This window comes from Chitinophaga sp. CF418 (genome assembly GCF_900142925.1).
In the GTDB taxonomy this organism is placed as follows: domain Bacteria; phylum Bacteroidota; class Bacteroidia; order Chitinophagales; family Chitinophagaceae; genus Chitinophaga.
Genome location: NZ_FRCN01000003.1, coordinates 492,999 through 608,341, shown reverse-complemented (window position 1 = coordinate 608,341; position 115,343 = coordinate 492,999). Strand labels below are relative to the sequence as shown.

The window sequence follows — 115,343 nt, the reverse complement described above, 5'->3', positions numbered from 1 at the left end:
TGCCAGTAATGTAATGCCCGACCCCAACACTGCGATCATAGCAAAAGACCAGCGCAGATCGGTGGCCTCAGAAATAAAACCGATCATCGGAGGGCCCAGCAGAAAACCCAGGAATCCCACGGTAGATACTGCAGCAATGGCTACGCCGGGCGCCAGTGTTTTAGACTTGCCTGCCAGCGCCAGCACCAGCGGTACTACAGATGATACGCCGATACCCACCATCAGGAAACCGATAGTGGCAGTGACAAGATAGGGAAAACAGATAGCCAGCAATAAACCGGAGGTGGTCATAAAACCACTGATCTGTAATACTTTTTTGGCGCCCAGCCTTGTGACAAAGCGATCGGCGATGAACCTGCCACCAGCCATAGTGCTCATGAAAGCAATATAGCCTGCAGTGGTAAGATGTTCGGGTACCTGTACTGTCTTCTGAAAATAAATACCGCTCCAGTCGAACATGGTACCTTCCGTTACCAGGCTGCAAAATGCGATCAGTCCCAGTTTGAGGATGCTGCTGTCTGGTTTGGCAAAGATGGGTTGTGAACTGTCTGAAACTTCATCTGCAGGTAAAAGGTATCGGTAGAAGATCAATACCAATGCCCAGCAGATGATGCAGATGAAGATAAAATGTTGCAACACCGGCAGCTCCATGTTAATAGCAACAGTGCCAATCCCTACACCGGCAAAGCCTGCTAAACTCCACAGACCGTGGAATGACGCCATAATGGACCTGCCATATAGCGCCTCTATTCCAACGGCCTGTGTGTTCATGGATATTTCAAAAACATTGTTCATAAAGCCAAAACAGAACAATAGTATCACTAACTGCCATATATCTGTAGCCAGTCCGATCGCAGAAAGCATAAGGGGGAATAACAATCCGGCGCTGATCAATACTTTCCGGCTGCCCAGCCGGGTAACCAGCCAGCCCGATACCGGCAGGCTGACCATCAGGCCGATAGGCAGCGCAAACAATACACCACCCAAAGCGGCATTGTTCAGCCGGAAGATAGCCTTGATATCATGTATCCGGCAGGCCCAGCTGGTATAGGTCAGGCCGGCGATGAAAAAGAATACGCTTGCTGCAATACGGTGAGACCGCTTCAGGTTAAGATGGACAGTCAGATCTTTCATAAATCGTTACGAGGTTAAGGTCATAAGGCCAATATGCTGCTCCAGTTCGTCATAGTCCGAGATCTTGACGATGTCGTTGATATGAGCGAGCTTCTTGTTGTCAATACCGATAAACTTTATGCCAAGTTGCTGCGTAGCCTGGTAGTCCCAGTTGCCATCGCCGACATAAATAATATCGGAGAGCTCGGGCGATTCATTGTGCCGTTTGTTCATCTTATCGATGGTGTGACTGATAATATCCCGTCTTGCAAAAGCATCCTGTGCAAAGGACGCTGCACTACACTCGTCAATATCGATGCCCGCACACTGCAATTTAAACAAAGCAGACTGTTTCCATCCTCCGGTGGCCAGACCTATTCTCAGGTCTTCATTACGGGCCAGTGTGCGGATGATCTTACCAGCTTTGGGGATCTCCCGGAAATGACCGGCCTGTTTTTCATAAGCGGCTTCCAGTAGTGTGCAGAAGCAATCAATGAAGTTTTCTATTTCAGTGACGGTACATGGACGGTTTCTGCGTTCAAGCGATAACTGGTTCAGGATACCTGAGTCAGTGGTATTCTCATAATGTCCGTAATTGGTATTAAAGTCGGAAAAATTGAAAGTAGCAGCAATGGCCTTTGTAAAACAGAGATCGTCTATCTCTGTAGTATTGGTCAATGTGCCATCTATATCAAAAATAATGTACTTCATAAAAGAGGTTTTAAAACTTGATAACAGATTTCAGGCTGGAGATGTCATTGTTGCGCTGACGTTTGGCAACATTACATCCCAGGTCTGATACGGCATCCTTGAATTCATTGATGCCATACGCCTTCGTGATGATCTTCTCCAGCCCCAGTACCTGGCTGTTGATGAGGTCAACAGCATGTTTGAAGGTGTCCTGTGAATCGATGGAGCCGATGATGGAAATACTGCGGTCGGTGATCTCACGCGGATTGATGGTCTGCTGATTATTACGCAGACCTATCAATGCAATCTTTCCGCCATCGGCTACGGCATCGATTGATTTTTCCAGCATGCTGCCTGTCGTATCTACGATCAGGTCATACTGGTGTTTACGAGGTGCAAAATGACCAGACAGGTACCAACCCGAGGTGAGAATATCATTACTGGTGATAAGCTCAGTTCTGTTGGCAGAAGTCTCATAGATAGTGCCTGCCTGTATACCGTATTGTTTCAATGCCAGGTAGAACAGCAGCCCGATAGGACCACCGCCCAGGATGGCTACATTGTAGAAAGGAGTGACCGCCAGTTTCTTCACAGCTGTCAATACACAGCTCAGTGGTTCTGACATGGCGCCCTGTTCGAAAGGCACATCATCCGCCAGTGGATAGATGAAACGTTTCGTAGTCTTGAAGTATTTGGTAAATGTACCGTCAATGGAAACACCTGCCTCGGTACTCGATTTCAGGAAACAGTGATTACGCAATCCTTTCCTGCAGTTCTCACAATAACCACAGTAATAGGTAGGGTCGATAATGACACGGTCGCCCACATTGAAGTTTTCAACACCTCTGCCTTTTTCGACGATCACACCGGCAGATTCGTGGCCGATGATCACTTTCTCCTTTGCATTATATTCTCCCGAGATGATGCTGAGGTCTGTACCGCAGATACCAGTAGCGCGGATCTCTACGATGACTTCATCAGGCAATGTGATGGCGGGTTCTTCCCGTTCTTCAAGTTGAATGTTCCAGGGTCCGTGATAAACGATAGCTTGCATGTGTAACAATTTTTAAAGCTGACTGAATAATTTTTCCAGCCTGTCGCAGATCTCCTGTACATCGTCGACAGTGGCAGTGAGAGCGGGTCTTACTTTTACAACATTGCCAAAGCCATATCTGGAGCCTCTGAGAATGAGTTTATGGTCTTCCAGGGCTTTGTCAATGATCCTGTTGGTCAGAGGTACATCCGGAGCGCCGTCTTTATCAACGATCTCCAGTCCCCACATATATCCCATTCCTCTTACATCGCCGATGAAGTGGCCGTACTTCTCTTTCAGACTGTTGAGCAGCTTACCGAGTACTACACCGTTATCGCGTACGTTTTCGAGGAATCCTTCGCGGGATACGATCTCCATGGTTTTCTGCGCAGCCGCCAGGGAGAGCAGGTTACCACCTGAAGTATAGGAATGCTCGAATTTCTCCAGCACCGCAAATTCGGGCCTGTAGAGAATAGCTGCCGTAGGGATGCCTATGCCGCCTAATCCTTTCGCCAGCGTGATGATATCGGGTTGCATATCAAAATGCTCACTGGCGAACATATAACCTGTTCTGCCGATGCCGGTCTGTACTTCGTCAGAGATGAGAACAATGTCCAGCTCATCACAGATCTTTTTGATCCTTTCAAAATATCCCGGAGGTGGTACAATGTTACCGCCATTGCCCAGGATGGGTTCCATGATGATGCAGGATACGTTGCCGGAGCCGCCGTATTCTACATAGTCATAAATGGCTTCTGTGCACAGGTAACCGCAATTGGGATATTTGGCGGAATAGGGGCACCTGTAACAATAAGGCGCAGGTACAATAGCGTGTTTGTTGGAGATGGTGTTGGAGAATGACTTTCTTCTGAAAGCATTCCCTGAAATACTGGTCGTAAAAAGAGTTTGTCCATGATGGGAAAGGGACAGGCTGAGTACTTCATTTTTACCATTGAACTTGTTGGCTATTTTAACAGCGCCTTCATTGGCAGTAGAGCCAATGATGTCACGCATCCAGCCATCAGTAATACCTTCAGGAGCATGTTCCAGGATGCTGTTCAGCACATTGGAAGCAAGTTCGCCGGTAAATGAGGAGGAAACATGTATCAGGTCTTTTACCTGCTGCTGCAGGATATCTACCACCTCTGGATGACTGTATCCGAGAGCGAGGTTAAAGGTACCTGAAACGGCATCGATGTACTCTTCGTCATGCGAAGTATAAAGGCGTATGCCACTGCCTTTAGTAAACTGAATGTTAACAGACATGGGGGTTGGGTTTTACATAAGAAAATTAAAATAGTGGAATGGCGTAAGATAACGGGTCACATAGACTGAGTTACATAACGAACAAATGTTTCTTGAACTTCCTGCAGGGAATCCGGGTTATACAATTTTTTTTTAGACGTGGTGGATATGAAAATGTGTCTAGCTTCATTATCAAAATTCACGATGCCAAAGTAGAATGTATTTATGAAAATTTCTTTTTTTTGTTTTAACTGAATCCTTTATTTTTTATTAAATAGGATTGTAAATTGTTGACATGAGTGAGGGAGTATTTCCTGTGTAATGCTTGTCTGTTATGTGTTTGATGGCTTCGCTGCGCTTATGCTGCATACGGTGGACCTGTAGATTGCCTGATACTACCGATGCCGAGTTTTTTCATACCATGTGCCAACATTAGCTCTAATGAAATGGCAACTCGAAAGATTAAAACGGATAGGTGAAAAAGTGTTGCTTGAGGGAAAGTATTTGTTAATCGTCTAATCAAATCTTTCATGCAGCTATTTTTAATATTATGTTGAATTTGACAATTTTTCTTTTGCGCGCTCTTTACTTATATTGATAACCTCCATAGTAATTTACCGGCGACCAGGATGGAATGGCTTTGGGCACGGCGGGCGCGATTGACTTAAATTCACCTTCACCATACACTATTTTACCATCGAGTACGGTTAGAAGAGAATGCATATTCTTTAGTTGTTCAGCATCTGTTTTTAAATAGTCGTCGCTTAAAATAACTAGGTCTGCCAGGTATCCTTCTTTAAGCGTTCCCCTGTCTTTCTCCTGATTAATAAGACTTGCGCTGCCTTGTGTATATAATTTTAAAGCTGTGATGCGGTCTAGTTTATTTTCTTTGCCAGTATAATCTTTTCCCCCCAGCGTTTTCCCTGTTGTGAGCCAATATAAGGCAATCCAGGGGTTATAACTGGCTACACGCGTGCCGTCCGTTCCTGCACCTATTTTAATGCCCATATCAAGCATTTTGTGAACAGGAGGCGTGTTTTGCGCTGCCTGTTTTCCATAACGGGCTATGAAGCTTTCGCCCTGGTAAGCCATGCGATGTTGTATCGAAATACCGCCATTCAATGCTTTAATGCGTTTCAGATTTTCGTCAGAAACAGTCTCTGCATGGTCAAATAGCCAGGGTAATCCATTCAAGGGGGTTTCATTATTCACCTCTTCAATAACATTCAGAAACCTCGTTATTGTTTCATTGTATGTAGCATGTAAGCGAAAAGGCCAGCGGTTCTTTACCAGCAGTGCAATCACATCTTTCAATTGTTTTTCCAGGACGGGAGACAGGTCTGGCCTCGGTTTATTGAAGTTTTCAAAATCAGCGCCTGAGGCAACAAGATTTTCACCACCACCTTCAACAAAATATTCGGTTTCGGCTTCTTCGCCATGCTGGTGATCAATATCCACCATACCAATCCATTTTTGATAATCCTGCAATTCCGTACCCGCCTTTTGAGCAAACAGGTAATAAGGCAGGCGAATAGTTAATTGTCCGAGTTTGAATAACGAATCCGTGATGCCATAATCATCGGGGAAATTCTGAAAGCCGCCACCTGCATCCATCACACTGGTTACACCCAGACGGTTCATCTCTGAAATAAAAAGGCGGGTTGAATTCATTTTTTCTGCCGGCGTTAATTCGGGCAGTTTAGCAAGGGTTGAATACAAAATAAATGCACTTGGCTCTGCGACCAACAATCCGGTAGGCTGCCCATTTGCATCTTTTTGTATTAAACCTCCACTCGGATTGGGGGTATTTTCGTTGATGTTTAAGGCTTTTATACCTGCTTTGTTTAAGTAGGCATGCGCGTATAAGTAAAGGATGAAAGTGGGTGTATTACCTGTGGCCTCATTTATCTCTTCTAAAGTAGGAAGACGTTTTTCTGCGAACTGGTATTCATTCCAGCCGCCTACCACCCTTACCCATTGGCCTTTTGGTGTTCTTGCTGCCTGCTCTTTTAACATTTGCATCGCTCTTTTCAGTGTTTTTACACCATCCCATCTTAGTTCTGTATTATAAAATCTGCCGGCGCGAATAACATGAAGGTGAGAGTCAAATAAACCGGGAATAATTGTCCGGCCGTTGGCATTTATCATCTTGGTTGTTTCCGTTTTATACTGCAGTATGTTGGTATTGTTTCCTACCGCTATGATCCTGTCGTTCGAAATGGCCACCGCTTCGGCCTGGGGAGCTTCAGCATTGAGCGTAACAATGTTTGCATTGTGAATGATAAGTGTTGCCTTTTGTTGGGCATTGGCCGATAATAGAAATGCCGTAAGTACTATGGTGAATGTGAGAATCTTTTTCATTTTTGTATTGTTTTAAAGCTAAAGAGCAGAATTTGATTTCTGCTCTTTAGTCATTCACTGGAGGTCCCTCCATTTTTAGATGTTAGTGCTTCAGCATCTCGTGACCATATAAAATTCCCAGTCCATAAGCGCCGCCATATTTTTTGAACAAGCTGGTTACTGCTACATATGTTTCCTGCCGTGCCCAGTCTCTCTGCAATTCAAGAACGTATTGGGTTGACGTCATGGGTTGTGCACCTGCCTGAATGATACGTTGAATAGCCATTGCGTGCGCTTCATTGCTAACACCGCCGGATGCATCTGTAATAACATACACTTCATAACCTTCGGCAATAGCAGATAAAGCGGGTCCGACGATACAAACTTCTGTCCACAAGCCACCGAGTACGATTTTCTTTTTACCTTTAGCAACAATCGCTGCATGCGCTTTTTCATCTTCCCATGTGTTCATACTTGTTCTGTCGATATAGCTATCAGTGTTGGGATAAAACTCAGTGATTTCAGGGAATACCGGACCACTAAAACTTTTTTCAGCTACTGTTGTAACTACAGTAGGTACATTGAAGATTTTTGAACCGCCGGCTATGAGAGCCACATTATCACGCAAATTACTCATATCAATACTTTTAGTTGCAAATGACATCTGGCCTTCGTAGTCAATTAGCACCAAAGTATGATTGGTTGGAGTCAATAAGCGGGAGGAAGGTTTTTGTGCACTTGCGCTTATTGTAAATATAAGCGCAGTAAAAATTGCTGAAATGGTTTTTAGCGTTTTTTTCATCGTTCAGTTTTTAATTATTAATACATTTTGGTTTAAACTCACAATTTGTGAATACGAATGAATAGTCCCGACTATTTATTTTAGGAACTTTAACCTTGACAGAATAAAGTAATTGACAACACAAAATTACCTTCCATGAATGGACAAGGCAATTGATAAGTCGTAGTATTTGATATACATTTAAATACACCAACATATACTACCCTCTCCATGCTAATAGCCAGGTGAAACACCTCATTGTTACAATTTTTGGGGTAATTGCTCATAGTAACCTGACCTCAATACATATATATGGTTTCGCTATTTGGGGCGTTGGCTGCGCATGCCAACGAGGTTTACAGCCTCAAATTAACTCCGTAAAAACAGAAATGGCTGCCCCGGTTGATGCGGAACAGCCACTCCTGTATTACTTTTCTTCTTTCGTTTATAAGAACAACGCTAGCGTCGTTATTCTATTACAGTAACCTTCCCTTTGTAAACACCCCTGATACGACGCTCACCAAATTCAAGTACATATGTGAAGGTTTGGTATTGCGGACCCTGTACGAAGGTGAGGCTTCCTCCTGTAGGTTTACTGAGTATCTCACCTGTTCCGGTCACTTCCTGTCCGTCTTTGTAGGTGACATTCTGATAGAGCAGTGCCACATCGAAATTCTTATTGCTGTCAAATGCCGCTGAGTCAGATGGCATATAAGTATAAGTGACTTTATCTGATAATGTTTCCAGCAGGAATTGAACGGTATGTACCTTGCCGGAAAAGGATGTGGACTGCTTCATATCTGTAAAGGCAACTTCGACACCACCTGTCCAGTTTTTTCTGATAGCATAATCTGTATGGAAAAGGGAATCATTTAATGTAAAACCGTTACGGGGATTTACACCATCATTACCACCGTATACACATCCTGAGAAGTATAAAAATAGTATAGCAGCCGCAAGGCTGAGAGTTGACATCTTCATTAGTTGTAGGTTTCTTGTAGTCTATACCGATAATGTATGCAAATATATAAATACTTTCTGATGAGTATATAAAAAAAGACTGTCCCCGCCATGGCAGGAACAGCCTTTTTTATGATGATATTTTAACAGTATTAATAAGTGAGGAGTACTTATTAGCGGAATAGGGATATGCCCTGGTGATCAATATGACCGCCAGGGCAAGTATACCTGGTCTTATCTAGGACTGGCTGTTCAGGGCCGCTTGTAATTCTGCTTCATTTGTAAGATCGAGTCGTAAGGGAGTGATGGAAACAAAGTCATTTTCCACCGCCCATCTGTCGGTTCCTTCCTCTGCGGGTTCCAGTGGGGTAACGGTAAACCAGTAATGTTTGCGGTTCATGGGATCGGTACCGGGTACGATCTTTCCGTCGTAGAGGCGTACGGATTGCCGGGTCCACCGGATACCTTTGGGTAGTGGTGGAAAATTGACGTTAAACAGGCTCAATCCGGGCTTTTCGAGCAATAATTGAAGCACCATTTCCACATAATTCTCAAAAGCAGGAAAATTGGGTTCTGATTTACCCACAGGAGTGCTCAGTGCAATGCCTTTAATGCCGAGTAGTACAGCCTGCTTAGCGGCAGCCAGCGTACCAGAATGCCACATTCCGTTACCGAGGTTAGGCCCCATATTGATGCCCGAAAGCACAACATCCGTCTTTGCATACAGGTGAGTGCCCAGTGCCACGCAGTCGGCAGGCGTGCCGTTCACCCTGTATGCCTCTATACCTTCAAAGTTAATGGGAGAAGCCTTGAAGGAAAGTGGCCGGGAATGCGTTACTGCATGCCCCATAGAAGACTGTTCCACATCCGGCGCTACTATCCTTACCTCTCCGAACCGCCTTGCCACCTTTGCAAGGAAGGCAATGCCGGGACTGTAAATGCCATCGTCGTTGGTGATTAGTATTCTCATATCTATGCGGCCTCCAAATTCATGCCATCAGGGCATGGTATCCTTTTTGCAAATAATATGTTATGAAAGCGCATTTACTGCACAACCCCAAAGCGGGCGATAAGGACCATTCCGAAAATGAGCTGATAAAGCAGATCAGCGCTCATGGTATCCGCTGCATATATTCCAATGCCAAAAAGAACTGGGTCAAAGAGCTCGCACCAGATGCGGATTTTGTGATCATTGCAGGAGGAGATGGTACTGTCAGAAAGGTTATTCTTGAATTTCTCAACGGTAAAGCGGCCGATAAAAGATATCCCATTGCACTATTGCCCATGGGCACTGCCAACAACATCAGCAGATCGTTGCATCTGATGGGAGATCCTGACGCGCTTATAGACTCCTGGCGACAACCGCACATTCAGAAATTTGATGTGGGTAAGATTGCCGGCTTTCATGAAGAGATGTTCTTCCTCGAAGGCTTCGGATTTGGCATATTTCCCGTGCTGATGGAAGCCATGAAACAACTGGAAGAACCGGATGAGCCGGAAGGGAAAATAAAAATGGCGCTGGAAATACTGTATGACATCATCGGCAATTATACCGCCCGGGAATGCCGGTTGGAAATTGACGGTGTAGACCACTCGGGCAGATACCTGATGGCGGAGGTGATGAACATCCGCTCTATTGGCCCGGGCTTAGACCTGAATGGAGATGCGGATGTGGGTGATGGAGAAATAGAAGTAGTATTGCTGGGAGAAGACAAAAGGAACGCCTTTTTAGCATATATCAGAGACAGGATATCTTCTGCTGCACATAAGGACTATGACCTTCCTGTTATCAAAGGGAAAAATATCAGGATAGGCTGGGAAGATGAACATGCCCATATTGACGATGAACTGATAAAAGTGGGGAAAGCCAAAAGCTACATTGTCAGCATTTTGAAGCGGGAACTGGACTTTTTAGTTCCTGCCTGAATATTGATTGCTTGCTTCGTGCCCGTATAAGTGGTAATTTGCAGCTTTTCATGTGATATTAGCTTTATATGAATTTGTTAGAAGTATCGGGCGTCCGTAAGCTGGAAGGGGATGAAGAAGTGTTGAAGGGTGTCAGCTTTACACAAAAGGAATTCCAGAAGGTGGCCATAGTGGGAGAGTCCGGGTCTGGTAAAAGCACCTTACTTAAAATAATAGGCGGACTGGCACAGGCAGACGGTGGAGAAGTGCTGTTTGAGAACGTGCGTGTGAAAGGTCCGCTGGAAAGGCTGTTACCGGGACAGCCAGGTATCGCTTATCTTTCCCAGCACTATGAATTGCGCAACCATTACAGGATGGAAGAGATCCTGTCTTACGCCAATACTTTATCTGACGAAGAAGCGGAAACACTCTATGAAGTGTGCCACATCAGTCACCTGATGAAGCGGAAGAATGATCAGTTGTCAGGAGGTGAAAAACAGCGTGTGGCGCTGGCACGACTGCTGACTACCGCTCCCCGTCTGCTCATCCTCGATGAGCCTTTCTCCAATCTTGATCCTATCCATAAGAATACATTAAAAAAGGTGATCCGCGAAATAGGTGAACGTTTTGATATCACCTGTCTGATGGTATCGCATGATCCTGTAGATACTTTGTCCTGGGCTGATGAGATCATCATCATGAAAGAAGGACAGATACTCCAGCAGGGACCACCTCAGCAGGTATACAGTCAGCCCGTAAATGAATATGCCGCCGCCCTGTTCGGTAGCTATAACCTGATACCTTCAGCCGCAGCGAAAGATTTTAAAGGTCTTCCTGGCATTAATGTCAACGGCAAAAGCCTCTACATCCGCCCGGAACGTTTTGAAATCACAGATAAGAAGGAACACACACTGAAAGGAAAAGTAAAGGAAGTACACTTCATGGGAAGCATCTATGAAATAGCGGTACAATTGCCTTCCAGTGTAGTCACGGTTAAAACCGGCAACAGTCATCACCGGAAAGGAGAGGAGATCTACCTGTCTTTATCTCCCGATGATGTTTGGTATGCCTGATAATAATCCCAGATGATGTAATTTCACGCCATGAATTTGACCCAGGAGCAGACCGCCATCATCAATAGCAAAGGAGATATCAGGATCATCGCCGTAGCCGGCGCCGGTAAAACCACCACACTCGCCGAATACGCAAAGGCAAGGTCCGATAAACGCATTCTATACCTCGCATTTAACAAGACCGTCAAACTGGAAGCAGAGAAGAAATTTGCAGCCATGAGGCTCTCCCATGTGAGAGTAGAAACTGCACACTCGCTGGCATTTTATTACATTGTAAGAGGAAAAAAATACACCCTTAAAAGTGATGGATACAAGATCAATGAGATCGTGGACATCCTGAACCTGCGGGGCCTTAAAGGAAAACATACCGAATCTATACTCGCTACACATATCAACGCCTATCTTGCTTATTTCTGCAACAGTGCGCCTGCCAAAGTGCAGGACCTCGACTATGAAGATGTATTGACGGATAAGGAAGCCATCGAATTTGCCACTAAATACAAAAAGGACATCCAGTACCAGACCCGTTTATTCCTCGACAAAATGAATAAGGGAGAGATCCCCATCACACACGATTTTTACCTGAAGAAATTCCAGCTGGCCCGTCCTGTACTGGACTATGACGTCATCCTTTTTGATGAAGGACAGGATGCTTCCGGCGCCATGCTGGACGTATTCCGTTCACAGCAGGGTACCAAGGTGCTGGTGGGGGACAGTCATCAGCAGATCTATGGCTGGAGGCATGCGGTGAATTCCCTCGATAAACTGAACTACCCCTTATACACGCTCAGCACCAGTTTCCGCTTCGACCAGGATATTGCTGATCTGGCGTCTTACGTTATACAGTGGAAAAAGCTGTACAGCGCTCCCATGACGGTCAGGATCATCGGCTTCGGGAGGTCCCGTAAGAACCAAACCCGAGCGGTAGTGGCAAGGACCAATGCGGGTTTGCTGGTAAAGGCGATTGAATTATTGATCGAAAAGAAAGAGATCAGGACCGTCTATTTTGAAGGCAGGCTGGAGAATTATACTTACGCCAATGAAGGTGCTTCAGTGTATGATATCCTGAATCTCTACACAGGCGATGTAGGACGCATCAGGGATAAAACCATTGCCAGCATGGATAGTATGGATGACCTGGAAGAGTATATTAAAACCACGGGAGAGGCACAAATGGGGATGCTGGTGGACATGGTGAAGAAATATGGAACAAAGATACCCGGTTACATAAAAAAGCTGAAGGACTGCCACCTGGAGCATGATGATAAGGAGAAGGCCGATATGATCTTCTCTACGGTTCATCGCTGTAAGGGAATGGAATATGACGAGGTGACGCTGACGAACGACTTCATCACACACGACAAGGTAGTGAAACAGGCAGAGAATATTGACAAGGTCAATATTTCAAAACTATCAGAAGAGATCAACCTGCTTTATGTAGCCATTACAAGGGCCAAAAGTCATCTGTATATTCCACAGGAGATCCTGGCAGGGCAACAGAAAGTAGCGCCGGCTATTAAGAAACGAAGGGCTTCTGCAGCGGAGACAAAAGGGGAGAATTATGTATACGCAGGAGAAAGAAAATAGTATGCTTTTGATTCCCCGGAAATGGTAATCATTGTTTGTCATCACCGCATTAATGTTATCAGCACTATCCCGAAAAATAGCATAGCTGTGACTGTCGCCCGGTACAATTTTGGTGGCTGCATGTACAGTGTCTGAACCGTTTGCATACATCCTATTCGTTATGTGATTGTGTACATAACGGAACTGTGTATTAATACGTGTTGATAGAGGATTAGCCGCTGTGATGACCTTTAAATTTATATTTTGCAGGACAACTGTTTGCCATTCGTCATTTCATGATCCACGTTATTGGTTAAATTTATTATGTTGAAGCAACGCCATTCAAAGCACGAAGGAGACCATCAAGTAAACTGGAAAAATCGAATAAAACAGAGAACCTGAAATTGCCGGAGGCTTTACACAACAAACAAAAAAACCGCACAATACTGTCAAACTGAAACTGAAGCAAACTATGGATGACCAACTCAAAAACGGGGAGCATACCGGTACATCCCGGCGCTCTTTCCTGAAGAAATCCTCCCTGATCACTGCGTTGGCGCTAACGCCCGACACTGTGATCAAAGCCGCTGAGAAGGGTATTGATGAGCAGATCGCATCGGCTATTGAAACAATGCCGTTGAATGTCACCATCAACGGTGTGAAACAAAGCGTCAGGATAGAACCACGTGTTACCTTACTGGACCTGCTGCGGGAACGCCTGCACCTGACCGGTACCAAGAAAGGGTGCGACCACGGACAATGCGGCGCCTGTACCGTACATGTGGATGGTCAGCGGGTGAACTCCTGCCTGACCCTGGCCCTGACAACAGAAGGCCGGAATGTGACCACTATCGAGGGACTGGCAGATGGAGACAACCTGCATCCTATGCAGGAAGCTTTCCTGGAGCATGATGGTTTCCAGTGCGGATACTGCACCCCGGGGCAGATCATGTCTGCCGTATGCTGTATCCGGGAGGGGCATGCCAATACACCAGAGGAAGTGCGTGAATATATGAGTGGCAACATCTGCCGTTGCGGCGCCTATTCCAATATCGTAGATGCTATCATGGACGTAAAACAGGGAGGGAAAAAAGTATGAACCAGTTCAGTTACGTGAGGGTCACCTCCAAAGAATCTGCCATTGCGGCGATGGCAAAAGAGAAAACAGCGATGTTCCTGGCAGGCGGTACCAACCTTGTAGATCTGATGAAGAGTGGTGTAACGAGTCCGGAAAGACTGGTGGACATCAATAATGTGCCGCTGGCGACGATAGAAGAAACCAAGACCGGCCTCCGTATTGGTGCGCTGGCAAAGAATACAGCTGTTGCCGAAAATGCGCTTGTCATCAGGCACTTCCCGCTTTTATCACAGGCCCTGAAAGCGGGCGCTTCTCCGCAGTTAAGGAACATGGCCACTGTGGGTGGAAATATGATGCAGCGCACCCGCTGTCATTACTTCTACGACAGCGCTTTGCCTTGTAATAAGCGTAATCCCGGTTCAGGCTGCGGTGCAATAGGAGGTTTCAACAGGATGCATGCCATCTTTGGCGCCAGCGACAAATGCATTGCCGTTCATCCCAGCGATATGTGTGTAGCGCTTACTGCCCTGGATGCTGTGATTACAGTGGCAGGCCCTAAAGGGGAGCGGAAGATCCCCTTTGGAGATTTTCACCGTCTGCCGGGCGATACTCCTGAACAGGACAATAACCTGCAGCGGGGAGAGCTGATCATTGCCGTAGACATTCCTTTCAACCAGTTATCAGCACATACGCATTACCTGAAAGTACGCGATCGTGCATCCTACGCATTTGCGCTGGTATCAGTAGGTGCAGCCATGCAGATCAAAGGTGGCAACATTGCTGACGTGCGACTGGCCATGGGAGGCGTAGCGCATAAACCCTGGCGTTTGAAAGAAGCAGAGGCATGGCTGAAAGGAAAGCCTGCCACAGAAGAGAACTTCCGCAAGGCTGCCGGCATGGCAATGACTAATGCGAAGTCGCAGGGAGGCAATGAATTCAAACTCACCTTAGCGCCCAACACTATTGTAGAAGCGCTTAAAACAGCTGCCGGACAGGTATAACATCTTCTAAACGTTAAAACCCACCATATGGGAATCGATAAAAAAAGTGAGCCGATCAACCGGGTAGATGGCAGGGCCAAAGTAACCGGTAAGGCGAAATACTTTGCAGAATTTGAAGTGCCGGGAGTAACTTTCTGCGTGATGGTAACCAGCCCTGTTACACGCGGCACCATCACAACTATCAATACCAAAGCCGCTGAACGCGCACCCGGCGTACTGGCGGTATTCACTCACCTGAACATGCCGGCCATCCCGGGTTGGGCAGAGCAGGGGAATAACAGCAAACTTCCTTCCGGTGGCGAGCGATACCACATGTTAGGCAGCAATAAAATACTTTTCAACGGTCAGCCTGTTGCTTTGGTCATTGCAGATACCCTGGAGCGCGCACAACATGCGGCTTCTCTGGTAACAGCTACCTACAACAAGGCCGAACATCATACCGATTTGCTGAAGAACAAGGAAAAGGCCGCTATGCCTCCCCGTATGGGCGACTATACCCGGGGAGCTGACACGAACGCGCACAATACTGCTCCGGTAGTATTAAAGGCCGATTATACTGTTCCCATTGAAGTGCATAACCCCATGGAGCTGGCGGGTATCCTTGCATTCTGGGAAGGAGATGACAAGCTCACCGTATATGCCAAAACACAAGGTGTTAAATCCACGCAACGTACGCTGGCAGGTGCATTTAAGATCGACGAGAAGAACATACAGGTATACGCTGAATTTGTTGGCGGAGGTTTTGGTATGGGCCTGCGCACCTGGCCACAGGAAGTAGTGGTGGCCGCTGCTGCCCGTGCAGTGAAAAAGCCGGTGAAACTGGTGCTGACCCGCGATCAGATGTTTACATTAGTGGGTTATCGTCCTTACACCATCCAGCATATCAGTATGGGCGCCACTCAGGATGGTCAGCTGACAGGTATTTACCATGAGGCTACCGCCGAAACGGCCAGTTACGACGACTTTACCGAAGGCACGGTAGGCATGACCCGTTTCATGTATGCCTGTCCGAATGTAACCACCAAATACCGCATCGTACCACTTGACAGGGGCGTACCTATCTGGATGCGTGGGCCGGGAGAAGCTACCGGCGCATTCGCCCTGGAATCAGCTATTGATGAAATGGCTTATAAAGTGAATATGGATCCCCTGCAGTTCAGGCTGAAAAACTTCGCGGAAACTGATCCGGAGAAGAACAAACCCTTTTCCAGCAATAACCTGAAAGAGGCGTACCAGCTCGGTAGTGAGAGGATCGGCTGGGCTAAACGTAATCCGGCTCCCGCTTCCATGAAGGATGGCGAATGGCTGGTAGGTTATGGGATGAGCACTGGTGTATTCGGCGCTCATCGTGGTGAGTCTACCTGTCGTGCGCAATTGAATGCTGATGGTACTTTATTACTGCAGAGTGCTACCAGTGACATCGGTCCCGGTACCAGTACTGCCATGGTACAGATCGCACATGAGGTAACTGGTTTACCGATAGAGAAGATCCGTTTTGAGCTGGGTAATGCAGCTTTCCCACCTTCCGGCAGTCAGGGCGGTTCTGCTACGGTATCATCTGTAGGATCTGCCGTGTTTGACGTTTGTACTGCATTGAAAGGCATGCTGACAGAAGCCGGCTTATCATTCGATAACGGCACTGTGAAACCGGCAGCGGGCAAATCTGATGGTTTGCAAGAGGTGCTGTCAAAACAGAACAAGACTTTCTTCGAGGTAACGAAATCCTCCAAAGGTGGTGCAGAGCAGGAAAAATATTCCATGTATTCTTTCTCTATTCACTTTGCAGAAGTACGGGTGCATCCGGCTACCGGTGTAGTGCGCGTGAAGCGGGTTGTAACAGTCGCTGATTCCGGCCGGATTGTAAGCCCTAAAACTGCTGCGAGCCAGATGATTGGCGGAGTGACGGGTGGTATCGGTATGGCGCTGACAGAAGAGGGAATTATCGACCACCGCTTCGGCCGTTTCGTAAACAACAACCTGGCGGATTATCATGTACCAGTAAGCGCTGATGTGCCGCATATTGAGACGATCTTTGTTGACAAGCCTGATCCGATCACTAATCCGATGGGCTCCAAAGGCATGGGAGAGATCGCCTTGATCGGCTTCTCTGCTGCGGTTGCGAATGCTGTTTACCATGCTACTGGTAAGCGGATCAGAGAGCTACCGATTACGCCGGATAAAATATTGTCTGCTTGATATTTCAAAGGCCTCCGTATTCCGGGGGCCTTTCTTTTTGGGATTTCTGTTGATAGAGGAACGTTGGTTGTTACAAAGTCTTTGCTTATGGGTTTTTGGTGGTGTTTGTGTTTGTCGGCTGCTGCGGCTTCAGGTGGGACCACTGGCTGTAGTTCTTTGAAGCTGTGTGCTATTAAGCAATTTCAAGCGGATGGGCTTTAGAATATCTATTCAACCCCTGGTGCTGCGTGTCAGCTTTGCTTCAAATAACTAAGGCCAGGGTCTCCACCTGAAGCCTTCCGCTGCCTATGGGGTTTTTGTATGAGGAATGGGCGGCTTCGTCAATGGGGATACTTTTAATTTTCGTCAACATGAGGATCAACATACTGATAGCTGTTATGTATTTCTCTTCTATATATCTCTGTTTGTGGTGCATACGTTACCTATAAAAGTAGTTGGGAGTCCTGCGGAGGGCTTTAGGTGGAGACCCTGGCCTTAGTTGTTTGAAGCAGGTTGATACGTCCCACCAGGGGTTAAATAGATATTCTAAAGCTCCTCCGCTTGAATAAGTTCAATAGCAAGCCAGCTTCAAAGAACTACAGCCAGCGGTCCCACCTGAAGCCGCAGCGGATGATAAAACAGAAATCTGTGCATATATCCCTCCCAAATGTGGATAACTTTCCCTCTTAACCTTCACTAACCATCCCGCGTAAAACCATATCAAAGGCATAGTAAAGGCATAGTAAAGGCATGGATAAAGCATGCCAACGTGGGCCAATTTTGGACCATGCCAATAATTCAGACAAGCCCTTCTGTCAATCCCCTGAAACCACTCCGCCGTGACAAACAAAACTGGAAAATCCCCCTGTGAAACAACAACAATAAAAATCGTAATTTCACAGATTGCCTCAGCCGCGGGGCGACAGGCACTGAAACGAGATATGCATACAATCAACGACGTTCACCAGCAATTTGCAGAATACTTCCAGATACCGGCACTAAAGCCGTACGCCTACCTGCTTTCAAGAAAGCTGAGCGAAGGCCACATCTGCCTGCACCTGGATAAACGTATTGAAAATGAGGGAGAACTGCCCGCATTCTGCGAAAACCTGCCAGTTGGCAGTAAGCAGTTACAACATATACCGCTGGTAGCAAAGAATGGCAGTGATACACAGCCATTTGTGCTGTACCAGGAACGGCTGTATCTGCAGAGATACTTCCGGTATGAAACGACCTTCCTGCGCCGCATCCACCAATTCCTCGCCACAGAAAAGACTGTGCTGCAGGAACGTCTGGAAATGCTGGAAACAAACCGCGCATTCATCAGTAAACTGTTTGCCGCAGGTCCGGCATTCAAAGCCGATGGCGGTGATCCGGCCGACTGGCAACTCAGTGCTGCGGTGACAGGAGTGCTGAACAACTTTACGATCATTACAGGTGGCCCGGGAACTGGTAAGACCACTACTGTTGCAAAGATTCTGGCAATATTGTACAATCTCGATCCATCCCTGAAAGTAGCACTCGCGGCGCCTACAGGGAAAGCCGCTGCACGTATGGCAGAGAGTTTACGGAATACACAGCTGCCGGTGGATGAGACGATTACTGCACAGTTCCAGAGCCTGATGCCCAGTACTATTCACCGGCTGCTGCGCTCAAAAAAAGATAATCCTTACTTCGTGTATAATGCGGATAATCCGCTGAACTTCGATGTCGTGATCGTGGATGAATGCTCGATGATCGATGTCGCTTTGTTTGCCAAACTGCTGGACGCTGTTGGTACAGGAACAAGACTGATACTACTGGGAGATAAAGACCAGCTGGCCTCCGTGGAGGCAGGCAGCATGTTTGGCGATCTTTGTCAGGCACAGGATACACTGAACCTCTTTACAACCGACAGGCTGACGCTGATCAATTCCTTCATCCCGGATGCACAAAGGAAACTGCCACTGACACAGGTGAAGGAAGAGGACCCGCATCCACTTTTTCAACACCTGGTGGAGCTGCGCCGTAGTCACCGGTTTAGTGGAGAGCAGGGAATCGGTAAATTTAGTAAAGCCATTATCGCCAATAACCAGACCGCTATACAAAGTTTCCTGGTGCCGGGAGCAGATGAGCAGGTGGTGATCGATCAGGGATATTCAAAAGAGTTGTTCAGGGATTTTGTATCAGGTTACAGCGCCTTTATTGTAGAGAATGATATCCGTGCCGCACTGCAACTGTTGAATGATCTTCGTGTGTTGTGTGCGATCAGGGAAGGAGAGGAAGGACTGTATGCCATTAACAAGACTATTGAAAAGATCCTGCACGATAAAAGGCTGATCCGTGTGAATGCAGACTTCTATGAGAACCGGCCCATCATCCTGACGCGTAACTATTACGAACATGGCCTTTTTAACGGCGATACAGGCATTATCCGCCCGGATGAACTGGGAGTGCTCATGGCATGGTTTGAAGACAGTAACGGGGAGCTGAAGGCTATTCTGCCAGGGTATCTTACGGAGGCAGAAACCGTGTTTGCCATGACCATCCATAAAAGCCAGGGATCGGAATTCAAAGAAGTGATGGTGATCCTGCCAAAAGCAAAGGATGTACCCATCCTGACAAGGGAATTATTGTATACTGGTGTAACCAGGGCAAAACAGAAAGTGTATGTGCAGGCATCAGCAGAAGTACTGATGCAGACAGCGGAACGTTTTGTGGAAAGAGCCTCGGGTATAGGTCAGCGTTTTACGGATGACCATTCCTGACAATTGAATAACACTTATGGCATTATATCTGAAAGTGTCCAATTCTCTGGAGATACTCTCCATGGGACTGGCACAGGAACTTAAAGCTTCACACAGCCGGGTGTTTGAACAACATCTCATCGTTACACAAACGGAAGGGATGAACAACTGGCTGAAACTGCAGATGGCGGAATACCTCGGTATTGCCGCCAATTGCCGCTTCCTTAAACCAAATGATCTCATCCATCAGATCTATTTCCTGATGGATGGCCACTATACTGAAATGCTTTCCGGCAGGAACCTTACCTGGTTGCTATATAAACTGCTGGGAGAAGACGCTTTCCGGGAAACCTATCCTGCCGTAGCTACTTATTATCACAATACTGAACCGGATAGTGACCTGAAACGAATGGCGCTTGCGGAAAGAACAGCTGACCTTTTTGACCAGTACCAGATCTATCGTCCGGAGATGATCCGTGAGTGGAATGAACAGGCGGAAGATCCCCTGGCAAAGATGGACTGGCAGCAGTATCTCTGGGGCAAAGCCAAGAAGGTATCAGGTAATACGCTGCCGGATAAAACGATCGTCGGACAGCATATTCTGGATATGCTGAAGAACCCCGATCAACAGGCCCTGCTGGCAGACCGTATGAGTACTGTACACCTGTTCGGTCTCTCCATCATTACGGCATATCACGTGCAGATACTGCATGAACTGTCATCCTTCATTGACGTGCATTTCCATATTATCAACCCATCTCCGGAGCTTTACTGGTTTGAAGACAAGAGTGAGAAACAGCAGGCCCGCTGGCGACTAAAAGGCCGTCCGCTGCTGGAGTCGGACGTGGCTGGTAATCCGCTGCTGATGGGCTGGGGGCGTGTAGTACAGGATACCTTCGGATTGTTCTTCCAGTATGATGCCTTTATCAACGCCTACGATAGCGAAGGACTGGTAGTGCCGGAACCGGATACATTGCTGAATAAGATCCAGCATGATATTTTCAACAATGCCAATGATAGCAGGAACCGCATCTTCCCCGAAGACATTCAGGATGGTTCCATCACCATCAATAACTGTTATACCGTTGCCCGTGAGGTGGAAGTGCTGTATAACTACCTGGTGCATCTGGTAGATAGAAAAAAAGAAACATTGTCGCCACGCGATATTGTGGTCATGGTGAGAGATATAGATGCATATGCGCCTTACATTAAAGCGATCTTCAACAACGCACCCTATAAGTTCCGGTATACCATTGCAGATGAAAGTTATGCAGACAGCGATAACCTCTTCAATGCACTACATGCCATTCTCCGGCTGAATGAAGAGAATTTTAAGGCAGAAGAAGTGTTGCAGCTGCTGGATTCATCTTATATCAGGAAACGTTTTGGTATCAATAATGTGACGTTGGTACGCTCTGTAGTAGATCAGGCGAATATCCGTTTCGGAATACATGGCGCGAAGGAAGATGAAACCTTCCTGGTAAGCTGGAAGTATGGTATCAGGCGGATCATGTTTGGTATCTGTATGAGTGGAGGTGAGGAATACGGCAAAGGGGATGACAGCTTCTTCCCGTTGGATATACTTGAGGGTAGCGATAGCCTGGAGGTGATACGCTTCTGCCACTTTGCAGAGGTATTAATCACAGCTGTGGAAGAGCGTAAGAAGGCACGTAGTATCAGCGGCTGGGTGGAGTATATAGAAGGCCTGCTGCATAATATGGTGTATGAGCCCGATGAAGAAGTGGATGAAGATTATAATACGCTGATGCAGCAGCTGGCAGACTACAATCTGCTGAATGAGTATATGAGCGATACGGTGACATTTGATGTGTTCAGCCATAGCTTCCTGCAAACACTGACCGGTACTACCAGGACAGGCCTGTTTGTGAATGGCGGCATCACTTTCTGCTCGCTGATCCCCATGCGTAGTATTCCCTTCAGGGTGGTGGCCATGCTGGGACTGGACTACGATAAGTTTCCCCGCCGGGAACAGCCCATTGGCTTTAACCTGATGGAGAAGAACAAACAGAGAGGTGACCGTAACGTGAAGGATAATGATAAACACCTTTTCCTGGAAACAGTATTGTCGGCCCGTCAGTATTTATACATCAGTTATGTGGGGCAGAGCGCCAAGGATAATAGTCGTATGCCGCCTTCCGCGCTGGTAGATGAACTGCTGGACTATATAGAATCCGGTACGGATGAACCAGACCAGGTGAGAAACAAACTGGTGACCAGGCAACCTTTGCAGGGCTTTAGCAGGAAGTATATGACGGGTGATGAACGCTTGTACAGCTACCTGAATACTACCGTGCCTGAGCGTCCTATCACAAGGGCCGGTAAGGTAATGGAGCCGCTCGTGCTGGAAGAGGTAGACCTGGATGAACTGGTACGTTTCTTTAAAAATCCTTTCAAAGCGTATTATAACAAAGTATTAGGCATCTACTATAACGACGAGCAGGTATTGCTGAATGAAACAGAAATCTTTCAACTGGACAGCCTGCAGCGCTGGAACCTGAAGAATGAGTTGTTGCAGATGGATGCGAATGCTATAGCCAACATGAAGATCCGCCTGGTAAAGACAGGCCGCTTGCCTTTGAAGAACATGGCGTATGTAGCTTTACAGCAGATAGAATCTGAAGTACAGCCGGTGCGTGATAAATACAGAACCTGTATCAATGGAGCTGATGAACAATCTGTACAGGTGAACCTCGACATAGAAGGCACCTTGCTGAAAGGCACTATTCATAGTGTGTTTGATGGTAAACTGGTGCAGGTGTCATGGTCGAAGCGGGAGGATAAATACCTGATAGAGGCATACATCCGCTATCTGGCAGGCAGGGCGGCAGGCGTGCTGACAGGCATGTGGTTTATCTCGGGAGCCAGCAAACAGGAGGCTTTCGAGGCACTACCACTGGTGCAGGAAGAAGCATTACAAAGATTAACCGCATTAATGGATATATTCAGAGAAGGATTTGAACATATCACACCATTCTATCCCGACTTTGATATCAAACCCGCAGATGTGGCAGAACTGGATTTCAGCAAGTTTGTGAAGAAGGTGGATAAGGCATTGGATAAAGGGGATGACAGGACAGTAGATCCTTATATCTTCCGTGAATATGAGAACGGCTTCTTCAATGATGAAACCACGCTGGATACTTATAAGACTATCTGCACGCATGTGCTGCTGCCACTGGCGGAAATGATACCGGGTTATTACAATTAATAGAGGCAAGAACACAATGACTGAACATATCAACTACCAGGATTTTGACGCGGGCACCGTGCCACTGCAGGATAGTAACCTGATAGAGGCCAGTGCCGGTACAGGAAAAACATATTCCATCGCCATTCTTGTATTGAGACTGGTACTGGAAAATGCGCTATCTGTAAAAGAGATCCTGATGGTGACCTTTACCAAGGCTGCCGTGGCAGAGCTGGAAGAGCGTATCCGCCTGTTTGTGCGGAATGCTTATAAGGCCAGCCAGGGACTGGAAATAAAGGATGATAACATCCTGCGGCTGGTAGAAGAGGCAGTTGATCGTAATGGACTGGAACAGGTGCAGCAGCAACTCAAAGATGCAGTATTGTTTCTCGATGAGACAGCAGTATTGACCATTCACAGTTTCTGTCAGAAGACATTGAATGAATTTGCTTTTGAGACCGACCAGCTTTTCGGTGCCGAGATGATACAGGATACCCGGACGCTGATAGAGGAAGAAGTACAAAAGTTCTGGCGTAAACATGTTACGACCCTGCATATCCGGCTGCTGGAGAAGATCTGGGAGCCAGGTATGATGCCCGGCATTACTACTGCCCTCAATGAGCATATGGGAGGTAAACGTTATTTCGCTTATGAGCCGGGTAAACGATATGTGATTAAAGCAAAGGAGCAGGAGGAATGGTTGCAGCAACTAGATGCAGTGGATGAAAAGAAGGATGCGGCTGAAAAGGATCTGGTGGCTTTTGTGAAGGATAATATAGACAGGCTGAAAGCATTGTGTGAAGGGAATCAGTACGCAAAGAAAGCGCTGTTGCCATGTGTAGATGATCCGGCACAATTCATTGGAGTTATAAAGGAGAAACGCAGCTCCGCAGGTTACATCGCTAAACTGTTCCCTGATCTGCTCGAACGCCTGGATAAGGTGGCGGCTCTTGATGAAGAACGAAAAGGCAATGTACAGCAGGTGATCAGCCGATTGTATTGCTTTGCTATAGAGGAAATTGCTGCAGGAGTTAAAGGCTATAAGAAACGCAATAACCTGCTGAGTTATGATGACATGATCACGAACCTGCACAGGTCATTGGTGGAAAAGAATAACCCGGGACTGGTAAAGGTATTGCAGGAGAAATATAAAGCCGTATTTGTGGATGAGTTCCAGGATACTGACAGGATGCAATATGAGATCTTCGAGAAAGCATTCGGTACAGATACTATCCTGTTTTATATCGGCGATCCCAAACAGAGTATCTATGCATGGCGTAAGGCAGATATCTTTACGTATTTTAAGGCCAGAGGTAGTGTGCGGCATGTGTATGGTATGAACCATAACTTCCGCTCTTCCGAACCGTTTATAGAAGCGATGAATACCTTCTTCCTGCCGGTGCCTGATTTCGATACTTTCTATTTCAATGGTGAAGGGAACGCGATCAACTACATTAAGGTAGAGAGCCCGGAAAGGAATACAAAAGGATGCTTATTCAGAGGAGAAGCTGCAGATGTACCTATCACTGTGTTTAATGCATCCAACAGTAACGAACTAACCGGGAGTGTAGCGGCGCAGGTAGCGTTGTTATTGAGAAGTGGTGAATATACCATCGGGAATGAAGAAGCTAAGCGTCCTGTCAAACCATCCGATATTGGCATCCTGGTACGTACCGGCAGGCAGGGTAGAGAAGTGAAAGCCCAGCTGGCAAAGCTGGGAGTACCGGCTGTAACAGTGGATGACGCCAGGGTATTACAATCTGAAGAGGCAACATATCTCTTATATCTGCTGGAGGCAATGCTGGAACCCAATCGCTCTTCCATCAACCGTGCATTATTGTCTCCTTTTACTAACCTGAAACTGGAAGATGTACTGGTGCTGGATGATGAAGTCACCCTTGCATTTTTCGGGAATTATAAAAATCGCTGGCAGCAGGATGGTATTTATACAGCCATGATGGATTTCATCACAGACTTTAATGTTCGCAATATATTGCTGTACACGCATACAGAAAGTGGTGAACGCGTTATTTCCAACTTGTTTCAGCTGACAGAACTTGTGCACCAGATCCAGAGCCGTAAGAATCTATCGATGACGGAACTGGTATCATGGCTGAAACGTGGGATAGATGGCATGGCCACTGAAGGAGATGAATACGAGCAGCGGGTAGAAAGTGATGAGGAAGCGGTGAATATTGTAACCATCCATAAGAGTAAGGGACTGGAATATAAGATTGTGATGGCGCCTTTCCTCGATTTTGTGGAGAACAAGCATGCGGAGTTCTTTAGTTTCCGGGATCCTGTTACAGGTGATTATGTGGGTGTGGAAAAGAAGCGCATGACGGATGAACAGCGCAGCTCTTATGCCCGTCAGGCGGAGCAGGAGAACAGGCGTTTGTTGTATGTAGCCATTACCCGTGGCGTGTATAAATGTTTTGTGTTCCGTAATAACAGCAAGTACTATAGCAATTCTACCTTATTAACTTTCCTGCAGGCATTGATAGCGGCAGCGCCATCTTCCGGTATTATTAAGTTTGAACAGGACCTTCCGGCAGCACCGGAACAGGATGCTAACCGGCATACCGGAGCAGTAGTGAATACTGGTACAGATGCGCCTGTCAGATTTGTGCTGAAAGAGCAGAACTGGCGGAAGATGAGTTATACCATGCTGGCCGCAAAGGCAGAGCAAAGCCTGAAAGTGCGTCCTTTACAGCAGGAAGATCCTTATGAGACATTCATATTTCATACATTAAAGAGAGGTGCGAAGACAGGTAATCTGCTGCACTTCCTGTTTGAGAACATTAACTTCTCTGAAGACAGTCGCTGGGAGAAATGGCTGACAGAAGCCATCCGCCGTTTTGTACCGGGGCAGCAGGAAGTATATGCGCCTATGCTGCGCCAGTTGCTGGAACATGTGTTGCATACTGATATTACGGTCGGAGGACATACCTTTCCCCTGTCGGCAGTTATCTGGCATAAACGTATCCCGGAATTCGAGTTCGACTTCCCTGTATCAGCTTTCTTCCCTGATATGCTGAATGGTCTTTCTGACGAGAGGACGAGCGTCATCGTACGCCGTTTCCATGAACATGGCAGTCATGAGCTGGAAGGGATCATGAATGGCAAAATGGACCTTTTCTTTGAGCATGAAGGAAAGTATTATATCCTGGACTGGAAATCCAATTACCTGGGCGACTCACCGGAAGACTACACCCCGGCGGCTTTATCCGTTGCCATGAATGAGAATAACTATCATCTGCAATACCTCATCTATACATTGGCTGCCAAGAAGTACCTGGAGAGTCGCCTGCACGCATTTAACTATGAAAAGCAGTTCGGTGGTGTGATCTATTGTTTTGTAAGGGGTATCAGAAAAGGGCAGCCTACCGGCATCTTTGCCAGTAAACCACCCCTCACGAAAATATTGCAGCTGGAGAATAGTTTATCGCCCAATATCAATAAAAAACAGCCACCACAGCAAAAGCTGTTTGATATCTACTAAACCACCTTACCTCACGCAGGCCGCTTCATCAGCAGGTCTGCCACATATCCTGCACTAAGCGGAATAGGGTCGTATTGGTTGAATTCTTCCATCAGCCTGGATATATTCGTTTTATATAGAGGGGTATCCATTATAATATCAAATGCTTCACTGATTTGATCTGCACTGGGATTTTCTGTATGCAAGTTGATACCATATTTCATGTAACCGATCCTGGCACAGGTTTCACTCCTGCATTTATCCGTGCCGGCGGCAATGACAGGAAGCCTGTGCTGCAGGCTTAGCAGCACGCCGCCATAATCTCCGTTGGTGATAAAGACATCTGCATAAGGCATCAGGTCATTAAAAGGAATGTAGTCCTCAATGATAACATTCCGGTAAGGATATCTTGCGCGTAATGCTGCAGTCTTTGATCCACCCGTAGTGACAATAGTAAGCACATTCGTATCGCGGAATGCTTCCAGTGCGGGTATAATGAGCTTGCTGACGTCTTTCTCCGTTTTACCCTGTGTAACCAGCGCGATCTTCCTGTATTGATGCAGTCTGTCATCAAACCAGGGTACTTTTTTACCTGCTGAATATGGTAGCAGGGCGCCTATATAACGGATGTTACTGCCCATGTCTCTCCGCTGATATTCAAATCCGGGACTACCTATCTGCAGCACAAGGTCAGCATTCTTTACAATGCTGTCCAGCAGGTTGGCGCCTTTGTTCCTGATACCATATTTTCTAAAAATCTGTTCATAGGCTTTATAGGATTCTTTGAATAGTATTTTGTCTGTAAGAAAACGTAAAGCTGCCTGTTTCAATCGTCCTAACAAATGATGGGAAGGCGTCATGCCAAGGCCGTAAGGAGGGAGGTCCCGGGAAGCTTCCGCCAGGGGTACAACACCAATGGCGATCACCGGTACACCCAGTATTTTACGCACGATAGGAGCGGCAGTGAACATATTGTCCACTATCATGATATCGAAAGGGAATACTTCGTAGATGCGGCGGATATTCTCAAAGTGTGTGGCAGCAGGTTTTGCAAGGATGTTGAGCATATCATAGTTAAGCTTCGCAACCCTGTCCCTGATCAAGGTCCTGTCAGGATGCATCTCATCGGCATTTTCATCATGTACATCCCTGTGTTTTCCGGGTGTGTAATGATAAATGTATAACTGGTGGAATTTAGTGGTATAGTATTTCGATGCATACCATCTTACATCACAGCCCCAATCCTGTAAATACTTCGCTAAACCTGTCAGCGGATCTATATGGGCATCAGTCGAGATAGTAGCAAATAATACTTTCTTACCAGCAAGTTGTTCAAAACTACTTGTCATAGTAAATATTAAAAAGCGTATGTGCTAATGCTTGTAAATGAATAGCATTCACTAATGGTTTAAAGCATTAACGTTAATGGTTATGTTATAAGTATGTTGACAGGAACGTAGTGGAGGAATTGCAGGTTCAGCGTGTAAGTCGAAGTTGTTCGTTCAATAAAGTAATACAAAGCTAAGGGAATTCCGATGATAAAAGACATACGCGTCGAAAAAACAATGTTATATTTCCCTTTTATGACAATCTATTAATTGTCGGCATAACAACTTATTTTAGGGATATTTAAAATCCAGTTCCATGTTTTATGAAAGGTGTTAATATCCTGCAATTTATCTTGTGTTTAAGTCTGGCTGTACTGTTTTGCGGGCATCACGTGGCTGCGCAGCATATGCCTGTTTCCCGTTATGATGTGTCCTGGGATACACCAGGCAAAAATGCCGCTGATGCCATGCCTTGCGGTGGAGGAGATATCGGTCTGAATGTCTGGGTGGAAAATGGGGATGTATTATTCTATCTGTCAGAAAGCGGTGCATTTGATGAGAATAATGCCATGCTGAAACTGGGCAGAGTGCGATTGAAATTATCTTCCGGCCCACTTGGACTGAAAGGATTTAAACAGGAATTAAAATTACAGCAGGGAAGTGTGCGGATCCGGGACGAGCATACAGATATTGAGATATGGGTAGATGTGTTCAATCCGGTAGTACATGTAGACATAAAGAATGATCAACCTGTGAAAGTGATCGCAACTTATGAATCATGGCGATATGCTGATCACCTCATTACAGATAACAAAGAATGCCGTGCCAATTCCTACAAGCGCTTGCAATCATTCCCCATTACAACCTACAAAGATGATATCGCTTTCCAGGGAAATGCTATTGTTTTCTATCACCGTAATCGTGCCGATGTACAGGATATTTTTACTTATACGGTACTGATGGAAGGAATGGGAGCCGTGAAGGATCAGTTGTATGATCCTTTGAAGAACAACACCTTTGGCGGTATGATGCATGGCGATCAGATGATAGCGGCAGGAATAGATTCCGGCACTTATGCAGATGCCGCTTATCGCGGATGGTCTTTACAGAGTAAGAAAGCGGTACGTGCACAACGGCTGACAATAGGACTGGAGGTAGCGCAAACCGCAAGTGTCAGCGAATGGAAGGATACATTGCAGCGCATTATGGGAGCAGGCAGTAAGGACCATGAAGCTGCCCGCCGTAAAACACTGGAATGGTGGCAGCAGTTCTGGGACAGAAGTTATATCTGCATCGATAGTAAAGATACTGCAGCAGTGACTGTTGGACGTAATTACCAATTGTTCCGTTATATGTTGGGGTGTAACGCCTTCGGCAAATGGCCGACGAAATTCAATGGAGGTCTATTTACATTCGATCCGCGTTATGTCAGCGAGCAATATCCTTTCTCACCCGACTTCCGTTTGTGGGGAGGTGGCACCATGACTGCGCAGAATCAGCGGCTGGTATACTATCCAATGCTGAAAAGCGGTGATGCCGATATGATGAAGGGACAGTTTGATTTTTATCTGCGGATAAAGAAGAATGCGGAACTTCGTAGCCAGACATACTGGCAACATGCAGGTGCTTGCTTCACGGAACAGATAGAGAACTTCGGCTTGCCCAACATCACCGAATATGAGCCTAAAAGGCCTCCTGGTGCTGATCCCGGTGTGGAATATAATGCATGGCTGGAATACCAGTGGGAGACGGTATTTGAATGCTGTCTCATGATGCTGGATGTGAACCGTTATACCGGTGTATCAAACCCTGAACATATTACCTTCATCGAAAGCTGCCTTACTTTTTATGATGAACACTACCGGCAGCTGGCAAAGAAAAGAGGCATTAAGGAACTGAATGAAAAGGGGCAATACATACTATTCCCAACATCATCAGCAGAAACCTTCAAAATGACCTACAACTCTACAACCGTTATTGCTGCATTACAGGTCCTCCTGCAAAGAATGTCTGAGCTGCCGGAGCTACAGGAAGATACACTCCGCCTGGCAAGAATATTACAGATGCAGAAAAGGGTGCCGCCTATCGCGTTGACGGAATTCGCAGGGCATAAAACCATTGCACCAGCGCTTGCCTGGGAAAGAGTGCAGAACACAGAGACGCCACAATTGTACCCGGTTTTCCCCTGGGGTATCTACGGAGTGGGTAAGCCTGACCTGGATATTGCCCGCAACACCTGGGAATATGATCCACATGCGGTGAAATTCCGTAGTCATGTAGGATGGAGGCAGTACAACATCTTTGCCGCCCGTCTGGGACTGACCGAAGCCGCGGCCGCACTCACCAAACTGAAATTCGCCAACGGGCCTCACCGTTTCCCTGCATTCTGGGGCCCCGGCTTTGACTGGACACCCGATCATAACTGGGGAGGGGCCGCCATGACCGGTTTACAGGAAATGCTGTTGCAGGTGGATGGAAAGAAGATTTATCTGTTGCCCGCCTGGCCATCTGACTGGAATGTGGTGTTTAAACTCCATGCACCCTACAATACAATCGTCGAAGGCACGGTAAGCAATGGGAAAGTGGAGCAGTTGAAAGTGACACCGGCCTCCCGCAGAAAGGATGTGATCATCATGTAATACTTCGACTGACAAGAGTTCGCGCAATCATTTGTTCACATATCGCGAACAGCGAAAGGGGATTTTTCCTTTTATCCCAAAATTCGCTGTATAGCCGATTGCTTCTATTATATTTACCTGAAACCATTTATCAATCAAATTATGATCAACAAAATCTTATTGCCCCTGGCGCTTACAGGTGCAGTCATCGCGCAGGTGGCTGTATTGCCGGCACAGGCGCAGATGAAACCCTCGCCTTCCAGAGTATTGGCTGTTGACTCTTCCGTCGTAACGAAACATGAAGTGACCATCAAAGGGCAGCGCGTGTCTTACACCGCTACCGCAGGCAGCATCCCCGTATGGGATGATGAAGGCAAACCTATTGCCGGCGTGTTTTATACTTATTATGAAAGGGATGATGTAAAAGATAAATCCGGCCGTCCGCTGGTGATCTCCTTCAATGGAGGCCCTGGCACGCCTTCCGTATGGATGGAAATCGGATATACCGGTCCGCGGATGCTGAACATAGACGATGAAGGGTACCCCGTACAGCCCTATGGCATGCGGGATAATCCACAGTCCATCCTGGATGTTGCTGATATCGTGTATGTAGACCCTGTGAATACCGGCTATTCCCGTCCGGTAAGTAAAGATATTCCCGGTACCAAATTCTATGGCGTGAATGCCGATATCAAATACCTGGCGGAATGGATCAATACTTTCGTAACCCGGAAGGGACGCTGGGCCTCTCCTAAATTCCTGATAGGGGAAAGCTATGGTACCACCCGTGTATCCGGACTTGCACTCGAGCTCCAGGATGCGCAGTGGATGTACCTCAATGGTGTTATCCTGGTATCTCCCACAGAACTGGGTATACTGCGTAACGGACCAGTTGATGCCGCCCTGAAACTACCTTATTTTACGGCTACCGCCTGGTACCATAAAAAGTTACCTGCGGACCTGCAGCAAAAAGACCTGAACGATGTACTGCCTGAGGTGGAGAACTTCACGATCAATGAACTGATCCCTGCTCTGTCAAGAGGCAGCGCGCTGGATGAAGCACAACGTAAAAGCATTGGCGTCCGCATTGCACGTTACAGCGGACTGAAGGAACTGGTGGTGCAGGAGAATAACCTGGATGTGTCTACCAACCTTTTCTGGAAAGAACTGCTGCGTGACCAGGGATATACTGTTGGCCGGCTGGATTCCCGTTACAGGGGTATTGACCGTCAGACCGGTGGTACCAGTCCGGACTATAACGCAGAGCTGACCGCCTGGTTACAGGCCTTTACACCGGCTATCCACATCTACCTGCAGGAAGAACTGAACTATAAAACAGACCTGAAGTATAACATGTTTGGCGATGTATATCCCTGGGACAGGAAGGACGATAAAACAGGTGAGAACCTGCGTCAGGCCATTGCCCAGAACCCTTTCCTGCATCTGCTGGTGCAATCGGGTTATTACGATGGCGCCTGCGATTACTTTAATGCCAAATACAGCATGTGGCAGATGGACCCCGGCGGTAAACTGAAAGGCCGTCTGAAATGGGAAGGCTATCGCAGCGGACATATGATGTACCTGAGAAAGGATGATCTGGCCGCGGCGAATGAGAACCTGAGGAAGTTTATCCTGGAATCCATTCCCGCCAAAGGTCAGGCGGCAAAATATTAAAACAGGAGGCTCCGTACAGGAGCCTTCTTTCTTTACCGTAATATTGTGTATGCAAAGGCTTATAGCACATATCAGCAAGTTTGTGGAACTGACGGAGGAAGATAAAGAGATTATATTATCCTGTATACAATACCAGGAGGTAAAAAAGAAGGAATACCTGCTCCGGCAGGACGCCATCTGTAATGCCAATTATTTCATTTTAAAGGGCGTTTTCCGCAAGTATTACATTGACGAAAAAGGATCCGAACAGATCATCCATTTCGGTATTGATAACTGGTGGATCACTGACTATGACAGCCTGGATAGAAGGATACCCTCCCAATACTTCATACAGGCCGTAGAACGGGCCGAAGTAGCCGTATTGGACTGGAGGGTCCAGGAAGAGCTTTTTGTCAAAATACCCGCCCTGGAACGTTATTTCAGGCTGATCCTGCAAAGGGCATATGCCGCCTCCATGCAGCGCATCCGGTATATCTATGATTTTAGCGGGGAAGAACGTTATTATCATTTCAGTAACCTGTATCCCGAATTCCTGCAGCGTATTCCTCAATATATGGTGGCATCCTACCTGGGTTTTACCCCTGAATTCCTGAGTAAGATCAGAGCTAAGAAAATCTGAACGGTCTTTTCTTGAACTTGATTAAGTTTTGGCAACGGACGGTGTTGCAATTTTGTGTCAACGAAAACATAAAATCATGGAAACACGTCTTAATATGTCGAAAGTGGAACCGGAAGCTTATAAAGCAATGCTTGCTATGGAGAAATATCTTCATGCTACGAAAATTGCTCCCCTGCACAAGGAACTTATCAAGATCAGGGCTTCGCAGATCAATGGTTGTGCTTACTGTATTGATATGCATACAAAAGATGCCCGTAAACTGGGAGAAACAGAACAACGCATTTACGCGCTGAACGCCTGGAGGGAAACGCCTTTCTTCTCTCAGGAGGAAAGAGCCATCCTGGCGCTGACCGAAGAGGTGACCCGTATCAGCAATCATGTGAGTGACGCTACTTATAACGAGGCCATACAGGTGCTGGGAGAACAGCTGACCGCCCAGGTAATGATGGCGGCTGTGGCTATCAACTCCTGGAACAGGATAGGGATCGCCACCAGGATGATGCCTGCATGAATATCGTTCGTCCTGTATAGCAATATAGTGGATTCCCCTATCTACAGGCTCTCTAGTATAGCATTACAGGCACTATTCTATAGCGATCGCTATAGAATAGTGCCTGTAATGCTATACTAGAGAGCCTGTAGGCTATAGGTCACACCGAATCTTAAGCGAATACATACCCTTAGGGCCCTTCCGGCAACCCTGCAGGGAAGCTGGTATTTCACCAGAATGGATGCACCCCGGCAAACATCATATACGCTTTAACCCGATGCATACCGGATGTATACCCGGCGCATACTTGGAGCTGATGCTAATAAGTAACTATCTTTATGGCCGGGCCTGTCTAAACCTGCCTGTATTCATGAAAACCATACTTATCCTGGAAGATCTGGCGCTTTTCCTGCTCGCCATCCTCGCTTTTCATTTGCAATCGCCGTATGCCTGGTGGCTGTTTCCGGCATGCATCCTCTTACCCGATCTGTCTATGCTGGGGTACATGGTGGGCAACCGTACCGGCGCTTTTTTTTATAACCTGGTGCATCACAAGGGTGTTGCACTGATCGTTTACCTGGCTGGTCTGTATTTTCACCAGGACTGGGCTGTTTTTACCGGCATCATCCTGTTTGCCCATTCGGTGATGGACAGGATGTTTGGGTACGGTTTAAAGTATGAGACCGGTTTTAAGGACACCCATTTAGGGAAGATCGGGAAACAATAATCCTATTCTTTCAGATGTCTGATCAGGAATGCGACGGTCGCTTTGTCTACTGTAAGGGCGTTGCTGTATTTCATCCAGTGATGGGTATCGTCGGGAATGGCGAGATACTCAAATGGCACTCCTTTGTCCTCCAGGCGGCGGAGAAGGTCTATCGTCTGGCTAAATTCCACATTGCGGTCGTCATCGGCATGGATAAGCAGCACGGGAGATGTCCAGGTATCCACATGGGCAACTGGTGAGGACAGCCAGGACACTTTTAAGGCGGTATCAACATCGGGAGCCGGGTTAGCTGACGGGGGAGGTAAAAATGGAGTACGGTTATGTACACCGTGTATATCGACGCCTGCGGCGAATAGTTTTGAGTCCCTGCCCAGGGCGTGTGCAGTCAGAAAGCCTCCATAGGAGCCGCCATACACCCCGATCTTTGTAGCGTCCACCTGTGATTGCGCCGCCAGCCATTCGCCGGCAGCTTTGATATCCTGGTATTCAGCCGCCCCAATGATGCCCGCATGTGGCGGCTTGTGGAATTCATATCCATAACCGATACCCAGGCGGTAGTTCACCGACAGTACAATAAATCCCTGGCTGGCCAGGTACTGGTTCACAGCATATCCATTGGCGTAATAATCCATGTAATGCCAGCCCAGCAGCATCTGGCGCTGTGGGCCGCCGTGGATGTATACAATAGCAGGATATTTCTTTGCCTTGTTTTTCGGTTCGAACAGTTGTGCATGTACCAGGGTACCATCGGGCGCTTTGAAGGTAACCGGTGTTGGGATGACCATTTGCGCCTCGGGGAAGCTGGGGGGCAGCAGTGTTCTGCCTGTTACTTTGGGAACGCCCTTCCTGAATGGCATTACGGCCGGCAGTAAGGGTTGCCGTGCGGTAGCAGTAAGTGAGGCGATAGTATGGCCGTCGCCGGTTACGACAGGGTAGGTTTCAATACCTTCTCCGGAGGTGAGTATTTCCATAGCCGCTTTATCTACCGGTACGCGTGCGAGATGCCTTCGGTCAATATCAGCCGGTGTGGGGCCTGTATTGGCGCTGAATACGATCCATTTGCCATCGGGACTGGACTCAATATGTTCTACCATAAAAGCGCCTGGCGTTAATAACAGGGGGGTGCCTCCGCCGGGAGTGATGGAATAGAGATGTGGCCATCCATCGTGGTAGGAGAGGAATACGATTCTGTCGGCTACTGGCCAGTTGAGATTCGTATTACCGTCTGTGGTAGGGAAGGAGCCGGACAGTGTAACAGGAGCTTTCCATAACAGCCTGCCTTCCCCGCTGGATACATCTGCTGTCCAGATAGCCCAGGGCTGGTGTTTACGGGCAAGCAGGGAATCCGGAGCGCCGCCGGTACCGGGTGTACGGATAAAAGCAATCTGCTTCCCGTCGGGCGACCAACGGGGAGAAAGATCTTTTGAAAAGCCTGGAGCTATCCATTGCAATGGGGTGGCCGTATTGCGGTATACGCCAATGTAGGAATGGTCGTTGCGGTTATTCACAAAAGCCAGTCCGGCGCTATCGGGGCCCCACGCAATACTATGGCAGGAACCTTTGAGCGTAAGCAGGTTCCGGGCAGGAGAGGCGCCGTCTATGGGAGCGATCCATATCTGCCCACCCTTAATGAATGCAACACTGTCGCCATGGGGCGAGATAGTTGCATAGTCGCCCTCCGACAATATTCTGGCCGTACCGCCAGCAAAAGGAACTGACCATACCTCTGTTTTGGGAGGCAGCGGTAGATGCGTAGCATTCACAGGATTACTGGCATCCTTTCCACCATGATCACCTCCACGGATATACACCACCCATTTACCATCGGGCGAGATAGAAAGACTGCTGATCTCCTGCCCGTCGTCGAGCGTATAGTCAGTGAGTTTCCGGGGAGTAAAATCAGGACCTGCGGCAACATATACATTCCTTTTTCCCTGTTCATTTAAGGCCCAGGCAATACCACTACCGGTAGATGCGCTGGTAAGAACGGAAGGGAAGGGATAACTGGTAACCGCTTCCATAGTAAACTGCTGGGCGTTTACGCTGCATATATGCAGGAGAAGGGTTGTGGAGAGAAGGACAGATCTGATCATGAGCAGCAGGAAAATTAAGAATCAGGAATTAAGAATCAGGAATGAGAAAATACGAATACAAATTGACATTTTGATACTTTAGTCAATTCATCGCAGTCTGCATCTCTGAGAAGCGCTGCTGTACTGAGTTTCTGATTCCTGATCCTTAATCACGATTCCAGTGGGCTACTGTTTCTGCTGCTGTATAATATTTCTGATCACAAATTCGGTCAGCGCATTGCGACCGGCAATACCAAGCTTGCCTGCTATTCTGTATCTGTGATTTTCGATAGTACGTATGCTCACATTTAATTCATCAGCCATCTGCTTGGTGCTTTTACCTTCCGCAATCATTTTTATGATGCGGTTTTCAGCTTTACCAAGCCTGTGATACAGTGCCTGTTGTGCGGTGGATGAGTTAGCAAGGGATACACTTCTGGTTTCGTCAGGTGTATGCACATGATTGAACTTTGCGAAGCGGCCCAGTCGCGAACGGATGCTGAGCAGCAGGTCGCGTTTTCTGAACGGCCTTGCCAGGTAGTCATCTGCTCCAAGGTTCATGGCCATGCGCATTTCCTGTTTGTTATCTTTTACACTGATGAAGATCAGCGGAATATGATCAAAACCAGGGTCGTTCCTTAGTGCCATAATGAAATGATGCCCGCCTGTTCCGCGCAGGTGTGCACCACAAATGATAAGATCGGGTTGCTGTTGCTGGCAGATGATGATTCCTTCTTCTTCTGAGGAGGCTGTATAGATATCATAAGATTGGGTAATCAATAACTGCCGGGTCTGTCTTACAAATACCTGATCCTCATCTACAAGTAAAATTTTATAGACTGCAGTATTCATCAGAAAAGTGTTTGCAGGTTGATATACAGGTATGAATGTAACCGATTACAATACCCATATATATGGCGTATACTGATCAGGCATGTTTAATGGCTCCGGTCTTCGCAGGCCAGAATAACTCGTGTAATAACAGAATGGAATGGTCGTGTGCATTTTAAATTGGTTAATATTAAGTAGTTAAGCGGTAGACGCAGACACACGTTTGGCATAGTTAATTTCCGTTGCGCGTGCAGCCTCCATCAGCTGTTTTTAAACATGGTCTTTCAGGTAGAAGATATGGGAATGGTCTTTCCAGTGGCGTAAATATGAATAGAATAACGGGTGCGATTTCAACTAATGATCTTCGTCATATATAAAATAAGCGCTAGTACTCAAAAAAAGGTGAGCATATACTTACTGCTATTCCCGCCGGGTCTGGTAAAGTGTCTAAGTGACTACAATTATATTAGTAAATATAGTGATTTGTTCACATATGGAAATTTTATGCTGTGAATCATTTGAAAGGGAGAATCTCATATAAATAGGATAAAATAATATTACAGAAAATGCCATTTTGAAAATATGCGTACAAGCACAGCAACAAAAGTTATCCACATTTCGGGTCGGTTTCAGGTTAAAAAATGTGGATAACCCGACTCTTCGTAGGGTCGATAAAGGTAGTTATAACGCTCTGCTCCCATATATTTATTGTATGAAACAAAATATATATTTGAACGCCCCGAAGCCTTCAGCAGTAAGGTGATTCAAGGGGTCATATGTTCATAAAACATCATTTGATTAATCCCGGAAAATGGCCATTTTTATATGCCAATTTGCATAGTATGTGCCCCAATTTCATTTGTAATGTTCTGATTTATAACTGAGAAGTAGGAGGGGTTAATGCTCATTAATTTTTAAAAAGATATTGTTTTATCAATAAATATAGATATTTTTATATTCGAATTTACTATATCCTTGACTGTCGGATATTTATAAATCATAATCCTAGACCAATGAAGAAAGCTGCCTTATACGAATTGTGGACCGCTCTGAGAGCGGTATTCCATATGCCTGACCATCGTCCCCGGCTTGCCCGGATCTATATATATAATAACAAGATGACAATTGGTGCACGGCGTTTCTAATGAGAGCTAAACATTGGTACAATAGCATTCACAATACACTACTTGCAGTAATCCTAAGCCTATGCGCATAAATTATAATTCTCGCTTAAATCTGCAAAAAATGATGCAGCTGCGAGTTGGCCGGGTCTTTACCGATATTAAAAAGATGTCTGATCGCTGCCTGTTCATGCTACTTTTTATAGTGGGTATGACCTGGTTGCCAGCGAAGGCAAATATTCCGACAGCCGTAAAAAAAGCAGCTACTGGTGTTACCGTTAATGGTAAACCTTATACCAAATCCGTTGACATATGGGTGACATATTCCTATAACGGTTCAGGTACTGACGGTGCTGTGAAGGTGGGAGATCAGATCGACTATAAGATCTTTATTAAAAATACCGGTGATGAAGCCCTGACAGTGCGTGTAGTAGACACACTGCCTATACACACCATTTTTTATGGCGCCTCCCCGGGTGGGACGCTTAATAATGATGTGCTGTCATGGAACAATCTCGCGCTTGCCCCGGGAGCACAGACCTCAGTTTCCTTTTCAGTGAACGTAGATGGTTCTTTAGCCGGTGTGGACTATATTAATAATACCGGTTATGTAGATATCGGAGATGGAAACGGATTACAGCACACTTTTGCGCCTGCAGTTGACAATAACATCAACGCCGCTATTGGTACTGACAAAGGATGGCCTTCTACAAGGACCCCGGTTGATAACGGTATGAACTCCATCAACTGGAAGAGCGTAAACTATACCGGTACTGGTCCAAACGGTACTATCCAGTCAGGCGACCTGGTTACATACGTAATACACGTACAGAACACCGGTACAGAGCAGCTGACCAATGTAATCATCACTGACTACGTTCCTGTATATACTAACTTCTACGATGCACCGGATGCAGCTCCTGATGCCAATAACCTGCTGTCATGGACTGTTCCCGCCATCGATCCGGGACAATCTATTGTACGTTCCTTCCGTGTAAGAGTAGCAACAGACCTGACAGGCGCCAAAGCCATAGAAAATACAGCTTATGTAAATAACGGGAACGGTAAAGGAGCCGTTCCGACACTGCCATCTCTCGCTACAGATCCTAACCAGCCGGATCCAAATGGCGCAGGTAAACCATCTACTACTATTCCTATCGTGAGTGTGACCTCTTTTGAAGGATGGAAAATAGTACTGAACGCCAGCGGTGAGGCTAGTGTAACCTCAGGTGAAGAACTGTCATATATTATATATGTACGCAACACAGGTAACATTACTATCCCTACCCTCCAGGTAAGTGATCCGGTTCCTGCCCTGACAACTTTCGCATCCGCTACTGATGGTGGTATCCACCTCGTAGGTTCAAACACAGTAATGTGGGCGGTAAATAACCTGGCTGCCGGTGCAATTGCCACACTCCACTTTAAAGTAAAAGTTGATCCTCTGCCTGATGGTATAAAGAGCATTGATAACACAGCAAGGATCCAGATCGGTGGTAACTCCGACTCTACTTCCAAAGCAACATACCATTGCGATCCTAAAGAAGCAGGTTGCGACAAGGGAACCGTAACAAGTATCAAGACAGCTGGTAAAGCTGCAGGTATGGTGATCTCCAACGTGGTAACGCCAAACGCAGACGGTAAGAACGACTACTTTATAGTAAGAGGAATCGATAAATACCCTAACAGCGGATTATTTATATTCAACCGTTGGGGAGGTGTTGTATACCAGAACAAGGACTATCAGAACAACTGGGATGCGACGGGATTAAGCGAAGGTACCTATTACTACCGCCTTGAGTTGAACAGCCCTACCGAAGGGGTAAAAGTTTTCAAAGGCTGGGTAATGATTATTAGATAATGAACTGTGATCCTAAAAGTGCAATTATGTACATGACAAAAAAATGGTTTACTGTAGTATTATTACTTTGCCTGGCAGCAGGTTCCCGTGCCCAGCAGAGTGTCCAGTTCAGCCAGTATATCTTCAACGGATTGAGCATCAATCCCGCATATGCAGGTTATAAGGATGTACTACATCTTAACGCCGCTTTCCGCCAGCAGTGGACAGGTATAGACGGTGCTCCACGTACGGCCAGCGTATCGCTGGACGGTCCACTGAACAGAGGTGCCAAAGACGCAAACGTTGGCCTGGGTGTACAGGCTATGATGGATAATCTGGGTCCTCAGAGCGCTATTTCCCTTTATGCTTCCTATTCATACCGCATACGACTGGATGAAGAAGATACCCGCCGCCTATGCCTCGGTCTCGGCGTGGGTGCAACACAGTATGGCCTGAGCGGTAAAGACCTGGTCTACCTGGATAACGGCGATCGTATCATTCCTGACGGTTCTGCCAAGTCTACTGCTCCCGATGCACGTGTAGGTATCTATTACTATACTCCTTCACTTTATATCGGTGTCTCTGCACTGGATCTCTTTTCCAAGTACAGCAGCTCCGGTTATAAATGGAGAGGATATACATATGAGAGTATCAAAAGAAAACAACATGTTTATATAACCGCAGGTTACATGTTCCCGGTGAATGACAACATTTACCTTAAACCATCAGTGCTGTTTAAAACTGACTTCGCAGGTCCTGCAGGTCTGGACGCAACATTGATGATGCATATTGATGAACTTTTATGGATAGGTGGTTCCTACAGAACAAATCTCTCTGTATTCAACAAGAAATCAGTTGTAAGCAATACATCACTTGACAAAGCCAATGCGGCAAGTGCTATCCTCGAATACTACATCTCTCCTAAGTTCCGTGTAGGTTATTCCTATGATTATAGCATGAACAAACTGGCAGGTATACAGGGAGGCTCGCATGAACTTTCGATCGGTCTATTATTTAATTCAAAGCTTTTCAGTACATCCAATCCCCGCTATTTTTAATATTTAAAAGATCATCAAATCTCGATATGCTACGTTGTTACGCGATATTATTATGCACCACTCTGATGGTTCCGGTGATGCTGTTTGGCCAGGAGCAGAAAAGCGTGCGGGTAAGGGCTGATGAGGCTTTTGAAAGACAGGAATATGCAGTTGCAGGATCCCTGTACGGCAGGATCATTTCAAAGAAGAAAACCAAAACTTCTATTGACCTCCTGGAACGTATAGCTGCCTGTAATCGTGAAATTGGCCAGTATGATGATGCTGCTTTCTGGTATGAGAAAATGGATGAGCGTCCTGATTGTCCGCCAGTGGCACATCTGCAGTATGGGGAAATATTAAAAAGTGCAGGTAAATACGTTGAAGCAAAACAACAGATAGCCAAATTTAAAAGTTCAAAGCCGGATAGTGTTCGTCTGGCGAATGCGATGATGGCTGGCTGTGATAGTGCGATTGCCTGGAAGACTAACCGTCTTGACATGGCGATGGAAAATATCAAGGAGTTGAGCTCCTCCGGTTCTGATTATGTAAGCGGTGTAACAAGACAAGGTCTCCTGCTGGTATCCAACGGGTATCGTAAAATGACCATGAACCTGTTGCCTGAGAAGAATCCCAAGATTGATACACGTACCAATCAGCCTTATTACAAAGCATATATCTTTAAACAATATTCACAGGGGGTGGCCAATACTTTCGTTGAAGAAGTAGTGCCACAATTATTAGCCCTGGTACCGTATCATATCGGACCTGTATGTTTCAACGCCAGGGAAGATACCATCTATGTAACGCTGAACTCCTGGCAGCAGGATATCGCCAACCGTAAGAAACGCGGTCCTGTAAATGGTGAACGTACAATGATGGTGTTCTGGTCTGTAAAATCAGGTGATGAGTGGAGACCACTGGAACCACTGAAAGAGATCAACTCAAACGGTTATTCTACCGGTCACGTTGCCCTTAGCCGTGATGGTAAGACCATGTACTTTGCTTCCAACAGAAAAGGTGGTCAGGGTAAAATGGACATCTGGTACAGTGAAAAGCAGAAGAATGGCAGATGGGGTAAACCTAAGAACTGTGGTCCGGTTATCAACACGCCTTTCGACGAAGCATTCCCTACCTATAATGAAGAAGATATGTTGTACTTCTCCAGTAAAGGTCATCCGGGCATGGGAGGTTTTGATATCTTCCGTGTAGCAGGTAAGGGAACTGAATGGCATCGCCTGCAGAACCTGCGCTATCCGTTCAATTCCGGTGGCGATGATCTGGGCTTCATCATGAAGGCGAATATGTATGAAGGGTACTTCTCTTCCAACCGTCCTGGTGGCGGTGGTAGCGATGATATCTACCGCTTCATGGATACTCACTTCACAGAAAGATTCAACAACGACGAAGGTATCCAGCCTTATAAAGATCCGGAGCCGGGATCAAATCCAAACCCGGTAATACTGGCGCAGAACAAACCTGCTGATAAACCAGCAGCGGAATCAGTAGGGGTAGCAACTCCAAAACCGGACGAACCGGTGGTTGTTTCTCCGAGACAGACCGTAACTGCGCCAATCAGCTTACCGGGAACAGTTGCTACGTCAACGCCGACAAAACCGGCTGAGGAACCAGTGGTACACTCTCCGAAACAGACTGTAAGCGCTCCGATAGATATTCCATCTGCAGTGACCACTACACAGCACCCGGTTTCAGAACCGCTGGTAGCGAAGAACGAACCAGCGAGCGAGCCGGTTAAAGAGCCAGTAAGCGAACCGGTAAAAACAACACCTGTTAAGCGTACGCCTCCTGCTAAACCAGGAACCAAGAAACCGGTGAAGACGCCTGTGGTAGTAGCCGCCCCTGTAGTAGTACCGCCTGTAACAGAGACAAAGACGGAATACGAGCCTGAACCGGTTGCAGAAAAGCCTGCTGAGAAGATCGAAACTGTAGCCGTAGCGCAGCCAAAAGAAACCAGACAGGACGTGGAAATGTCAGAAATGGACCATGCTATCCAGAGCAAAATGGAAAACATGGAGTTCTACTACGACTATAACAGCGCCGTTCTGACCAGTAAATCAAGGAACCTGCTGGATAGGGTAGCCGTGGTACTGAACCAGTACCCTGACTGGAAACTGCAGATACGTTCCTATACTGATAGCCGCGGTTCTGACGCCTATAATAAGGACCTCTCCGCTTTACGTTGCTACGCAGTAATTGAGTACCTGGTAAGGAAAGGTGTAACTTCAAGCAGACTTTACTACGAAAATATCGGTAAAGACCCTGAAGATCCATGTGGTAAAGGTGTACCTTGTACGGATGAACAGTATATGCGCGCAAGACGTACCATGTTGAAAATCATTCACAAATAGGATCATATTACTAAAATAGAGGAACGCCCTCCCGGTACAATACCGGGAGGGCGTTTTGCATATAACAAAAAAAATTACTTTTGGGATAGTACTACACCACGTTAGGTACGACACCTTTATAGAGAGTCTGGAGAAGAGCGAATTAAAGAACATTTTGTATTAACCATACGCCTTAAAATACCATTTGCCTGTGAAGACCGGTCTTATATCTGCACATACTTACTTTAGAGCAACCTGACATAATAACAACCTGTGGCTTGGATTATTGTAAGCAGAAATAAACCAGTAGTTCCATATCGTCTCAAAAAAACCGTTATAAATGAAAGTAAATTTTACCTTTCGTAGCGCATTGTCATACCATCGTGTAAGACAAGCCCTTCTGGTGTTGCTGCTCATGCTGGGTTTATCCCCCCTCATGGCGCAGGTGACTCCGCAGGTGCCCGCAACGACAAAGAACCACAGCAAACAGGTGATAGGATATATCACCCAATGGGATGCCTGGAAAGAGGTGTCCGGCATCGTGCCCAAAGGAGGTTATAACCAACTGAATGTGGATTATTCGCAGTACACCATCCTTAACTTCTCCTTCTTCGGTGTAGCGAAAGACGGTTCCTTGCACAGCGGGGACTTCCGTAACAAGAACATTTACCAGGTAGGCGCCGTACAGGAACCTGCTGCATTGCTAAATGAGGACATTTACAGCAGCTGGGACCTGTTCCTGCTAAAAGGCGAACTGGATGCTCCTTTATATTATATCTCAGAAGGCAGCTATGCTTACACCCTGGGATACCGTAATGAAGGCAGCGGCTGGAAAAACGTAAATACTGGCCAAACCGGCGCTTTCCCTTTATCTGTTCCTAAACAGGGCGGTGCACAGGGCTTAATTGACCTGGCGCATGCTAAAGGCGTTAAAGTAATGGCTTCTATCGGCGGCTGGAGTATGTGTAAACACTACCCGGAAATGGCAGCTGATGCTACTAAACGCGCTAAGTTCGTAGCCAATTGTGTAGACCTGATGAACATGGGCTTTGATGGTATCGACTTCGACTGGGAATACCCTAACGATGCGGGTATGAACATCGAAAAGTACAGCACTGCCGACTTCAACAACTTCGCAGCACTGGTAGAAGCGGTAAGAGCTGCTATCGGTCCTAATAAACTGATCACAGCTGCATTTGCCGCTGCTCCTGCTAAACTGCAGGGCTTTAACTGGTCTCGTCTGAATAATTCAATGAATTATTACAACATGATGACCTACGACTACAATGGTGGATGGTCTAATAAAGCCGGTCACAACGCTCCACTGTACGACTATCCTGGTGCTGAATACAGCAACTTCTCTGTAGACGCTACTGTGAAGGCGCTGAAAGCCCTGGGTGTAAACATGTCTAAAGTGAACATCGGTGCTCCTTTCTATGGCCGTGGTGTAATAACCAGCGGTACTGCTGCGCTGAACGCTGCTACTACCAAACGTGCTGAGACTGTACAGCCGGATGGTCCTATCCAGACCTGTGCAGACTATACCAACTGGCAGAAAGACCTCTGGGATGGTACGCCTAACTATAGCTACATTCTGCAGCAGACAGGCTCAGGATGGACAGAAGGCTGGGATGATGTAGCAAAAGTACCTTACAAAACAAAAGGCAATTATTTCCTGAGCTATGATAACGAGCGTTCAGTAGGAGAGAAAGCTAAATATATCAAGGACAATGGACTGGCAGGTGTAATTATCTGGCAGGTATTCGGTGACATGTTGAACATGACCAGCAGCACCGTTGCTAAGGGCAAGCTTATCTATTGTCCTAACACTACTTCTCCGCTCGTAAACAAAATCAACGCTGTTTTCGCTGATGGCAGCACTCCGACAAACCAGCCACCATCAGTAAACCTGACTGCACCGACTGCAAATGCAACATTCACTGCACCTGCAAGCATCACCGTGAGCGCTAATGCTACAGACAGTGATGGCAGCATCGCAAAGGTACAGTTCTTCAATGGCGCTACCAGCCTGGGTACTGTTACAGCTGCTCCATACAGCATTTCCTGGAGCAATGTAGCTGCAGGTACTTACAGCATCACTGCTGTAGCTACTGACAATGCAGGAGCTGCTACCACTTCATCTGCAGTATCTGTTACTGTGAAAAGCGGTACTGTTGATCCTCCTCCTACTAACGGTAAAGTAGTAGTAGGTTACTGGCATAACTGGAACCTGGCGTCTGCTCCATATATCCGCTTACGCGATGTGGACAGCCGTTACAATGTGATAGAAGTAGCTTTCGGTACTACCGCGAGCGATTATTCTACTGTAAGCTTCACTCCGGATGGCGCTACTGTAGCCGATTTCAAAGCTGATATCGCTACACTGCAGTCACAGGGTAGAAAAGTGTTACTGTCACTGGGTGGTGAAACCGGTACTATTATGCTGGCTACCGATGCCAACAAACAGGCTTTCATTACCAGCATGAAAAACCTGCTGGATAGCTATAACTTTGATGGTTTTGATATCGATATCGAAGGCGGTACTTCTTTACAGCTGAACAATGGCGATAACAACTTTATGGCGCCAACTACGCCTAAAGTAGTGAACCTGATCGCTGCCGTGAAAGAGATCGTTGCTTACCGTCAGGCACAGGGTAAAAACTGTCTGCTGACAATGGCGCCTGAAACTTACTATGTACAGACAGCTTACGGCGCTACCTACTCTCCGCTGGTAGGTGCTTATCTGCCTATCATCTATGGTCTGCGTAACGAACTGTCCTGGATACAGCCACAGCTGTACAACACCGGTTCTGTAATGGGCCTGGACAACAAAGTATACAACTCAGCAACAGCTGACTTCATCGTATCTATGACTGAGATGCTGTTACAGGGCTTCCCTGTATCAGGTACCAGCCAGACTTTCCCTGCACTGCGTGAAGATCAGGTAGCATTCGGTCTGCCTGCTGCTCCTGGTGCTGCAGGTAGCGGTTACACCAGCCCTGCTGAAGTGAAGAAAGCACTGAATTATCTGACCAAAGGACAATCCTACGGCGGTGGTTACACACTGCGTAAAGCAGCTGGTTATCCTGGTCTGCGTGGTATCATGACATGGTCTGTAAACTGGGATAAAGTAAACAACAGCGAGTTTGCTGCCAACTACTATCCTTATTTCTTCGGTTCTACACCGGGCAACCAGTCTCCGGTGGTGAGCATCACTTCTCCGGCTGCAGGAGCTTCTTTCACTGCACCGGCTTCCATCACTATCACTGCAAGTGCATCTGATGCTGATGGTACAGTTTCTAAAGTTGAATTCTATAATGGTGCGACCAAATTAGGTCAGGCCACTTCTGCTCCCTATACCTATTCATGGACTAACGTAGCAGCTGGCACTTATAGCCTTACAGCTGTTGCTACTGATAACGGCGGTGCAGTTACCACATCATCTGCAGTATCTGTTACAGTAAATGGCACAGGTAACAATACCTGCGACGGTATTGCCGCCTGGTCAGCTACCGCTGTCTATACTGCTAACATGCAGGTAGTTTACAATGGTAAGATCTACAACGCAAAATGGTGGACACAGAACGAGCAGCCTGATACCCACACTGGTGATGGTCAGGTTTGGGCATATGTACGCGACTGCGGTTCCAATCCTGGTAACCAGGCTCCAGCCGTAAGCATCACTTCTCCAGCCAGCGGCGCTACATTCACAGCTCCTGCTACAGTAACCATCCAGGCTACTGCTTCAGATGCTGACGGTACTGTTGCTAAAGTTGAATTCTACAACGGTAGCACCAAACTGGGTGAAGCCACTGCAAGTCCTTACTCTTACACATGGAGCAATGTTGCCGCCGGTTCTTACAGCATCACAGCTAAAGCTACCGACAATGGCAACGCTTCAACTACCAGCGGCGCAGTAACTATCACAGTAGGCGGCGGTGGCAACACCGGTAACTGTGCAGGTGTACCAACTTACCAGCCATACCCTGCGGTGTACAACCTGGGCGATAAAGTGGTATATAACGGCAACCTGTATGAAAGCCTGTCTAACGGACTGTATAACGTAACTCCGGGTACAGCTGACTATTGGTGGAAACCACTGGGAGCATGCGGAGCAAGTGCAGCAACCGTAGCTGCAGTATCTCCGGTACCTGATAATGTTGCAAATGAGAAAGTACTGGTATTCCCTAACCCGCTGACAGGTACTACACTGAAAGTACAGTTCAATGCAGCAGCAGGTGAGAAAGTACTGATCGAATTGTGGAGCACTGGTGGTGGTACCGCTGTGATCCGTAAACAATATATCGCAGGCGCTAAAGGCCAGCAAACAGTTGATCTGGATGTTTCTCAGGTACCAGCAGGTTCCTGGATACTGAAAACAAATCATCTGAAGAGCGGCCATAAGGGTACTGCGAAAGTAGTACGCCTGTAACAGGTAACTTAGGAATCGGAAATCAGGAACTACGGGCCCCGGCCTTAGTTCCTGATTCCTGGTTTCTAATCACTGTTTTCTGATTATCTGTCAACCAGCGATCTGTCAACCATATCAAAAGAGAGTCCTATATGCTGCTTTATACACCTTTCTCCAATACTGTATTTTACGTGCTCTTTCTGTGAAGCTGGCCATGAGCGGCCCTTTACATCCCTCGAAATAATTTATTGTTGACGCTAGAATTCCATAGGTATGATTAAAAATTTTACACATTTATGTATTAAGAGCTTTATTATTCCTGTCCTGATTGCAGCCGGCCACCTAACGGTGCTGGCGCAATCAGGTATTTACGGAGGCGGCCCCATTTACAAGAACCGCAGTTATGCCATCAATGAGCTGAGAAATTCAGGCTATACCTATGTAGTGGTATGGACCATTCACATTGATGCCAGCGGCAATTTTAACTTCAATGCCGAGTTCCCCCTGGTGCAGAATGGCGCCTATGTAGGGGGCAATTCCTATCCCAATTTTGTGGATGACATGGCGAGACTGAAGTCTGCGCCCACTACTATCAACAGGCTGGAGTTCTGTCTCAGCGCCTGGGGATCTTCTACTTTTGCCAACATAAAAAATCTCATTGCTTCGCAGGGTACAGGCAGTAGCAGTATCCTGTACCGTAACTTCCAGGCATTGCGGAATACCTTCCCGATGGTGGATGCGATCGGCTTTGATGATGAAAGTACCTACGATGTAAGTTCAGCTACCGCACTGGCGGTAATGCTGGGCAACCTGGGTTTTAAAGTTAGCCTGGTGCCCTATACCAACTCCGGTTTCTGGACAAGCGTAGCTACCAATACCAATAACCAGCGTGCCGGAACGATTGACAGGATAGACCTGCAGTGCTATTCCGGTGGCCGCAATAACTCTCCCTGCAACTGGAACTTCGGCACTGTACCTGTATATGCCGGCTTGTGGGATGCGGAGAAAACAACAGCACAGGTGCAAAGCCAGCTGAATACCTGGAAGAATAGCTGCAGTGCACGTATCAAAGGCGGATTTATGTGGTTGTATGATGATATTGATAACAGTACGCAGACGGCAGCCTATGCTACCGCTATCAGGAATGTATTTGGCGGCGGTACGCTTAATACGGCTGCGGTCACCTTTTACAGGGATTGTAATTACGGCGGACTGGGTATCAGTTTGCCAACAGGCGATTACACTCTTAGCAGACTGCTTTCCTATGGAATCAGGAACGACGAAATTTCATCTGTAAATGTAAACAGCGGATATAGCACACGCCTGTACGTAAACGATAACTTTGGCGGCAATTCTCTTGCGCTTACAGCCAGCAATGACTGTCTCGTGGATGAAGGCTGGAACGACCTGGCAAGCTCCCTGATCATACGCGCCGGTTCGGGTGCACGAACTGCTAATGAGGCAGGGCAGAAGTCAGGTTTTTCTTCGGTTCCGTTAGTAAAAGGATTTATCCTTTATCCGAATCCTGCAAACAGCGAATTGATACTGGCGGCGGATGAAGATTTAACAGGCCTGTTCATGCAGGTATTTGACATGACCGGAAGGCCGGTGATGTCGTTCAGGAACACGATTAACAGGTTGGATCTTTCCAGGCTGCGGCCGGGCGTATACACGCTTGTATTTAACAGGAATGGCAACAAGGTGGCCCGGCAGTTTATTAAGCAATAACCATTTGAAATATATCCTTGTTACAAGTTCTGCTTTACTTCTTGTACATGAGCGTATAAAGGGAAACACATCTCTGTCCGGAGGCAATGGTGGAACTTGTAATATGGCATGCGCGGTTCATGACCGGCTTATTTTTTATCCCTCAAAACATAAAGCATGAAAACAACGAAATGGATCAAGGCGTGTCTGCTGCTGGCAGCAGGTGCGTTTATGTCCGTACAGACATTTGCCCAGTTCAAGGTAGTAGGCTATATGCCTTCCTGGTCGGGCAGTGTAAGTGCGATTCAGTACAGCAAACTGACGCACATTAATTACGCCTTCGCATTACCAACTTCTACAGGTGGCCTGCAGGCCATCGAAAATCCTTCTAAATTATCCAGCCTGGTTAGCAGCGGTCATGCCAATGGTGTGAAAGTGCTGATAGCAGTGGGTGGTTGGAACAACGGTGATGATGGTGCATTTGAATCACTTGCTGCAAATGCAACCTATCGTACTAATTTTGTCAATACCTTGATCAGTTTCGTAAACCAGTACGGACTGGATGGCGTGGACATCGACTGGGAATATCCGGATAATGGCGCATCTGCAAATAACTACCTGGCATTGATGCAGCAGTTATCTACTGCGCTTCATAACCAGGGAAAACTGCTTACAGCAGCTGTTGTTGGTACCGGTGGCGCCAGCATTCTCAATGGAGTATTCAATGTAGTTGATTACTTAAACCTCATGGCTTATGACTATAATAATTACGAACACTCTACTTACAATTATGCATCTCAGTCGCTGTCTTACTGGGTTGGCAGGGGACTGCCTAAGGCAAAAGCCATATTAGGTGTTCCTTTCTATGCCCGTCCTTCATGGAACAGCTATGCAACATTGCTGTCACAAGGTGCTAGTCCAAATTCTGATTATTTCGGAAGCGACTACTACAATGGTATCCCTACCATCAAATCCAAAACCAACCTGGCATTCGATCAGGGTGGTGGTATCATGATGTGGGAACTGTCTCAGGATGTTAACAATGCTAATTCCCTGCTGAGTGCTATCTACCAGGTGAAGCTTGACCGTAGTGGTACTAATCCTCCGCCTACCGGTGGTACACTGATCCAGGCAGAAAGCTATACTTCCATGTCAGGCGTACAGGTGGAAGCCTGCACTGACGAAGGTGGTGGTTCTAACGTAGGTTATATCGAAACCGCAGACTGGATGGCATATTCCAACATCAACTTCCCTACTTCCGGTACTTACAAGGTAGAGTACAGGGTAGCCAGCCAGAGCACCGGCGGTCAGTTATCACTTGACCTTAATTCAGGTTCTATTGTACTGGGTTACCTGAACGTACCTGTTACCGGCGGATGGCAGACCTGGACCACCATTTCACACAACGTGAATGTTGCTACTGCCGGCACTTATTCTGTAGGTGTCTATGCACAGTCAGGTGGCTGGAACATCAACTGGATCCGTATTACAAAAGTATCTGCTGCTGCCGCTACTGTTGCTGCAACAAGTCAGAAAGAACTGGTGTTTGACAACAAAGCTGCTGAAAAAGCACCTTTATTATTCCCGAACCCTGTTGCTACTTCACTGAACCTGAAAGGTGACTTCAACCAGCCGGGTGGTATCATCACTATCTACGACCTGAACGGTAAACAGGTGCTGAATGCCAAAGGCGGTGTCAGCAACATCAGCGTGGATGGTCTTCCTGCCGGTACTTACCTGCTGGTATATACGAAAGGTGATAAGAAAGTTACCCAGAAATTCGTGAAGAGATAATATAAACTGTAGCCTCCGGCAGAGAGTGTTTCCCTTTTTACACAGTCCCTTTTATTAACCATTTAAAAACAAAACCCTTTTATGATGAGATCACTAAAATTGTCCCTCATGTTAACCGCTGGTCTGGCGCTTGCAGGAAGCGCTGCATCAGCCCAGAACTGGCAGCTGGTCTGGCAGGACGAATTTACGAACAGTATAGGCCCCGATTGGGTATTCGAAACCGGTACCGGTTCCGGCGGATGGGGCAACAATGAATTAGAGTACTATCGTCAGGAAAATGCTACTATCGAAAATGGTCAGCTGGTGATCACTGCCAAACAGGAGAGCTTTGGTGGTATGAACTATACTTCTGCCCGTATGAAAACCCAGGGCAGAAAATCGTGGACATACGGCAAGATAGAGGCCCGTATCGCTATACCCTCTTTCCAGGGCTCCTGGCCTGCATTCTGGATGCTGGGTAGCAACATCAGTCAGGTTGGATGGCCATCCTGCGGAGAAATAGATATCCTGGAACATGTGAACACAAATGCAGAAATAAATGGAACTGTACACTGGACAGGCACCGATGGTAACCATGCTTCCTATGGAAGTACTACGCCCGTGAATGTAACCGGGTACCATGTCTACAGCATTGAATGGGACGCCAACGCCATTAAATGGTTTGTAGATGGAGTACAGTACAATGTGATCAACATTGCCAACAACGTAGGTAGTACCGAAGAGTTTCAGCGGGATTTCTTTATCCTGCTCAACTTTGCTATCGGCGGTAACTGGCCTGGCTTTACAGTGAACAATGGTGCGCTGCCGGCTAAAATGTATGTGGATTATGTAAGAGTATACCAGAATGGTGGCGGCACCAATCCGGGTTTCTCCACTACCATCCAGGCAGAGTCTTATAGCGCTATGTCAGGTGTACAGACCGAAGCTACTACTGATGCAGGTGGCGGTTCCAATGTAGGTTATATTGAAACCGGCGACTGGATGGCATATCCTGCTGTTACTATTCCTACCAGCGGTACCTACAAGGTAGAATACCGTGTAGCCAGCCTGAATGGCGGCGGCCGTTTGTCACTGGATGTAAATGCAGGTGCAAGCGTGCTCGGTTACCTGGACATTCCTTCCACAGGAGGATGGCAGAACTGGACTACCGTATCGCACAACGTTACTATCAATGCCGGTACTTACAACTTCGGCATCTTCGCCCAATCAGGTGGATGGAACATTAACTGGTTCCGCATCACCAAATTGTAAACCAGATCCTTTATTAAAAAACGTTAAACAGTTTACCCTATGAGCAAAATGTTAAAATATATAGCAGGAACGTCATTAGCATTACTGGCGGCTTCCGTTACACATGCACAACAAAAAGAGCCTTATCGTCTGGGAACTCCTGCCGGCCTCCTGCAGGATATCCGCTCTCAGGCTACAAAACCACATGCAAGATTGGTAAGTGCTACAGAACTCAAAATAGGCGCAGGCGCTGTGCTGACAGGTAAAGTGAATACCCGCCACACAGATGGTAAGAATATGGAGGCAGTGATCGGTGAGATTGAGAACACACCTGGTTCTTCCTTTTACCTGCAGGTAAAAGACGGAGAGGTAACAGGAAATATCATCCTGCGCAGCAGCAAAAAAGGTTACAAATACTATACAGATAAAGGTACGGCCTATGTAAAAGAAGTACCCATTGATGCACTCTTGTGTATTGATTATAACAAAGCACCGGATGGAGAAACAGCCGGAAGAACAGCGCCTGCCAATACCAGCGTGCTGAGTGCACTGGCCCTGCCGGAACTGCAAAGCCTTCCCGGAGCGAATGGCGTGGTACTGCTGGACTTTGACGGTCAGTACGTATCAGGTACATTATGGAACAACGGTAATCCTATCAATGCAGCGGCAACAACGCTTACAGAAGCGCAGCAGCAGGAAGTGTGGGAGCTGGTGAGTGAAGATTTCCGTCCCTTCAAACTGAACGTTACCAACAGTGAAGCAGTATATAATACATATCCTGCCAACAGGAGAATGCGTTGCATCTTCACACCAACCAATACGGCTGCTCCGGGAGCTGGTGGTGTTGCATACGTAGGTTCTTTCAACTGGGGTAATGAAACACCTTGCTGGGTGTTTAACGGTGGTGTAAAAGGCGCTGGTGATGCTGCTTCCCATGAAGTAGGTCATACTTTCGGTCTTTCACACGACGGCCGTACCACTCCGGCAGAAGGTTATTATGCAGGTCAGGGCAACTGGGCGCCTATCATGGGTGTAGGTTACTATGTACCTGTGGTACAATGGAGCAAAGGTGAGTACGCCAGTGCTAACCAGCTGGAAGACGACCTGGCAAAAATTGCCAGCAGCACCTACGGTGTTGGTTACAGAACAGATGACGCAGGCGGATCTACCGGTGCGGCAGTTGCATTAAACATTAGCGGTAGTGGTACCGTAAATACCAATGGTGTGATAGAACGCACCGGTGACGTGGATTTCTATAGCTTTACTACCAGTGGTGGTGCCGTGTCGCTGAATTTTGCAACACCTACCCGTCAGCCTAACCTGGACATCCTGGCTACATTGTACAACAGCGGTGGTAGCGTGGTGGCCAGCAGCAATCCTACAGGACTGTCTGCATCTATCAGCGCTACACTGGGCGCCGGTACCTATTATATATCTGTAACCGGTACAGGTTACCTGGATCCGGTTACTACAGGTTATTCCAACTATGGTTCCCTGGGTAGCTATGCTATTACTGGTAGCATCGCTTCAACTACTGCAGCTACAGTTTATAAAGATTGTAACTATGGCGGATATGCTGTTGGATTGACTGTAGGTAGCTATACCTTGTCACAGCTGCAGGCTAAAGGCGTAATAAATGATGATATCTCTTCCCTGAAAGTGGCCAGTGGTTATGAGGCAATTCTCTACAAGGATGATAACTTCGGTGGCGATGCATACCTGTTCAGAGGTGACTTCTCCTGCCTGGTGGACCTGTCACTCAATGGCGCGCCGCTGAACCTGAACGACTGGACCTCTTCCGTTGTGATCCAGCCTTCTACCGCTAAAGCGGCACGTACTACAGGCACACTGCAGTATATAGAGAAGATAAGTTCCGCAGCTGCTGAAAGCAAACTGGGTACTACCCTGAACGTATTGCCGAATCCGTTTGTAAATGATGTGGTTGTAAGAACTACAGCAACTACGAAGGAAGGATTCCTATATGTAAGTGTATTTGCGCTGGATGGCAGAACCGTACTGCCTGCCAAACGCATTGTGAACGGAGAGAAGATAGATCTGTCAGGCGTAAGCAAAGGCGTATACCTGATTAAGATATTCAACGGTAAGGATACTGAAATAAGGAAGATCATCAAGCAATAATAAGCTACCTGCTTGCAGGGATTGTGTAAAAAAGCAAAAAACAGGATTACCACCTACTAAAAGTGGTAACTCCTGTTTTTTGCTTTTTACCTTTTCCCCTTTTCTACAGTAGCAAATACATTCCAAATACTTTTAATTTAATTTTTTGTTATAAAATAGTGCAGAATAAAAAGAATTGTTACTATTTTATATGTCGAAAAGATGGAGATTTAACATTGTAATGAAAACCCGGAGCCATTAAAACTGCCGTATAATTTGTATTGGGAAGTACGAATTATATAAACGACGTGATATGAATACACAAGATGCCGAGTTAGTAGTAAGATTAATAGAAGATGATGTAAGCGCCTTTGATGCCCTGTACTGGAAATATCACCAGGCAGTCTATCGAAATATTTTCAAGTTTGTTAAGGAACCCATTGCAACAGAAGATATTTTGCAGGAGGTCTATGCCCGCCTGTGGGAAAAGAGAAAGGACATTAATGCCGGCCAATCCGTTGCCGGATGGTTGTTTGTGATTAGCTTTAACCTCTCGGTGGACTATGTCCGGAAGAAACTGCGCGAACATACTTTTCACAGGGAATTATATAATCTGAATATTGAAACAAGCAACTGGGAGGATAATCCGGCTGCTTATGAAGAACAATATCGTTTACTGGAAGATGCCATTTCCCAGCTTTCTCCCAAGAAACAGAAGATTGTCACATTGTGTAAACTGGAAGGTAAAACGTATGATGAAGTAGCAGAAGAACTAAAGATTTCAAGAAATACCGTTAAGGAACATTTGTCTATAGCGATGACCCGTATCAATGAATACGTACAGAAGAATAAGGAACACAAATATGTGTTATTGCTCCTCTTGTTCATGAAAAGTTAGTTCGTAAACCATAATGGACTGTCATTGAAAGAGAATGTAATGCCATAAAACCAATGGCAGTGCCATTATATAATTAAATATACATGGAGAAACCAACCATACTGCCGTAAGATACATTATAAATAAGAATATATAACATTTCTCGTAAACGCACCCACCCACATCCTGTGGGTCGCCGTATTTAGGGTAAATAATCATCAAAATAGTGCAGAACAGGAAGGAATACCTCAAGCAACTGTTGCATCAAAAGGAGTGGAAACAGGAAGACCGGGATTGGCTGCTGCAATATTTGAATGAAAACGATCTTACAGACCTGCAGGAAGTCGCAGCAGAAGCTTATAATACAGAACTGCTCAGCGAAGATCCTGTACTGGAAAGAGAACACTCAGAACGTATACTGGAAAAGATTCATCAGCGCATCAGCGCCCGCAGGGAACCGGAACCTGTTGTGAAGATGATCAGCTTCAGTCGCTGGAAGGTAGCCGCTGCAGCCATCATTATCCTGACGGTAGGGGCAGGTATCCTGGGCCTGCTCAGAAAACCCGTAAAACAGCTTTCGGTTACATCCGGGACGCAACGGAAAACAGTTACACTGCCTGATGGTTCGGTCGCCTACCTGGAACCGGGAACTACCTTAAAGTATACCGGTAACTATGGCAGGAAAGAACGTAACGTAACGCTTACAGGAGAAGCGCTGTTCAATGTACAAAAAGATGATAAACACCCTTTTATTGTTGCTTCATCGCTGATCAGCACTAAGGTACTGGGTACTTCCTTTAATATGGAAGCAAGGAACGTAACAGAGGCCAGGGTGGTAGTACTTACAGGAATGGTACAGGTTGAAGCAAAAGGAGAAGAAAATCAGGAGGATAAAGAGGTGATCCTCACAGCCAACAAAGGAGCGGTATATAACAGTAACACTCATTTGCTGGAAATGTCTGACGCCGCCGACGATGCAAGGTTTTATTCGCAGAAGCAGCAGGGACGGTTTATTTACGATGGTGAAGAAGTAATAAAAGTAGTAAACGACCTGCAAAGGTACTATAATATAGAGATTAAAGTAGACGGAAGGATACAACACTGTGCATTTTACGGAGATGTAAACATTGTGGATGACCTGGAGAAGGCACTCGATCTGATCGCAGTGTCGCTGAACGCCAAAATCAATAAGGATAGAAATGGAAACGGCTATATAATTGCCGGAGGTAACTGTCATTAGACAAAAGACACAACTAACAGTTAACCTGCCTTGAAACCTTAAGTAAATGTACTGAGCATACCCAAAGTATGCTAGCCAACTTGTTTTTGACCAGTTTATAAAATATTGCACACAACCAAACTAAATCGCATTATGACGACTCAGGAACGAACGCCATCCGGTTAACTATACCCTTAAAGTTAACTCAGTAAATAAACATGCACTGCTCCGCAGCAGGTGCCCTATTGCCCTGGCCTCACAAGGACCGGTAATGGGATTTCTATTTCCCGAACTGAACCAAAATCAAATCATAACCGATGCTTAAAAAGGCAACCCTATCCCTCCACCTGATAACGCTCGCGCTACTCGTGTTGCTAAACACCATCACAGTGCCGGCAGCTGCTTCAGGAATACAGGATGCCCTCGACAAGAAGATCTCACTTGAACTGAAGAATGTGTTATTAAAAGAAGCACTTGACAAGATCGGAAATCTCGCAGAAGTATCTTTTATCTATGCAGGCAACAAGATGATAGTGGCCAACAAAGTAGATGTCAGCGCACACAATGAAAAAGTGGGCGATCTGTTGAAAAAAATACTGAAGCCCCTGTCACTATCCTATACGGTTCTCTATGACCGCGTAGTGATACGGCCCGTTGAAAAAAAAATGGACAACCTTACCGTTCCGGAAAACGACCGGCAGGTAGCCCAGCGCACACAGGACGTAAAAGGTACAGTGATGTCTCTTAAGAATGAAGCCCTGCCGGGAGTGGCCATCCTCATTAAAGGCACTACCAGGGGGACCACTACCAATGATAAAGGTGCTTTCGAACTGAAGAACGTTCCCGGCGATGCTATACTGGTATTCAATCTTACCGGTTACCAGCAGCAGGAAGTAAGTGTTGCTGCTTATAAGAGTGGTGTCATTAATATACAACTGCAGGAGAAAACAACCAAACTGCAGGAAGTAGTGGTGACAGGTTTCCAGGACATTGATAAGAGCAAATTCACCGGTGCTTCCGCCCGCATCAAAATGGATGAGGCCAGGATAGATGGTATGCCGGACGTAAGCCGTATGTTGGAAGGACGCGTAGCCGGTGTGGCTATACAGAACGTGTCCAGCACATTTGGTACCGCTCCGAAGATCCGTGTGCGTGGTGCTACTTCCATCAATGGAGATAACAAGCCGCTGTGGGTAGTGGATAACGTAGTGCTGGAAGATGTGGTGAATATCTCGAACGACCAGCTGTCCAGCGGCGACCCTACCACCTTGCTGGGCTCCGCAGTGGCAGGTCTCAACCCTAACGATATTGAAAGCTTCGACATCCTCAAGGATGCTGCAGCTACCGCCCTGTATGGTGCGCGTGCCATGAATGGTGTAGTGGTGATCACTACAAAAAAAGGACGCGCCGGCGCTAAACCGGTTGTTACCTACAGCGGCAACTACAGTACTCAGCTGAAGCCTAACTATAGCAATTATAATATCATGAACTCCGCCCAGCAGATGTCAGTGCTGGCAGAGCTGGAGCGGAAGGGCATGCTCACTTCTGATATTCTTTCCCGTGGCGATATTGGTGTGTATGGTAAGATGTATGAGATGCTGAATGCAGATGATAATGGAAATTTTCCGCTGGAGAATACTCCCGCAGCTAAACGTAAGTTCCTGCTGAGATATGCTTCTGCCAATACTGACTGGTTTGATATTCTCTTCAAGACCAGTTTTATCCAGGAACATTCCCTCAGCGTATCCTCCGGTACAGATAAAGGACAGTCCTATTTCTCTACCAGCTTTTACCATGATAACGGCTGGACCGTTGCAGATAAAGTAAGCCGTTATACACTCAACTTCCGTAACAACTATAAGCTCTCTGACAGAGTAAGCACAGGCTTCTCTGTACTCGGCTCTGCACGTCAGCAAAGAGCGCCTGGTGCACTGACCCGTACCAGCAACCCTGTAGAAGGCCAGTATGACCGCGATTTTGACATCAATCCATTCAGTTATGCCCTGAATACCAGCCGTACTTTAACCGCTTATGACGAGCAAGGCAACCTGGAATATTTCAGAAGGAATTATGCGCCTTTTAATATCATCAATGAATCGGCCAACAATTACCTGAACCTGAGTATGATGGACCTCCGTCTCCAGGGCGATTTCTCCTGGAAGGTGGCTAAAAATCTGCGTTATGAATTTGTAGGCGCCCTGCGTTATGTGAAGTCCTCACGTGAACACCAGATCACTGAGAACAGTAACATGGCCAACGCCTACCGTGCTGCTGACAATGCCACCATCGCAGAGAATAACAAGTTCCTCTACCACGATCCTGCCAATCCGGATGCATTGCCGATGATCGTGCTGCCTTATGGTGGTTTCTACAACCGCACAGAAGATCAGCTGATCAACTTCGACTTCCGTAATAGCTTAAACTATAATGCTACTATCGGCGATCGTCATAGCCTGACAGCCATGATAGGACAGCAGGTAAAATATGCAGACCGCCAGAATTCATCCAACACCGGTTACGGTTACCAGTATAACAATGGCGGTGTGCCTTTCACCGACTATCGTATTTTGAAGCAAACTATCGAGAGCAGTTTTCCTTACTATGGTATGAGCAAAGACTATGACCGCTTTGCCGCCTTCTACGCAACTGCTACTTATGCCTACAACAATAAATATAACCTGACAGGTACTACCCGTTATGATGGTTCCAACAGGCTGGGAAGATCCAGCACCGCCCGTTGGCTGCCTACCTGGAGCGTATCTGCTTCCTGGAACGTTGACAGGGAAGATTTCATTCAGAACCTGGGTTGGGTAGACTACCTGGCACTCAGGGCCAGCTACGGACTAACTGCCAGTATGGGCCCTGCCACCAACTCTAACATCGTATTCCAGACAGTTAATTCGAAGAGAACCCACCTCGATGAGGTGGAGTCAGTGATCAAGATAGCGCATCTGCAGAATGATGACCTGACCTGGGAAAAGCTGTACACGACCAATATCGGTCTGGATGGTACCCTGTTTAACAGAAGGCTGAATTTCACGATCGATGCTTACAGCCGTAAGAGCTTTGACCTGATCAGCATCATCAAAACCTCCGGTATCGGTGGTGAAACTTTCAAAGCAGCCAACTATGCCGACATGAATTCAAAGGGTGTGGAAGTATTGATAGGCGGCGACATTATCAAGAAGAAGAATTGGGGTTGGAAATCCAATGTAACATTCGGTTACAACACCAACAAGATCACCAATGCGAAGAACATCCCCAGGATCTTTGACCTGGTGGTAGCTGAAGGCGGTAACAAAGAAGGTTATCCCGTAAGAGGTCTTTTCTCTCTCGAATATAAAGGACTGGATCCCCACACAGGTACCCCGCAGTTTGTGAACCAGCATGGTGATGTAAGCAAAGACGTATTCCTGCAGGACCTGAACACATCTCACCTGGTATACCAGGGACCGGTTGATCCGCCGGCAACAGGAGGCTTTTCCAATACCTTCCACTACAAGGGTTTGTCGATGAACGTATTCGTGACTTACCAGTGGGGTAATAAGATCCGTCTGTATCCTGCTTTCAAGACTGCTTATTCTGATCTGGATGCCATGCCGAAAGAGTTTTATGACCGCTGGATCATGCCGGGAGATGAGAAGGAGACACAGACGCCATCCATTCTCGACGGGCTGGAACAGGTGATGCTTGGAGGAGCTTATCCTTACAACAACTACAACTATTCCACCGCCAGAGTAGCAAAGGGTGATATGATCCGCCTGAAAACAGTATCACTCACCTGGCAGCTGCCAGCTACACTGTTAAAAAGAACTGCGCTCAACAATGTAACACTTACCGGCGCAGCAATTAACCCATGGCTGATCTATTCAGACAAGAAACTGAGAGGACAGGATCCTGAGTTCTTCAACACAGGTGGTGTAGCGCAGCCTATACAGAAACAATTTACTCTTTCACTAAAAGTAGGTCTCTAAATAAAGATGGTTATGACGAAATTTTTCACACGGGTAGCAATCATAGGAGGGTGTTTGATAACCATAGCCGGATGTAATAAATACCTTGACAAATCTCCGGATAGCAGCTGGACAGAACTGAATACACCTGCAAAGGTGTCACAGCTGCTGGGTACTGCCTATCCGCAGGCCAACTATATAGTTTTTGCAGAAGCAATGAGCGATAATGTGGAAGACAAAGGTGCGGGTGTAACCGACAGGACCAACCTGGATCCTTATTTCTTCAATGACGTATCAGCCACAGAACAGGATTCCCCTGAATACTACTGGCAGGCATGTTATACCGCTATTGCTGCCGCCAATAATGCACTGAAAGCATGTGAGGCAGCGGCAGATACAAGCCGTTACTCCGCACAGAAAGGAGAGGCGCTGGTAGCCAGGGCATATGCGCACTTTATGCTGGTGACTTTCTTCTCCAAATTCTACGATGCAACAACGGCTTCCAATGATCCGGGTATTCCTTATGTAACGGAACCTGAAAAAGTGGTGATGAAACAATATGAGCGTAAGACGGTGGCTTACACTTACGATATGATAGAAAAAGACCTGCTGGCAGGTATGCAGCTGATCAGAGATGACAACTATGCTGTGCCACGTTATCATTTCAATAAGTCTGCTACTTATGCCTTCGCTACGCGGTTCTATCTCTTTAAGAAAGATTATCAGAAAGTAGTGGAATATGCCAGCAAGGCGTTCCCCAACAATGACGTGGCCAGCAATATGCGTCCATGGAATACTACTTATAAAACAATGACCCCGGCAGTGATCCGCGATACCTACGCCAATGCTTCAGAGAAAGCAAACCTGCTGCTGGTAGAAACGCAATCGCTGTATGGACGGTATGTGGCGTTGTACAGATACGGTCTGACCTACAACATAGAGCAGCAGATACTGGGCAGTAATGTAACAGGTGGCGCTTTTGTTTATCCATTGTACTACTATGGCACCAGGGATTACTTCATACCTAAGCTGACAGAATACTTTGTAAAGGCATCAGTGAACGCCACGATCGGTGATCCTTATGTAATGGTGCCGCTGTTCACAACAGAAGAAGTATTGTTCAACAGGGCGGAAGCCAATGCTTACCTGGGCAACAATACTGAAGCGTTGGCAGATCTGAACCTGTTCGCCAGCAAACGTGTCAACAATTACAATGTTTCTACACACCGTATCACCACTACGAAGATTAGAAATTACTATAACATCCAGGATGTAAAGACCGGTTTGTTACAGACTATACTTGACTTCAAACGTGCTGAATTCGTACAGGAAGGGCACCGTTGGTTTGACATTCAGCGCTATAAGGCATCTGTGACGCATTATACGGACAAAGGTGAGCAGATGGTGTTGCAGGCAGATGACAAACGCCGCCTGTTACAGATCCCTTTATCGGCCACTACCTCCGGTATAGCGCTGAATCCCAGGTAATCTCAACCCTTACAAAAAAAGAAAGCATATATATGAAACACATAAAAATATTCTTCTTCCTGTTTGCGATGGTGGTATTGGCTGCCTGCTCAAAAGAAGATGATGATCTCAGTGGTGTGCAAGACATCCCGGGCCTGGGTGGCGATACCTGGGTTCCGGGATCTTTAGATGCCTGGTTGCATGATACAATGACTGTTCCTTACAACATTGAAGTGAAATACAAATGGGACCAGTTTGAATTTGATGTGACCAAAACACTGGTGCCACCGAAAGAAGAAGTGGTGATCCCTGCTATCAGGGCTATCAAGAAGGTGTGGATTGATAATTACATCAATGCAGCCGGTGAAATTTTCTTCAAGAAATACAGCCCTAAATTCTTCATCCTGTCGGGCAGCGCCAGCTGGAATGACAATGGCACCATCACACTCGGTACTGCTGAGGGAGGCCGTAAAGTAGTGATGTACCTGCTGAACGATTTCCGTACAAAAGAGATGCCTGGCTATACAAAAAGAGATACCGCAAATGTGAAACAGATCTTCCATGTTATCGAACATGAATTTGGTCACATCCTCCATCAGACAAAGATGTACCCTCCTGAGTTTAAGAAGATCTGCGCAGGTTATTATACCGGTAACTGGAATAACATCGCTGATGCGGATGCCCGTAAAGACGGCTTCGTAACAGCTTATGCCATGTCCAATGAAAGTGAAGACTTCGTTGAAATGATCGCCATGATGCTGATAGAAGGAAAGGCAGGTTTTGACAGGATCGTGAACAGCATTCCGGAAGGATACAGCGTAAACGGCTCTTCCCAGGCCCAGGCCAAAGACAGGTTAAGACAGAAAGAAGCGATGGTGGTAAACTATTTCAAAGCGTCTTACAACATTGATTTTTACAGTCTGCAGGACAATACCAGAAAATCTATTGTACAACTGCTGTACTAAGGCTATATCAACCAGATCAATTTCGAACTCCTTATGAGAAAAAATCTATCATTATATCTTTTACTGATTATCGTTACAATTGCTTCCTGCCGGAAGTACGACGATGTTTTTGATAAATCTCCGGACACCAGGATCAATGAAACGCTGGCAGCATATAATGATGCGTTGACAGGTGCTCCCTACGGCTGGAGGGCGTTTGTATATCCTTCCGGTTTACCCTCTACGGCATTCGGCTTCTACTTCAAGTTTGACACTGCCAACAGGGTGGATATGTTCTCAGACTTCGACTCTTTGTCTTCCGTTACGGTAAGACAGAGCAGTTTCCGTCTGAAATCACTGCAACAGCCATGCCTGTTGTTTGACACTTATTCCTATATCCATGTGCTCTGTGATCCCGATGCCAGTAAGAATGGGGGGTATTATGGAAAAGGATTGTTCTCTGACTTTGAATTTGCTATAGATGGTATCTATGGCGACACCATAAAACTTACAGGACGTCTGAATGGCAGCAAGGCCGTTCTCGTTAAAGCTACCTCCAAGGAGGCACAGGATTATTACGATAAAAAACGGAACTGGGAGTTCAACAACATTTCCCGGTTCCTTACTTATTTCAAACAGCTGACAATAGATAACAACAAGTATGATATCTATGTTGACAAGCTGTATCGCCAGATCAGTTTCGTACGTCCTGACGCTAATGGTGTAAAGACCATTTCAGTCAATTATTACTTCGACGGTAACGGTATTTCATTCTCAACCCCCTTCCGTGATGGCGCCCTTACCTTTTCCTCACTTGAAGATATAAAGTGGGATGCTGCCGGACAAAAGATGACATTGAAAGCAGGTGAAAATACAGCTATCATCACCGGTGTAATTAAACCTCTGGTGGTAGATCTGACCGCAGGACAACGCTGGTACAACCAGGCTGCATCAACAGGCTCTTACTGGGTCTCTACAACAGGATTCCATGTCAATGGTGTGGATGACGCTTACAATGTGACCAGTATTGCAGGTTTCAGTTTTATGTTTTATTACCCCAATTATGGTGAAGGATATGACTTTGCCGGTATCGTACCGGAGGGTTATGCCTATGGTCCGGCTTTTTCACCCACATTCAAATCCAATGGCACTGCCACTTTCGCTTATCCCGGCGGAGGTTGGGGAGAGATCCCCGATGCAGCTGCTGCTACTATGAGTCTTATCGTTACCAAATACCAGGAAAGTGAAGGATTCTATTTTGTGCAGACAGGCAATAGTTCCTTTGATATGGTGAATGTAAAGGATGCCCGTAGCTGGATCAGCTGGCAACAATAATATCGTCACCCTATCATTCATCCAAGAAAGAAATATTTAAAACAAACAGCCATGAAAAATCAGCCTGTTTCTGTATTATATAAGGCTTCTTTATACCTGGTCATACTGTTGTTATCTGTTCTGCCGCTTTCCGCACAGATAGATATCACGATTGGGGCCAATAGCGGGGCCAATGGCAGTTCAGCATATCCCTGCCCATTACAGGACTATTATGAAGGCTCCAGGGCGCAGTATCTGTACCGGGCCAGTGAACTGATAGCTGCAGGTATGCAGCCGGGGTTCATCAACGCAGTGAAGTTCACTGTCAATAGTGTGAACTCCGCCAGTATTATAGACGGGTATGCCATTAAGATCGCTACTACTGCAAAGACCACCCTGGACGGCAATGTCTGGGAGCCTTCCGGCAATGCTGTATTTGGCCCCGTGAATTATCAGGTGGTTACAGGCGTAAATAGTTTTCCGATATTACCTACCTTCTTCTGGAACGGTACAGATAACCTGTTAGTGGAAGTTTGTAATGGAGGCAGTGGATTTACAGGGAACCCTAGTGTAAGATGGACAACAGGACTGAGTTTTAATGGTTCTCATACATACAGGTCTGATGGTCTGGGCAGCCTCTGTGGTACTGCTACTACCAGTAACTCCGGCACGATGACCACCCGTCCTGACATTATACTAAACTATACACCGGCTGCTGCCTGTGCCGGTGTACCGGAAGCAGGTACTACTGCTACTACGGCAGTAAATGTGTGCGGAGGCAACAGTTTTACACTGAGTCTTACAGGAAATACAGCCGCTACAGGACTGACCTACCAGTGGCAATCTTCTGCTGATAATACAAACTGGACAGATATTCCAGGCGCCAATACTGCTTTCCTGAACAGAACGCAGGCCGCGAGCACCTACTACCGCTGTGTGGTAACTTGTACTGGTAGCGGCAGCAGTGATAACTCTACTGCTGTACAGGTAGTAAGCCCGGCGCTCATACACGGCTGGTTCACCATTGACAAAACTTCCCCGGCCGGTAGCGGTAACTTTACTTCATTCAATGCTGCTTATGACTATATCAAATGCGGTATAGATGGCCCTGTAGTATTTAACGTAGCACCAGGCAGTGGTACATATGATGAACAATTGATCATCGCACCAGTAAGCGGTGCTTCTGCTATAAACACGATCACGTTCAACGGTGCTGGTCAGACCATTACCTATCTTCCTACAAAACAGACAGAGTCTGCCGTGATCAAGCTGAATGGTGCGGATTACTTTAGTTTTAATAACCTGAAGATAGTACCGAAAGGGACTACCTCGTCCCAATGGGGCTTCGGAGTTCAGCTGATCAATGATGCAGACTTTAACACGATCGATAGCTGCGTTATTCCTATACAGCAGACGCTTACTTCCTCTTCCTATGCCGGTATCGTAGTTAGTGCTTCTGATACGGACCCTGTTGGCCGGGGTGCCGCCAGTTGTGATGACAATACTTTCAGTTATAATACCATCACAGGCGGTTATTACGGCATTACCCTGGTAGGTAACTCCACCGTGGCTAACCAGCGGAATAAGATCCTGAATAACAAGATCAGCGAGTTTTATAACAGAGGTGTGTATGTACACGGAGCATTTAACGCCATCATAAAGAATAACACTTTTAGCAGGGGAACACGTTCCAGTGTCACCACCTTTACAGCCATCGGCCTCTCAGATCTGAGTACGAAAGTGATAATAGACGGTAACCGGATCAGTAATCCATTCGGTGGCGCCCTCACCAGTACTTCTGCTTTCTATGGCATTCTGCTGGAAAATGTGAGCACAATATCTGGCCTGGAAAATGAAGTGACCAACAACCTGATCTACGGTCTGAACGGTAATGGCGTTCGTTATGGTATCTATAATAACGGCTCCAGTAACGTAAGGATCTATCATAATACCATCTCGATGGATGGTACATCTACCACGAATACCTCCTCTTCAAGAATAGCTGGTTACAACCAGAGCTCTTCTGCTGCAGGGGTGGAGTTTATCAATAACATCATTACACTGACAGGAACATCGAATATCTCACAATACGGTATTTACTTCGGTACTGCCTATCCTACAAGTGATGTTATCTCTGATAAGAACGACATCTTTATCAATCCGCTGGCAACCAATAAGTATACAGGCTTCTATGAAAAGAACCTACCGACCTTGAGTGAATGGCAGACGGCCAGCCAGCAGGATGCAAACTCCTTTGCAGTAAATCCTTTCTACCAGGATATTGTCGGAGGTAACTATTCCGCTACCAGCGCTATGTTGAACAACAGAGGTGCGGTGGTGAATGTGGCCATAGACATCAATAATGCATCGCGTAACCTGAGTGCGCCCGACCTGGGAGCATATGAGTTCACACCTCCTCCCTGCGTAACGCCTCCTACAGGTGGTACTGCGCAGGTCAGCAAGCCGGTGGTGTGCGCGGGTAACCAGGTAGTATTAAGTCTGACGGGCAACACGATGGGGCTGTCACAGACCTATCAGTGGCAATATTCCACTACCGCCGCAGGCCCTTATACAAACCTGGGCTCACCATCTGAATATGCTGACAGTACTATCACCGCAACAAGCACGCTGTATTACAGGGCTGCGCTGACATGTGGTGTGACTACCAGCTATTCAGCGCCTGTGTTACTGACAGTGAATAATGCATTGCCAGGCAATACTTACACGATAGACAAAAACTCCCCTGCCAGCGCCACCAACTTTGTGAGCTTTAATGCTGCCAAAGCAGCCATGCAGTGCGGTATTACCGGTCCGGTGATCTTTAACGTAGTTGCCGGCCGTACAACTTATGAAGAACAGCTGATACTGGATTCTATTCCGGGTACTTCCGCAATCAATACCATCACTTTCAATGGTAACGGCAATACCATCCATTTCAGCGGTGATAATACTACTGACAGAGCGGTGATCAAACTGCGTAAAGCAGATCATATCACGTTCGATAGTCTGAGAATAGATGCAACGGGTACAGGCGCTTATGGTTATGGTGTGCAGCTGTTCAATCATGCCGACAGCAATACCATTACAAGGTGTGAGATCATTACAAAAGCTGATGCAACGGGTACTGAATATAATGGTATCGTTGTCAGTTCTTCTGATCAGGATGCAGATAATTCAACCGGCAACAACTGGTGCGATGCCAACGTGTTCAGTAAGAATAGAGTTACCGGCGGGTACTACGGTATCACCCTGACAGGTATCAATAATGGTGTGACAAAGAACAACGTTGTGACCGGAAATAAGGTATTGGATTATTACAGCACCGGTATCAAATTGAGGTACAGTAGCAATACCCTGATAGGTGAGAATACAATGGACCGTCCAACCCGTCAGAACGGCGATTGGAGTGTATATGGTATCTCTATCGGCGGACGCGCTGATGCACTTAAAATTGCCCGTAACAACGTGTCAGATGGTACACCGCAGGCAGACGATTATTCTTACTATGGTATTGCACTCAATAATCTGACTGTTAGCGATAATAAACCAGATACTGTGGTTAATAACATTGTGTATAACCTGAACAGTACTACTACCCGTAACGGCATCTATCTGTATTTCTCCGATAATATAGTAGTTACGCATAATACAGTATCAATTGACCGTGACGGAGGTTCTTCGACCTGGCAGGCCGCGACGGGAGCGTACCTGAGCTTCAGCGATAATGTGAAATTTACAAACAACAATATTACTGTCACCAGTACAGGAACAGGACTAAAATATGCTATCTACGTGTCTGGCGGAACTGTTTCCCATCAGAACAATAACTACTTTGTAAAAGCCGGTGGTACAGAAAACTATACCGGTTACTTCAACGGAGAGCGCAAGACGCTGGCCGACTGGAAAACAGCTACAGGGCAGGATACTTCTGCTACAGACTATGATCCTATCTATACGGACCTGGCCGGTGGTAACCTGTCTCCTTTATTCTATAAGATGGATAATACGGGTACTCCGGAAGGTATTGCTATTGACATCCTTGGTACGCCAAGAAGTGCAACTACACCAGACGTGGGCGCTTATGAAATAAGCATGCCGCTTTGCCAGACGCCTATCAACGCAGGTAAAGCAGTGGTAAATCCCAGCTCAGGTATCTGTATGGGTACAATGATATCGCTTAACCTGATAGATAATACTACAGCTGGTAAACTGACCTATCAGTGGCAGGCTTCTTACTCCGCTACCGGCCCATGGGTAAATATCAGTGATACAGCTTATATCCCTGCATTTAAAACAGAGCTGGGCGCTAACAACTACTTCCGTTGCCAGCTGGTATGTAGCAATACAGATACAGCATGGTCCGTGCTGACTTCAGTAAACATGAACCAGCCGCTCATCAAGGGTATCTATACCATTAACCCGACCGGTACAGGCAGCAGGAACTTTGCTTCCTTCAAATCAGCGGTAACTGCTATGGAATGTGGTATTGCCGGTGAAGTGATCTTTGACGTAGTGCCGGGTACTTATACAGAACAGGTATACATGCACAGGATACCTGGTGCATCAGATACCAGCCGTGTGACCTTCCGTAGTCAGAATGGTAATCCTGCTTCGGTTACACTGACCTTTGCAGGTACTGCTGCGAATAACTATGTGCTGAAGCTTGACAGCGCCAGCTATATTACCTACAAGAATATCACTATCGCTGCCAGCAACGCTACAAACGGACGTGCAGTGGTATTTGACGGTACAGCTATCAAAGACAGCCTGCTGAACAACACGATCAATGTTCCTGCTGTAACAGTGGATAATACCGATGCAGTAGGTGTGTTTGCAGAAGACTTCAGAGGTGGTAATATCGCTATCATTGGCAATACCATTAAGAATGGCGCCAGCGGTATTCACTTCTCCGGTCCTTCCGACGTAGAGCAGGTGCGTGGTCTGGTAATAGACAGCAACAAGGTAAGCGGTATCTATGCAAGCGGTATCAATATCAATAACGTGACCCGTCCGGTCGTGACAAAGAACGAAATTGATATCAAAGATCCGCTGGCTGCTGCTGCTTATGGCATCGTACTGAATCATGGCGATACTGCTTACAGGGTAAACAACAACACTGTTACTATCAGCAACACCAGCGGTAACGTATGGGGCATGGCCTTACACGAATGCCAGGCTTCTGCTGCTGCTACCGGATTGGTGGAAGCGAATAAAATAGTAGCCGTGACAGGCAATACCGGAATGATCTGGGGACTGACAAACAACTCGTCTAACTACAACACAACTGTGAACAACGTGATCAGTGTGAAGACGACAGGTGCGGTAGCCTATGGCCTGTACAGTAACCAGGGTAATAATATCAACTACTATAACAACTCCGTATACAACGCTTCCACAGCGGTGGGCGCCAATGTAGCGGGATACTTCTCTCATACGAACGCTACTGAAGGCAATGTGAAGCTGCGTAACAATATCTTCACCAATGAAGGTGGTGGTGTGGCAGCAGAATTTGTGTTCAGTGAATTTATCAACAGCGATTATAATACTTATTATACAACAGGTACAGTACTGATATCAAGAAGTGGTACAAGTGATGATTATGATAATCTGACAGACTGGATCGCCGCTTCTGACCTGGATATCAGTTCCATTGTATATAAACCTGCCTTTGCAAGTACAACCACACTGGAACCTGAACTGACCAACCCGGATGTATGGGCTATCCATGGCCGCGGTGTACAGATACCAGGTAATGATCATGATATCAACAAACAGAACAGACCTGTTACCTTGACAGCTGGTGTGCCTGACATGGGAGCTTATGAATTCCTGCCAACGGCACAACCGACTGTACTGCAGGCTATTCCTGCTACACCGGCCCCTGGTATTACCCAGCAGTTCCTCTATGGTTCCGATACTGTAGCGAAGATCACCTGGGATCCTAACACCGCCGTGCCAACAGGCATCACCCTGAAACGCTACTCCGGTGTAGTGCCGCCAAACCTGGCTCAGGGTACACAGTTCATGTACTTCTATACAGATGTGGATGTAACTGGTGGCGGTGCATATAAATTCAACCTGGAACAGTTCTATGTGGATTCCTGGCTGGGTTATCTCGATAGGGAAAAGAACATCCGCCTGGGCAGAACAGATGCTGCCAATACCTGGATCATCAATGACAGCAGTACAGTAGATGTGGCGAGGAATATCATTGCTGATACGGCCTTACAATATCTCGACAAATTCACCGGCCTGAGAGGTGAACTGATATTCGAACATTCAGGCCCTGCCGGTGCAGATACTTCTAATATTGGCACCCGTTTCTGGGTAGCTTATGGTCACGACAGGTCTTTTATGACAAATAATGATCAGAATCTCGCCCTCTACCTGGTAGCCGGACAAACAGACGCACATGTAGTAGTGAAAGTAAACGGTACAGCATGGGGTAAAGATTACCTGGTACCTGCCAATACTGCTCTGACTACTGATATGATACCTAAATCAGGGCTGAGCGATGCCCGTCTCACAGGTGAAGGTTTATATCCTTTCGGTATCAGTATCGAGAGTGACGCGCCGATCACAGCATACGCACACCAGTACAGCTGGCAAACAGCAGGTGCTACCTTGCTGATGCCTGTAGGCACCTACGGATATGAATACCGTCCGATGTCAGCCCACCAGCTAGCTGACGCTAATTCCTTCTCCTGGTTCTATATCATTGCAGATAATGACAGCTCTGTAGTAGAGATCACCCCATCGCAGGCAACAGTCGGCGGACACGCAGCTGGTCAGCCGTTCACCGTAACACTGAACAGAGGTGAGGTGTACCAGGTGTTAGGTGCAATGAAAGACCTGAGTGAAGGCAATGATCTATCCGGTAGCATTGTCCGCGCAGTACAGAACGCAAATGGTAAATGTTATCCGGTAGCTGTATTCTCTGGTAATAGTCACAGCGGTTTCGGTTGCGGAGGTACAGGTGGATTCGGTACTGACGGCGATAATGTGGTACAGCAGAACCAGCCGGTACAATCATGGGGTAAAACCTTCATGACAGCGCCTGCTTCCGGTATGGCCGATCCTGTACGCCTGATGACAAATATCTATCGTGTACTGGTGAAAGATCCTGCTACAGTGGTGACAAGAAATAATACACCGCTGACTGGTCTGATCAACAACAGCTACTACGAATTTGAAAGCAAGACAGCCGATTATATCGTGGCAGACAAACCGGTGACTGTAGCGCAATACTTCACTCTCGACGGTTCCTGCAGCAATCCGGCGGGTGGAGATGTAGACATGGTGTACCTGACGCCGGTAGAACAGGCAATTAAGAAAGCAACCTTCTACCGTAATAATGAAGCCGGTGTACAGTACAACTTCATCACCCTCGTTATTCATAAACAAGGTCTGAACTCCCTGCTGATAGATGGTAATAACAATTTCAGCTACTCCTTCAATCATGCGAACAGACCAAACTATGTAGTGATCACGAAACGCTGGAGCGCAGGTGATGCCCTGAGCACTATCAAGAGTGATTCTGCCTTTACCGCTATCACTTATGGTTTTGGTAATGACGTGAGCTATGCCTATAACGTAGGTATGCAGATCAGGAACCTGAATGTGCAGCCAGCCATCACCAACGTACACAACGGAACAGGCAATAAGAGCACTTATACCTGTGCTAAGACACCGTTCCGCCTTACTGCACTGCTGCCAATGGTGCCTGCTACACTGACATGGCAACTGAGCCAGGTAGCTAACCTGCAGCCTGCTACAGATGTGGTGACAAACAATCCGGTACCTGTGGATACACTGTTGATCGACGGTCAGACTTACTACAAGTATGAGATCGCTGCTGATTATACATTCACTGCCCCTGGTACTTACCAGATACCTGTGAAAGTGACTAATCCTGATATCGCCAGCTGTGATAACAGTATCACCACTTACCTGAGTGTGAAAGTGATAGCTGCGCCACTGGTCGACTTCTCTATCAATTACAACGGATGTATCAGCGATATCGCTGTATTCAACGGAACAGCAGTTACTGAGAATAACGCAGCGATCACCAAATGGGAGTGGAAGTTTGGCGATGGCACTACGGCCAATACCCGCAGCGTGACCAAACAATATGCAGCTGCCGGTAGCTACACCGAAGAACTGCAGGTTATCACAAAAGATGGTTGTGTGGGCGATACAGTGAAAACAATCGAAGTGAATGAACCGGTAGCAGCTACGCTCAATGCCGATACACTGAGGATATGTGCGCATACTGATGCTACATTCTCAGTAAAGAACCCTGATCCGAATGCTTCGTACAACTGGTATAATGCCGCTACAGGTGGTGCATTGATCAAAGCAGGTGCTGCACTTGAAATAAAAGATGCTACGAGTCCTGCGGTATACTATGTAGAAACAACAAAAGGCGGTTGTGCCGGTCTTGCCCGTACACCTGCAGTATTACTGGTATTACCACAACTGGCTACCCCTGTGCTCAAAGTAGATTCAATAGGTGTGGATATGATCCGCTTCACCTGGAATGAGATCAGCGGAGCAGCAGGCTACCTGGTATCTACCGACAATGGCGCTACCTGGATCACACCTTCCTCCGGCGCTCAGGGTCTGGAACATGTAATAAGAGGTCTTAAACCACAGCAGTCGGTAACACTGCTGGTGAAAGCTACCGGTTGTGAGGATAAAGTGTCCCAGTCAGTTACCGGTAAAACATTACCTGACGGTGTGTATATCCCTTCAGGCTTCTCGCCAAACGGAGATGGATTGAACGATGTATGGAAAGTATATGGTGCAGTGGTAAGAGAGCTCCATTTCATGGTGTTCAACCAGTGGGGTGAGAAGATATTCGAATCCAACAATCAGAACCTTGGATGGGATGGTAGCTACAAAGGCAAGGCGCAGCCTTCCGGTGTGTACATCTACATCTGCAAACTGAAATTGGCTGATGGTACCCTGGTAGACAGAAAAGGTACGCTCAACCTCTTGAGGTAATATAAAAAATGGTTTTATGGAGAAATGGACATTGCTTTTAACCAGACAATTCTTTGCTTGCTATTGCTCTCCGCCTTATGGCGGGGGCACTGGCAGCAGGAAGTTGTTCCGCAGCAGCCTGACAGCTACACTGCTCATCCTGCTGACTTGTTTGCAAACCTATGGTCAGAACTTATCCAACAAAGGTAAAAGCTTCTGGGTGGGATATGGCCATCATCAGTTTATGGAGCCTAACAGGGGCAACTCGCAGGAAATGGTCTTGTACCTCAGTGCAGAAGAACCCGCAAATGTGACTGTGACAATAGATGGCACTACCTGGACAAGATCATACAGCATTCCTGCCAACACTGTTATCGCTACCGATCAGATACCCAAAACAGGGACCTTCGATGCCAGGTTGTATTCAGTGCCACCTGCTTTCGGTGGCACAGGAGGAGAGGGGCTCTTTACCAAAAAAGGGATCCATATTGTGAGTGATGTACCCATTGTAGCGTATGCGCACATATACGGATCAGCGTCTTCAGGTGCTACTATGCTGATGCCGGAAGAAACATGGGGCTACTATTATGTATCGTTGAACAGCCAGCAGAGCTATGATTTTGACTGCTTCTCCTGGATGTTTGTTGTAGCAAAAGATAATAATACCAGGGTAGAGATCACGCCGTCTGTACCGACCCGTAACGGTAAACTGCCCGGAGTGCCTTTTCAGGTTACATTGAATAAGGGAGAGATCTATCAGGTGATAGGTGCTTCCTTAGGCGGCATTGCCGGCAACGAAATGACGGGTACTACGATAAGGTCTATCGCTAACGCAAATGATACCTGCTTCCCTATAGCGGTGTTCTCCGGTAGTAGCCGTACAAGCATTGCCTGTGCCGGTAATTTCGGCTCCAGTGGGGATAACAATATTCAGCAGGTCTTTCCTTCCCAGGCATGGGGAAAACGTTACCTCACCGCACCTACTTCTACAGATAATACGGCTGGTAGTTTTATGACCAACCCTTACAAGGTGGTTGTGAAAGATCCTACAACGATCGTAAAGCGTAATGGTCAACAGCTAACCGGCCTCCAGAGCAATTCATTCTACGAATTTGAAAGTAATACGCCTGATTATATAGAATCAGATAAACCTATCCTCATTGCACAATATATGGCGTCTACCGGCGCCTGTCCTAACACAGGTGGCGATGGTGACCCCGAAATGGTATACCTCAGCCCAGTTGAGCAATCTATTAAAAGAATAGGTTTTTACAGGAATAACAGGGAAAGCATCCGGGTGAACTATCTCACCATGATCATTCCCACAAAAGGTACTGAATCACTGACGATTGATGGTGCGAAGAACGCATGGACCGTTACCATTCCGCATCCCAATAAACCTGGTTATTCTGTAGTTATAAAGAGATGGAATTCCAATCAGGCGCAGGCTATCGTACAAAGTGACTCTGCATTCACTGCTGTTACCTATGGTTTAGGCTCTGTGGAAAGTTATGGTTACAATGCAGGTACCCTCATTAATAACCTGAACGTAATAGGTGTTATTCATAATGAACAGGACACCTCCTCTTATAAGAACGAATTTACCTGTACCCAGACGCCTGTAGAACTGTCGGTGCTCCTGGCATACAAGCCGACTGCAATGCAATGGAACATCAGCAAGCTGGGCAACATGATCACGCCCAATGCTGATGTAACCCTCACTAATCCTCAGCCTACAGGTGAAGAACTCGTGAATGGCGTACCGTATTATAAATATACTTTACCGGGTACATATGTGTTCGGTACGATCGGCACTTACCAGATACCCATTACCAATACGCATCCGAGTATTGAAAAATGTGATCATAAAGAAGAAGTGAAGATCACCGTAGATGTTAAACGTAAACCAACAGCCTCTTTTAAGATTGATTTCACAGGTTGTACAATGGATACGGTTTACTTTAAGGCCGACAGCAGCGGCAATGGGTATAATATAGACCGCTGGAAATGGGTCTTTCCGGGAGCAATACAGGACAGTGGTGCATTGGTGAAGCGCAGGTTCCCGGTAGGACAACAGAATATTCAGCTGAGTGTGATCTCTAAAGAAGGATGTCTGGCAGATACCATTATTCCGATAGCAGTAGTAGCAAAACCAGTAGCCGATTTTACTACGGTGCCTGCCGCACTTTGTGAAGGTGGAGGCATTAGCCTGACGGACCAGTCCACTTATGGCGGCACTACTCCAGTGAAGAACTGGTACTGGAACTTTGGCAATGATACTACTGCGTCGCTTGATAAAGCAACCGCACAAACAGCACATTATTCCAAATTCGGAACATATACAGTATCGCATGTGGTGAAGGTGAGTGAGCTGTGTGTGAGTGATACGGTGAAGAAGCAGGTACAGGTCAATGCGAAACCGGTATTGGGTTTCACTTATCCGAACAACTGCCTGGAGGTAGATGGTCTTGTACAGTTCAACAGTACAACGACCGTACCTGATGGACAGGCTATCAGCACTTATGCCTGGAACTTCGGCGATGCCAATGCTACGCCGCAGAACCCCAATACTGCTGCTGTGGCCAATCCGCAACATAACTATACAAACTTCGGCACTTATAATATTAAATATACTGTTACCACTGCCAGGGGATGTACAAAAGATACTACGGTGTCTGCTACATTCAACCTGAAGCCCCGCTTAACATTCACAGCGCTGCCTGCAGTATGTGTGAACGACAAGAGAGTAATATCAGTGGCCAAAGGCAGCGTAACAAATGGAGTGACAGGAGCAGGTACTTATAAAGGTCCGGGTGTGTCTTCTACTGGTATATTCAGTCCGCTGGCTGCAGGAGCAGGTACGCACACTGTCTGGTATGTGTTTACCACACAGAGTGGCTGTACCGATTCTATATCTGCTACTATTACTGTACATCCGAAACCAGAACCTGCATTCGCTGCCAACGAGAATATCTGTTTGGGAGAGGCTGTGAATTTTGCTGATCAGTCAACTGTTGCCACAGGTAGTATTACTACCTGGAAATGGATCTTCGGAGATGGTAATAACGAAACACGGACAGATAATATTCCTTTTAACAAAACCTACACTGCCTGGGATACATACAATGTAAAACTGGTAACAATAAGTAATAATGGCTGTGTCAGTGATACTGCTTCAAAGACAATAGCAGTGCATGCAATACCCGTTACAGACTTTGGCTTGCCCGGTAGCATATGTATGCCGGAAGGTACTGCCAGGTTCACGAACATGTCTACCATTCCTGATAATGCCGGTCTGACCTATCAATGGGCTTTCGGTGATGGAGGTGTATCTACAACAGTATCTCCGGTTTACAATTACCGGACTGCAGGTGCATACACAGTATCATTGACCTCTACTTCAGTATATGGTTGTACAGCTACCAAAGAAAAGGTGCTGAATACATTCTTTACACAGCCGCAGGCCGATTTCACTGTTGCGCCGGATACATTGTGTCAGGGTGCTGACAATGTCTTCACAGACAGAAGTGCAGATGATAATGACGATATCGTTTCATGGGCATGGACCTTTGGCGATGGTAGCGGATCAACAGAAAGGAATCCGGTGAAGCGTTACAGTCTGCCGGGTGATTATCCTGTACAGCTGGTGGTAGCCAATGGTGCAGGCTGCGTATCTGAACCGTTCACCAGCAATGTAGTAGTGTACCTTCAGCCGGTGATAGATGCAGGACAGTCCTTCATTGTACCACAGGGCACCCTGGTAACATTTAACGCCACTGCCAATGATTCTACGGTACTGAAATTCCGCTGGTCGCCACCAACTGGCCTGTCTGATCCTACAGCGTTGAGACCAACCCTGCAGGCAATGGAAGACCAGGTATACACACTGACTGCAATTGGAGAAGGAAGTTGTACTGCTATGGATGAACTGTCGGTGAAAGTGTTCAAACCTGTAAAAGTACCTAACGCATTTTCTCCGAACGGCGACCAGATAAATGACAGATGGGAACTGACGAACCTGTCTGAGTATGCAGATTGTACGGTGGAAGTGTTCAACCGTTACGGGCAGCGTGTGTACTATTCGGAAGGTTATAAGATGCCATGGGATGGTACTTATAAAGGCCACCTGTTACCGCAGGCTACATATTACTATATCATAAAACTAAAGAATGGATTTGCACCACTGACCGGGTATGTGGTCATTTTACTATAACAACCTCTAAAAATATCGACCAAAATGAGAAATATACTATCTATCATCCTGGTATTGCCCTTTCTGATCTTCACAGGGAATACAGCAAAAGCGCAGACCGATCCGCATTTTTCCCAGTATTATGTGTATCCGTCATGGCTTAACCCGGCTTTAACCGGTGCATTTGATGGCCAATATCGTATTTCAGCCATCTATCGTAATCAATGGGGAAACATCAGCGATCCGTTTTCAACGTACGGTGTAGCGGCTGATTTCACCACAAACAAGCAGTTCAACTTTGGCGCCAGTGTACTGAACCAGAAAGCAGGCGACGGTGGTTACAACTATACCACTGCTTACGGAAGTGCTTCTTATACCGGTGTCCGTTTCGGCGCAGCCGGCACACACAGGGTAGTGTTTGGCTTACAGTTCGGCATGATCCAGCGTAAGTTCGATGCTTCCAAGCTCACCTTCGGTGATCAGTGGAACCCTATTACCGGTTACAATCCCGGTACACCCAGCGGTGATGCTTTCAGCAGAACATCATCTACTTCATTTGATGCCGGCGCCGGTGTACTGTATTACGATGCAGAGCCAGGAAAGAAGTATAACCTCTTTGGAGGGTTCTCTGTATCACATCTTACACGTCCTACCGATCAGTTCAGCAAGAATGGCGATGCCCGTTTCCCTATGCGCTTTACAGGTCATGCAGGTGTGAAACTGGCTATCACCGATGTGATCAGTGTAACGCCTAACCTGCTTTACCTGAGACAGGGCAACGCGGAAGAGAAGATGGCCGGCGCTTACGGACAGCTGTTTGTAAACCCTATGACTGATGTATTGCTGGGTGTGAACTACAGGTTCAAAGATGCTATATCTACGCATGCAGGTTTTACCTATAAGAACTTTACGCTTGGAGCAAGCTATGATATCAATACATCTGAGCTGAGCAAGATGGCCAGAGGTTCCAACAGTTTTGAACTGTCACTCACTTTCATTGGCAGAAAGCTTTTCAGGTCACAGGAAGTGGAGTTTGTTTGTCCGCGTCTCTAATATGAACCTTCATCCATCAAACGTATCAAAAGAAAAACATGAAACATATCTTTCTTACAGCAGTACTGTTTTCAGCAGTAACAATAAGCAAAGCACAGGTTGCTTATAATTACCTGAGGTCTGCTGACTATTACTACAAGAATGCAGAGTATAGTTCTGCTGCGCCGTATTACGAAAAATATCTGGCAGGTTCCAGGAAGATTGTAAGCGATGCAGCATACCGGCCTTATAACACGCAGCCTTCTGCGAAGAAATCACTGGCAACAGTAAGTAGCGAACAACAGGCTATCTATAAACTGGCAGAAAGCTATCGTCTGTTGCATGATTACAGCAAAGCTGTACCCTGGTATGCAGAGGCAATGGAATTTGATAAAGCAACTTTCCCGCTGGCCCCTTATCATTATGCAGTAGCCTTGCGGGCACTGGGAAGACATGAACTGGCAGAAAAGGCATTCACGTATTTCCTGGAATCATATACACAACAGGATACCTATCGCGAAACGGCACAAAGGGAATTGCAGAATCTCCGCTTCATCATTGCAGAGATGAGCAAGCCCGATCTGAATATGTACAAAGTAGAGAAAGCGCCTGAGGTGATCAATCCCATTGGCGCTAACTATGCCCCGGTATGGTTCAAAGACAGCGTGCTGGTATTTACATCCACCAGGCCTGAGAAAGGCGCAAAAGGACATGCCTTTGTAAACCGCCTGTACAGCGCTAACTACGCTTCCGGACAACCAGATACGGTAAGCCTTCTGGCGATTGCACAGCCAAAGGATGTTGACCAGGGAGTAATCGCATTGAGCCCGGATGGTAATACACTCTTTATGACTCGCTGGACAGTGAAACAGGGTAAGAAGAGTGCATCCATCTATAGCAGCAAAAAGAGCGGTGATACCTGGAGTGAGCCGGTATTGCTGGATACTATATTGAATGTACCTGGTTACAGTTCACAGCAGCCGTTTGTGACACCTGATGGCAAACGCCTTATCTACGCCAGTGACAGACCAGGTGGTGTTGGTGGCTTTGACCTGTGGGAAGCGGAACTGAACGGAGAAGGAACACCTTTCTTTACAAAGAACCTTGGTCCGGTGATCAATACAGCCTGGAATGAAGAAGCTCCCTATGTGCATGCTGCTTCCAATCTGCTGATATTCTCCACGAATGGTAGGGTAGGTATGGGAGGCTTTGACTTCTTCTACGCGAAAGATTCAGCAGGCGCCTGGAGCACACCGGTGAACTTCGGTTATCCTGTGAACTCTGTAAAAGATGATATGTATTTCATCAGCAAAGGTAGTAAGGATAACATCCTGGAAAATGTCTGGCTATCGTCCGACCGTGCAGCTGCCTGCTGTCTGGAGCTCTTCTCCTTACAGAAAGTAGTGCCACCACCACCACCACCACCAGCACCAAAACCGGAGCCGCAGATCATTGCGCTTGAGCCACCAACAACAGATGGTCCTATTGTATTAGAGAATATTTACTACGACTTCAATATGTCTTATCTGCAACCTGCATCTTTCCCATCGTTGGACAGGCTGGTAGCGATGTTGAAGAAGTATCCCGCTATCGTGATCGAACTGAGTGCACATACGGACAGCAAAGGTTCCAATGATCTGAATGAGAAATTGTCTGATGCCAGGGCGAAGAGTTGTGTGGATTACCTCGTAAGCCAGGGTATTGAATCCAGCCGTCTGCAGGCAAAAGGATACGCAGCAACGCGTCCGATAGCGCCGAATACAAATACTGACGGATCTGACAATCCTGAAGGCCGTGCGCGTAACCGCAGAACGGAGTTCAGGATCATCAGCGGCAGATAGTAAGCTATCCGCACACCACTTTAAAAACAAAAGCTTATGAAAAGAAAACCATTGTTGTTGCTGCTGATGTTGTTGTTATCGCAGGGAATTTATGCACAGCAACAGCCGCATTATACGCAGTACATTCTAAATCCATTCATCATCAATCCTGCTGTGGCAGGTATTGAGAATTACTGGGATGTAAAGGCAAGTCACCGGCACCAGTGGACCGGTCTGAATGGTGCACCGGTTACGACTTACTTAACCGTTCATGGTCCTCTTCGTAAAAGTGATTACCCACAGGCCAGTGTAACCGGTCTGACGCCTCCAGGTGAAAACCCAAGGGGTAGGGCTTACTGGCAGGAGTACACCACACCGCCTTCTCACGCGGGTATGGGAGTGACCATTCTGAACGACAGAACCGGCCCATTGAACAGATTTTCGTTCAGTGCTACATATGCGCATCACATTCCGCTGTCATCGCGTCTGAATGTGAGTGGTGGTATCTCCATAGGCATGCAATCCGTATCAGTAGACGCTGCTAAGCTGCAATTCCAGCAACCCGGCGATCCGGTGGTTGCTTCCAGTACATTGCTGAACAAGTGGCGTCCGGAAGTGAATGCAGGTCTCTTACTGTACGGTGCAGACTTCTATATAGGTGCGGCCGTCCAGAACATCGTTCCCCAGGAAATAGCCTATGATAATGGTAAAGTAGTGGGTGATTCTCTATACAGGGGAAAGCTGGTGCCGCACCTTTTTTTCTCGGGAGGCTACAGGCTTTGGATGAGTGATGATGTGAGTGTATTGCCTTCAGTGATGGTAAGGTTGATCACCGCAGCACCAGTCAGCTTTGATGTAAATGCTAAGTTCCTGTACAGGGACCGCTTATGGTGGGGGGCTTCCTATCGTATCAAAGACGGCTTTGCAGCCATGTTGGGCGTGAATATCAGCTCTACGGTGAATATCGGTTATTCTTATGACTACACTACTTCATCATTGAATACTGTCAGCAAGGGCACACATGAGGTACTCATTGGTTTTCTGCTGGGAAACCGTTACGGCGATCTCTGTCCGAGAAATAATTTTTAGCAGCCAGGATGCAATGACATGATTATAAATTTTTAACAAAACATCTTCATTAAACACTAACAAACAATTTACTTATGAAACGAATTTCCAGCTACTTCTTTGTCGCATGTATGTTCTCACTGATGATCGGTATCACTTCCTGTGGAAAGGATGGCGCTACTGGTCCTGCAGGTGCTGCTGGTGCGAACGGTCCAAAAGGCGATAAAGGAGATAAGGGGGACAAAGGCGATCCAGGATCTGCAAACATCACTTATTCAGATTGGATAGATACACAATTTGCACTGGATACAGCTTCAGGCGAATATGCATGGGGAGTGGACGTAGAAGCAATTAATGCTGAACTGCTGAGCACAGGTTTTGTAAAAGTATATTTCAACCTGTTTACTGCTGATCAGCCAAACATTTCATCTGTTCCTTATTTAGAGGGAGACCTGTATATCAGGGAAGTACTGACCGACGGTGGTTTACTGCTGTTCAGTAACTACAATGTAAGTACACAGACAATCAACGGTAACAAGAGATTCCAGGTAAGATATGTAATTGTTCCGGGTAATGTTGCTGCGCGTGGCAAGAACATCGACTGGAGCAACTATGCTGAGGTGAAAGCACTCCTTGGCTTTAAGAACTAGTTTACTAATGACCATCTCCATCAAAACCACATGTAAGATGGCTGCTTTATCCAGGGCGGCCGATTTTTTAAACTTCTTTATTGCCCGGTATTTTTAAAAAATAATGACATGAAAAGATATTGTGACCTGACAGATGAAGAACTCATAAAATTGTACAGATCCGGCAATGACCGTGCTTTTACGGAGCTTGTGCATCGCCACAAGAACAGGATCTTTACAACTATCATGCTGTTGGTAAAAGACCGATGCCTGGCGGAAGATATTTTCCAGGATGTATTCATCAAGATCATCAATGCCTTCAACGAAGGCCATTACCTGGACAACAGCCGCTTTATAGCCTGGGCTGTCAGGATAGCCCATAATTGCTGCATCAGCCATTTTCGTAAAAAGACTGCTGCTTTTGCCCTCATCTACAGGGATGAATTAGCCAACAATGATTATAGACACGTGGACAGCCAGGAGCACCGCATCATTACGCGGGAAACCCATGCTTCTGTACACGTACTGATCGACCGCCTGCCGGAAGCACAGCGTGAAGCGCTGATCTTACGGTATTATGCTGACCTTTCGTTTAAAGAAATCGCACAGACCGTTAATGTAGGTATTAATACTGCATTGGGAAGGGTGCGTTACGCTGTCATGAACATGCGTAAAATGATGGAAAGAGAACAAACACCTGAAGCTGTGTAAAAGCTCCTCCCGGGAGCTTTTTACCGGTTTTATCCCCATACCGCAGATATGATGCAGTCCAGCCATTTTTTTACTGGCCATCTCCTTAAAAAATCCTAAATTGAACAGGCAAGTAGCTTATTACTTTGGGATACTTTTGCATTTACAGGAATGCCCCGGAATCATGATTAGTTTATAGCCGTTTAGCCAAGTTAGCCAGTTAACCCGTAATCAACAGTATCCCCTTTTATTACAGGTCTGAAATGAAGCCCAGTTTTTTTATATGAAGAGGATTTTCCTGCTCATTAGTTTCCTTTGCTGTCTGCATACTCTGTTGGCACAGACTGTCTATAACGTATCAGGCACTATCAGGGACACAACCGGTCAGGAAATGATCGGTGCCAACGTGTGGCTGATAGCAGGCCGTGACACGATGCATACCATCGCCAATGATGCCGGTAAATTCATTTTCAGGAATGTACCGCAACCCGTGTTTACAATCCGCGTTTCCGTGATCGGATATGATACCTGGTATCGTGAATTCTCATATAAAGAAGCGGGTACCCAAATAGATCTGCCGCTTATAAAATTGTCCATCAAGACAAGTACATTGAAAGAAGTAGTGGTAAAAGGACAGGTGCCAGCCGTAGTTATCAAGGAAGACACTATCGAATACCGTGCAGACCAGTACCACCTGCGCGAAAATGCAGTAGCGGAAGATCTGCTGAAACGGCTGCCTGGTATGCAGGTGGACATGGAGGGTAATGTACAGACCATGGGTAAACGGATCACCAAAGTCAGGATCAACGGGAAAGACTTCATGATCACTGATATCAAAACCCTCACACGCCTCCTGCCGGTGGACCTCATTGATAAAATACAGCTCATAGACGACTATGGCGATCTGGCTCGTGCTACAGGCCGGAAGGTGGGAGAGCCGGAAAAGATCATCAATATCCAGACGAAAGCAGATCTTGAAAGGGTGTACCAGGCGCAGGCATTGGGTGGTGTGGGGAATGATGGCCGGTATAATGCTGCTGTATTGGCAAATTACTTCAGTGAGAAACAACAGCTCTCTATTAATGGTAATACCAACAATATCACGGCACAGGTGGGTAATACCATCACCTCCACCGGCAACATCAACTACCGGGGCAATTACTCCAAGGAATTTTCAGTGAATGTTGGTCTCATTGGCGGTCGTACCACCAGTGATATGGAATCGTTGAGTACTGTAAAAACAGTGACAGACGAAGGAACGCTTACCAGTGTGAATACCAGCAATAATAATAGTCGAAATGATAACTATAATATCAACATTGGTACTGAATATAAGCCGAAAGAAGGGGATATGGTCAACTTCAACCTGAACTATAGTGGCAACAAATCGTACAACAGCAGCATGACCAGCGCTATACAGAGTGGCTTACAACGTAAGGATCAGATCTCTACCGGTCTGAACACCAGTACTACGCCTGTTTTCCTGGCAGGCCTGTTCGCCTCCCACCGTTTCAAAGGACTGGGAAGAATTGTCTCCCTGGGAATTTATGCCAATACCACCAATAACAATAACCTGCAGGATGGTATTGACAGCCTGCGCTACTATAATCCCGACAGCACTATTGCAAAGGATTCTGTATTACACCAGCTGCTTGATAAAAAGAACAATACATTTACCGGCAATGGCCAGTTATCTTATGTAGAACCACTGGATTCTGTCAACAGTCTTGAACTGCGTTATTCTGTCAATTACAATCGTACCGATAACATACAGGAAACCCGCTGGGTTAATCCTGACGGCAAGATCAATGTGATAGACACGCTCAGCAATCAGTATCTCTACACGATGGTGCAGCACCAGGTAGAGCTGAACTTCCGCAGGGCAAAGAAGAAATGGGATATGACCTTCGGTCTGCGCCTGCAGCCGGCCAGTATGACCAGCAGTATGGCGGGTGGGGCCAACAAGGCGGTGGTGACCAGTAATAAACTGGTGCCTGTCTTCCGTATTCAGTACAAACTGCCCAAACAGGCAATGATGAGCCTCTCTTATGCGGGTAATGTGCTCTTCCCTACCTATCAGCAATTGCAGCCAGTACCAGATCTGACTAATGCGCAGTTCCCCATTATCGGTAACCCTGATCTGCGTCCCGCATTTGCGCATTCTGTATTCTTCAATTACCGCAATGCGGGAATGAATACCTTATTCGTCCACCTCTCCGGTAACTATACACAAGATAAAGTGGTGACGAATGTCTCTCTTGTGAAAGACAGTTTTAACACTGTTAAACAGGAAACCCGTTTCCTGAATACCGGCGGCGACTACAACTTCCGCTTTATCTATGGATGGTCTTACCGCCTGGCTGATGGTAAATATAACCTCTTCCTGGATGGAAACAGCTCTTACAACAATAACATCCTGTATATGGATAATGTCCGTAAAACAGGACAGAACCTGGTGCTAACGCAATCTCTGAGGGCGAATATGCTCAGGGAATGGGTGGAGCTGACCACCGGTGTAGCTTATACTTACAACAGGAATGTATATGTATTGCAGCAGAACAATATTACCAATATCAATACCTGGAATTTTAATCTGAACGGCAAGGTATATTTTCTGAAAACATTCAGCCTGGGAGCTGACCTTAATAAACAGCTGAACAGTGGCTATAGTGGAGCGTTGACTGCTAACCCGCTGTTGGTGAACGCTACATTGGAGAAGATGTTTTTCAAAAGGAAACTGACAGCCCGTTTGCAGGGGTTTAATTTACTGGATGAGACATCGAGGTTGTCGCAGACTATATCAGGGAATACCGTGACAGAGAATCAGAATAGGTTGCTGGGGAGATATTTTATGGCGACCTTGCAGGTTGACATGAGGCTGTTGAAGGGGAAGTAATCAGCATGTTATCATTGTCTGTTAATCATAACTTCCACAACCTCCTCCTCACCACTAATTCCCCATTCACCGGACCGGCCGGAATATCCTTCGTCTTACTTATCCGTGTAAGCGGTACCAGTGCACGTAGTCCAAACTGCCATTTACCGGCCATATAATCCAGTTCCACCATACCATTGATCCGTACCTTTGAAAGATCCCGTTTATCTGCCGCAGAGGCGGGAGAAACGCTGGTCTGTACAATCCTCATAGTATCCATGATAGTCTGCCGGATCACAGCCTTTTGCAGGAAAGATGCCTGTATGCCTGCGCCCAGTTGCCATTTTTGGTGGACAGGGATCTGGTATTGTAACGCTACTCCCCAGCCGAATTGTTTTAATAAGGTCCGGATTGTATCATAGGGAGATAATTGAGTGTCAACATCAAGCCTGTGTTTATTGGATTTAGGAGTAGCGCTGACTAAAGGTTGTACATCCAAAGACAATGTGCCCTTCCATAACTTCCTTTCAACCCTTACCGCAGGGATCAGGTTGCGATAGAATTGATCTTTACCATTAGGTCCCATGAAATAAGAACTGCTATCATACAATGGCAGCGCTACATTCAACTGAACATATAAAGCCCAGCGTTTTTCAGTAAGCTTACTGCCGGCTTGACGTAGTGCAAGCGGGTCTGCTTTATGTTGTAAACTGGTATTATATGCTGTATTGGGGGATTGTATAAATGATAATTGCAGATGGGGATGGCTTTCTGTTTTCCCCACATGGTGTCTGTCATTATTAGTGTAAGCACTTGCTGGTGACTGTTGTTGCTGTATAGCGGGCGGCTCAGAAAGGGGAGCAGCTTTTCCGGGACGTCTTTTGCGAGATGCCAATGGCTTTGACAACAGTTTATCTGTTACCTGTTGCTTAGCGATAGTTTTTTGTTCGGTAAGTGAGTGTTCATCAGTTGCAAGTGGTACTAAGGGCTGCTTGTCTGTTGCCGATTGTTCAGGAGCGGCTTTAGTAGTAGTTTTTCCGACAACAGGGTATTGCCTGTCAGAAATTAACGATGGTTGTAATGAAGCAGATGATGTTGAGTGCTGCAGTGTTGTTGATGATTGTAATGATCCTGGTGTTTGAGATGATTGTGAATCCCGTTGAGAAGACGCAGATAATGTAACATTACTAACAACATCTGATACCGCTGAAGATGTTGCGTGCTGGAACGCAGTGTCCTGCTGTTTTGATATCGTCAATGTATGACTGTCAGACGCCGGAGATACAGATTGAATATATGCTAAGCTGGTATCATGAACATTATTTCCGGGAGATGATAAAGGCTCGTTATCCTTACGGCTGTATTGCCAAAGGATGCTACTGATTGTAGCTACAACAGCTATCACAAATACGCCCTTTATCCACAGATAACGTACAGGCGCACGGGCAGGTAAATTCCCTTCTACAGGCAATTCCGCGTCCAGCTTTTGCCGCATGGACTGCCATGCCTGATCGGCAGGCGGTATAGGAATTGGTAATTCCTCTTTGTTGAAATTTTTATTACCCGAATTTTGCTCAGCCATTTTAAGAATAATACTTTAATAATACCGGCTTTAATTTGTTTCTTGTCTCACTCAGATGCCATTTCACGGTTCCCTGACTCAGTTGTAGTCTTGCACATATCTCATTAATAGAAAATCCTTCAAGGTAGAATAAAATGCATATCGCCCTGGTAGCCGGTGGCAAAACATCCAGCAGTTTATAAATATCTCCCGACTCCATAGCAGAAAGTGGATTATCACTGTAGGAAATATCAATACCCTCTACACCGACATGTTCTGCCCATTTAACGGTCTTAAGCCTATCCAGCGCTGTATTGCGCACTATTGTATATACCCAGTTGAAGAATTGTCCCTTATCGTCCTTAAATAGTCCTATATTTTTAAAAACCTTTAGCATACCATCGTTCAACACTTCCAGTGCGTCTGCCTGCTCCGGAAAGAATTTCCGGCATAACAAAAACAGAGCAGGGTAAAACTTTTTATAAAGTTTCTCCTGACCTAAGCGGTCATTAGCTACGCACTGTTTGATCAATTCCTGAATGTCTTCCAAATGAAATTGTTCCGATAGGTATACAATAAGTTATTTTGATATTATGCCGGTATAATACCCTTATAATAAATGACTTTTACCGGATAGCTCCCCTTATGAGCGTCTCCGGTAAAAGTGCGAATATAGCCTGCTCCGCTACAGTAGCACTTGTGGCCTTTAACTACTGTAACGATGTTGAGCCTGATTAGTTACAGCCATCACCTGGACCTTTTACGTAGTCCGGTTGTATCATGATGCGGGAACGTATCATACGGTGGCCGGGGTGGATTCGGTGGATATGATGGGAATGTATCATGAGGAGGATACGTTGGGTGTGACGGGAATGTGTCATGTGGCGGATAAGGTGGATAAGGAGGATAGGACGGGAATGTATCATGCGGAGGGTATGGTACATGTGGGAATGTATCATGTGGTGGGTTAGGGATATGCGGGACAGTGTCATGAGGTGGGTATGGGAACGTATCATGTGGAGGATGCGGGATACTGTCATGCGGAATGGTGTCATGAGGAATAGTATCATGAGGAATAGTATCATGAGGTATGGTATCATAAGGAATAGTGTCGTGTGGAATGCTGTCTGTAGGAATAGAGTCCCGGTCATATGCCAGTCCATTCCCTTTCATTTTCTCCTGCAGCGACTCCTTGGTACAGGAACTTTGAGCAAAAATAATAAACCCGGTAACGGCCAGGACACCGATAAGTTTTTTCATAGAGTAATTGTTTATATAATGATGAACGGTGGGTGGATGGCAAAAGGTTGGGTACGCTGAAAAAAATCTTTGCTCTCAGGCTAAATATTTTACGCTCAGTCTGTTATGTATTATTAGCCCAACATGTTTTAAAACCATCTTAAACATAGTTGATTCGTAATGTATTATGATGCAGCTCTCATTATAGAGACAAAATAGTATGATGAATGAAAACCAGGCCTGAAAATATATCCTGGATAGTGAGGCAACTTTTCCGACAAAACACACGTATTAATTAAGAGACAGCGTTTTAGATGTCTTGCGTCCTGTTTTTCCTGTTTGCAGGGAAGTGTAAAAAAAACGGTTCTTGCTCAATTTGTCATGGTAGGGTGCATGCCATGTAGCATGTCAATATTCATTCACCGTTAAATCAGAAAGAAATGATAGTGTTGTTTGAAAAATATCCGGCGATAAATTCTGTAAACACAGGGTCACGCAAAGACAGAGGTATCCGTACGTCAGCGCGAAATTCTCTCATCTGGCCCCTTGGCAGTTTAATAATACTGTTAGTGTTAAATATGGGTTGTAGTAATGATGGTTATAACAACAACAACCCTCCTCCTGTAACCAAGAATTACAATCAGGTGAATCTTGTTACAGACGTGGGCGGCGGCCCCTATAGTTCTACCCTGGTAGATGCCAAGCTTATAAATCCCTGGGGCATAGCTGTTAATCCGGCAGGAGTTATCTGGATAACGGCCAATGGTACCGGTCTCAGTACTATCTATGATAAAGGTGGTAACACAATACTATCCCCAGTCAGCATTGCATCTCCGGGGCATTCTACCGGAGGGAGGCCTACAGGTATTGTATATAATGAATCTACTGGTTTTATGGTAGGTGGTGCACCTGCTAAATTTATTTTTGCTACAGAGGATGGTACAATTGCCGCCTGGGCTTCCGGTGCGGTTGCCGCTATTGTTGCCGACAGATCGGCTGCTCATGCAATTTACAAGGGACTGGCCATAGCTAAAGATGGTGCAGATTATTTCCTGTATGCCGCTAATTTTTATGCAGGAACGATAGACGTCTTCGATAGGGATTTCCATATGATCACTACCAAACCATTTGTAGATCCAACTATCCCGGCTGGCTACGCTCCATTTAACATCAGGAGCATAGGAGCTAACTTGTATGTAACATATGCAAAACAGGATGCAGCTAAAGAGGATGATGTGAAAGGTGATGGGAATGGGTATGTGAGTGTTTTCAACCCCGATGGTTCCTTTGTAAAAAGGTTTGCATCACAGGGCGCGCTGAATGCTCCATGGGGAATCGTTGCTGCTGCTCCCGGGTTCTGGGAAGTAGATAATACAATCATTATCGGGAATTTTGGAGACGGAAAGATCAATGTATATGATCAGGATGGCAAGTTCCTGGGCCAACTGAAGAAGGGAGATAATCCTATTGTCATTGATGGGTTATGGGCGCTTGAGAATAATATACCTTCTACGGCGGCGACGCAGTTGTATTTTGTGGCGGGGCCGAGTGATGAGACACATGGGGTGTTCGGGTATGTGATGAAGGCGTATTAGTGTCATATCATATTGCGGCATTTCCGGTTCTGATATAAGTAGGCAGAGAAAGATGACAAGATCATTTTAGAGAACTGAAGGAAATGCTTTTATTAAGGCGTCTTCATATTGAAGGCGTCTTTTTATATATATACTGTGGTGACTTGTTGACGGACCAACATATAGCCCGCGATTGAACAGACACTGCTCGAACTAGAGTTGATCCCTTAATAACTCCGGATTGACATCATCATCTTTATGCGTGTCAAAGATGAACTAATTCATTTAGTATAAAAGGTACTTTTTCAATCTACTCTGTCCTTACTTATTAACCATTCATTAACTCTCCAGGCCACCTGTAAGTAATCAATTACGCAAAAACAGTCCGATATTTGCTTTTAGAAATATAGTTATATAACTTAGTCACTATAAATAGGAAAAACTAGCTTATTAAGGTCGCGCACTTACTACTGAAATGAAGGGTAGATATCAACTGTACAATGATGCTCAACTTGCTGAGTTACTGTTTCAGCAAGACACACGTGCCTTCGAAGAAGTGTACAACCGGTATTTTGGTATCATATACAGCTTTACCCACAAAATGCTGCGTGACGGTGAACAGGCCGAAGATATTGTACAGGAGATTTTTATGAACCTGTATGAAAAAATGGGCAGCATCGTCATCAACTCCCTTCAGTCCTACCTCTACCAAAGCGCCAGGTACGCTTTAATAGACTATACCCGTCAGCGCAAAACAAGGATAGACTGCATGGCCGGGCTCAAACGCTATTATGAGCAAGGCAAATGGGAAACAGACGACACCGTAATCGAAAACGAGCTGCGGCGGCAGATAGAAAAGGAAATCAATAACTTACCTCCAAAAATGCGGGCCATTTTTGAAATGAGTCGCAAACAGTACCTCAATAATAAAGAGATAGCCAAACGCTCAGGACTATCAGAAGGCACAGTTCGCCTGCAGATACACAACGCTATCACAAAACTGCGCTCCAAATTGTCCTGCTTCCTCCTTCTGCAGTTTATGGCGACAATCTTGTGGCTCAACAGAACATTTTAACGAATAAATAATACATAAGCGCTGTTAACTCAATGTTAACACAGGGTTTAAAAATTCTGCCCACATCTATAACATTTGTTATTTTGATACGACTACACTTTTGATACCATTATCAAGTCAACGATATTGTTAAATCGAGAATGACGGAAGAAGAACTAAATGATCTGATAGACAGATATGTAAAAGGAGAATGCACTCCTGATGAAATGCATGTGGTAAACAGCTATTTCAATCAGGTAGCTGAAAGTGCACCTATTACTCCGATACGCCAAGATCTGGAAATGCTTCAACAGCGTGTGTGGGCGAAACTTGGCGTAAAGCACAAAACAGCATCATATGGTCCCTTTGTACGTTATGCTGCCGCACTTGCTGTTGTTTTCGGTCTGTCAATAGGGTATTATCATTATATAAATAATGCCAACCACTCAACAAACACTGAAACAGTAAATGATATACCACCAGGAGGGAATAAAGCAATCCTTACCCTGGTAAATGGGCAAAACATCAGTTTAAGCTCAACACAAAGCGGGATTATCATAGTAAAGGACTCCATCAAATATAACGACGGTAGTTCAATAGACAGTATACGCCCTTCCGCGATCAAAGAACCCGATGGAAGAGCTGATACAACAACCAGGATGCTGACAGTTGCTACCCCGCGTGGTGGGCAGTACCAGCTGGTGTTGGCAGATAGTACACACGTTTATTTAAACGCAGCAAGTACAATAACATTCCCTTCCCGTTTTGCTGGGCAAACAAGAGCGGTTTCTATTACAGGAGAAGTTTATTTTGAAGTAGCTAAAAACAAAAACCAACCATTCCTCGTTACCACAAAGGGACAGCAATTAAAAGTGTTAGGCACACATTTTAATGTAAGTGCTTACCCGAGTGAAACAGTAAAAACTACGCTAGCCGAAGGTAGTGTAGAACTCACATCTTCATCCCTCCAGAAACAACTGTTAAAGCCGGACGAACAGGCTTTGCTTTTATCAGCAGGAGGTTTTCAGGTTAGTAAAGTGCGTGCATCAGATGCCACCGCATGGCGTAGGGGATATTTCCGCTTTATGGAAACGCCCGCCAACGATGCAATCAGGCAAGTATGCCGCTGGTATAATGTAGAAGCAGATTACGATCATCTGCCCAGTGTACCGGTTACCGCTTTGTTATCTAAGAACCTTAGCTTGTTAGAATGCATTAGAGCCATTGAATTTAGTAACGGCATCTCAATTACATTAACAAATGAGAGGAAGCTAAAAATCAGCAAAAAATAGTCGGGAACAAAATCGACCAAAAAAAGTCATAAAAACGAACCGGGTACTGAATTGCACTCAGAACCCGGAGAGTCGGTTTCCATGTACTTCCACTACGCTAGTAGTATAAATAATTAAGAACCAACTAAACATAAAATTATGAATTTAATTCATTACGGGGGAAGTCTGCGCTCTTTTTATAAAGAAAGCCAGTCTTTAAGTATACGAATGTTTAAATGCATTGCGGTCATGAAGTTAATTTTAGCCTTAATTGCCATCAGTTTGCAGGTTACAGCCAGTACCTATGCACAACAAATTACCCTATCCTATAAAAATGCTGCCCTTTACGACGTAATGCAGGATATTACCGAGCAAAGCGGTTATAGTTTCACCCTAGCACCGGAGCTGCTAAAAAAATCAAAGCCAGTAACAATCACCCTTAAATCAGCCACTATTGAAAAAACTCTACAAGACCTCTTTAACAATCAGCCTTTCATTTACAAAGTTCAGGGCAAAATAATTATGGTTGTCCCCAAACCAGCTGAAAAAAAAGCTGAACCGACTAGTGCAGCTGTCACGTCCTTAACCAGGATCACCGGAACAGTCCGCGACGAAAGTGGCAATCCCCTGCCAGGTGCTACTGTGTTAATAAAGGGAACAGCGCTTGGAAGCGCCACCGATAAGGATGGGCGTTTCAGTATTAATAATGCACCTGAAGACGGAACACTTATCATTCGTATGATAGGCCGGGAAAGCAGGGAAATAAGCTATAGAAACGGCATTGTGCCTGAAATCAAGCTACAGGAATTAGAAGCGAACCTTAGTGAATTTCAGGTAATCGCATACGGTCAGGTAGAAAAGAAATACAGCACCAGTAATATCGGTACAATTAAGGCCAAGGATATACAGAATCAGCCGGTAACCAATGTTCTATTGGCAATGGCTGGACGTGTACCTGGATTATTTATTAAACAGCAGTCGGGAGTCTCTTCGGGTAATGTTGATATAACTGTTCAAGGTAGAAACTCGCTTATTAACTCCAACGACCCTTTTTATGTGATCGATGGCATCCCATATTCCTCACAATTCACTGATGTTTCTTTGATGGGAGGAGCTATCGTTGGCCCTGGTGGTAGCGCATTGAGCTTTATCAATCCTGCCGACATAGAAAGTATTACCGTCTTGAAAGATGCGGACGCTACTGCTATTTATGGATCAAGGGCTGCTAATGGTGCCATACTGATCACAACGAAAAAGGGCAATGAGGGACGGACACAGGTAGATTTTAACCTGCAAAATGGCTGGGGAAAAATAACTAAGCGATTGGACGTTTTAAATACAGAGGAATACCTGGCTCTTCGAAGAGAAGCATATGGGAATGCGAGGCAGAACGTACCAACACCTTCGTCAAATCCAACAACAAGTAACTATGACCTCAGTGTATGGGACCCCAATAAATATACAGATTGGCAGGACGAACTGGTTGGAGGAACCGCATTTTTAACAAACGTGCAAGCATCCGTGTCTGGTGGCAATGCGTCTACGCAGTTTTTAGCCAGCTATGGGTATATAAGGGAAACAACAGTTTATCCCGAAAGTCCATCCAATGTGAAGGGTAACGTACATTTAAATTTAAACCACACGTCAAAGGACAATAAATTCAAATACATCTTCAGTGGCAATTTCCTACAAGGTAGAAACAAACTTTACAATGAAGATCTGATGCGGAGGGCGATTCTTTTGGCTCCAAATGCACCAGACCTTTATAACCCGGACGGTACTATAAATTTTGCACCAGCCCCCAAGAATCCTAATTTAAGTACCCATAGGGCCAATCCGGCTACAACTATGCGACAACCATATAAAGGTATAACCAGTAATTTACTTGCAAATAATACGCTTAGCTATGAGATTCTGTCCGGCCTTCAGCTGAAATTATCTATGGGTATTAACCGGCTTTCGGCAGATGAAACCAAGCAAAGTCCAATTACTATTTTGCGTCCTGAGCTTCCCGAAAAAACAAGAAGAGCACAATATCTGACTAAGTCTATTAATTCCTGGATTATTGAACCGCAACTCACTTATGCGAAGATGACAAATGTTGGTGCGTTCGATGTACTGATTGGGGGAACGATTCAGCAAATTAAGACTGATATTTTACAACAAACAGGTTCAGGCTTTTCCAGTGATGCACAACTGGAGAATATAGCTGCTGCTCCAAATCTAAAAGTAGACTTAAGGGTTGCATCATTGTATAAATACAATGCGCTTTTTGGCCGTTTAAATTATCGGCTACGAGATAAATACATTCTTAATCTTACTGCCCGCAGAGATGGGAGTAGCCGTTTCGGTGCCGAAAATAAATTGCATAACTTCTACAGCGTTGGCGGAGCCTGGATTTTTAGTGCAGAAAACTTTTTTAAAGAAAGTATATCCTGGTTGTCTTTTGGTAAGCTAAAAGCCAACTATGGTACTACAGGTAATGACCAGATTACGGACTACAGGTATCTGAGTTTGTTACAAAATTTCCCAGTTGATGTGCCCTATTTAGGTAGCAATGGGATTTATCCAACAAATATTGCTAATCCCTACATACAATGGGAAGAAACCCGTAAGCTGAATATGGGTATTGAACTTGGCTTTATAAAGGATAAAATATTCCTTTACGCCAATTATTTCCGAAACAGATCTTCCAATCAGTTATTAAGGTATAACTTACCCTATATAACCGGATTTGATTTCATAGATCGAAACTTTCCAGCCACAGTGCAAAACACAGGAGTGGAACTACAATTGGACGGCACCATTTTTTCTAGCAGGAAATTTACATGGAGTAGTTCAGCAAACCTCACCATACCAAGAAATAAACTTGTCGCATTCCCTGGTATTGAAAACACAACATATGCAGATCAATTTATAGTGGGCAGGTCAACGAGCATACTGAAAGTGTATAAGTATGAAGGTGTAAATCAGACTACAGGGCTTTATGAATTTGTAACTGCAAAAGGTGACAAAACATCCAATCCTGATCCGATTTCAGACCGTACAGAACTTATCGATTTAAATCCAAAATTCTATGGTGGTTTCACAAACACATTCCAATATGCGGGTTTCATATTAGACATACTGTTTCAATTTGCTAAACAAAATGGTTTAGCATATCGCTTTGGAAATGTAGTTGGTGCAGTTAATACAAACCAGCCGAGCTATGTAGTTAATCGTTGGCGAAAAGCAGGTGATGTTGCAGAAATACAAAAGGCATCGTTAAGTAGTGATGCATTCGTGGCTTTAGGGGCTGCCAATAATAGTGATGCTAATATCACAAATGCATCTTACGTCAGGTTGAAAAACGTTGCTTTGTCATATAATCTTCCTGCTGAGTGGATAAACCGGGCTCACATCACCAGGGCACGCTTGTTTGTGCAGGGCCAAAATTTGCTGACGATTACAAAGTATGTCGGCCTAGACCCGGAAACGCAAACTGTCGATGCAATGCCACCAATAAGGATGATCAATGCAGGATTTCAATTTACCTTTTAATCGCATTAAGATGAAAACTAAAGGAACTATTTCACTACAATATAAAAGAATCGCGTTGTCGTTGCTTGCTTGTTTTGGTCTTTTGACTGGAGGTTGTAAAAAGCTGGCAGATGTTGACACACCGATAAACAGTACAAGTACAGAAAACGTGTATAAAGACAATAGTACAGCTTCAGCTGTTTTCATTGGATTATACTCCAGGATAAGCGCAAGATTTTTCAACGGCGGTTTAGCTTCATTATCGGTATATGGAGAACTATCGGCCGATAATTTATCGATTTACGACATTAATACTTCCAGAAGTTTTGCCCGCTACTATAGGAACGACTTGGAGCCGACATATGCTGATGAAACATCGACTACCTACTGGCAAACTGTATATCAACTACTGTATACAGTCAATGATGCAATTGCTAATTTAAATGGAAATGCACATTTATCTCCAAAGGTTGCTTCCCGGCTTTTAGGTGAAGCTTATTTTTTGAGGGCTTTCTGCTATTTCTATTTGGTAAACTTATATGGTGACGTTCCACTTATATTAACCACAGATCCGGAGGCAAACGCAAAAGCTGGCAGAACATCCACTACCGAAGTGTACGCACAAATGAATAATGATCTGTCAAACGCAGAGGCATTGCTGACACAAGATTACGTTCCTGCTGATGTGACTAAAACCACTAATGAACGCCTACGCCCAAATTTGGCAGCCGTACATGCGCTTCAGGCAAGAGTATTCCTCTATCAAAAGAATTATTCTGCGGCTGAGTCAGCGGCAACCAAAGTGATAGAACAATCAGATTATTTTTTCACTGAACTAAACAATACTTTTCTGAAGAATAGTCCAGAAACGATTTGGGCGTTACAGTCTGTAACCTATGGCATCAATACATTTGCAAACCGATACTTATTGATCACAGATATAGGACTGGATGGTAGTGATAATAACTTTTATCTTTCTGAATCTTTACTTAATAATTTTGAAGCAGGCGATCAGCGTAAAACCGATTGGGTAAGATCAATTGAAACAAATGGTAAGATCTACTATTACCCTACCAAATACAGAAGTCCTGTTATAGCTGGTTCGACAGTTTTCGAAGAATACGATATTGTATTGCGACTTTCTGAACAGTACCTCATCCGGGCTGAGGCACGCAATGAACAAAACAATATTGCGGGCGCAATTGCAGATCTGAATATGCTGCGCGACAAACGTCGTGGTCCCCAAACTCCTGATGTGGGCAATCCACTTCCTGCCATATCACTGACAGTTACGCAACAGCAATTGCGGCCACTCATTTTAAAAGAGCGCCGTTCTGAACTATATACAGAATGGGGCCACAGATGGTTTGACCTGAAGCGGTCAGGGACTATTGATGCAGTTATGTCAGTGGAGGTGCAAAAAAAGGATGCTACCTGGAGCAGTTATAAAGGATTGTTTCCCATACCCACCAGTGAAATATTTGTGAATCGAGCGCTTACTCAAAATACAGGTTATATCAATTAGCAAATCTAGGGGGAGGCCTATTTTCTCCCCCTTTTTACTAAATTAAAAAAGATGAAACAAATTGTCATGCTTATATGCTGGCTGGTGCCATGCATTGCCTTTGCTCAAGAGAGTATTTATGAAAAAAGAACTTATGCACAGCTTTTAACCGATTACAAAACCGGAAAGTTGCCGAAGCAGCAGTTATTGTCACTTTCATTAAAATCACTGGAAAATCGCCAGGACAGTATTGCCCGAAAGATTGCACAGGAATACAAATCCAGAAATTTAGAAGCCAAAGGATTTGAAAATAAACTCACTCCGGAACTGAAAAAGTTTATAACCTCCTTTCCGGCTATATTCTCAGTAAACGACGCACTGATCAGGTATATTATTCAGAATCCGGAAATTAGTAATCGAAAGTTTGATGATCCTGGTTTTTCAAAGAAGATCGCGAAACACATTCTCACTAAAGATATCATTGATCCTGCCTTAAAACCAGAGGGAAAGTTTGCAGAACAAATGCCTGATTGGTTAAAGCTGGAAAGGCAGGTCAATAACTATGCTGATCCCCAAACATCAAAAGCGCTAGTCATAGATGCAAAATTATCATGGTATAACGAAAAGATGGATTGGGACAATGTAGTTAAGTACAACCTGGAGAAAATTGAAATGGTTGGGTTAGATACTGCTGGTATTGGCAAGTCTATGTTAAATAACATGGTTTACGAGATTATTTTTCAGCATAGTAAGGACACCGCTGCACTCAATAAAGGGTTAGCGTATATGCAGATTCTGCTAAAGAAAAACCCTGACGCCGATACCTGGATTGATACGTATGCCAATTTGCTCTATAAAGTTGGTAAGAAAAATGAAGCCATGGAGCAGGAGCAAAAGGCGATAAATATTGCAAAGTCCAAAAATGACGAAGCAAGGGTTAAAGAGTATGCAGAGGCGCTGAAAAAAATGGTGAATGATCGTCCGACCTGGAATCAATAGGGGCTTCCCCTATCTTGTTGATGAAGTGATATGGCAGTGTGATGAATTATTTTTATCGACAGATGACTTTTCTCTAATAATTGTATGAGATGGAAGGTATTGTGAATTAAACCTGGAAGCTCGACATATTTCAACCGCTGGGTTAAAAGGTAATGTGGTACAACACGGCTCAAGTACAAGGGGATAAAAATCAATCAATAAAAACACAATGAAACAACTCATACTTATTGCGCACTTTTGTTTGTTATCTTTGCATGTATATTCCCAAAAGCGGGCATTGACTGATACTTCCTATAAAAACTGGACGTCTACGACATATGGGCTGATAAGTAACGATGGTAATTATGTAAGTTATGTCATCAGTAATATGCCCAAATTGAGCAGCACACTTGTAGTTACTGCTACTGATAAGTCGTGGCAAAGCAAGTTTACAAATGTTCAAGACACAAGATTTTCCAGTGACAGCAGGTACCTTTTCGGTATGTTAGGGGCTGATACATTAGTCAGACTTAAGCTCGGAACGACAGAGCGTAAGTTTGTTCCGCGTTGCAGCTATTACAGTTTACACAACAGTAATAATATTGAATGGCTGATCTCAGTGTGCGGTGATAGCAGCAAGCAGGCAGTTGTTGAAAATCTCCGTAACGGAAAGCAATTCAGTATATCTCATATCGAACAAATCCTTAGTAAGCAAGGAGACAACATGCTTGTGCTAACAAGAAGCAAAAGCGATTCATCATCAATCCTGATGTTAGTGGACCTGCCCACAGGTAAAGTGCAAGAAGTCTATAATGGGGGGGGAAGTGGCGATTACATTTTTGATCACACTGGAAATCTTATTGCTTTCACTATAGCATTAAATGATCGGAAAGCACTTTATGTCTTCAATAAACAGGATAACCAATTAAGAGAACTGCAAGTTGATAGCACAATTCTAGATCCCAGTGTATTAACGATCAATACGGCAACTGTATGGCGATTTACTTCAGATGACAAATCACTGATGTTTGCTATGGATAGTATAGAAACTGTTGGCTCGGATGCTGTAGGGAAGGCATTTATCTGGAGCTATCAGGATTCATATCTTGCAGGTGGATACAGGAATTTTAAGTCTTTTGCAAAATTAGGAAAAAATTTGACAATCTTCGACTTGAAGACAGGCAAAACTCGCCGCCTGTTGACTGGTAACCAACGTGTATCTGACTTCTTTCATAATACAGACGTTTTGCTTGTTAAAGCATCTCATGGCATGTCTTTTGAGGTTCCGTGGAACAAAGCACTCTATCTGGATTACCTGATATGTCATACAAAGACAGGCCGACTGGACACAATTAAACTAATGTCTTCCTATGAACTATCTGAATTTAGTTTTTCAAACGATCAAAAATATCTGATCTATTTTGATCCAGTAAAATATGAATACAGAAGTTTTAATACGGAAACCAGGAAAAATTCAGTGATCAGTAAAAAAATACCCGAAAGCCTGTCGAGGTATGAAATGATATGGCCAGGAAAAGATAGTATCGGTGCCGCTGGAATAGCTGGTTGGATAACAGATCTAAACCGTGTAATCATACAGGGACGATACCACCTGTGGAGTGTCGATCCGGAGGGCGTAAGTGATCCTGTAAACCTTAATGCGAATTGTAATGATTCAAATGGGATGATCTATAACCTTCCAAGTAGAGACTTTCGATTTAGTTCTAAGCAAGAAATTATCATTAGCTCATTCAATCTGACGTCTAAAAAGACGGAATTATATAAAGCAAATTTTGCAAAAAAAAAATGCATTGAAGTCTTTAGAACTGACGATTTCTTAGACGAAGTTTACGCGTTGCCATTTTCGACATTTCAAAAAGCGAAATATGCCAACAAGTATCTGTTCCATCCTGAAAATGTATCGAGATCCAGCAATTATATTTTTACTGATGATTTTAAAAGTTATGACACACTTTTCGGTAATAACCCAGAATCGTTTTACAATTGGATTACCTCAGAAGTGATCAGGTATAAAGACAAAAGCGGCTTCGACTGCGAAGCAGTACTGTATAAACCGCAAGATTTTGACAGTTCTAAGCGGTACCCGGTCATCATGAATTATTATACGGAACAGTCGAATTGGGTGAATAAACACATTTCTCCCGAACCAATTGGTTTGCTGAACATTCCGCTGCTCGTTAGTAACGGTTATCTTGTTGTTAAACCAAACATATATCTGCATCAAGGAGAGCCGGGCGAATCAGCATTAACAAGTGTAATGGCTGCAAGAGATTATATTTCAATGTATACGTGGGTGGATAGCACTAAAATAGGGATATTAGGACATAGTTTTGCTGGCTATTTGACAAATTATATAGTATGTGGTACAAACAAGTTCGCTGCCGCAGTATCCGCAGCTGGATTAAGCAATCTTATTGATGGAGTTACTGACACCTGGAGTAACGGGAGGGCAAAGGTAAATTATTTTTTGAAGGGGCCTTTTACCATGCGGAAAGAGTTGAATGAAATACCAGACAAGTATATTAAAAATTCGCCCATTATGCTGACGAACGGTATAAGCACGCCGTTGCTCTTAATACATAATGAAAAAGACAAGCAAGTGCCAGTTCTTCAAAGCATACAGTTTTTCATTCAGCTGAGAAGATCGGGCAAGCAAGTATGGCTTCTGCAATATGAAGGAGAAGGTCATAACTTTACTAAGGAAGAGAATCAGATCGATTCAGAACGGAAGATTATGGACTTTTTTGATCATTTTCTGAAAGGTAAACCAGCGCCAGATTGGCTAAGCGCTCACAATTAAATCAATGGAGATAGGTGTAATTCACTCTAATTTAAAGAAAGGGTGTCCGCAAATGTGCGGGCACCCTACTTTGTTTTTACAGTCCTTCGTAATAAGGAGCAGTAGTAGTCGGAGTAGGTTGGTTAAATTGAGTTGTTATATAACCCGTACCCAACAGATCACCTGTAGTTAAAGTGGTGGCACCTAAAATTGTAGATGTAGCACGTGCACCTGCAACGGTTGTGATATAAACCTTGTCAGAAGCTCTTTTAACTTTGAAAGCGAATGCGCCGCCAGCAACAGCGAATAGAGCGATTGCAACCAGTGCCAATTTAGCCTTTTTCATAATGAAAGTTTTCAATGTTTGAGATTTGTCTCCCTACTCTTTTCTAAGGGTTTTCGGGTTCCCCCTTTTTTATGTTCGCGAAATAAAGTTTTGTTTAATAGCGTTGGTTTTGCTTATGGCAATTCCCAAAAAAAGCATGCTGATTCCGGAACTATGCAGTGAAGGCGCTTGGCGACCCAATAGCCTATCCCTGCAGAGATATGATGGTTAAGATGTCCTGACCAGGAGACGCCGGATAACCAAATTATATTTCTCCGAGATTGTTTTTGTCAATTTCAATTGGATGCTCATCAACAGCACCCATACACGCGATCTGTAACCAAGAACAGATGTCGAGTAGAAAAGAAAGTAAAGTAGGAAAATGTCATTGATGAATTCAACAACAACAGAGACAAGGTATAATCAGAGTATGGAACTTCGGATGCATAAAATTAGTTTGGGTTAAATTCAAACGGATATGGTGGGTTCCGTTGATATAATTTACTTATACAAAGCTACTTCTATCTTCGTTTTTTTCCCTTAGGAGATGAACTTAAAACTTTGGAGGGAGCGTTTTTTACTTTCTATTCAAATCATATGATAAAAAATATGCTTACGTATTGGTTAAAAGGTAATGCTTTAGATGCTTGGTGTCCTATTTTTCCTACTAAATGAATGATGGTTGAAAAATAGCTCCCTTCGTTAGACAACAAAGGAGTTTACTAAGCCTTTAAAATAAACTATCTTTTATCTATTTCGTCTCTTCATCGGCTCCGATGATGATGAGTGTTAGATCATCAGTATAACCGTACATTCATCTATGGAAATTTCATTTACCATTAGGGTAACTGGCGTATCTTTCATTTTTTGAACTAGTCTGAATTGAACTATAAGCGGGGTTACCTGCCGGCTTGGGAGCCCGGCAGGCGGATGAAACAGTTTTAGAGGCGGCTGACACTAAAAACGATTGAGGTCCTGTTGGGTCAGAAATCTTGCTTGTACTTAGATTGAGTGCATTCTCCATTCTTTTATCCCCAACTTCTGTTGTTGGTCAGCACTTGGCAAGAGTGATCTCATTGGTAACAGCCAGTAACCATAACAACAGCGTCGGGAAGGCCTGTAAGGGAAAAACTACTTAATTGAAGCGTATATGAATAATACTGTCGGCTGAGATAGTGTAGTCAATGGCTCCTGTGGCCTTTAGACCCTTTAACTGAAGCTCCAGTGGCTGGTAGCGGTCAATTACTCCCGAGAAGCGTTTATCGGAGGCTTGTTTATTATCCAACATTACCTGAACGCCGAACCATCGGGGGATCACCTTACATACGTCCTCAAATTTTGCATTGCGGAAAATGAACTGGCCAGTACGCCAGCTTAACGTTTCATATTCGTCAAATTTATTGACGTTTATACCTTTGTCCGAAACGGCGCCCATATAGCCAGGCTCCAGGACAATACTATCATTAGCAGATTTTACTTTTACTTTACCGTTAACCAGCGCAATTTTGGCTAATGAGTCGTATGCGTTCACGTTGAACTCGGTACCCAAGACCTGCACAACAGAGCCAGGTACATGTACCATTAGTGGCTTGGATGCATCTGTTGCAGCTTTTATATAACATTCACCAGTTACATATACATCTCTGAAATGTCCACTAAACTTCAATGGAAACTTAACAGTACTTGCTGCATTCACCTGAATACGAGAGCCGTCTGGCAGCACTAATGAATAATCCTTCCCTGCAGGCACAGTCACCGTAGCAAACTGTGCAAAAGTTGATTCTGCTGCCTTTAATGTAAGCGTTTTACCAGTTACTTTCCAGTTGGCGCCAGCGGTATTTACTAGTGTATCTTTATTTATGTTATAGACAGCCCCGGATGACAAAGCCAATTGTACATTCTTACTTAAGTTTTTTTCTGAGAATGTTTTGGTTAATTCTTTATTATTGTTCTTACTATTTGTAAAGACACCGATATTGGTAATGAACAGTATGATAGCGGCTGCTGCTGTCATTCCGGCTACCAGGTAAACAATCTTTTTCCTGGACTGTTTTGCAGGTTCAATTCTGCTTAGCAGTCTGGCTGTTTGGGCCTCGGTTGTATGATCAAGCAGGTATTGGTTCACTTCATCAGAGCCAACTGTTTCCCACAAATGGTTCCGAATATCAGCAATTTCAGGGTCTTCATTTGCTTGTTTTAACAAAAAAACGCTCTCCTGTTCAGTCAGTTGACCGTCAATCTCATGCATTATCAGCGAACGTATATAGCCAAGGTTGTTTTCCATTATATTAATATCTTATAAAATCTACCAAAAGGTAACGTCTTGTTACAGACTTTTTTTTGATCCGAGCACACTTCTCAGAATTTTTAGCGCCAGACTCACGTTATTCTTTACCACCTGCAGGCTGATGTTCTGTTGAGCTGCAATACCTTTTTGGTCATGCCCCTCCATATATTGTAACATAAATGACTTACGAGCGGCTGGCGGAACTAATTGCAATGCTTTGTCCAAAAGTTTAGCGAGTTCTTCCTGCTCAAATGGTTGTTCAGTAGTAATTTTTTCGGATATATAATCATACATCTTCTGCTTCTCTTCTTTATCCAGCTTACCGCGCATATGTAGTACACTTGCATTCCAGGTTGCCCGAAGAAGGTAAGGTAAGAAGGGGCCTGTACCAATCTTATTTCGCCGATTCCATACATCGATAAAAATCTCTTGCACAATATCTTCTGCATCGTTGAGATCGTTGACAATATAGAATGACTCCCTGAGCATCCTGGTTCTATATTTGGCATGAAGCTCTGCAAGGGCCGATGCACTATCCGCCTTAATTTGCTCTAATAGTTCGAAATCGCTGTGCTTAGTTTCTTCTCCCTTCATATTTCAAGTCTGGATGACCTGTTATCAATAGTTTTTAAACATAAAAATGATGCCGGTGTTAAATAACTGGACAAGAATCATGGCTGCCCCTATCTCGTTGAGGCTTCAGGTAGTATCATTTGTTATTTTGCTAGGTTTTTCATTCCTATTGTTTGATTTTCTTTATAAGGCTGTAAGGTTCCGGTAGACAGAGCCTTCAGCCTGTAAATAGAAGGAGTTAGGGGCTTTGATTCATACTTATTGTCTTCAGTAGACCATTGCTGTTTATTGCTTTGTACCCTAGTTTCTTTTTAGGATATATTGAAGTAACGCTTCGCATCTCGGTATAACCTTCATATTGAACCAAAGAATCATCTAACAGCGAAAGCCATTATTTTTTTAGTAATAGTGTAGCATAAATTTCCGTAAAACCCGCAATCCTAATTCCCCTAGTTTTAATCTAAAAATTATGGCAAGAACAAGAAATCCATTATTAACCGGCGTAAGGCTCGGTCACGGTGAAATAGATCCGGGCTTTATACTGAAAGCCCGTAAGGGGAAGGTATTTATCAGTAAATACCCCGACATGAGCAATGTCATTCCTTCGAAGTTGCAGTTGAAATCCAACAGTAAGTTTACAGCTGCAATAGCATATGCAAGAGGCATTATCAATGATCCTGTAAAGAAAGGTGCTTACAAAGTCAGGCCTGGAATGAGTGTATATCATTCGGCTGTTAAAGACTATCTGGATAGTCATTAGAGATATTCAGGATGAGCCAGCAATTATACTGATAGCTTATAAGAAGAAAGCCGCTTCATTTTCGAAGCGGCTTTCTTTTTTACTCCCACCCAATTTCAAAATAGACTCTATTGCTATCCCAGTGTTCATTGAAGATGAACTTTTTTCTCATCCACTGTTTCTTGTTTTTAGAGACGAGCTTCCAATTAGGTGGATTGTGAAACCGCCTGGCATCGGGCCCGAGGGTTTCGTCATTGTAGTAATAGTAATGGTTCCAACGGATATCTGAGCATTTGCTCCAGAATGTGCCGTGATAAGGACAAATCCAACAGCGACCGTATATACGCTTATGAGCGCATTTGTAGGTTTTGTTATCAGTTGTCTCTTTCAGTAGCTTTTTGTTCTTCACTTGTAAACACTTTGGTGTTACAAGGCATCAAATTCTTTTTTCATATTTACAAATATAAGATATATATAATGTCATTGGAATTTTTCTCGCTACATAAATGGTGTTCGGCTTTCCGTAGTACTTGCACATTTGGTCATTTCTGTTAAGGAATTGTCTGGAGTAATACGAGATCTAACATTGAGGCGCGCATGAGATATAGTAGAGATATAGTAGAGATTCGCTTATCCTCCCTTAATCCTCCCTTTAAAAGGGAAGATTAAGGGAGGATAAGCGAATCTCTACTATATCTCTACCGAATTTCAACCCAATTATAACGGCAAATTTTTCAAAATTCCGGTCTCATTTTGATCTATAAATGTTTATTTTTCATTAAATTACATGGATATTGTTAATTCCAGTCCGGTACTTAACCATAATCTTTTTTAGTATTAAAAGTTTCCACTATGAACACCATTTCAATGAATCTTGCTTCAGGTAATTTCCACTCCAGTAACTCTCTTACTGGTCAGTCTAATTCTATACTACTACTATCCCTACTACTATATTCCCTACGCGGCTTCCACAGCGCTCTTTCCCCCCGTTTTAAAAACCAATTGTTCACGATTCCTGATTTTAATGAAAGAAGGTATTCTGATCTTTACAAAAAATGGTATTCACGAAGTGGTCTTTTATGAGGAGATCATCTATATTACCGTACAGAAGCATTATATCCTTTTGAAACTTACAGACGGCCGTTCCCTCCCCGCTAAATACAGCCTGAAACAAATCGAGAAGCAACTTCCCCCCAATATTTTCTTCCGTACCCACAGAAATTATATTGTTTCCCTCAGATGCATTAAAAGTGTCGGAGCAGACACCATCATCGTAAAGGGAGGAGATGAAATTTTGCTGACCCAGGAAATAAGAAAGTCTTTTTTTAACCTTTTTACAGTGATTGGAAGTGGGGAAAATGAGGGGGCTCGTGACGGGATTTCGCCTCCTCGTGATCGAATTTCGCCTCCTCGTGCACTTTCTTCAAAACCGCCTCAAAATCCTTCCTAACATTGTGTCATCAATCACAGCCAAAGGGGCTGCACCTGTAACAGGAGAGAGGTGCCTCCTGTTACACCCGGCGGTGGTGATTGTAGTAAAACTTGATTTTTAATCTTAAAAACTTAAAGAATATGGCATACATAAAACAAAATAAAATGATGGAAGGAACGTCCGGTACTATTGGAAACGTAACCTTCAGCGTAAAAAAAGATAAAACAATTTCCGGTCCCAGGCGTGGTCCTAGCAAGAAGCCGCCGACTGAAGAGCAGTTGGCAGTACAGCTGAATTTCGAACGTTGTTCGGCATACGCTCAGAAAGCAATCTCTGATCCTGCAACGAAACTGTTGTATGAAAAAGCAACAACGGGAGGCCAAACAGCCTTTAATGCAGCCTTCAGGGATGCAGCCAGACCGCCAAGGATATTGGAAATTGATACGAAACAATATAAAGGCCTGGTGGGCGATGTGATCGTAGCCCTGGTGAAAGACGTCGTCCGCGTCGAGTCTGTAAAAGTAACAATCCTGTCTGCGGCAGGAGCGGAGCTGGAGCAGGGAGACGCCGTCCCGGATATCGGCAACTACTGGAAGTATGTAGCTACAGCAGCGAATGCCTCAGTATTGGGTTCCCGTATCCAGATTACGGCCACCGATCTGCCGGGTAATGTTACCGAAGCAGAATTTGAGATCTAGTGATTCATTTAACAGGAAGCGTTCTGGTCTTATGGCCGGAACGCTTCCCCTTACTGTAAAACACAATTGCCACCAATAAAATATCCCGCCCCACTTCTTTTTCTTAAAATATAGCAATAATATTACATCATCCTAACCGGCAAGCATCCATTAAAAACTCACCAGACTATGAAAATTTGCGTAGCGCAGGCAAAAGCAGTAAAAGGCGACATCCGGAGTAACATAGAAAACCACAAAAAGATCATTGATCTGGCTATTGCTCACGATGCAGACATCATCATCTTCCCGGAATTATCCATCACAGGTTATGAACCCACACTGGCAAAAGACCTGGCGATCTGTATAGACGATGAATGCCTGAACGATTTTCAACACATCAGCGACGAAAAAAAGGTAACGATCGGCATAGGCGCACCGCTGAAAGGAGACACAGGTATCACGATCAGTATGGTACTGTTTCAGCCAGGTAAAGACAGAGAAGTGTACGCGAAGAAATACCTGCATGCAGATGAAGATCCTTACTTCGTTAGCGGACAAAGCACCGTTAGTTTGTTGGGAGAGGAAAGTGATGTGGCCCTGGCTATTTGTTACGAACTGTCAGTACCGGCGCATGTGGAAGATGCTTATAAAAGTGGCGCAGCAGTATATATTGCCAGTGCGGTGAAATCGACAGGAGGGATTGATAGGGCGATTGCAAGATTGTCAGAAATAGGAGAGCAATATGAAATGACGGTATTGCTGGCGAATGCAGTAGGGGAGTCTGACGGATTTGAATGTGCAGGGAAGTCTGGCATATGGGATAATACCGGTGTACTGGTGAATCAGCTGGATGCTACCAGCGAAGGCATCCTGGTGTTTGACACAAAGACACGCAGTGTCATTGCAGCGACGGTATAAAAGAAGGAGCGCCTCCGATAACGAAGACGCCCTTCCTTGCTATAATGAAATGGATGATATCTTATTTCTTTTCCAGCAGTTTAAAGAACTGGTCAAGCTGCGGCAGTATCACGATACGTGTACGGCGGTTAGCAGCCCTTCCTTCAGGTGTATCGTTGGTGGCGACAGGAAGGTATTCACCTCTACCTGCGGCGGTGATATGGGCAGGAGGAATACCATAATCAACCTGTAATATCCTTGTTACAGCAGTAGCCCTCTTCACACTCAGGTCCCAGTTGTCCAGTAATACGCCTCTTTTGAAAGGGTTGGTATCTGTGTGGCCTTCCACCATAAACTCAATATCCGGCTGATTAAGCAATACCTTCGCTACTTTTCCAAGCACTTCTTTCGCCCTTGCAGTGATATCGTAGCTGCCGCTTTCAAACAGCAGTTTATCTGATATATCGATATACACTACGCCTTTCTCTACTTTGATGTTAATGTCTTTATCATCCAGGTTGCCAATGGCGCCTTTCAGGTTCATCACAAGTGCCATGTTCAGAGAGTCTTTACGCGCAATGGCGGATTGCAGGTCCTGTATATAGGCATCTTTAGCGCCTATATTATCCAGTGATTTCTTGATGCTTTCTGCCTGTGAATTGCTGATAACAGACAGATCTTTCAACTGGTTCAGTAACGTGTTATTATTCTGTTTTAATCCTTCCACTCTTTCTTCACTCAGGTTTCTGCTACGCTCAAATGCAGAAGCAGTGTCGCGTAAGCTACGCTGGCAATCATCCAGTTTACTTTGCAGGCTTGCATATTTGCCCGATAAATCGGCATATCTGGCCTCAGAAGCCTTGAATTTTTTCGTACTGACGCAGGAGAATAATAGAACGGGAAGTGATAATGCTAATAAGAATATGACTCTTCGTTTCATACAAATTGTATTTGTTTATAATGACTCTAACTGTTGTTCCTTGTAACCCGCATAAATCCAACACCATGCCACATTTTAATACGTACTCATGCTTATTCCTGTTAAATTGTTAAAATGTATCAACTAATGGGAAATTCGCATTTCGTTATATTGTATTACCATACAGGAAATGCATAGTATGATTGTTATATTTTAGTGCATTGTAGAAATTAATTATCCACGAAACATCAGGGTCTCATAATCCAAAATCGCATCAAAGTTCACTATGAAGAAGACATTCTGTTTACGTCTCTTACTGGGCATCCAACTATTAATGCCTGCCATGTTAAAGGCGCAGGTAAAATCCGAAGGCAAGCCACTCGCTACGCTGCAACAGCAATTTGTTGATCTGCGTTTCGGTATGTTTATCCATTTTAACATTCCTACTTTCGCCAACCAGGATTGGCCTGATCCCGAAGCGCCGGTATCACTTTTCAATCCGACAAAGCTTGACTGTAACCAGTGGGCCGCTACCGCCAAAGCAGCCAATATGAGCTACGGTTGTCTTACCACCAAACATCACAGCGGGTTCTGTATCTGGGATACAAAGACCACCGACTATAACGTGATGAACAGTCCCTATAAAAAGGATGTGGTAAGAGAATATGTGAATGCTTTCCGCGCCAAAGGACTGAAGGTAATGTTGTACTACTCCATACTGGATACGCATCATAAACTGCGTCCGCACGATATTACGCGCAAGCATATCGAAATGGTGAAAGCGCAGCTCACAGAGCTGCTGACCAACTACGGAGAGATCACTGCGCTGATCATCGACGGATGGGATGCACCCTGGTCCAGGATCTCTTATGACGATATCCCTTTTGAAGAGATTTACCGCCTCATTAAGAGCCTGCAACCTAATTGCCTGGTGATGGACCTCAATGCGGCAAAATATCCGACAGAGGCCTTATTTTACACAGATATCAAATCCTACGAACAGGGAGCCGGACAACATATCTCCAAAGAGGCGAACAGACTGCCTGCATTATCCTGTCTGCCTATCAACAGCGCCTGGTTCTGGAAAACAAATTTCCCTGCCACGCCTGTGAAAGAGCCGGCGAAACTGGTGGATGATATCCTGGTGCCGCTGAATAAAGCCTGGTGTAACTTTATCCTCAACGTAGCGCCAAACCGTGAGGGATTGATCGATCCTAATGCTGTGCAGGCACTGGAAGAAGTGGGCAAACGCTGGAAGAATACAGGAGCTATGCCTGCACTGCCACCTGCCATAGCGCCTATTATCTCTTCCAATATCGCCAAGTTCCAGCGCAGCAATTCCAGCTGGAGCGATGATATGAATATTATGGACTTCGCCAATGACGACCGCTTCAGCAGCAGCTGGCAGTCTAATCCTGCAGTAAAGCAACCATGGTATGAAGTAGATTTTGAGAAAGCACAGCGCTTTAATATGATCAGCATTGTGGAAGATGGCAACAATATCAAAAAATACCATCTTGAATATGATGACAACGGTACCTGGAAGCCCTTAGCCAAAGGTGAAGGAGAAGGCCGTGTGAAAATACACCGCTTCGACAGTGTATGGGGTGGACGTGTACGTATCGTGATCGACGAGTTCAGTGCAGCTCCTGCTATCGCAGAATTTGGCGTGTATAATGAAAGGAGATAACCGTTTCCGCTAAAAAAAATCAATAACACATCCGAAACTGCAAGGTGGAGGAAAACACGAAGGCCGGCCCGTTTAAACACGGGTCGGCCTTTAGGTTTATACATAGTCTATATTCGGTCGTCGTGCAGTAAAATGCTACCCAGGCATATCATGGCGACATCTTCCACAAGTCCTGCAACAGGATCGGGCGTGCCGGTGATCTTCCCAAATTTCTTTCTGGCATAATAAGTTACATAAGCGCCTGCACAGGCTGCAGCAGCGCCTATCAAAGCCCCCAGCCACATACTCTTATGTTTTCTTCTGCTAATGATGGCCCCGGTAAGGGCGCCTGAAATGCTTCTGCTGATCAATCCTGCCGGTTCAATCCTGTCGCCTATGCCGGGTAGTTTATCCATGTAGGTTTCTCCGGCAGCCATTAAGGTTAGTACCTTACTTTCAGGGAAGATCAGTGCAGGGGCCAACGTTGTACGGGAGCCGGCAATAGCGCTCACGCCCGCAATAACAGCAAGATCCCGGGCGTGGTTGCCGTTCACAGGCTGTTTTGCTCTCCCTATCTCCCTGCTGGTCTTTGCAATGCCTGTAGTGGTGTTTGTACCGTTTCTCATGCTGTGAATTTTTAAATGATAGATTACCCAAAAAACATTCAGATTAATTTTCTACCACTTTCGTACCAGCAACTACCAGGATCAGTAGCATACTCAACCTGAAAGCACCCGTTTTATGCGAAATGCCGATATGCCCGAAATGGCTGTAGTAAACAGTTTTAACAGATAACAATAATTTTTTACTGCCGTAGGATCATCATAAAAATGCAATGGTATCAACGGATCTTGACCGTACTCAGGCAATACTGCAGCGAGGTTGTGTGTAAAATGTCCCACATTCTGGCACTTTATTTGGAACCAGTATAGCATATACGTCTCAACTTCTCATAAGTGCGAAAGGGCCTTTCATCCATAAGCCATTAACTGATAAATCCCCCGGAACAGTAACTTTTCCCTCATTTCTTTCTCTTCCTGGAACAGTAGTTCTATACTCAGTAGATTAACTTACTTATACTCATAGACATATAAAAAATTTCAATACTTTGAAAATATTTAAATATATTTGTCATGATTAGTGTTTGTTAAGGACATCCATACCCTGCCTATGAATAAAATAACCTACGGATTGGGGTTATGCCTATTGTTGACATCCTGTTTTAAAGAAGTAGGAATACCGGTTACTACTGATTTTATTTACACTGCAAAGGATAGCATATACACCGTACCCGCAAATATCAGTTTCACTAACCGCACTACAGGTGCGACTCACTTCAAATGGACATTTGAGGGAGGGGATCCTTCATCTTCAGATTATGAGAATCCCGGTACAGTCGTATTCAAACAGGCGGGAGACTACAAGATCACCCTTGAAGCATGGAACGATGATGAAAGACAGGTAAAAACACAGCACATTCATATTGATAGCGCCGTAAATATTGGTTTTGATGCAAGGGTGCTGGTAAACGATTTCTCACCGGTAACGGTTCATCTCGTTAATAATACGATCGGTGCTTCAGCATACAGGTGGACATTTGAAAATGGAGAGCCTGCCAGTGCTACTGTACAGTCACCGCCGGATGTAACGTTTACTACGCCGGGTACACATAAGATCACGCTGCAGGTAACCAATGGTGGACAGGAATTTACAACAGAAAAGATCATAACAGTAAAGCCTGCATTAACGAATGATTTTACAATGGAACCCTCATTTGAGGATGAAGATGAAGAAGCCCCGCTGACAGCAATACTGGAGAGCAAAGCAGAGAATCTACTGACACGAAAATGGACGGCTACCGGAGGAACGATCGCCGATGACACCGCCGCTAACACTACGATCTACTTCAAAGACCCCGGCACCTACCAGGTAACACTTACAGCAGAGAATGGAAAAGAATCAAAGATTGTCACAAAGACCATAGACGTAAAAGCAAACACCGGCCTGCGTACTATCAGGGATGTTAAGCTCGGTATCAATGCCGCCCAGTCAGTGATCGGCGCGTATTATTCTACCCGCCTGCGTAAGGTCTTCAAAAAAGGAGATGACCTGTCCGCAGCAGGCAAGGATATTGATATCGTATTCTTCGGGCTGAATCAGGGCTTTGGTTACAACAAATTCATCTCGCCTGATTCGTCATCAACCTATGCATTTGGAAGTATACCCGGCGCTACTTACACGCGTTACATCAACAGCCAGGAAGCATGTGGATGTAGCCTGGTGTTCACAGCAGCAGACTTCGATGCAATGACCGATGATACACCGTTGAAGAACCTGACTATCAGCAACAGCGCAGAAGGCGGAGTACCTTTTACAAATGCCCTTAGCCCGCGAATTGTATTGTTCCGTACTGCAGATGGCAGAATGGGAGCCATTAAAGTTAAATCGTTTGTACCCGATGGTACATCGTCATATATCATCATAGACATTAAAGTACAGAAGTAGTGAGCAAACTGATTGCTGTAAAACAGTAGATCCCTTACGTGTATGAAATATTTATTGTATTGTTTGGGCCTCCTGCTGTTGCCGCCGGCCTTGCGCGCGCAACAGGTGGATATTGCCAATCTGAAAGGAATGTTCGGTAAGGGCGCTCCTTTAAAAGTGAATGGTGGCCTGAATGCCAGCACCATCTTCCATAACGGAAGTGAAATGTCCGGCAGGCAGCCCTTTACCTGGTACCTGAATGGAAATATGAACCTGAATATTTATAATCAGGTAAATCTTCCATTCTCCTTTAACCTTACCAATGCAGGTATCAACTATACCTATCCTACCACTCCCAACAGGTTGAGTTTACACCCAACCTATAAGGGTATTACCGGCCATATAGGAGATGTTGCGATGACCTTCTCTCCCTATACGCTCAACGGTATCCAGTTCAGGGGAATAGGCGTGGATGTGGCTCCTACCAATGAGTGGAGCGTCAGCGCTATGTACGGCAGGCTTTCACGCGCTGTTGCATATGATAGTACCAACAGGAATGTACTGCCAACATTTGAACGTATAGGTTATGGTACAAAGCTGACATTGAATGAGGAGAAATACGGACTGGGCTTTTCCCTCTTCGCTGCAAAGGATGATCCTTCCTCTATTCCGACGGTGCCTGATAGCTTGTATATCTTCCCTAAAAAGAATGTGACCTTCAGCATCAACGGTATGCTGCGGCCTGCGAAAGGGCTTGAGCTCAGTCTGGAATACGCCAACAGCGCCGTGGAGATGAATAAGAGAGATTTCAATATCGTAAAGGCACAGGGTGGCAATCTGTTAGGTAGCGTATTCATGTATGATCATAAATCAACACTGTTCTATAAAGCGATTAAAGCGGGCATGAACTATACCTTCTTTAAAAGCGCTATAGGACTGGGATATGAAAGGATTGATCCCGGTTATCAGACCCTGGGTGCATATTATTTCAACAATGACCTGGAGAATATTACCGTAAATTTCTCACAGCCTTTCCTGAAGAGCAAAGCCAATGTGAGCGTCAACGTGGGTTATCAGCGAGATGACCTGGCGCATATAAAAGCCGGGCAGACCTCCCGTATGGTGAGCTCTGTTAACATGAACTATAATCCGGGCGACAGGCTGAATATGAGCCTCACGTATTCCAACTTCCAGACCTATATGAACATGCGTTCACAGTTTGATGCCATCAACCAGGTCACTCCCATACAGAACCTGGACACGCTGAACTTTACGCAGATCTCACAGAATACAACGCTGAATGTGAACTACATCCTGAAAACAGATAAGCGTAAAAGCCAGAACCTGAACGTGAACTTCAGTTTACAGGATGCGGCCGACCTGCGTGAAGGTGTACTGCATAAAGGTGATGGCTCCCGTTTTTATAATGGCAACCTCGCTTACTCGCTGATGTTCATACCCGCACAGGTGAATGTGACCGCCGCTTTTAACCTGAGTTATAATACAATTGGCCGGGACGATTATCTTACCTGGGGGCCGACAGCTGCTATCAATAGTCGCCTGTTCAACAGGAAGATGACGGCAGGAGGCAGTGTGTCTTACAATGCAAGTACCGCCAGTGGCGTACAACAGGGAAAGGTGCTGAACCTGCGGGCCAATGCAGGATACAGGGTGCAGAAGAAACATAACCTGAACCTGAGCGCCATCCAGCAGTTACGCTGGGTGCCGTTGAGGGGAACAGTGAACGACCAGACAGTGACGCTGGGATATAATTACAATTTTTAACGTTACGTATTACCGCTACCTATGAATAAATATTACCCGCTCTCTTTACTGTTGATGCTGCTTTGGTGCAGCACGAAAGCGTGGGCCGGAGACCCGGATTCATCCCGGCTATATGGCCCCGGTAAAGAACTTCCGGTGAACAATATCATGATGACTGAGCAACGCAGTTTTCCTCAGATGGATCAGCTGCTGGCAGGCAGCGCATTGCCTGCGGCTACAGAATCATTGTTCACAACAGCGTACCTCAACAGCATGTTCCCGGCAGACAGTTCTGTCAATGCCTATCAGCTGAAAGCGCAGGAAGAATTTGAAAAACTGGATAAATCAAATCATTATACCAGTGAACTGGGACCTGATGATCTGAATGAACTACCCATAGGCTTGTCCCAACAGGTAGGCAATACCAATGTGAAGATAGCTGTGAGCAGTGTGATCTTCCACCCCGGTTATGCAGAGCTGACCGTGTACGCCAAACTGGAGATCCCGCAGAATCCCAAGAAAATCTTCTTTGGTATCAAAGGGCTGAAGCTCTCTTATACCGGTGGTATCATTGGCGATTCGAAACTGGTGTTGTTAGGGAATATTCCCATCAATATCAATGGGGGTAGCGCAGCCGTTATTCTGAAGGGCGGCATGAATATGCAGACAGGAGAG

General features: G+C 45.5%; 70 protein-coding genes (2 of these 70 cut by a window edge). 51 read left to right on the top strand and 19 right to left on the bottom strand.

What is annotated here, in order from left to right:
* The 8 genes from F3I09_RS09970 to surE form a co-directional block, all read right to left on the bottom strand.
* On the bottom strand, positions 1 to 1,134 hold the 5' portion of the coding sequence (locus F3I09_RS09970; protein ID WP_149694885.1) for an MFS transporter. Its footprint begins 33 nt before the window's first position; the window shows 1,134 of its 1,167 coding nt (coding positions 1-1,134); its start codon is at positions 1,132 to 1,134; its stop codon lies beyond the left edge, outside the window.
* Positions 1,135 to 1,140: 6 nt separating this feature from the next.
* On the bottom strand, positions 1,141 to 1,824 hold the full coding sequence (locus F3I09_RS09965) for an HAD family hydrolase (RefSeq protein WP_149694884.1): 684 nt from the start codon (positions 1,822 to 1,824) through the stop codon (positions 1,141 to 1,143).
* Between the two features lie 10 nt (positions 1,825 to 1,834).
* Positions 1,835 to 2,857, bottom strand: coding sequence for a zinc-binding dehydrogenase (locus F3I09_RS09960; RefSeq protein ID WP_149694883.1), 1,023 nt, complete (start codon positions 2,855 to 2,857; stop codon positions 1,835 to 1,837).
* Between the two features lie 12 nt (positions 2,858 to 2,869).
* Entirely contained in the window at positions 2,870 to 4,102 is a 1,233-nt protein-coding gene (locus F3I09_RS09955; RefSeq protein ID WP_149694882.1) for an aspartate aminotransferase family protein, read from the bottom strand.
* A 564-nt stretch (positions 4,103 to 4,666) separates the two neighbouring features.
* Positions 4,667 to 6,442, bottom strand: coding sequence for an amidohydrolase (locus F3I09_RS09950; RefSeq protein ID WP_149694881.1), 1,776 nt, complete (start codon positions 6,440 to 6,442; stop codon positions 4,667 to 4,669).
* 82 nt (positions 6,443 to 6,524) lie between these two features.
* Positions 6,525 to 7,223, bottom strand: a complete 699-nt coding sequence (locus F3I09_RS09945; protein ID WP_149694880.1) for a hydrolase — start codon at positions 7,221 to 7,223, stop codon at positions 6,525 to 6,527.
* 447 nt (positions 7,224 to 7,670) lie between these two features.
* Positions 7,671 to 8,183: a hypothetical protein gene (locus tag F3I09_RS09940; protein ID WP_149694879.1), complete on the bottom strand. Its 513-nt coding sequence runs from the start codon at positions 8,181 to 8,183 to the stop codon at positions 7,671 to 7,673.
* Positions 8,184 to 8,400: 217 nt separating this feature from the next.
* Positions 8,401 to 9,132, bottom strand: coding sequence for a 5'/3'-nucleotidase SurE (surE, locus tag F3I09_RS09935; protein WP_149694878.1), 732 nt, complete (start codon positions 9,130 to 9,132; stop codon positions 8,401 to 8,403).
* Positions 9,133 to 9,194: 62 nt separating this feature from the next.
* On the opposite strand from surE, the gene F3I09_RS09930 reads away from it, so the two are divergent.
* The 9 genes from F3I09_RS09930 to recB all read left to right on the top strand — a co-directional run bounded on the left by F3I09_RS09930 (position 9,195) and on the right by recB (position 26,396).
* On the top strand, positions 9,195 to 10,088 hold the full coding sequence (locus F3I09_RS09930; protein ID WP_149694877.1) for a diacylglycerol kinase family protein: 894 nt from the start codon (positions 9,195 to 9,197) through the stop codon (positions 10,086 to 10,088).
* A gap of 68 nt (positions 10,089 to 10,156) precedes the next feature.
* A complete protein-coding gene (locus F3I09_RS09925) occupies positions 10,157 to 11,140 on the top strand; it encodes an ABC transporter ATP-binding protein (RefSeq protein ID WP_149694876.1) in 984 nt (327 codons plus the stop codon).
* Between the two features lie 30 nt (positions 11,141 to 11,170).
* On the top strand, positions 11,171 to 12,727 hold the full coding sequence (locus F3I09_RS09920) for a UvrD-helicase domain-containing protein (protein WP_149694875.1): 1,557 nt from the start codon (positions 11,171 to 11,173) through the stop codon (positions 12,725 to 12,727).
* A 451-nt stretch (positions 12,728 to 13,178) separates the two neighbouring features.
* Positions 13,179 to 13,805: a (2Fe-2S)-binding protein gene (locus F3I09_RS09915; RefSeq protein ID WP_149694874.1), complete on the top strand. Its 627-nt coding sequence runs from the start codon at positions 13,179 to 13,181 to the stop codon at positions 13,803 to 13,805.
* Entirely contained in the window at positions 13,802 to 14,785 is a 984-nt protein-coding gene (locus tag F3I09_RS09910; RefSeq protein WP_149694873.1) for a xanthine dehydrogenase family protein subunit M, read from the top strand. Before F3I09_RS09915 ends, F3I09_RS09910 begins: the two co-directional genes overlap by 4 nt.
* 27 nt (positions 14,786 to 14,812) lie before the next feature.
* The gene (locus F3I09_RS09905; RefSeq protein ID WP_149694872.1) at positions 14,813 to 16,981 is read left to right on the top strand and encodes a xanthine dehydrogenase family protein molybdopterin-binding subunit; all 2,169 of its coding nucleotides are present in this window, start codon (positions 14,813 to 14,815) and stop codon (positions 16,979 to 16,981) included.
* Between the two features lie 920 nt (positions 16,982 to 17,901).
* Positions 17,902 to 19,707, top strand: coding sequence for an exodeoxyribonuclease V subunit alpha (recD, locus tag F3I09_RS09900; RefSeq protein WP_149694871.1), 1,806 nt, complete (start codon positions 17,902 to 17,904; stop codon positions 19,705 to 19,707).
* Between the two features lie 16 nt (positions 19,708 to 19,723).
* Positions 19,724 to 22,915 (top strand): exodeoxyribonuclease V subunit gamma, encoded by a 3,192-nt coding sequence (gene recC, locus F3I09_RS09895; RefSeq protein WP_149694870.1) that lies wholly within the window; start codon positions 19,724 to 19,726, stop codon positions 22,913 to 22,915.
* Positions 22,916 to 22,931: 16 nt separating this feature from the next.
* Complete coding sequence (gene recB, locus F3I09_RS09890) at positions 22,932 to 26,396, top strand: exodeoxyribonuclease V subunit beta (protein WP_149694869.1); 3,465 nt, start codon at positions 22,932 to 22,934, stop codon at positions 26,394 to 26,396.
* 11 nt (positions 26,397 to 26,407) lie between these two features.
* Here recB and F3I09_RS09885 read toward each other — a convergent pair whose 3' ends face one another.
* Complete coding sequence (locus F3I09_RS09885; RefSeq protein WP_149694868.1) at positions 26,408 to 27,724, bottom strand: glycosyltransferase; 1,317 nt, start codon at positions 27,722 to 27,724, stop codon at positions 26,408 to 26,410.
* 302 nt (positions 27,725 to 28,026) lie between these two features.
* Between F3I09_RS09885 and F3I09_RS09880 the strand changes: the two genes are divergently transcribed.
* The 5 genes from F3I09_RS09880 to F3I09_RS09860 all read left to right on the top strand — a co-directional run bounded on the left by F3I09_RS09880 (position 28,027) and on the right by F3I09_RS09860 (position 33,831).
* Positions 28,027 to 30,342: a DUF5703 domain-containing protein gene (locus F3I09_RS09880; protein ID WP_223233191.1), complete on the top strand. Its 2,316-nt coding sequence runs from the start codon at positions 28,027 to 28,029 to the stop codon at positions 30,340 to 30,342.
* A 141-nt stretch (positions 30,343 to 30,483) separates the two neighbouring features.
* Positions 30,484 to 31,995 (top strand): S10 family peptidase, encoded by a 1,512-nt coding sequence (locus tag F3I09_RS09875; protein WP_149694867.1) that lies wholly within the window; start codon positions 30,484 to 30,486, stop codon positions 31,993 to 31,995.
* A 49-nt stretch (positions 31,996 to 32,044) separates the two neighbouring features.
* A complete protein-coding gene (locus F3I09_RS09870; RefSeq protein ID WP_149694866.1) occupies positions 32,045 to 32,614 on the top strand; it encodes a Crp/Fnr family transcriptional regulator in 570 nt (189 codons plus the stop codon).
* A 76-nt stretch (positions 32,615 to 32,690) separates the two neighbouring features.
* Complete coding sequence (locus F3I09_RS09865) at positions 32,691 to 33,125, top strand: carboxymuconolactone decarboxylase family protein (protein WP_149694865.1); 435 nt, start codon at positions 32,691 to 32,693, stop codon at positions 33,123 to 33,125.
* Positions 33,126 to 33,474: 349 nt separating this feature from the next.
* Positions 33,475 to 33,831 (top strand): DUF4260 domain-containing protein, encoded by a 357-nt coding sequence (locus F3I09_RS09860; protein WP_149694864.1) that lies wholly within the window; start codon positions 33,475 to 33,477, stop codon positions 33,829 to 33,831.
* 2 nt (positions 33,832 to 33,833) lie between these two features.
* Here F3I09_RS09860 and F3I09_RS09855 read toward each other — a convergent pair whose 3' ends face one another.
* Entirely contained in the window at positions 33,834 to 35,924 is a 2,091-nt protein-coding gene (locus tag F3I09_RS09855) for a prolyl oligopeptidase family serine peptidase (RefSeq protein ID WP_149694863.1), read from the bottom strand.
* Between the two features lie 165 nt (positions 35,925 to 36,089).
* Positions 36,090 to 36,755 carry a response regulator transcription factor gene (locus F3I09_RS09850; RefSeq protein ID WP_149694862.1) on the bottom strand — a complete coding sequence of 222 codons (666 nt, stop codon included), beginning with the start codon at positions 36,753 to 36,755 and terminating at the stop codon, positions 36,090 to 36,092.
* 1,224 nt (positions 36,756 to 37,979) lie between these two features.
* Between F3I09_RS09850 and F3I09_RS09845 the strand changes: the two genes are divergently transcribed.
* The 22 genes from F3I09_RS09845 (at position 37,980) to F3I09_RS09740 (ending at position 85,423) form a co-directional block, all read left to right on the top strand.
* Positions 37,980 to 39,716 (top strand): gliding motility-associated C-terminal domain-containing protein, encoded by a 1,737-nt coding sequence (locus F3I09_RS09845; protein WP_188133754.1) that lies wholly within the window; start codon positions 37,980 to 37,982, stop codon positions 39,714 to 39,716.
* 26 nt (positions 39,717 to 39,742) lie between these two features.
* On the top strand, positions 39,743 to 40,753 hold the full coding sequence (locus tag F3I09_RS09840; protein WP_188133753.1) for a type IX secretion system membrane protein PorP/SprF: 1,011 nt from the start codon (positions 39,743 to 39,745) through the stop codon (positions 40,751 to 40,753).
* A gap of 26 nt (positions 40,754 to 40,779) precedes the next feature.
* Complete coding sequence (locus F3I09_RS09835) at positions 40,780 to 43,098, top strand: OmpA family protein (protein ID WP_149694859.1); 2,319 nt, start codon at positions 40,780 to 40,782, stop codon at positions 43,096 to 43,098.
* 319 nt (positions 43,099 to 43,417) lie between these two features.
* A complete protein-coding gene (locus tag F3I09_RS09830; protein WP_149694858.1) occupies positions 43,418 to 47,509 on the top strand; it encodes a glycosyl hydrolase family 18 protein in 4,092 nt (1,363 codons plus the stop codon).
* 252 nt (positions 47,510 to 47,761) lie between these two features.
* Positions 47,762 to 49,216 carry a T9SS type A sorting domain-containing protein gene (locus F3I09_RS09825; protein WP_223233190.1) on the top strand — a complete coding sequence of 485 codons (1,455 nt, stop codon included), beginning with the start codon at positions 47,762 to 47,764 and terminating at the stop codon, positions 49,214 to 49,216.
* 156 nt (positions 49,217 to 49,372) lie between these two features.
* Positions 49,373 to 50,989 (top strand): glycosyl hydrolase family 18 protein, encoded by a 1,617-nt coding sequence (locus tag F3I09_RS09820; RefSeq protein WP_149694857.1) that lies wholly within the window; start codon positions 49,373 to 49,375, stop codon positions 50,987 to 50,989.
* A gap of 81 nt (positions 50,990 to 51,070) precedes the next feature.
* Entirely contained in the window at positions 51,071 to 52,240 is a 1,170-nt protein-coding gene (locus F3I09_RS09815; RefSeq protein WP_149694856.1) for a carbohydrate-binding protein, read from the top strand.
* Positions 52,241 to 52,279: 39 nt separating this feature from the next.
* Entirely contained in the window at positions 52,280 to 54,358 is a 2,079-nt protein-coding gene (locus F3I09_RS09810; RefSeq protein ID WP_149694855.1) for a T9SS type A sorting domain-containing protein, read from the top strand.
* Between the two features lie 292 nt (positions 54,359 to 54,650).
* Entirely contained in the window at positions 54,651 to 55,235 is a 585-nt protein-coding gene (locus F3I09_RS09805; RefSeq protein WP_149694854.1) for an RNA polymerase sigma factor, read from the top strand.
* Positions 55,236 to 55,440: 205 nt separating this feature from the next.
* The gene (locus tag F3I09_RS09800; RefSeq protein WP_149694853.1) at positions 55,441 to 56,454 is read left to right on the top strand and encodes a FecR family protein; all 1,014 of its coding nucleotides are present in this window, start codon (positions 55,441 to 55,443) and stop codon (positions 56,452 to 56,454) included.
* Positions 56,455 to 56,750: 296 nt separating this feature from the next.
* Positions 56,751 to 60,407 (top strand): SusC/RagA family TonB-linked outer membrane protein, encoded by a 3,657-nt coding sequence (locus tag F3I09_RS09795; protein ID WP_149694852.1) that lies wholly within the window; start codon positions 56,751 to 56,753, stop codon positions 60,405 to 60,407.
* Positions 60,408 to 60,419: 12 nt separating this feature from the next.
* A complete protein-coding gene (locus F3I09_RS09790) occupies positions 60,420 to 61,874 on the top strand; it encodes a RagB/SusD family nutrient uptake outer membrane protein (protein WP_149694851.1) in 1,455 nt (484 codons plus the stop codon).
* A 32-nt stretch (positions 61,875 to 61,906) separates the two neighbouring features.
* Positions 61,907 to 62,818, top strand: a complete 912-nt coding sequence (locus F3I09_RS09785) for a putative zinc-binding metallopeptidase (protein ID WP_149694850.1) — start codon at positions 61,907 to 61,909, stop codon at positions 62,816 to 62,818.
* Between the two features lie 33 nt (positions 62,819 to 62,851).
* Positions 62,852 to 64,132 carry a DUF4302 domain-containing protein gene (locus F3I09_RS09780; protein WP_149694849.1) on the top strand — a complete coding sequence of 427 codons (1,281 nt, stop codon included), beginning with the start codon at positions 62,852 to 62,854 and terminating at the stop codon, positions 64,130 to 64,132.
* A gap of 51 nt (positions 64,133 to 64,183) precedes the next feature.
* Positions 64,184 to 73,117: a gliding motility-associated C-terminal domain-containing protein gene (locus tag F3I09_RS09775; protein ID WP_149694848.1), complete on the top strand. Its 8,934-nt coding sequence runs from the start codon at positions 64,184 to 64,186 to the stop codon at positions 73,115 to 73,117.
* Positions 73,118 to 73,133: 16 nt separating this feature from the next.
* On the top strand, positions 73,134 to 77,309 hold the full coding sequence (locus tag F3I09_RS09770; protein ID WP_149694847.1) for a PKD domain-containing protein: 4,176 nt from the start codon (positions 73,134 to 73,136) through the stop codon (positions 77,307 to 77,309).
* A 24-nt stretch (positions 77,310 to 77,333) separates the two neighbouring features.
* Positions 77,334 to 78,341 (top strand): PorP/SprF family type IX secretion system membrane protein, encoded by a 1,008-nt coding sequence (locus F3I09_RS09765; RefSeq protein ID WP_149694846.1) that lies wholly within the window; start codon positions 77,334 to 77,336, stop codon positions 78,339 to 78,341.
* A 38-nt stretch (positions 78,342 to 78,379) separates the two neighbouring features.
* Positions 78,380 to 80,161, top strand: a complete 1,782-nt coding sequence (locus F3I09_RS09760; protein ID WP_149694845.1) for an OmpA family protein — start codon at positions 78,380 to 78,382, stop codon at positions 80,159 to 80,161.
* A 36-nt stretch (positions 80,162 to 80,197) separates the two neighbouring features.
* A complete protein-coding gene (locus tag F3I09_RS09755) occupies positions 80,198 to 81,229 on the top strand; it encodes a type IX secretion system membrane protein PorP/SprF (RefSeq protein WP_149694844.1) in 1,032 nt (343 codons plus the stop codon).
* Between the two features lie 74 nt (positions 81,230 to 81,303).
* Complete coding sequence (locus F3I09_RS09750) at positions 81,304 to 81,858, top strand: hypothetical protein (protein ID WP_149694843.1); 555 nt, start codon at positions 81,304 to 81,306, stop codon at positions 81,856 to 81,858.
* A 108-nt stretch (positions 81,859 to 81,966) separates the two neighbouring features.
* Positions 81,967 to 82,548: an RNA polymerase sigma factor gene (locus F3I09_RS09745; RefSeq protein ID WP_149694842.1), complete on the top strand. Its 582-nt coding sequence runs from the start codon at positions 81,967 to 81,969 to the stop codon at positions 82,546 to 82,548.
* 262 nt (positions 82,549 to 82,810) lie between these two features.
* Positions 82,811 to 85,423 (top strand): outer membrane beta-barrel protein, encoded by a 2,613-nt coding sequence (locus tag F3I09_RS09740; protein ID WP_149694841.1) that lies wholly within the window; start codon positions 82,811 to 82,813, stop codon positions 85,421 to 85,423.
* A gap of 25 nt (positions 85,424 to 85,448) precedes the next feature.
* Here the strand turns inward: F3I09_RS09740 and F3I09_RS09735 are convergent, their stop codons facing one another.
* From F3I09_RS09735 to F3I09_RS09725, 3 genes are all read right to left on the bottom strand, one after another.
* A complete protein-coding gene (locus F3I09_RS09735) occupies positions 85,449 to 86,984 on the bottom strand; it encodes a hypothetical protein (protein WP_149694840.1) in 1,536 nt (511 codons plus the stop codon).
* Between the two features lies 1 nt (position 86,985).
* A complete protein-coding gene (locus F3I09_RS09730; RefSeq protein ID WP_149694839.1) occupies positions 86,986 to 87,513 on the bottom strand; it encodes an RNA polymerase sigma factor in 528 nt (175 codons plus the stop codon).
* A 197-nt stretch (positions 87,514 to 87,710) separates the two neighbouring features.
* A complete protein-coding gene (locus tag F3I09_RS09725; RefSeq protein ID WP_149694838.1) occupies positions 87,711 to 88,223 on the bottom strand; it encodes a hypothetical protein in 513 nt (170 codons plus the stop codon).
* Positions 88,224 to 88,780: 557 nt separating this feature from the next.
* Here F3I09_RS09725 and F3I09_RS09720 point away from each other — a divergent pair.
* The 7 genes from F3I09_RS09720 (at position 88,781) to F3I09_RS09690 (ending at position 100,923) form a co-directional block, all read left to right on the top strand.
* Positions 88,781 to 89,797, top strand: coding sequence for a TIGR03118 family protein (locus tag F3I09_RS09720; protein ID WP_188133752.1), 1,017 nt, complete (start codon positions 88,781 to 88,783; stop codon positions 89,795 to 89,797).
* Positions 89,798 to 90,251: 454 nt separating this feature from the next.
* Positions 90,252 to 90,851: an RNA polymerase sigma factor gene (locus F3I09_RS09715; protein WP_149694836.1), complete on the top strand. Its 600-nt coding sequence runs from the start codon at positions 90,252 to 90,254 to the stop codon at positions 90,849 to 90,851.
* Between the two features lie 140 nt (positions 90,852 to 90,991).
* Positions 90,992 to 92,122 (top strand): FecR family protein, encoded by a 1,131-nt coding sequence (locus F3I09_RS09710; protein WP_149694835.1) that lies wholly within the window; start codon positions 90,992 to 90,994, stop codon positions 92,120 to 92,122.
* Positions 92,123 to 92,260: 138 nt separating this feature from the next.
* On the top strand, positions 92,261 to 95,641 hold the full coding sequence (locus tag F3I09_RS09705; RefSeq protein ID WP_149694834.1) for a SusC/RagA family TonB-linked outer membrane protein: 3,381 nt from the start codon (positions 92,261 to 92,263) through the stop codon (positions 95,639 to 95,641).
* Between the two features lie 10 nt (positions 95,642 to 95,651).
* The gene (locus F3I09_RS09700) at positions 95,652 to 97,145 is read left to right on the top strand and encodes a RagB/SusD family nutrient uptake outer membrane protein (RefSeq protein WP_188133751.1); all 1,494 of its coding nucleotides are present in this window, start codon (positions 95,652 to 95,654) and stop codon (positions 97,143 to 97,145) included.
* A gap of 51 nt (positions 97,146 to 97,196) precedes the next feature.
* On the top strand, positions 97,197 to 98,123 hold the full coding sequence (locus tag F3I09_RS09695) for a hypothetical protein (RefSeq protein WP_149694832.1): 927 nt from the start codon (positions 97,197 to 97,199) through the stop codon (positions 98,121 to 98,123).
* A 208-nt stretch (positions 98,124 to 98,331) separates the two neighbouring features.
* Positions 98,332 to 100,923, top strand: coding sequence for a S9 family peptidase (locus F3I09_RS09690; RefSeq protein WP_149694831.1), 2,592 nt, complete (start codon positions 98,332 to 98,334; stop codon positions 100,921 to 100,923).
* Between the two features lie 76 nt (positions 100,924 to 100,999).
* Here the strand turns inward: F3I09_RS09690 and F3I09_RS09685 are convergent, their stop codons facing one another.
* The 3 genes from F3I09_RS09685 to F3I09_RS09675 form a co-directional block, all read right to left on the bottom strand.
* Positions 101,000 to 101,248 carry a hypothetical protein gene (locus tag F3I09_RS09685; RefSeq protein WP_149694830.1) on the bottom strand — a complete coding sequence of 83 codons (249 nt, stop codon included), beginning with the start codon at positions 101,246 to 101,248 and terminating at the stop codon, positions 101,000 to 101,002.
* A 1,114-nt stretch (positions 101,249 to 102,362) separates the two neighbouring features.
* The gene (locus tag F3I09_RS09680) at positions 102,363 to 103,511 is read right to left on the bottom strand and encodes a FecR family protein (RefSeq protein WP_149694829.1); all 1,149 of its coding nucleotides are present in this window, start codon (positions 103,509 to 103,511) and stop codon (positions 102,363 to 102,365) included.
* Positions 103,512 to 103,553: 42 nt separating this feature from the next.
* A complete protein-coding gene (locus F3I09_RS09675; protein WP_149694828.1) occupies positions 103,554 to 104,108 on the bottom strand; it encodes an RNA polymerase sigma factor in 555 nt (184 codons plus the stop codon).
* Between the two features lie 448 nt (positions 104,109 to 104,556).
* Here F3I09_RS09675 and F3I09_RS09670 point away from each other — a divergent pair, with 448 nt between their 5' ends.
* The 4 genes from F3I09_RS09670 (at position 104,557) to F3I09_RS09655 (ending at position 107,853) form a co-directional block, all read left to right on the top strand.
* Positions 104,557 to 104,847, top strand: a complete 291-nt coding sequence (locus F3I09_RS09670; protein ID WP_149694827.1) for a hypothetical protein — start codon at positions 104,557 to 104,559, stop codon at positions 104,845 to 104,847.
* A gap of 1,003 nt (positions 104,848 to 105,850) precedes the next feature.
* Positions 105,851 to 106,276, top strand: coding sequence for a LytTR family DNA-binding domain-containing protein (locus tag F3I09_RS09665; RefSeq protein ID WP_149694826.1), 426 nt, complete (start codon positions 105,851 to 105,853; stop codon positions 106,274 to 106,276).
* Positions 106,277 to 106,398: 122 nt separating this feature from the next.
* On the top strand, positions 106,399 to 106,956 hold the full coding sequence (locus F3I09_RS09660; RefSeq protein WP_149694825.1) for a hypothetical protein: 558 nt from the start codon (positions 106,399 to 106,401) through the stop codon (positions 106,954 to 106,956).
* Between the two features lie 168 nt (positions 106,957 to 107,124).
* Positions 107,125 to 107,853 (top strand): carbon-nitrogen hydrolase family protein, encoded by a 729-nt coding sequence (locus F3I09_RS09655; protein WP_149694824.1) that lies wholly within the window; start codon positions 107,125 to 107,127, stop codon positions 107,851 to 107,853.
* Between the two features lie 61 nt (positions 107,854 to 107,914).
* On the opposite strand, the gene F3I09_RS09650 is transcribed toward F3I09_RS09655, so the two are convergent.
* Positions 107,915 to 108,772, bottom strand: coding sequence for an OmpA family protein (locus F3I09_RS09650; protein WP_149694823.1), 858 nt, complete (start codon positions 108,770 to 108,772; stop codon positions 107,915 to 107,917).
* Positions 108,773 to 109,037: 265 nt separating this feature from the next.
* Between F3I09_RS09650 and F3I09_RS09645 the strand changes: the two genes are divergently transcribed.
* Positions 109,038 to 110,441, top strand: a complete 1,404-nt coding sequence (locus F3I09_RS09645) for an alpha-L-fucosidase (RefSeq protein WP_149694822.1) — start codon at positions 109,038 to 109,040, stop codon at positions 110,439 to 110,441.
* A gap of 107 nt (positions 110,442 to 110,548) precedes the next feature.
* Here the strand turns inward: F3I09_RS09645 and F3I09_RS09640 are convergent, their stop codons facing one another.
* Positions 110,549 to 111,046 carry a hypothetical protein gene (locus tag F3I09_RS09640; protein WP_149694821.1) on the bottom strand — a complete coding sequence of 166 codons (498 nt, stop codon included), beginning with the start codon at positions 111,044 to 111,046 and terminating at the stop codon, positions 110,549 to 110,551.
* Between the two features lie 544 nt (positions 111,047 to 111,590).
* On the opposite strand from F3I09_RS09640, the gene F3I09_RS09635 reads away from it, so the two are divergent.
* The 3 genes in view from F3I09_RS09635 to F3I09_RS09625 are tightly spaced (at most 42 nt apart) and all read left to right on the top strand, a layout consistent with a single transcriptional unit that may run on beyond the window.
* Positions 111,591 to 112,925: a PKD domain-containing protein gene (locus tag F3I09_RS09635; protein WP_149694820.1), complete on the top strand. Its 1,335-nt coding sequence runs from the start codon at positions 111,591 to 111,593 to the stop codon at positions 112,923 to 112,925.
* A gap of 42 nt (positions 112,926 to 112,967) precedes the next feature.
* Entirely contained in the window at positions 112,968 to 114,689 is a 1,722-nt protein-coding gene (locus F3I09_RS09630; RefSeq protein WP_149694819.1) for a hypothetical protein, read from the top strand.
* A gap of 21 nt (positions 114,690 to 114,710) precedes the next feature.
* A protein-coding gene (locus F3I09_RS09625) for a hypothetical protein (protein ID WP_149694818.1) crosses the window boundary here: on the top strand, positions 114,711 to 115,343 show its 5' portion. Its footprint extends 4,026 nt past the window's final position; the window shows 633 of its 4,659 coding nt (coding positions 1-633); its start codon is at positions 114,711 to 114,713; its stop codon lies off the right edge, out of view.

Bases quoted from the DNA above. Each gene is read 5' to 3' on its own strand.
- F3I09_RS09865 (WP_149694865.1), top strand. From the start codon at position 32,691: ATGGAAACACGTCTTAATATGTCGAAAGTGGAACCGGAAGCTTATAAA.
- F3I09_RS09930 (WP_149694877.1), top strand. From the start codon at position 9,195: ATGAAAGCGCATTTACTGCACAACCCCAAAGCGGGCGATAAGGACCAT.
- F3I09_RS09715 (WP_149694836.1), top strand. From the start codon at position 90,252: ATGAAGGGTAGATATCAACTGTACAATGATGCTCAACTTGCTGAGTTA.
- F3I09_RS09850 (WP_149694862.1), bottom strand. From the start codon at position 36,755: ATGAATACTGCAGTCTATAAAATTTTACTTGTAGATGAGGATCAGGTA.
- F3I09_RS09685 (WP_149694830.1), bottom strand. From the start codon at position 101,248: ATGAAAAAGGCTAAATTGGCACTGGTTGCAATCGCTCTATTCGCTGTT.
- F3I09_RS09915 (WP_149694874.1), top strand. From the start codon at position 13,179: ATGGATGACCAACTCAAAAACGGGGAGCATACCGGTACATCCCGGCGC.
- F3I09_RS09880 (WP_223233191.1), top strand. From the start codon at position 28,027: ATGAAAGGTGTTAATATCCTGCAATTTATCTTGTGTTTAAGTCTGGCT.
- F3I09_RS09960 (WP_149694883.1), bottom strand. From the start codon at position 2,857: ATGCAAGCTATCGTTTATCACGGACCCTGGAACATTCAACTTGAAGAA.
- F3I09_RS09785 (WP_149694850.1), top strand. From the start codon at position 61,907: ATGAAACACATAAAAATATTCTTCTTCCTGTTTGCGATGGTGGTATTG.
- F3I09_RS09710 (WP_149694835.1), top strand. From the start codon at position 90,992: ATGACGGAAGAAGAACTAAATGATCTGATAGACAGATATGTAAAAGGA.
- F3I09_RS09780 (WP_149694849.1), top strand. From the start codon at position 62,852: ATGAGAAAAAATCTATCATTATATCTTTTACTGATTATCGTTACAATT.
- F3I09_RS09635 (WP_149694820.1), top strand. From the start codon at position 111,591: ATGAATAAAATAACCTACGGATTGGGGTTATGCCTATTGTTGACATCC.
- recD (WP_149694871.1), top strand. From the start codon at position 17,902: ATGCATACAATCAACGACGTTCACCAGCAATTTGCAGAATACTTCCAG.
- F3I09_RS09655 (WP_149694824.1), top strand. From the start codon at position 107,125: ATGAAAATTTGCGTAGCGCAGGCAAAAGCAGTAAAAGGCGACATCCGG.
- F3I09_RS09835 (WP_149694859.1), top strand. From the start codon at position 40,780: ATGCTACGTTGTTACGCGATATTATTATGCACCACTCTGATGGTTCCG.
- F3I09_RS09795 (WP_149694852.1), top strand. From the start codon at position 56,751: ATGCTTAAAAAGGCAACCCTATCCCTCCACCTGATAACGCTCGCGCTA.
- F3I09_RS09810 (WP_149694855.1), top strand. From the start codon at position 52,280: ATGAGCAAAATGTTAAAATATATAGCAGGAACGTCATTAGCATTACTG.
- F3I09_RS09645 (WP_149694822.1), top strand. From the start codon at position 109,038: ATGAAGAAGACATTCTGTTTACGTCTCTTACTGGGCATCCAACTATTA.
- F3I09_RS09650 (WP_149694823.1), bottom strand. From the start codon at position 108,772: ATGAAACGAAGAGTCATATTCTTATTAGCATTATCACTTCCCGTTCTA.
- F3I09_RS09675 (WP_149694828.1), bottom strand. From the start codon at position 104,108: ATGAAGGGAGAAGAAACTAAGCACAGCGATTTCGAACTATTAGAGCAA.
- F3I09_RS09695 (WP_149694832.1), top strand. From the start codon at position 97,197: ATGAAACAAATTGTCATGCTTATATGCTGGCTGGTGCCATGCATTGCC.
- F3I09_RS09720 (WP_188133752.1), top strand. From the start codon at position 88,781: ATGGGTTGTAGTAATGATGGTTATAACAACAACAACCCTCCTCCTGTA.
- F3I09_RS09750 (WP_149694843.1), top strand. From the start codon at position 81,304: ATGAAACGAATTTCCAGCTACTTCTTTGTCGCATGTATGTTCTCACTG.
- F3I09_RS09725 (WP_149694838.1), bottom strand. From the start codon at position 88,223: ATGAAAAAACTTATCGGTGTCCTGGCCGTTACCGGGTTTATTATTTTT.
- F3I09_RS09755 (WP_149694844.1), top strand. From the start codon at position 80,198: ATGAAAAGAAAACCATTGTTGTTGCTGCTGATGTTGTTGTTATCGCAG.
- recB (WP_149694869.1), top strand. From the start codon at position 22,932: ATGACTGAACATATCAACTACCAGGATTTTGACGCGGGCACCGTGCCA.
- F3I09_RS09765 (WP_149694846.1), top strand. From the start codon at position 77,334: ATGAGAAATATACTATCTATCATCCTGGTATTGCCCTTTCTGATCTTC.
- surE (WP_149694878.1), bottom strand. From the start codon at position 9,132: ATGAGAATACTAATCACCAACGACGATGGCATTTACAGTCCCGGCATT.
- F3I09_RS09940 (WP_149694879.1), bottom strand. From the start codon at position 8,183: ATGAAGATGTCAACTCTCAGCCTTGCGGCTGCTATACTATTTTTATAC.
- F3I09_RS09700 (WP_188133751.1), top strand. From the start codon at position 95,652: ATGAAAACTAAAGGAACTATTTCACTACAATATAAAAGAATCGCGTTG.
- F3I09_RS09775 (WP_149694848.1), top strand. From the start codon at position 64,184: ATGAAAAATCAGCCTGTTTCTGTATTATATAAGGCTTCTTTATACCTG.
- F3I09_RS09855 (WP_149694863.1), bottom strand. From the start codon at position 35,924: ATGATCAGATCTGTCCTTCTCTCCACAACCCTTCTCCTGCATATATGC.
- F3I09_RS09910 (WP_149694873.1), top strand. From the start codon at position 13,802: ATGAACCAGTTCAGTTACGTGAGGGTCACCTCCAAAGAATCTGCCATT.
- F3I09_RS09925 (WP_149694876.1), top strand. From the start codon at position 10,157: ATGAATTTGTTAGAAGTATCGGGCGTCCGTAAGCTGGAAGGGGATGAA.
- F3I09_RS09950 (WP_149694881.1), bottom strand. From the start codon at position 6,442: ATGAAAAAGATTCTCACATTCACCATAGTACTTACGGCATTTCTATTA.
- F3I09_RS09955 (WP_149694882.1), bottom strand. From the start codon at position 4,102: ATGTCTGTTAACATTCAGTTTACTAAAGGCAGTGGCATACGCCTTTAT.
- F3I09_RS09860 (WP_149694864.1), top strand. From the start codon at position 33,475: ATGAAAACCATACTTATCCTGGAAGATCTGGCGCTTTTCCTGCTCGCC.
- F3I09_RS09735 (WP_149694840.1), bottom strand. From the start codon at position 86,984: ATGGCTGAGCAAAATTCGGGTAATAAAAATTTCAACAAAGAGGAATTA.
- F3I09_RS09840 (WP_188133753.1), top strand. From the start codon at position 39,743: ATGTACATGACAAAAAAATGGTTTACTGTAGTATTATTACTTTGCCTG.
- F3I09_RS09665 (WP_149694826.1), top strand. From the start codon at position 105,851: ATGAAAGAAGGTATTCTGATCTTTACAAAAAATGGTATTCACGAAGTG.
- F3I09_RS09770 (WP_149694847.1), top strand. From the start codon at position 73,134: ATGGAGAAATGGACATTGCTTTTAACCAGACAATTCTTTGCTTGCTAT.
- F3I09_RS09920 (WP_149694875.1), top strand. From the start codon at position 11,171: ATGAATTTGACCCAGGAGCAGACCGCCATCATCAATAGCAAAGGAGAT.
- F3I09_RS09805 (WP_149694854.1), top strand. From the start codon at position 54,651: ATGAATACACAAGATGCCGAGTTAGTAGTAAGATTAATAGAAGATGAT.
- F3I09_RS09705 (WP_149694834.1), top strand. From the start codon at position 92,261: ATGAATTTAATTCATTACGGGGGAAGTCTGCGCTCTTTTTATAAAGAA.
- F3I09_RS09820 (WP_149694857.1), top strand. From the start codon at position 49,373: ATGAAAACAACGAAATGGATCAAGGCGTGTCTGCTGCTGGCAGCAGGT.
- F3I09_RS09630 (WP_149694819.1), top strand. From the start codon at position 112,968: ATGAAATATTTATTGTATTGTTTGGGCCTCCTGCTGTTGCCGCCGGCC.
- F3I09_RS09845 (WP_188133754.1), top strand. From the start codon at position 37,980: ATGATGCAGCTGCGAGTTGGCCGGGTCTTTACCGATATTAAAAAGATG.
- F3I09_RS09745 (WP_149694842.1), top strand. From the start codon at position 81,967: ATGAAAAGATATTGTGACCTGACAGATGAAGAACTCATAAAATTGTAC.
- F3I09_RS09815 (WP_149694856.1), top strand. From the start codon at position 51,071: ATGATGAGATCACTAAAATTGTCCCTCATGTTAACCGCTGGTCTGGCG.
- F3I09_RS09830 (WP_149694858.1), top strand. From the start codon at position 43,418: ATGAAAGTAAATTTTACCTTTCGTAGCGCATTGTCATACCATCGTGTA.
- F3I09_RS09670 (WP_149694827.1), top strand. From the start codon at position 104,557: ATGGCAAGAACAAGAAATCCATTATTAACCGGCGTAAGGCTCGGTCAC.
- F3I09_RS09740 (WP_149694841.1), top strand. From the start codon at position 82,811: ATGAAGAGGATTTTCCTGCTCATTAGTTTCCTTTGCTGTCTGCATACT.
- F3I09_RS09640 (WP_149694821.1), bottom strand. From the start codon at position 111,046: ATGAGAAACGGTACAAACACCACTACAGGCATTGCAAAGACCAGCAGG.
- F3I09_RS09905 (WP_149694872.1), top strand. From the start codon at position 14,813: ATGGGAATCGATAAAAAAAGTGAGCCGATCAACCGGGTAGATGGCAGG.
- F3I09_RS09680 (WP_149694829.1), bottom strand. From the start codon at position 103,511: ATGGAAAACAACCTTGGCTATATACGTTCGCTGATAATGCATGAGATT.
- F3I09_RS09945 (WP_149694880.1), bottom strand. From the start codon at position 7,223: ATGAAAAAAACGCTAAAAACCATTTCAGCAATTTTTACTGCGCTTATA.
- F3I09_RS09875 (WP_149694867.1), top strand. From the start codon at position 30,484: ATGATCAACAAAATCTTATTGCCCCTGGCGCTTACAGGTGCAGTCATC.
- F3I09_RS09885 (WP_149694868.1), bottom strand. From the start codon at position 27,724: ATGACAAGTAGTTTTGAACAACTTGCTGGTAAGAAAGTATTATTTGCT.
- F3I09_RS09690 (WP_149694831.1), top strand. From the start codon at position 98,332: ATGAAACAACTCATACTTATTGCGCACTTTTGTTTGTTATCTTTGCAT.
- F3I09_RS09660 (WP_149694825.1), top strand. From the start codon at position 106,399: ATGGCATACATAAAACAAAATAAAATGATGGAAGGAACGTCCGGTACT.
- F3I09_RS09825 (WP_223233190.1), top strand. From the start codon at position 47,762: ATGATTAAAAATTTTACACATTTATGTATTAAGAGCTTTATTATTCCT.
- F3I09_RS09760 (WP_149694845.1), top strand. From the start codon at position 78,380: ATGAAACATATCTTTCTTACAGCAGTACTGTTTTCAGCAGTAACAATA.
- F3I09_RS09790 (WP_149694851.1), top strand. From the start codon at position 60,420: ATGACGAAATTTTTCACACGGGTAGCAATCATAGGAGGGTGTTTGATA.
- recC (WP_149694870.1), top strand. From the start codon at position 19,724: ATGGCATTATATCTGAAAGTGTCCAATTCTCTGGAGATACTCTCCATG.
- F3I09_RS09870 (WP_149694866.1), top strand. From the start codon at position 32,045: ATGCAAAGGCTTATAGCACATATCAGCAAGTTTGTGGAACTGACGGAG.
- F3I09_RS09965 (WP_149694884.1), bottom strand. From the start codon at position 1,824: ATGAAGTACATTATTTTTGATATAGATGGCACATTGACCAATACTACA.